A 111611-nucleotide genomic window follows, 5' to 3' on the forward strand; every position below is an offset into this window, starting at 1 on the left:
TCTTGTCTTACAACTCTTTTCTTTGTCTTCCCTCCGCCCCATGCTTCCCCCCCCCACCCCCCCCCGACCCACCCCCCCCCCCCCCCGGGGGGCCCCCCCCCCGCCGGGGGGGGGGGGGGCCCCCCCCCCGCCTGCGTCTTCTTGCGTGTCCTGGGTGCTCCTAGACGGCCGAACCGGCCTTCCACTGCGCCCAGTCCATGACCCAGCCGTTGAAGCCGTTGTCCGGCTGGACCGTCTTGTCGCCGGTGTTCCGGACGTCCACGACGTCACCGATCATCGAGTTGTCGTAGAACCAGGCGCCCGGGGTGCTCTTGTCGCCCGCGCCCTTGGCGTCCTCCAGGCCGACACAGCCGTGGCTGGTGTTGGCGCCGCCGAAGATGGACTTCGCGCCCCAGTAGTTGCCGTGGATGAACGTGCCCGAGTTCGACAGGCGCATGGCGTGCGGCACGTCCTTGATGTCGTACTCGCCCTTGCCGTCGTCGTCCGTGAAGCCGACCGTCGCGCCGTTCATCCGGGTCTCCTTGAACTTCTCGGAGATCACCATCTTGCCGTTGTACGTCTTGTTCTCCGGGGAGCCCGCGGAGATCGGGATGGTCTTGATGACCTTGTCGTCCCGCATGACCTTCATGGTCTTCGTCTTGGCGTCGACGATGGAGACCTGGTTACGGCCGATCTTGAACTGGACCGTCTTCTCCTGGACGCCGGTGACGCCGTCCGAGCCCTCGACGCCGTCCAGGGACAGCTTCATGGTGACCGTGGAGTTGCCCTGCCAGTAGTCCTCGGGGCGGAAGTCGATGCGGTTGTCGCCGAACCAGTGGCCGACGACTTCCTGGCCGCTGCTGGAGGACACCTTGATGTTGGACTGAACGTCCTTCTTGTTGCTGATCGCCTTGTCGAAGTTGATCGACACCGGCATGCCCACGCCGACCGTGGAGCCGTCCTCGGGCGTGAAGTTCCCGATGAAGCTGTTGCTCGGCGAGACCGTCGTGAACTTCGAGTTCTCGTGCGCCTTGCGGCCCTCGGAGTCCTTGGCGGTGGCACTGATCTTGTACGTGGTCGCACGCTCCAGCTGGCCGCTGGGCTTCCAGCTCTTCTTGTCGGCAGCTATCTCGCCGGCTACCGCGGTTCCTTCCTCGGTCGTCATCGTGACGTCCGTCAGCGAACCGCTGCTCACCTTGACCTTGGCGGCGTTGTTGATGCCCGCGTTGTCGGAGCCGTCCTTCGGCGCGATCTTGATATCGGCGTCGGAAGTCTTCTTGGCAGCCGCTTCGTCGACCTGGTTCTGGGACTCCTTGCCGCCCGCGGCGGTCTTGTCGCCGTCGTCGCTGCTACAGGCCGAGAGCACAAGGACGCCGCCGACCAGAGCGGATACGGCCGCAAGACCCTTGCGCCGTCCGCGCTGCCGCCTACTGTCCGTCATCACACGCTTCTCCATCGTTGCCGAAATCCTCAACACGCCAAGAACGCCGAGAGTCCCCGTAATCCCGCATAACGTCCTGCCCGGTTCGTCCCGTTCCACTTCCGCCGAAGATGTGGGGAACACCACGTCATGCGATGCGCCGGTGACAGCCGTGCATCTCTGAGACGACGGAACCCCGGGCGGCGGTTGCCGTCCGGGGCTACGGGTTCCGTTTTTTCCGTCCGGTAGACGTACGAATTTCGTCTAACCGCTACAGCCCCCGGCCACCGGCACCGTCATCGCCCGTGTCCTCGTCGTCGCCATCATCCTCGTCCGGGTCCCAGTCCGGCGAATCGGGGTCGTAGTCGATCTGCTCGCTGCTCCAGGACGCCTGCGAGAGCTCCACTCCGGGCACGGCGCTGACCAGGTCGAACGGGTCCACCAGATAGGCGAGTGCCTCCGCGTCGTCCTCCTTGACGGCCGTCTCGGCATGCAGCCGCTCCTCGGCGGGCATGTGCTCGTCCTCCGCGATCCGGCGCAGCGCGGAGGCCGCGAGCTCGCCGGAGTCGTCGACCTCCACCACCAATTCGACGCGGAGCCGTACAAAACGTGATGTCTCAGATGTGCTCATGCGTCGGAGCGTACGACCCATGACCCCCGCGACTTTCCCGCGACCCGCGCCTTTCATTACCATCGCCCCACACGGCCAATTCGCCAGCGCCACAAGGGGGATCCGATTCCGTGTCCGCACGTCGATCGCTGCTGACCGCCACTGCCGCGGGGGCCCTCCTCGGCGCCCTGTGGTTCGTTCCCTCCGCCAACGCGACGGCGACGTTCAGATCACCGCAGGCCCCTGAATCGCCCCAGGTCGTCCACACCGAACAGCGTCGCGCGACGCCGCCCTCGGAGACCACCGCCGCCGCTCCCACCGAGGACCGCCTCGCGGACACGGGCGCGGGCGTCGACACGACGCCGTACCTGATCGGCGGGACGGCCTTCCTGGGCCTCGGGGCGGGGTTCGTCGCGTACTCCGTACGACGGGAGCAGCGGGGCCCGGCCTACTGAGGAACCGCCTAGGCGCCCCGGAGGAGGGGCGCGCGCCGGGCAGTCGGGTGACCCCGGCCGCGCGGCGCCCCGGCCGGATACGGGGCGAGGGCTAGGCATGCGGTTATGAGATTCGAGCCCCGGAACAAGAACACCGCGACGCCCCGCGCCCGCCGCCTCCGCCTCGTCGGCGCCCTGTGCGCCGTCGCGGCTTCGGCAGCCCTGGTGACGGGCTGCGGGGAGGACGGCGACGCGTCGTCCGCCGAAGCGACCTCGAAGGCGGCGAAGAGCGTCCCGAAGGAGGCGCCGTCGGAGAGCCCCACGGGCAGCGCGTCCCTCACGCAGGACCAGCAGGAGCGCAAGGCCCTGCTCGCCGCCACCAAGGTCACCTACGACAAGGCGGCCGGCACGGCGGTGGACAAGGTTCCGGGCGGCAAGCTGACCGACCTGGACCTGGAGGGCGTGGACGACGACAACGACGGCGACGATGACGACGCGAGCGCGAGCCCCAGCCCGAGCCCGAGCCCGAGCAGCAGCGCGGGCGCCCCGCAGTGGGTCGCCGAGGTCGCCGAGAAGGACGGCACGGTGCACGACGTCCGTATCGACGCGGTGTCGGGCAAGGTGATCAGCTCCGCGCCGGAGAAGGACCAGGACGCCGACGACAAGAAGGAGACGGCCGACCGGCTCTCCCGCGTCAAGCAGTCGCCGGAGCAGGCCGCCAAGGTGGCGACGGACAAGAAGAAGGGCACGGTCACGTCCGTCGGCCTGGACGACAACGACAGCAACGCGCTCGTCTGGTCCGTCGACGTCGTCACCAAGGACTGGAACAAGACCGACTTCGAGATCGACGCGGTCAAGGGCGACATCACCCGTGAGCACGTCGACCGCGACTGACGCGCCGTCACCACGCAAGGGGGCGCCGTCACCTGGTGACGGCGCCCCCTTCGGCGTACGGAAACGCCGTGGCTAGGCCAGCGGACCCGTCACCGGCTCGACCGCGGCGAGCAGCGCGCCGGAGCGCACGAACGCGTCGGCCGCCGCCAGGTCGGGCGCGAGGAAGCGGTCCGGGCCCGGGCCCTCGACGCCCGCCTTGCGGATCGCCTCGATGACCGCCCGGGTCGCCGGGGCCGGCGTGAGGCCCTCGCGGAGTTCGACCGCGCGCGTCGCCGCGTACAGCTCGATCGCGACGATGCGGGTGAGGTTGTCGACCGCCGTGCGGAGCTTGCGGGCCGCCGACCAGCCCATCGAGACGTGGTCCTCCTGCATCGCGGAGGACGGGATCGAGTCCGCCGATGCCGGGACCGCGAGCCGCTTCATCTCGCTGACCAGGGCCGCCTGCGTGTACTGGGCGATCATCAGGCCCGAGTCCACGCCCGCGTCGTCCGCGAGGAACGGCGGCAGGCCGTGCGAGCGGTTCTTGTCGAGCAGCCGGTCCGTGCGGCGCTCCGTGATCGAGCCGAGGTCCGCGGCGGCGATCGCGAGGAAGTCCAGGACGTACGCGACCGGCGCCCCGTGGAAGTTGCCGTTCGACTCGACGCGGCCGTCGGGCAGCACGACGGGGTTGTCGACGGCGGCGGCGAGCTCGCGCTCGGCGACCAGGCGCGCGTGCGCCATCGTGTCGCGCCCGGCGCCCGCGACCTGCGGCGCGCACCGCACCGAGTACGCGTCCTGGACGCGCGGCGCGTCGTCCTGGTGGTGACCGGTGAGGCCCGAACCGGCAAGGACCGCGAGCATGTTGGCGGCGGACGCCCCCTGGCCCGGGTGCGGCCTGATGGCGTGCAGCTCGGGGGCGAGGACCTTGGCGGTGCCGAGCAGCGCTTCGAGGGTGAGGGCCGCGGTGATGTCGGCGGACTTGTAGAGGGCGTCGAGGTCGGCGAGGGCCATGACCAGCATGCCGAGCATGCCGTCGGTGCCGTTCAGGAGGGCGAGGCCTTCCTTCTCGCGCAGCTCGACCGGCGTGATGCCGTGCGCGGCGAGCAGCTCGCCCGCCGGCTTCAGCTCGCCGTCCGGGCCCTCCGCGTCGCCCTCGCCCATGAGCGTGAGCGCGCAGTGGCTGAGCGGCGCGAGGTCGCCGGAACAGCCGAGCGAGCCGTACTCGTGCACGACGGGCGTGATGCCCGCGTTGAGTACGTCGGCCATGGTCTGCGCGACCTCGGGGCGTACGCCGGTACGGCCCGAGCAGACCGTCTTGAGCCGCAGGAACATCAGCGCGCGGACCACCTCGCGCTCCACGCGCGGGCCCATCCCCGCCGCGTGCGAGCGGACGATGTTGCGCTGGAGCTGGGCGCGGAGGTCAGGGCCGATGTGCCGGGTGGCGAGGGCGCCGAAGCCGGTCGACACGCCATAGACGGGCTCGGGCTTGGCCGCGAGGGCGTCGACGATCTCGCGCGACGCGGCGAGGGCGGTCACGGCTTCCGCCGAAAGCTCGATGCGGGCATTGCCACGCGCGACGGCGATGACGTCCGCTGCGGTTGTCCCGGACGTCCCCAGGACCACGGTGTGCATATCCATATTCAGCAGCGTACGGACTGAATCGCCAGGTGTCACGGGTGGATACGGACTGAGCCTCTTACCGGGGTCGACGCCACCGGGCCCCTCCAGGGCCACGACGAACTGCACGCCAAGCCCCCACGACCCCGCAAGGGGCACGAGGAACGGCGCGCCAAGCCCCCACCGCCCCACAGCCAACACGCGACGCCGAGCCCCGTAAGGGGCGCGAGGAACGGCGCGCCAAGCCCCCACCGGCCCGCAGCCAACACCCGACACCGGGCCCCATAAGGGGCGCGAGGAACGGCGCGCCAAGCCCCCACCGGCCCGCAGCCAACACCCGACACCGGGCCCCATAAGGGGCGCGAGGAACTGCGCGACAAGCCCCCACCGACCCGCAGCCCCTCACCGACCCCCCTGCCCACCCTCCCAGGAGCCCCGCTCGCCGCCCCGCCGCTCCGGCCCACGCCCCCGGAAGCGGCGCCTCTCCCCCGCCGGGCGCGACGCCTCCGAGTCAGCAAGCCGCACCACGGGGTCATCCGCACCTTCGCGCCCCGCAACCACCGGCTTCGGGGCACGTGCCGCCTTCGCGCGGTACTGGGCCGCGTCCGCGAGGCGGAACAGGCGGCGGGCCGAGCGCACCTCGCCGATCGGGTCCTCCGTGGAGGCGACCCCGCACGCGACACCGTCCCCCAGCTCCAACTCGGCCGCCCGTACGCAGAGTTCATCGGCGACCCGCACCACCTCATCGGCGGTGGGCCCCACCGAGAGCAGACAGAACTCGTCCCCGCCCAGCCGCGCCGCCAGCGTCCCCGGCAGCATCGCCCCGCACAGGGACAGCACCGAACCGAAACGTTCGAGCAGACGGTCGCCGACCGCGTGCCCCTGGGTGTCGTTGACCCACTTGAGGCCGTTCACGTCGCACACGACCAGGCTCACTGCGGTCCCGTCCGCGCGGTGCCGCTCCACCGCCTCCTCGAGGCGCAGATCGACCGCGCGCCGGTTGGCGAGCCCGGTCAGCGCGTCGGTGAAGGCAAGACGGCGGGCCTCCTCCAGCCTCTCGGTCTGCGCGATCCCGGCCGCCACGACCGAGGCGAGCACCGTCGCGAAGTCCGCGTCCTCGCGCCCGAAGACCGGCGCCCCCACCGCACGCGCCACGTACAGCTCGCCCCACGCCCGCCCGTGCAGCACGATCGGCGCGACCACGCAGCAGCCGCGGCCGCGCCTGCGCAGGGCGGCGACGCGCTGGTGGCAGTAGCCGGGGGTCGCGGCCTCCGCGGGGCCCTGCGCCGTCTCCACCCAGGCGTGCGGCTCACCGCCGCCCGCCCAGCGTTCGTGCAGGAACTCGGTGATCTCCGGGAACTCGTTCACCGGGTACGCCTCGCGCTCCGGGAACTCTTCCTCCCCCTCGGCCCGTTCGCCCACGTTCACGAGCACCCTCAGCCGTCCGAGATCGCGCTCCCAGACGGACAGGGCCGCGAAACTCCCCGCCAGCGCTCGGCACGCGCCGCGGGCAGCGGCCCGCCAGGACTCACGCGGAGTGTGCGCGGCGGCCATCCCCTGCGCCAGCACGACCACGGCCCGCAGCCGGAGATCCTCTCCCATCTCCCTAGGCTAGGAGATTTACGACATTTTGGGCGATCGGAACATCACGCAGAGTGCGGACCGGGCCTCGGACTCACTCTCCCGGCCACTGCGGCTTCCGCTTCTCGTTGAACGCCGCGACGCCCTCCGCCCGGTCACCGGAGAAGGCCACCGAGCGCCAGGCCGCGTCCTCGACCTCGAGCCCGGCGCGCAGGTCGAGCCCGTGCCCGAGCCGCAGGGCGCGCTTGGCGGCACGCAGCCCGACGGGCGAGTTGGCGGCGATCCGCGCGGCGAGCGCGAGCGCTTCCGTACGGTCCTCGCCCTCGCCCACGAGCTGATCCACGAGCCCCAACTCCCGCGCCTCGGCCGCCTCCACGCGCCGCGCGGTGAAGATCAGCTCGGCGGCCCTCGCCGCGCCCACCCGGCGCGGAAGCAGCTGCGTACCGCCGCCGCCCGGGATCACGCCGACCGACACCTCGGGGAGGCCGACCACGGCGGTCGGGTCGGCGACGATGAGATCGCAGGCGAGCGCGAGCTCGAACCCGCCGCCGAGCGCGAAGCCGTGCACGGCGGCGACGGTCGGCACGGGCAGTTCGAGTACGCCGGTGTAGGCGGCCCGCGCGGTGGGGCGCTGGCGCACCAACTCGGCGTCGGAGAAGGAGTTGCGCTCCTTCAGGTCGGCACCGACACAGAAGGCGCGCTCGTGGCTCGACGTCACGACCACGACCCGCACGTCGCGGTCCTCGGCGAGGGCGGCGCAGGCGGAGCCGATGGCGCGGGCCATGTCCGTGGACACGGCGTTCATGGCCTTGGGCCGGTCGAGGACGAGCTCGGCGACGTGGTCGTGCCGCCTGACGCCGACGAATTCCCCGAACCGCTGCTCGCCACCCATTGCTTTCCTCCACGGAAGGTTAACGGTCGTTACCGCATTGCAGGAGGATCATGTCACCGCCACGGAGCGCACGGTGGGCGGGCAGGAAAATTCCGCGCCGCAGCGGTGGTCCGGGGGGAAGTCAGCTGCCGCGCCGGGCCAGCAGCCACGGCTCGACGACACCGAGGCCTCGCACGGGCCGCTGCCACATCGGCTGCAGGGCGAAGCGGTAGGAGGGCGGCTCCGAGCCCTCCTTCTCCGCGGTCTCGGCGGCCTCCGCCGCCTGGGTCTCGGAGGCGGGGGCGTCTCCCGTGCGCGTCAGCTCCTCGGCGAGCGCGCCGTCCACCAGGACGGCGTCCCGAGGCGCTATCGACGTGAGGCGGCTCGCGAGGTTCACCGTCGTACCGAAGACATCGCCCATGCGCGTCGTGACCGTGCCGAAGGCGATGCCGACCCGCAGCTCGGGCATCGTCTCGTCGTTGGCCATGGTCTCGATCAGCCGCAGGGCGATCTCCGCGGCCACGCCCGCGTCGTCGGCGGCGTAGAGCACCTCGTCGCCCAGGGTCTTGATGAGCCGCCCGCCGTGCGCCGCGACCAGGTCAGCGGCGGTGGTCTCGAAGGCCTCGACGAGCTCGCCGAGTTCCTCCTCCTCCATGCGCCGGGTGAGCCGCGTGAAGCCGACGAGATCGGCGAACCCGACGGCGAGCCGCCGGTCGACCATTTCCTCGTCGTCCGCGGCCTGCACGACCCGCCCGGTGGCGGCGGCGAGCTGCCGCCGCCAGACGTAGACGAGGAACTCTTCGAGCTCGGGCAGCAGAAGCTCTATCAACGGATAGGTCACTTCGGTCCGCGTCATGCCCGGCTCGGGCGGCTCCGTGAGACCTTCCAGGAAGGAGTCGATCTGCCATTCGGCCAGCCGGGCGGTGGTCTGCCCGGTGGACCGGGCCACCTGCACCGCCATCGCCTCGCTGAGCAGCCCCGCTTCGACGAGACCGGCGAGGCGGCGCAGCGCGAGCACGTCCGCCTCGGTCAGGGCCTTGGCCTGGCCGATGTCGGGAAAGCCCATGGCCCGCCAGAAACGGGAGGCGAGCTCCATGGATACGCCGGCGCTGCGGGCCGCCTGGAACGGGGTGTAGCGGCGGTCGGCGCCGAGGATGAGCCCTTCGAGGCGCAGGGCGAGGGGATCCTTCTCGGGATCCCCCGGCTTCTCGTCCCCGGAGTCCATCGAGTCGAACGCGTGGGTGACGGAGCCAGCGGTACGTCCGGGCTCGCCGTCGGGGGATGCACCCGTGCCGGAGCCCGTGTCGTCGACGGTCACGCCTGCTGCCCTTCCGATCTGCCGCGGTCAGGTATCGACCGGCGCCAACTTTACGGCAGGTGTGCCGCAGCTCACGCCTTTCGTCGGCGTGGGCGCCTAGGACAGCGCTTTCCCCGCCCTACCGGCGCCGAACACCCTTTCCCCACCCACCCGCCCGTTTGCCCCACATCCCCACCTGGACGAACAAGCCTCACCCCCCCGCCCGAATCCCCGCATTCCCCCCCTTACACCCCCCGCAGATGCACCACATCCCCCGCCCCCACAGGCTCCTGCACCCCGTCCCCCGTCGCCAGCACCAAGCGGCCGTCGCCGTCCACCGCCACCGCCTCCCCCGTGATCGACCGATCGCCCGGCAGCTCCGCCCTGACCTTGCGGCCGAGCGTCGCGCAGCCCGCCGCGTACGCCTCCTGGAGGCGGGACGCCGCCGGATCGCCCTCCGCCGCGCGCCAGTCCCCGTACCACTGCTCAAGAGAACGCAGCACCGCCCGCAACGCCGTGTCCCGGTCAGTGCTCGCCGCCCCGGCCAACGCCAGCGACCCCGCCGTCGGCACCGGCAGCTCCTCCTCGCGCAGGGTCACATTGATCCCGATGCCGACCACAACACCGCCCCCACCGGAACCCGCCCGCTCCGCGAGGATCCCCCCGGCCTTGCGCTCCTCTCCCCCCACCGTCACCAGCAGGTCGTTCGGCCACTTGAGGGCCGTGTCCACCCCCGCCGACCGCGAGAGACCGGTGGCCACGGCCACCCCCGTGAGCAGCGGCAGCCACCCCCACCGCTCGACCGGCACCGACGGCCCCGGCCTCAGGAGTACGGAGAAGAAGAGCCCCGAGCGCGCGGGCGCCGACCAGCGGCGGTCGAGCCGGCCCCGCCCCGAGCTCTGCTCCTCGGCGACGAGCACCGCCCCCTCGGGCAGTTCGTCCGCGCGTGCGGCCAGATCCGTGTTGGTCGACCCCGTCGCGGGCACCACGTCCAGAGAGGTCCACAGGCCCCCGCCCCGCACCAGCGCCCGCCGCAGCGACGCGGCGTTCAGAGGCGGCCGGTCGAGGTCGGACCAGCGGTTGTCCTCAGGGAGGTCGGAAGGGTCGTCTGAAGCATCTCGCGGCGTCATGCAAGCCACCTTAGGTGTGGTAAACGCCGCACTGCCGAACCGTATCGGCGCCGATACCCTACGACTCAGTAGCAAGCGAGTCACAGCAGCCACAAGCCACGCCGCAAGCCGCCAGTCGCCCCTTTGAGCAGGCAGGGAGCCGCATCCCTATGTCCGAGCCGGAAGAGCCCAACGTGCCCGTGCCAAGCGCCGCAAGCGATACCCCCACCACCCCTGACGCAGGTGACTCAGGTATCGACATCCATACGACTGCGGGAAAACTCGCTGATCTGCAGCGCCGCATCGAGGAGGCCAAGCACGCCGGTTCCGCTCGCGCGGTCGAGAAGCAGCACGCCAAGGGCAAGTTGACGGCGCGCGAACGCATCGACCTGCTCCTGGACGAGAACTCCTTCGTCGAGTTCGACGAGTTCGCCCAGCACCGCTCGACCGACTTCGGCCTGGAGGCCAACCGCCCCTACGGCGACGGCGTCGTGACCGGCTACGGAACCGTCGACGGCCGCCCCGTGGCCGTCTTCTCCCAGGACTTCACCGTCTTCGGCGGCGCCCTGGGCGAGGTCTTCGGCCAGAAGATCGTCAAGGTCATGGACTTCGCCCTGAAGACCGGCTGCCCGGTCGTCGGCATCAACGACTCCGGCGGCGCCCGCATCCAGGAGGGCGTCATGGCCCTGGGGATGTACGGCGAGATCTTCCGCCGCAACACCCACGCCTCCGGCGTGATCCCGCAGATCTCCCTCGTCGTCGGCCCCTGCGCGGGCGGCGCCGTCTACTCCCCCGCGATCACCGACTTCACGGTGATGGTCGACCAGACCTCGCACATGTTCATCACCGGGCCCGATGTCATCAAGACGGTCACCGGCGAGGACGTCGGCTTCGAGGAGCTCGGCGGCGCCCGCACCCACAACAGCACCTCCGGCGTCGCGCACCACATGGCGGGCGACGAGAAGGACGCGATCGAGTACGTCAAGTCCCTCCTGTCCTACCTGCCTTCGAACAACCTCAGCGAGCCCCCCGCCTTCCCCGAGGACGCGGACCTGGAGCTGACGGACGAGGACCGCGAGCTCGACACCCTCATCCCGGACAGCGCGAACCAGCCGTACGACATGCACACGGTGATCGAACACGTCCTGGACGACGCCGAGTTCTTCGAGACGCAGCCGCTGTTCGCGCCGAACATCCTCACCGGCTTCGGCCGCATCGAGGGCCGCCCGGTGGGCATCGTCGCCAACCAGCCCACGCAGTTCGCCGGCTGCCTGAACATCGACGCCTCCGAGAAGGGCGCCCGCTTCGTCCGCACCTGCGACGCGTTCAACGTCCCGGTCATCACCTTCGTCGACGTGCCGGGCTTCCTGCCGGGCGTCGAGCAGGAGCACACGGGCATCATCCGCCGCGGCGCGAAGCTGATCTACGCCTACGCGGAGGCGACGGTCCCGCTGATCACCGTCATCACCCGCAAGGCGTTCGGCGGCGCGTACGACGTCATGGGCTCCAAGCACCTGGGCGCCGACCTCAACCTGGCCTGGCCGACCGCGCAGATCGCGGTGATGGGCGCGCAGGGCGCGGTGAACATCCTGCACCGCAAGACCCTCGCCGCGGCCGAGGCATCGGGTGACGTGGAGGCGACCCGGGCCCGCCTGATCCAGGAGTACGAGGACCGGCTACTCAACCCGTACACGGCTGCCGAGCGCGGCTACATCGACGCCGTGGTCATGCCGTCGGAGACCCGCTCCCACCTGGTGCGCGGCCTGCGCCAGCTGCGTACGAAGCGCGAATCCCTGCCCCCGAAGAAGCACGGCAACATCCCCCTCTAGACCGGGCGGACCGGGGCAGGCCATGCAGAGCGCGCCCCGGCGAGGAGAGCGAGGAGACCCTTCATGATCAAGGTCGTACGGGGCAATCCCACCCCGGAGGAGCTGGCCGCCGCACTGGCGGTGGTCCAGGCGCGCGCCGCGGCGGTCGCGAACCAGCCGTCCGGCGCGCCCGCGGTCCTCGACGCCTGGGCGGACCCGGCCCGCGTGGCCCGCGACCGGCTGCCCGCACCGGGGCCGACTGCCTGGGGCCGCACGTACTGGCCCGGCTAGCCGGGCGCGGCGACCCGGGAATGAGTGACACGGGCCGGGGCGCCTGAGTACGCGTACTCAGGCGCCCCGCCGCCACCGCGCGCAGTATCGGTCTCATGCTGTGGTCGGACCCCGAGAACAACCCGCCCAAGGACATGCGGGACATGCAGGCGAAGATGCGCCGTGCGGGGCTCGTCCTTGCCCTCGCCATGGTCGTGGCGATGTTCGTCCTCGGCATCCACTGAGCCTCGATACGCTGACCGCATGAGTGATCAGCCCCGCCGTCTCGTCCTCGCCTCCAAGTCCCCCGCCCGGCTCGGCCTCCTGCGCCAGGCCGGTCTCGCCCCCGAGGTGATCGTCAGCGGGGTCGACGAGGACGCGATCTCCGCGCCGACCCCCGCCGAGCTCGCCGTCGCCCTGGCCGAGGCCAAGGCGTCGGTCGTCGCCGCGCGCCCGGACGCGAAGGGCGCCCTGGTCATCGGCTGCGACTCCGTCCTCGAACTGGACGGACAGGCGCTCGGCAAGCCCGCCGACGCCGAGGAGGCCACCGCCCGCTGGAAGTCCATGCGCGGCCGCGCGGGCGTCCTGCAGACCGGCCACTGCGTGTACGACACCGCGGCGGGCCGCCACGTATCGGCGCTCGCCTCGACCGTGGTCCGCTTCGGCGAGCCCTCGGACGAGGAGATCGCCGCGTACGTGGCGAGCGGCGAACCCCTGCACGTGGCGGGCGCGTTCACGCTCGACGGCCGCTCGGCCCCCTTCGTCGACTCGATCGAGGGCGACCACGGCAACGTCATCGGCCTGTCGCTGCCGCTGCTGCGCCGCCTGCTCGCCGAACTGGGCGTCGGCATCACGGAGTTGTGGACGAAGTAGCCCGCCCCGGCGGTCCCGGGCGACCTCAGCGGCGGCCCCGGCTACCTCAGCGGCCCCAGGAGGGCTCTCAGGCGGGCTGTGGAGCGCCGTTCTCCGGCGCGCCGCCGCCCGCTGCCCCGTTGCTCGCGCGGGGCCCGTCGGCGACCTCGTCGGGCTTCTTGTCGTATGCCACCAGCGTGAGCACGATCAGGCCGAGCACGACCATCATGAAGGCGAAGGCGGGCCAGCCCACCAGGCCGACGGAGAATGCCCCGAGCAGCGCGTGCACCACGGCGGCGCTGATCAGGAGCAGCCGGCCGAAGCGGCCCGGCGCGCGGTCGCGTATCGCCGAGCGCAGCATGACGACGGCGCACAGCGCGAGGTAGCAGCCGAAGACGCCGCCCGCGATCCACGTCGACACGGACATCGCGTGCGGGTCGAGGCCGGCGAGCGACATGTCCTGCTTGTTCACGACGAGGCCGAGGAACCAGTTGAGCAACGCGATGCCCACCGCCTCCACCAGGAGCACGATCGCGCCCACCCAGGCCACCGGTCTACGCGCCACGGCGCCCACCCACTTCCGCTGTTACCGCCAGTACGTGCCAGACATCGCGAACGCTACATGGGGGCACCCCCTGCTCGTTAAGAGCTCGGGGGAGGGTAAACCGAGGGACAAGGGCCCTGCCGAAGGCAAAGAATCATTGGGCCATTCGTAGGGACTCGACAAAGAATGGCCCTCTGCCGCAGCACGCCCTCACAGAGACCTTGACCACACCGGCGCGTTAGTCTGCCTCGAAGGGACCCTGCGTACCGTGGTGCGACAAGGGATTTCGCGGACGGGCAGGCCCCGGATCACGCTCCGTGTGGGCAAGCTCACCATTGGGGACGGGTCGAAAGGTCGTGTCGGCAGTCCCTAAACTCGGCTTGTTTCAAGGAGGGAGCCATCGTGCGCAAGGTGCTCATCGCCAACCGTGGCGAAATCGCTGTCCGCGTTGCTCGGGCATGCCGGGATGCAGGGATCGCGAGCGTAGCCGTCTACGCAGATCCTGACCGGGACGCTCTGCATGTACGTGCGGCAGATGAGGCGTTCGCGCTGGGCGGTGACACTCCGGCCACCAGCTACTTGGACATCTCCAAGGTGCTGGCAGCGGCCAAGGACGCGGGGGCGGACGCGATCCACCCCGGCTACGGCTTCCTTTCGGAGAACGCCGACTTCGCGCAGGCCGTTCTGGACGCGGGTCTGATCTGGATCGGCCCGCCGCCGCAAGCAATTCGTGACCTGGGTGACAAGGTCGCCGCCCGGCACATCGCGCAGCGCGCGGGTGCCCCGCTCGTGGCCGGTACGCCGGACCCCGTGAGCGGTTCGGACGAGGTCGTGGCCTTCGCCGAGGAGCACGGACTGCCGATCGCGATCAAGGCCGCCTTCGGTGGCGGCGGACGCGGTCTCAAGGTGGCCCGGACCCTCGAAGAGGTGCCCGAGCTGTACGACTCCGCGGTGCGCGAGGCCGTCGCGGCCTTCGGCCGTGGCGAGTGCTTCGTGGAGCGCTACCTCGACAAGCCGCGGCACGTGGAGACCCAGTGCCTGGCCGACCAGCACGGCAATGTGGTGGTCGTCTCGACCCGTGACTGCTCGCTTCAGCGCCGCCACCAGAAGCTGGTGGAGGAGGCCCCCGCGCCGTTCCTGAGCGAGGCCCAGAACGCCGAGCTGTACGCGGCGTCCAAGGCCATCCTCAAGGAGGCCGGCTATGTGGGCGCCGGCACCGTCGAGTTCCTCGTCGGCGTCGACGGCACGATCTCCTTCCTGGAGGTCAACACCCGTCTGCAGGTGGAGCACCCGGTCACCGAAGAGGTCACCGGCATCGACCTGGTCCGCGAGATGTTCCGCGTCGCGGACGGCGAGGAACTGGGCTACGGAGACCCCGAACTGCGGGGCCACTCCTTCGAGTTCCGCATCAACGGCGAGGACCCGGGCCGCGGTTTCCTGCCGGCGCCGGGCACCGTCACCGTCTTCGCCCCGCCGTCGGGTCCGGGCGTGCGCCTGGACGCGGGCGTGGAGTCCGGCTCCGTGATCGGCCCGGCGTGGGACTCGCTCCTCGCCAAGCTGATCGTGACCGGCGCGACGCGCGAGCAGGCCCTGCAGCGCGCCGCGCGCGCCCTGGAGGAGTTCAACGTGGAGGGCATGGCCACGGCCATCCCCTTCCACCGCGCGGTCGTCAAGGACCCGGCCTTCGCCCCCGAACTGACCGGCTCCGCCGACCCGTTCACGATCCACACCCGGTGGATCGAGACCGAGTTCGTCAACGAGATCCCCGCGTTCGCCGCGGCGACCGACACCGAGACGGACGAGGAGCCGGGCCGCGAGACGGTGGTCGTCGAGGTGGGCGGCAAGCGCCTGGAGGTCTCGCTGCCCTCCTCGCTGGGCATGACCATCGCCCGCACCGCGGCGGCGGGCGGCGCCCGCCCCAAGCGGCGCGCGGCGAAGAAGTCGGGCCCGGCGGCTTCCGGTGACACCCTGGCCTCGCCCATGCAGGGCACGATCGTCAAGATCGCGGTCGAGGAGGGCCAGGAGGTCCAGGAGGGCGACCTGATCGTCGTCCTGGAGGCCATGAAGATGGAACAGCCCCTGAACGCACACCGCTCGGGCACCATCAAGGGCCTCACCGCGGAAGTGGGCGCGAGCCTGACCTCCGGCGCGGTGATCTGCGAGATCAAGGACTAGTCCTCGGCCATCGGGCGCCGGACGGGCTGAATGTTCAGCCCGTCCGGCGCCCGAGGACGAACTCGGCGAAGCCGGTGACAGGCGGCACGCACGCTTCGGGCAGACTTGAAGCACGCGTACGTTCAGGGAGGCACGCCATGGCAGAGGCAGAGAGCCCGCAAGAGCGCCCCCGCTCGAAAAGAGCCGACGCGCGCCGCAATTACGACCGGCTCCTCGCAGAGGCCCGCACCGCCTTCGCGGAGCACGGCACGGACGCCTCGCTGGAGGACATCGCCCGCCACGCGAACGTGGGCATCGGCACCCTCTACCGCCACTTCCCCAACCGGCACGCCCTGATGAGCGCCGTCTTCGAAGAGGCGGTGAGTGATCTCCTGGACCGCTCCCGCGCGCTCCTGAAGGATCCGCAGCCCTGCTCGGCCCTGGTGACCTGGCTCCGCGCCATCATCACTCATGCGGGTGAGTACCGCGGGCTCTCCCGCGCCCTCATGTCGGCGTCGCACGACGACAGTTCGGCACTCTCCCGATGCAGCAGGCCGATGCGCGAGGCGGGCACGGCCCTGCTCGTGCGGGCACAGCAGGCAGGTGCCGTACGCCCCGGTGTCTCGATCGCCGATCTGATGCAGCTGACCAACGCGATCGCGCTGGCCGCCGAAGAGACCCCCGACGAGCCCGAGTTGGCCGACCGCCTCCTGATGCTGACCCTGCGCGGCCTGAAGCCCGAAGGGTCGGCACCGGACGAGCCCGGCCCCGCGACCGGTTCAGCGGCGGCGTAGATCCGCCACCCGCGCGGCACGCTCCCCGGGCTGCTGCTCCCCGAGCACCGCACTGCGCAACTGCGCACCGGGTCCCGACCCGTGACCGCCGTGGTTGCGGCGCTGACCCGGCAGTGGCACGTCCCGGCGCGACTGCCGCGCCGGGACGGAATCCACCCCTGATCCGGAGTTGGGGCTCGCGCTCCCGCCCGCGACTGCGATCTGCACACCCTGGTCGGCCAGGGCCTGCAGCTCGGTGGCCGCACGGTCGTCGTGCGTGGGCGGCTCGTCCGTGACCAGACGGGTGATGACGTCCGTCGGCACCGTCTGGAACATCGTGTCGGTGCCGAGCTTGGTGTGGTCGGCGAGGACCACCACCTCGGCGGCCGCCTGGACGAGCGCACGGTCCACGCTCGCCGAGAGCATGTTGGACGTGGAGAGCCCGCGCTCGGCGGTCAGACCACTGCCCGACAAGAAGGCGCGCGACACCCGCAGACCCTGCAGGGACTGTTCGGCCCCGCTGCCCACAAGTGCGTAGTTGGACCCGCGCAGAGTGCCGCCGGTCATGACGACCTCGACGCGGTTGGCATGGGCCAGGGCCTGTGCCACCAAGAGGGAATTGGTGACGACGGTCAGACCGGGTACCCGCGCGAGCCGTCGGGCCAGCTCCTGCGTGGTCGTACCCGCCCCGACGACGATGGCTTCGCCTTCTTCGACGAGTCCCGCCGCGAGATCGGCGATAGCCGTCTTCTCGGCGGTCGCGAGATGTGATTTCTGCGGAAAGCCGGACTCCCGCGTGAATCCGCCCGGCAATACCGCACCGCCATGTCTGCGGTCGAGGAGTCCTTCTGCCTCCAGCGCGCGCACGTCCCGCCGTACGGTCACTTCGGAGGTCTGGACGACGCGGGCGAGCTCCCGGAGCGATACAGCTCCGTTGGCCCGCACCATTTCGAGGATCAATTGGCGACGTTCTGCAGCGAACACGAAACTGACAGTAACCCCAACGACCGTCTGCTTTCAGCAGTTTGCGCCGAATTACAGAAGTTGTTCGCACAGTTGGGTGGGAAGTGGTATAGGCGCCTACTCACCCCGCCTATGCCGGGCGAATGGGCGACAACAGCCCGTGACCTGCGCAGAGTTGATACCCCGCCGGACGCCGATCAGTCGGCGATCAACCGACGATCAGTCCGCGATCAGGCTTCGCCCGCCGACTTCCGCGTGTGAAGTTGACGCGCGACCTCGGCGATCGAGCCCGAAAGGGATGGATACACGGTGAACGCATTCGCGATCTGCTCGACCGTCAGATTGTTGTCGACCGCGATCGAGATGGGGTGGATCAGTTCCGAGGCGCGCGGCGCGACGACCACACCGCCCACCACGATGCCCGTACCGGGACGGCAGAAGATCTTGACGAAGCCGTCGCGGATGCCCTGCATCTTCGCGCGCGGGTTGCGCAGGAGCGGCAGCTTGACGACGCGGGCGTCGATCTTGCCGCCGTCGACGTCGGACTGGCTGTAGCCGACGGTCGCGATCTCCGGGTCGGTGAAGACGTTCGACGACACGGTCTTCAGGTTCAGCGGCTGCACCGCGTCGCCCAGGAAGTGGTACATCGCGATGCGGCCCTGCATGGCGGCCACGGAGGCGAGCGCGAAGATCCCGGTCACGTCACCGGCGGCGTACACACCCGGCGCGGACGTGCGCGACACCTTGTCGGTCCAGATGTGCCCGGAGTCCTTGAGCTTGACCCCGGCCTCCTCCAGGCCCATGCCGCTGCTGTTCGGGATGGCACCGACAGCCATCAGACAGTGCGTACCGGTGATGACGCGGCCGTCGTCGAGCGTCACCTCCACGCGGTCGCCCACGCGCTTGGCGGAGGCGGCGCGCGAACGCGACATGACGTTCATGCCGCGGCGCCGGAAGACGTCCTCCAGGACGGCGGCGGCGTCCGGGTCCTCGCCGGGCAGCACGCGGTCACGGCTCGACACGAGCGTGACGTTCGACCCGAGCGCCTGATAGGCGCCGGCGAACTCGGCACCGGTGACACCGGAACCGACCACGATGAGCTCTTCGGGGAGCTCGTCCAGGTCGTACACCTGGGTCCAGTTCAGGATCCGCTCGCCGTCGGGCAGCGCGTCGGGGACCTCGCGCGGGTGCCCGCCGGTGGCGATCAGGACCGCGTCGGCGACGAGGGTCTCCTCGCTCCCGTCGGCCGCGCGCACGACGACCTTGCGCGAGCCGTCGGTGTCCTGCTGGCCCTCCAGGCGGCCACGGCCGCGCAGCACGCGGGCGCCGGCCCGCGTGACGGAGGCGGTGATGTCGTGGGACTGCGCGAGCGCCAGGCGCTTCACACGCCGGTTGACCTTGCCGAGGTCGACGCCGACGACGCGCGCCGGGCTGTCGATGTGCGGAGTGTCGTCCGCGACGATGATGCCGAGCTCCTCGTAGGAGGAGTCGAAGCTGGTCATCACCTCGGCCGTGGCGATCAGAGTCTTGGACGGGACGCAGTCGGTGAGCACCGACGCCCCGCCCAGACCGTCGCAGTCGACGACGGTCACCTCCGCGCCGAGCTGGGCGGCAACGAGTGCCGCCTCGTATCCGCCGGGTCCGCCGCCAATGATCACGATCCGAGTCACGTACTCCATTGTCCCGCACGCTTCAAGGTGCTTCGCCCCGGGGGCTCCATCCGGGCCGTTCTCCCTACAAGAAGGGCACTTCCGTTACCGGAGGGACGCACGCGTCGGCTGCCGTACCCTCGACCCCATGTCGCTCTACGCCGCGTACGCCGGCAATCTGGATCCGCGGCTCATGTCACGCCGCGCCCCGCACTCGCCGCTGCGCCAGACCGGCTGGCTGAACGGCTGGCGGCTGACCTTCGGCGGGGAGCACATGGGGTGGGAGGGCGCGCTGGCCACCATCGTGGAGGCGCCGCGTTCCCAGGTCTTCGTCACGCTGTACGACGTCGCCCCCATGGACGAGGACTCCCTGGACCGGTGGGAGGGCGTGGGGCTCGACGTCTACCGGCGGATGCGGGTGCGCGTGCACACCCTGGACGGCGAGGAACCCGCCTGGGTGTACGTGCTCAACGGATACGAGGGCGGCCTGCCGTCCGCGCGCTATCTGGGGGAGCTCGCCGACGCTGCGGAGACCGCGGGAGCGCCCCACGACTACGTGATGGAGCTGCGGAAGCGGCCCTGCTAGGGGCGCCTGCCCCGGGCTGTGGCGCGCGCCGCGCCCCTCTTCGAACCTTCCTCGCCCCCTCGAACCTCTCGTTGAACCTCTCGTTGAACCTCTCGTCGAACCTCTCGTCGGAAACGACAAGACAACGATCCGAATCCCGTGAGCATCGTCATCTACGCGCGTAGGGCACGAGCGGCTACTCTCGTCCGCGTGAACGCTTCAGTTATTCCGGACGACATCCAGGGCGACCCCTACGCCGCCGCCGACGCCGCCGCCGCGCGCCTGCGTGAGCTGACGGGTGCCGAGACCCACGACGTAGCCCTCGTGATGGGCTCCGGCTGGGCACCGGCGGTGGACGCGCTCGGCGTGCCCGACGCCGAGTTCCCCGTCACCGAACTGCCCGGCTTCCCGCCGCCGGCGGTGGAGGGCCACGGCGGCCGCATCCGCTCCTTCACGGTCGGCGACAAGCGCGCCCTGGTCTTCCTGGGCCGCACCCACTACTACGAGGGCCGTGGCGTGGCCTCCGTCGCGCACGGCGTGCGGACGGCCGTGGCCGCGGGCTGCAAGACGATCGTGCTGACGAACGGCTGCGGCGGTCTGCGGGACGGCATGCGCCCCGGTCAGCCGGTCCTGATCAGCGATCACCTCAACCTGACGGCCACGTCGCCGATCGTCGGCGCGAACTTCGTGGACCTCACGGACCTGTACTCGCCGCGTCTGCGCACCCTCTGCAAGGAGATCGACCCCTCTCTCGAAGAGGGCGTCTACGCGCAGTTCCCCGGCCCGCACTACGAGACTCCGGCCGAGGTCCGCATGGCCCGCACGATCGGTGCGGACCTGGTGGGCATGTCGACGGTCCTCGAGGCGATCGCCGCGCGCGAGGCCGGCGCGGAGGTGCTCGGCATCTCCCTGGTCACGAACCTCGCCGCGGGCATGACGGGCGAGCCCCTCAACCACGAGGAGGTCCTCCAGGCGGGCCGCGACAGCGCTACCCGCATGGGGGAGCTGCTGGGTCAGGTCTTGGGCCGCATTTAGCGGGCGGGGGCCTTGTCTGGCGGGGGTGCCTTGCTGGTGGGGGTGTTGCCTTGCCTGGCGGGGTGCCCTGCCTGGCGGGGTGCCTCTGCCGGGGTGCTGGGTGGGGTGGCGTGCGGTGCTCGCTGCCGCGCGGGCTTCTCCCACCCGCCCACCCGATCGCCCCGCAGCATTGCCCGCTGCCGCACAAGCCTTCCCGCCCACCCGCCCGATCGCCCCGCAGCACCGGGACCACCGCCCAGTTGCCTCGCAGCGGCAGCAGCACCCATTGCCGCACAAGCTTTCCCGCCCGCCCACCCGATTGCCCGGGAGCTGCCGGGTGATCGGGTGGGCGGGCGGGAAAGATCCGTCGCGGAGCGACGGGACAGGGAAGCCACGAACGAGCCGCACCAGGTAGGTGCAGCGGGACGGGGAAGCCCCGAACCAGCCGCACCGGATAGGCGCGGCAGGACGAACGAGCCGCACCGGGTCGGCAGGGGGCGCACCCGGCCCAGTTGCAAATGCGCCCGCAGGGCCGCCGCGCCGGGTAGGTAGGGGGCGTACCCGGGGCGGGCCGAAGAACCCCCGTAGGGCCGTACCCCGGGCAGGGGTACCCGGAGCGCCCCGCAATAGAACTCCGCATACGAGAGGCTGACGTCACGTGTTGGACGACTCTGAACTCATCGCGCGGGCCCAGGCCTGGCTGGCCGAGGACCCGGACCCCGACACCCGCGACGAGCTCGCCAAGCTCATCGACGGCGGGGACACCGAAGAGCTGGCCGCCCGCTTCGGCGGCACCCTCCAGTTCGGCACCGCCGGCCTCCGCGGCGAACTCGGCGCGGGCCCCATGCGCATGAACCGCTCCGTAGTCATCCGCGCGGCCGCGGGCCTCGCCGCGTACCTCAAGTCCAAGAACCAGACCGACGGCCCCGTAGTGATCGGCTACGACGCCCGCTACAAGTCGGAGGACTTCGCGCGCGACACCGCGGCCGTCATGACCGGCGCCGGTCTCAAGGCCGCCGTACTCCCCCGCCCCCTCCCCACCCCCGTACTCGCCGTCGCCATAAGGCACCTCGGGGCGGTCGCGGGCGTAGAGGTGACGGCGAGCCACAACCCTCCGCGCGACAACGGCTACAAGGTCTACCTGGGCGACGGCTCCCAGATCGTGCCGCCCGCGGACGCGGAGATCGCGGCGCAGATCGACGCGATCGTCTCGCTCCACGACGTCCCCCGCCCGGACACCGGCTGGGAGACCCTCTCGGACGACGTCCTGAACGCCTATCTGGCCCGCACGGACGCCGTCCTGGCCCCCGGCTCCCCCCGCACGGCCCGCACCGTCTACACGGCGATGCACGGGGTCGGCAAGGACACCCTCCTCGCGGCGTTCGACCGGGCGGGGTTCCCCGCCCCGGTCCTCGTCGCCGAGCAGGCGGAGCCCGACCCGGACTTCCCCACGGTCGCGTTCCCCAACCCGGAGGAGCCGGGCGCGATGGACCTCTCCTTCGCGAAGGCCCGCGAGGTGGACCCGGACCTGATCATCGCCAACGACCCGGACGCGGACCGCTGCGCGGCGGCGGTCAAGGAGGGCACAGACCCCGCCGACTGGCGCATGCTCCGGGGCGATGAGGTCGGCGCGCTCCTCGCTGCCCACCTCGTGCGCCGTGGCGCCCGCGGCACGTTCGCCGAGTCGATCGTCTCCTCCTCCCTCCTGGGCCGGATCGCGGAGAAGGCGGGCCTCCCGTACGAGGAGACCCTCACCGGCTTCAAGTGGATCGCCCGCGTGGACGGCCTGCGCTACGGCTACGAAGAGGCCCTCGGCTACTGCGTGGACCCCGAAGGCGTACGCGACAAGGACGGCATCACGGCGGCGCTGCTCCTCACCGAGCTGGCGTCCGAGCTCAAGGAGCAGGGCCGCACGCTGCTCGACCTCCTGGACGACCTGGCCGTGGAGCACGGTCTGCACGCCACCGACCAGCTGTCGGTCCGCGTGGAGGACCTCTCCCTGATCGCGGACGCGATGCGCCGCCTGCGCGAGCTGCCGCCGACGGAGCTCGCGGGCCTGCCCGTGACCAAGGCCGAGGACCTGACGCAGGGCACGGAGAAGCTGCCGCCCACGGACGGCCTGCGCTACACGCTCGACGGGGCCCGCGTCATCGTGCGCCCGAGCGGCACGGAGCCGAAGCTGAAGTGCTACCTGGAGGTGGTGGTCCCGGTGGCGACGAAGGCCGACCTGCCCGCCGCCCGCGCCAGGGCGACGGACCTCCTCGGAGCGATCAAGAACGACCTGTCCGCGGCCGCGGGCATCTAGCGGGCCTCCGGGGCGGGTGGCCGCAGGGCCGCCACCCGTCCGGGTGGTTCCGACGGCGCAGCTGCCGCAGCGATCCGGTGCGCTGCCGGTCCCCCAGGAAGGGTGACCGGCAGCGCACGATCACGTTCCGGGAGCTGCCGCAGTGCCGTACGGACCGACCCCAGACACCCCGACCGACACCTCGACAGACACTCCGCCAGACACCTCGACCGCCTCGACGTCCGCCGCCCCTCCCCGGATCGTCCCTCCGTCCCGCCGCCCCCGCGTCACCCCGAACCGCGCCCAGGGCCGCCCCGCACGCGCCGCCCGCGCCCTGCGGCACGCGTCGCCCGCACTCCTCGCGTACGCCGCCGTGCGTCTCTTCGGAGTCCTGGTCTTCGCCCTCTGGGCGCGCACGGAGCACCGCGGCGTCTGGCACCTGCTGGCGGAGTCGTGGGACTGCGACTGGTATCTGAGGATCGCCGACAAGGGGTACGCGGACACCCTGGGCACCCAGATCGACGCGAACAACCTCGCCTTCTTCCCCCTGCATCCGCTGCTCATCAGGGCCGGCAGCGTGATCGTCCCGGAGCCGCGCGGGGCCGTGGGGCTCGCGGTCGCCGTCGGCTGCTCGTTCCTCGCGGCGTGGGGGATCTTCGCGGTGGGCGACCACCTCCACGGGCGCAGGACCGGCGTCCTGCTCGCCGCCCTCTGGGGCTCGCTGCCCGTCGCGCTCGTGCAGTGGATGGGCTACACGGAGTCGCTGTTCACGGCGCTCACCGCGTGGGCGCTGTACGCCGTGCTCACCGGCCGCTGGATCTGGGCGGGCTCGCTGGCCGCGCTCGCGGGCCTGACCCGCCCCACGGGCGTCGCGCTCGCGGCCGCGGTCTCCCTGACGGCGCTGCTCACGCTGTTCCGGCAACGTCGGCGCAAGGGCTCCGAGGGCTACAGGGACTTCAAGGGCTACGAGGGCCACGAGGGCCACGAGGGCCACGGAGAGGGTCGCTTCCCCGTGCGCACCCTCCTGGGCGCCCTGCTCGCCCCGCTCGGCTGGGTCTCGTACGTCGCCTGGGTGGGGCTGCGGCTCGACCGCTGGGACGGCTATTTCGCCGTACAGAAGCTGTGGCACAACGAGTGGGACGGCGGGGTGAGCACCCTGCGGACCATGTACGACCTGCTCGCGGTCCAACGGCCGCAGCTGTTCCTGACGATGGTGACGGCGACACTGCTCGCGTCGCTGGCGCTGTTCGTCCTGTCGGTGGGCGACCGTCAGCCGCTGCCGCTGCTGCTCTTCACCGGCCTGCTGCTGCTGATCGTGCTCGGCAGCAAGGGGGTCTACTTCCCGCGGGCCCGCTTCCTGCTCCCCGGCTTTCCCCTGCTGCTGCCGCTCGCGGCGGCGCTGGCCCGCGCGCGGACCCAGGTCGCCGTGACGGTGATGGTGGCCGCGGCGGTGACGTCGGCGGCGTTCGGGGGCCACATGCTGCTGGCGTGGATGGGCCCGCCGTGAGAGCGGCGCTCGGGCAGGCCGGTGAGCGTCCCTAGAGGAAGGCCAGCACCACCGCGAGGAGCACCGCCCCGGCGACCGCGGGCGCGATGATCTCGTAGCCCCAGCGCACCTCGGGCTCGCCCTGCGCGGTCTTCGCGTCGGCGCGGAGCTCGGAGAGTTCGCGCAGGTCGTCCATGATCTGGTCGCCGGCCGCGCGGAGGGACGCCTGCTGTCCGGGGCGCCGCGGGTCGAGGAAGCCCGGATCGCCCGCGGCCACCCCCTGCGACTTCCTCCTGGAGGCCTTCTTGCGGCCGCGGAGGGAGACCGGGATGGCCCAGAGCTGGTACTTGGTGCCGGACTGGGTGAAGACCTCGTTCGAGTACCCGGAGCGCAGACCCGAGACGGACGCCCACGGCAGCGTGATGGTCCGGAAGGGGTTGCGGATGCGGATGCGGTCGTCGTTGGCGTACACGGCGGGGCGCACGGTGAAGGCGACGACGAGCGGCACCGCGAGGAGCAGCCCGGCGAGCGCGAGCCACGGGGTGCGGCCCTCGCCGCGGATCATCGCGTCGATGCCGAGCCAGCCGCCGAGGGCGAGCAGCAGCACGCCTCCGGCGATACCGCCGGACGACCGGTACGTCCGGTCCTTGTACTCGGGCTCCGCCACGGGGTGCTGGGGGTCGGTCATACCCCTGATTCTGCCTGAGGTCCCACGCGGGGGGCCTGCGGGTCCTCCGGGGACGCCCCCCGGCTGCCGCGACGCCCGCCCCCTCTCCGTCGCGACCCGCCCCCTGTACAGCCGCTACGCGCGTAGATATGCTCCCCTCGTGACCATGCCCACTGCATCCGTACCCGCACACGCGCTGAGCGACGCCACAGCGTCGGACCGCACGCTGCGCCGCTTCCTCCACGGGCTGCCCGGCGTCGACACGGTCGGCCTGGAGGCTCGCGCCGCGGCGCTCGGCACCCGCTCGATCAAGAGCACGGCGAAGGCGTACGCCATCGATCTCGCCATCTCGATGATCGACCTGACGACGCTGGAGGGCGCCGACACCCCGGGCAAGGTCCGGGCGCTCGGCGCGAAGGCCGTGAACCCGGACCCGACCGACCGCGGCACGCCGAAGACCGCCGCGGTCTGCGTCTATCCGGACATGGTGGCCACCGCCAAGGCGGCCGTCGGCGACAGCGGCGTCAAGGTCGCGTCCGTCGCGACCGCCTTCCCCGCGGGCCGCGCCGCCATCGACGTGAAGCTCGGTGACGTCCGCGAGGCCGTCGCGGCGGGTGCCGACGAGATCGACATGGTCATCGACCGCGGCGCCTTCCTCTCCGGCGACTACATGACGGTGTTCGAGCAGATCCGCGCCGTGAAGGAAGCCTCCGGCGAGGCCCGGCTCAAGGTCATCTTCGAGACCGGCGAGCTGTCCACGTACGACAACATCCGGCGTGCCTCCTGGATCGGCATGCTCGCGGGCGCGGACTTCATCAAGACCTCGACCGGCAAGGTCGGCGTGAACGCCACCCCCGCGAACACCCTCCTGATGCTGGAGGCCGTACGCGACTTCCGCGAGCAGACCGGGGTACAGATCGGGGTGAAGCCCGCAGGCGGCATCCGCACCTCCAAGGACGCGATCAAGTTCCTCGTCCTGGTGAACGAGACAGCGGGCGAGGACTGGCTGGACAACCACTGGTTCCGCTTCGGCGCCTCATCGCTCCTCAACGACCTGCTGATGCAGCGCCAGAAGCTGGCCACGGGCCGCTACTCCGGCCCCGACTACGTGACGGTGGACTGACCCATGACTTCCCCACGCTTTGAGTACGCCCCCGCACCGGAGTCCCGCTCCGTCGTCGACATCGCGCCGTCGTACGGCCTGTTCATCGACGGCGAGTTCGTGGAGGCGGCGGACGGCAAGGTCTTCAAGACCGTCTCGCCCTCCACCGAAGAGGTCCTCTCCGAAGTCGCGCAGGCCTCGTCCGAGGACGTCGACCGCGCGGTGAAGGCCGCCCGCAAGGCCTTCGAGAAGTGGTCGGCGCTTCCGGGCGCCGAGCGCGCCAAGTACCTCTTCCGCATCGCGCGGATCATCCAGGAGCGCAGCCGCGAACTGGCCGTCCTGGAGACCCTCGACAACGGAAAGCCCATCAAGGAGACGCGCGACGCCGACCTCCCCCTGGTCGCCGCGCACTTCTTCTACTACGCGGGCTGGGCCGACAAGCTCGACCACGCGGGGTACGGCGCGGACCCGAGGCCGCTCGGCGTCGCGGGCCAGGTCATCCCGTGGAACTTCCCGCTCCTGATGCTGGCGTGGAAGATCGCCCCGGCGCTCGCGACGGGCAACACGGTCGTCCTGAAGCCCGCCGAGACGACTCCCCTCTCCGCGCTCTTCTTCGCGGACATCTGCCGCCAGGCGGGCCTGCCCAAGGGCGTCGTCAACATCCTTCCCGGGTACGGCGACGCGGGCGCGGCCCTGACCGCCCACCCGGACGTGAACAAGGTCGCCTTCACCGGCTCGACCGCCGTCGGCAAGGCCATCGCACGCCAGGTCGCGGGCACGGACAAGAAGGTCACGCTCGAACTGGGCGGCAAGGGCGCGAACATCGTCTTCGACGACGCCCCCATCGACCAGGCCGTCGAGGGCATCGTCACCGGCATCTTCTTCAACCAGGGCCAGGTCTGCTGCGCCGGATCGCGCCTCCTCGTACAGGAGTCGGTCCAGGACGAGGTGCTCGACGCCCTCAAGCGGCGTCTGACGACCCTGCGCCTGGGCGACCCGCTCGACAAGAACACCGACATCGGCGCGATCAACTCCGCCGAGCAGCTCGCCCGCATCACCGCGCTCACCGAGACGGGCGAGGCGGAGGGCGCCGAGCGCTGGTCCGCCCCGTGCGAACTGCCCTCGTCCGGCTACTGGTTCGCGCCGACGCTCTTCACGAACGTCACGCAGGCGCACACCGTCGCCCGCGACGAGATCTTCGGCCCGGTGCTCTCGGTCCTCACCTTCCGTACGCCGGAAGAGGCCGTCGCCAAGGCCAACAACACGCAGTACGGCCTCTCCGCCGGCATCTGGACGGAGAAGGGCTCCCGCATCCTCGCGGTCGCCGATCGCCTGCGCGCGGGCGTCATCTGGGCCAACACGTTCAACAAGTTCGACCCGACCTCGCCCTTCGGCGGCTACAAGGAATCGGGTTACGGCCGCGAGGGCGGTCGCCACGGCCTGGAGGCGTACCTCGATGTCTGATCGACTCACGGTCTTGAAGACCTACAAGCTGTACGTCGGCGGGAAGTTCCCGCGTTCCGAGAGCGGCCGGGTGTACGAGGTGACGGACTCCAAGAACAAGTGGCTGGCCAACGCCCCGCTCTCGTCCCGCAAGGACGCGCGTGACGCGGTCGTGGCCGCGCGCAAGGCGCAGGGCTCCTGGGCGGGCAAGACGGCCTATCTGCGCGGCCAGATCCTCTACCGCGTCGCGGAGATGCTGGAGGGCCGCAAGGACCAGTTCGTCCGTGAGGTCGCCGAGGCCGAGGGCCTGTCGAAGTCCAAGGCCGCCGCCGTGGTGGACGCGGCGATCGACCGCTGGGTCTGGTACGCGGGCTGGACCGACAAGATCGCCCAGATCGTGGGCGGCGGAAACCCCGTCGCGGGCCCCTTCTTCAACCTCTCCTCGCCCGAGCCGACGGGCGTGGTGACGGTCGTCGCCCCGCAGAAGTCGTCGTTCCTGGGCCTGGTGTCCGTCATCGCCCCGGTGATCGCGACGGGCAACACGGCCGTGGTGATCGCGAGCGAGGACTCCCCGCTGCCCGCGCTCTCGCTGGGCGAGGTGCTCGCCACCTCCGACCTGCCGGGCGGCGTCGTGAACATCCTGTCGGGCAGGACGGCGGAGATCACCCCGTCGCTCGCCGCCCACCAGGACGTGAACGCGATCGACCTCGCGGGCGTCGAGGACGAGACCCTGGCCAAGGATCTCGAGGTCGCCGCGGCGGACAACCTCAAGCGCGTCGTCCGTCCACAGCCTGTGGACTGGTCGGCCGATCCGGGCACGCACCGCCTGACGGCCTTCCTGGAGACCAAGACGGTCTGGCACCCCACGGGTTCGCTGGGCGCGTCCGGCTCCTCGTACTGAGGCCTGCCGCACCGAGCCACTCCCCGCACGGCGAAGCCCCGGTCCTCCTCCGTCCAGGAGGTCCGGGGCTTCGCCACGTCGGTACGCCGCCGGGGCTAGCCGGGCAGCAGCGCCGCGGCCGAGCTCACCACCGGCAGGTCGTTCAGCGAGCCGCCCTTGGCCAGCGGCGCGGTCAGCGGCGCCGTCGAGACCGGCTTGAAGTCCGCGATCCGGGTGCCCACCGCGTTGTCCAGCGGGTCCACGCCGGTCCCGGCGAGCGGGTTGAGCTTGAGGTCCTTGGTGGGGCCGATCCCGCCCGCGGCGACCTCCTCCACCGCCCGGAGCACTCCCTCACCGGCCGCCGGCAGGTTGTCGGACGCGGGGGCGGCGGGCGCGGGTGCGGCGTTCGCCGTCGCCGCCCCGCCGATGCCGAGCGCCGCGCCCGCGACGGTGACCGTCAGACCCGCGCGCAGGAGGGCTCGGGAGAGGTTCTTGGAGGCTGTTGCGTGCCGTGCCATGGGTACCGCCCGTATCCTCTTGAGTAATCAGATGCCCACGTAGAGTAGTTGAGTGATGGTGCGGGCACCAAAGCCCTACCCGTCGGGTCATCTGAGCGGCCCAATGCAGCACACTGTTCTCTCGTGAGTTCCCATCCCCCGATACCCACCCGAGTCGTGCTGCTCGCCGGTCCCTCGGGCTCAGGCAAGTCGTCGTTCGCCACCCGCTCCGGACTGCCCGTCCTGTGCCTCGACGACTTCTACAAGGAAGCCGGCGACCCGACGCTTCCACTGGTCCCCGGCAGCACCGACATCGACTGGGACTCCCCCGCATCCTGGGACACGGACGTCGCCGTCGCCGCCATCGAGCAGCTGTGCCGCACGGGACGTACGCGCGTCCCCGTCTACGACATCGCCACCAGCTCGCGTACGGGCGAGAGCGCGATGGACATCGAGCGCACGCCCCTCTTCATCGCGGAGGGCATCTTCGCGGCGGACATCGTGGGCCGGTGCCGGGAGATCGGCGTGCTCGCCGACGCGATCTGTCTGCGGGGCCGGCCGTCGACGACCTTCCGGCGGCGGCTGCTGCGGGATCTGCGCGAGGGCCGCAAGTCCGTGGCGTTCCTGCTGCGGCGCGGCTGGCGGCTGATGCGCGCCGAGCGGGCCATCGTCGCCCGGCAGACCGCGCTGGGCGCTCACCCCTGCGGGAAGGACGAGGCGTTGGGGCGCGTCGCCGCCGCTGCCGCCGGCCGGTGCGTCAAGGCTCGCGCGGACGCCGCGTAGCTCCACGGGGCTCCACGTACGAAGAGACCGCGTACCAAAAGCAGAAGGACCGGAAAGACCCCCCGGCCTTCCGGTCCTGCTGCCTGTTTCCCCCGTGATCCCCGTTTTCCCCCGTGGATCCCCCCGGATCCCCCTCCAACCGCCGCCTCCCCCCGGGAGCGGCGGCCCCCGTGATCCCTAGGCGACCAACTCGCCGAAGGACTCTTCCTGGTCACGGCCGAAGCTGAGGACCTCGTCCTCGCGCATCCGGCGCAGGGAGCGCCAGATGCTGGACTTCACCGTGCCCACACTGATGTCGAGGATGTCCGCGATCTCGGGGTCCGTGCGGCCCTCGTAGTAGCGCAGGACCAGCATCGTCCGCTGAAGTTCGGGGAGGCGGGCCAGGGCCTGCCAGAGAACCGCACGGAGTTCGGTGCCACGCATCGCGTCCGTGTCGCCCGCCGTCTCCGGCAGCTCCTCGGTCGGGTATTCGTTGAGCTTGCGGCGCCGCCAGGCGCTGATGTGCAGGTTGGTCATGGTGCGGCGGAGGTATCCGCCGACCGCGGCCTTGTCGCTGATCCTGTCCCAGGCCCGGTACGTCGAGAAGAGGGCGCTCTGGAGCAGGTCCTCGGCCTCGAAACGGTCACCGGTCAGGTGATAGGCGGTTGCGTACAGGGAGGCACGACGCTCCTGGACGTAGGCGGTGAACTCCGCCTCCGACGCGGATGTGCGCTCCCCCGTGTCCTCCCTGTACGCGGCTCCCCCGTGAGCCCCCCCATCGGTTCCCCCGTCGCTCCCGTGGGTTTCCCCCCGGAACGCGTCAACCACCGTCATGTACGCGGTGTGCTGACGCCCGGTGCCGCGAGCGCACCCCCGCCCGCTCACGGCACCGGACTTCTCGTGCCTCTCGGCAGTCCGGATCACGTCGTGGAGACGCGTGATAACTGCGCTTGAGCTGGTGCTGTGCAGTGTGTTCATCTCGCGCCCCCCGTCGGTGGAGTCCGGCTTCTTCCGTGTGACCAAAACTCTGCCGGACCCACTTCATGACGGTGTCCGCCGACTGTCACAGGCCTGCAACAGCCCTTCTATGTGTAGGGGAGAAGTGTGGGAGCGCTCCAACAGTCGAACTGTGGCCTTGCCATGGGACAGAATGACGTCCGTGCCTTCCCTGTTGCTGATCGAGGACGACGACGCCATCCGTACGGCCCTTGAGCTTTCGCTCACCCGCCAAGGGCATCGGGTGGCTACTGCTGCCACCGGCGAGGACGGCCTGAAGCTGCTCAGTGAGCAGCGGCCGGACCTGATCGTGCTGGATGTGATGCTGCCGGGCATCGACGGGTTCGAGGTGTGCCGTCGCATCCGGCGCACCGACCAGTTGCCGATCATCCTGCTGACCGCGCGCAGCGATGACATCGACGTGGTCGTCGGGCTGGAGTCCGGTGCCGACGACTATGTCGTGAAACCCGTGCAGGGCCGGGTGCTCGACGCCCGTATCCGCGCGGTCCTGCGGCGCGGTGAGCGCGAGGCCAATGACGCGGCGACCTTCGGTTCGCTCGTCATCGACCGCGCCGCGATGACCGTCACGAAGAACGGCGAGGATCTCCAGCTCACGCCGACCGAGCTGCGGCTGCTCCTTGAGCTGAGCCGCAGGCCCGGACAGGCGCTGTCGCGGCAGCAGTTGCTGCGCCTGGTGTGGGAGCACGACTACCTCGGCGACTCCCGGCTCGTGGACGCGTGTGTGCAGCGCCTGCGCGCGAAGGTGGAGGACGTGCCGTCCTCGCCGACTCTGATCCGTACGGTCCGTGGGGTCGGCTACCGGCTGGACACTCCTCAGTGACCAAACCGCAGGACAAGCTCCGCGGTTGGGCCGCGGCGCGCAAGGCGATAATGGCGGGCCTCCGCTTCACGAGCCTGCGGCTCAGGCTGGTCGTGGTGTTCGGCCTGGTGGCGCTCACCGCCGCCGTGACGGCCTCCGGAATCGCGTACTGGCTCAACCGAGAGGCGGTCCTGACCCGCGCGCAGGACGCGGCCCTGAAGGACTTCCAGCAGGAGATGCAGACCCGCGCAGGCGCGCTGCCGCCCAATCCGACCCAGGACGAACTGCAGCAGGCCGCCGGGACGATGGCCAACAGCAGCCAGCGCTACAGCGTGCTCCTGATCGGCAAGGACGCCGACGGCGACACGATCGTGGGCTACTCCGACCTGGACGCCTTCACGCTCGCCGACGTGCCCAAGTCGCTGCGCAAGACGGTGAACAAGGAACAGCCGCTCACCTCCAGCAACAAGAGTCCCTACCACCTGTACTGGCAGCGGACCGTGGACGGCGGCACCCCGTATCTCGTGGGCGGTGCCAAGGTCATCGGCGGTGGCCCGACCGGTTACATGCTCAAGTCCCTCGAGCCGGAGGCGAAGGACCTGAGTTCGCTGGGCTGGTCGCTCGCGATCGCCACCGGGCTCGCGCTGATCGGTTCCGCGCTGCTCGCGCAGGCCGCGGCGACCACCGTGCTCAAACCGGTGCACCGGCTCGGCGTCGCGGCGCGGCGGCTCGGCGAGGGCAAGCTGGACACGCGCCTTCGGGTGTCGGGCACGGATGAACTGGCCGATCTGTCACGGACGTTCAACCGGACCGCCGAGAGCCTGGAGAAGAAGGTCGACGACATGAGCGCCCGTGACGAGGCGTCGCGGCGCTTCGTCGCCGACATGTCGCACGAGCTGCGTACGCCGCTGACCGCGATCACCGCGGTGACCGAGGTCCTGGAGGAGGAGCTCGACGCGGAGACCGGTTCCGTCGACCCGATGATCGAGCCCGCCGTACGTCTGGTGGTCAGCGAGACCCGCCGGCTGAACGACCTGGTGGAGAACCTGATGGAGGTCACCCGCTTCGACGCGGGCACGGCCAGGCTCGTCCTGGACCACGTCGACATCGCCGACCAGATCACGGCCTGCATCGACGCCCGTGCCTGGCTCGACGCGGTCGAGCTGGACGCGGAGCGCGGCATCATGGTGCGGCTCGACCCGCGCCGCCTTGACGTGATCCTGGCGAACCTGATCGGCAACGCCCTCAAGCACGGTGGTTCGCCGGTGGAGGTCTCGGTGCGGCTCGCGGGCGAGAAGCTCGTCATCGCGGTGCGCGACGGCGGCCCCGGCATCCCCGAGGACGTACTGCCGCACGTCTTCGACCGGTTCTACAAGGCGAGCGCGTCCCGGCCGCGTTCGGAGGGCAGCGGTCTGGGGCTCTCCATCGCCCTGGAGAACGCCCACATCCACGGCGGCGAGATCACCGCCGCGAACTCGCCGAAGGGCGGTGCGGTGTTCACGCTGTGGCTGCCGCGCGATCCCTCGGATCTGCTGCCCGAGGACGAGGCGGCGGACGGCACGGACGACGACGCGGACGCCGTCGAGGGAGGGAAGCGATGAACCGCCGACGGCTGCGGGCCGCTCTCCTCGCCACCGCCCTGACCGCGACGCTCGCCGGGTGTGGCATCCGCGCGACGGAGGTGCCGACGGACTTCGGGCCCGGCCCTTCCCGGGTGCCGTGCGTGATGTCCGGGTCGAGCATCGCCTCGCAGTCCACCAGCGGCGTCCCCGTGCAGGTCTTCCTGGTGTGCGCGGCGCAGCTGGTGGCCGTCGACCGGTCGGTGCGCATCCCCACCGACAAGGCGACGACCGACCGGGTCCGCATCGCTCAGGCGCTCCTGGACGAGCTCGCGCACGCACCGTCGGCCCCGGAGAAGCAGGCGGGCTTCGCGACCGACGTACGCGGCGGCACGGTCGTCAGCGGCCCCGAGAAGGGGGACCCCGAGGACGCGCTGCGGTTCAGCACGTCCCCGGAGGACCTGTCGGCGTTCGCGCTGGCGCAGATCGTGTGCACGTTCGCGGACAGCGCGGCGGCCGGCGACGACCGCGAGGTGATCATGGGCGGCCCCGGCGACGACCCGCTGCGCCGCTACGAATGCACCCAGGCGGTCCGCCAGCGCCCCGGGACGGTGGCTCCGCCCACCGAGACGGTGAAGTAGCCGAACAGGACAGTCACCCTGTGCGATCAGGACACCGCCGCGTACCGGGAGGAGATGCGCGGAACCGATCCTGCCGCTGGGCGCGTCTTGGGGGGCGTGCGTCAAGGCTCGGGCGGCCACGGGCCCGCCATCCGCTTCCGTGCGGCAGGAGGATTCCTCCTCGTCGCGCATCTTCTGTTCGTCGGCTGGCTCACTCTGCGTCCACTGGACGTGCCCTGGGTCAGCGCGGCGAACCTTCAGCCGTTCGCCGGCATCAAGGCGGATCTGGCGCTCGGGCCTGTGCAGGCCGCCCGGCAGATAGGCGGCAGCCTGCTGCTCCTGGCCCCGCTCGGCCTGCTGCTTCCGCTCGCCGGGGGGCGGGTCCACGTCTCGCCGCTGGGTTCGCTGGTGCGTACGGTCGCGGCCGGCGCGCTGATCTCGCTCGGCATCGAACTGCTCCAGACCGGGGTGCCGGGGCAGGTCGTCGACATCGACTCGCTGTTCCTGAACGCCGTGGGCGTGGCCCTCGCGCATCTCGCCGTGGTACCCGCGGTCAGGGCCAGGCTCCGTCGCCGTAACGACTTCGGGCAGCGCGCGACCCTCCTTCGGGAGGACGCTTCTCAGGGGTCGACCCCGACGATTCCCAGGGTCGGCATCGCACCCTAGAGTGACGCTTTGCCCGCTTCGTGAACGTAACTTTGAGTCATCGGGGAAACGCCCCCGGACCTCAGGCCGACGGTTCACGAAGGAGCCACCATGACCGCCCTTGCCCGCCCCACGAACGGCCGGATGATCGGCGGAGTCTGTGCCGCCCTCGCCAAGCGCTTCGGCACGTCGGCGACCACGATGCGCGTGATCTTCGTGCTCTCGTGCCTTCTTCCCGGACCGCAGTTCCTGCTCTACATAGCGCTCTGGGTCCTGTTGCCCACCGAGGGCAAGGCCCGACAGGCAGCCTGGTGATCCGGCGGCCCCCGCCGCCACACGCGTACGCCGATGGGGCGCGCCCTTGCGAAAGGGTGCGCCCCATCGGCGTACGCGGAGACCGGCGAGGATCAGCCGAGCGGCAGGCCCTGGAGGGGCAGACCCTGCGTGGGCAGGCCCTGGGTGGGCAGGGCGCCGGCGAGCGGCAGGCCACCGAGCAGCCCGGAGACCGGGTCGCCCGCGGCGGGCTTGCCGCGGTCGGAGGCGTCCTTCACACCCTCGCCGAGCGCGGCGACGGTCGGCGCGCTGGCCTCCAGGGTGCTGCCGAGCGCGTTCTGGCCCGCGGCGACGGCCTCGGGGCCACCGGCGGGCAGGTTCTCGGCGACCTGGTTCGTGGGGAGCGCGGAGGCGGCGGAGCCCAGCAGGCCCGAGGCGTCGGGCAGGGCCGGGGCGGCGTTGGCGGCACCCGCGCCGGCGGCTGCGAAGGCGGCGCCGAGAGCGGCGACACCGAGGGTCTTGGCGGCAGACTGCTTCATCTTCAATGCGTCCTTGATGAGGGGGACTTTTGAGCGGCCCACGACCGTAAACATGTGAAGGGGCGGTCCGCAAACAGCGAAACAGCAAAAACGCGGCCGGGAATTAATGTTCCCGGCCGCGTCCGCATTGCGTCAATTTCTGTTACACGTCGGCAGAAGCCCTGGTGGAGACGGTCTGACGGAACAGCCATTCGGACTTCAGCTCGGCATATCCGGGCTTGATCACGTCATTGATCATGGCCAGGCGTTCATCGAAAGGAATGAACGCTGATTTCATCGCATTGACTGTGAACCACTGCATGTCGTCGAGTGTGTAGCCGAATGTGCCGACCAGGTGCTCGAATTCGCGGCTCATGCTGGTGCCGGACATCAGACGGTTGTCGGTGTTCACCGTGGCCCGGAAGTGCAGCTTGCGGAGCAGGCCGATGGGGTGCTCGGCGTACGAGCTGGCGGCGCCCGTCTGCAGGTTCGAGCTGGGGCACATCTCCAGGGGGATGCGCTTGTCGCGCACGTAGCTGGCGAGGCGGCCGAGCTTCACGGTGCCGTCGTCGGCGACCTGGATGTCGTCGATGATCCGCACGCCGTGGCCGAGCCGGTCCGCGCCGCACCACTGGAGGGCCTGCCAGATCGACGGGAGGCCGAAGGCCTCGCCCGCGTGGATCGTGAAGTGGTTGTTCTCGCGCTTGAGGTACTCGAAGGCGTCGAGGTGGCGGGTGGGCGGGAAGCCCGCCTCCGCGCCCGCGATGTCGAAGCCGACGACGCCCAGATCGCGGTAGCGGTTGGCGAGTTCGGCGATCTCCAGGGCGCGGGCGGCGTGCCGCATGGCGGTGAGCAGCGCGCCCACGCGGATGCGGTGGCCGTTCGCCTTCGCGCGCCGCTCGCCCTCCCGGAAGCCTTCGTTGACGGCCTCGACGACCTCTTCGAGGGTGAGGCCCTGCTCCAGGTGCTGCTCGGGGGCGTACCGGATCTCGGCGTAGACGACGCCGTCCTCGGCGAGGTCCTCGGCGCACTCGGCGGCCACGCGCTTGAGGGCGTCCTTCGTCTGCATCACCGCGCAGGTGTGGGCGAAGGTCTCCAGATAGCGCGGCAGCGAACCGGAGTCGGCGGCTTCCCTGAACCAGACCCCCAGCTTGTCGGGGTCGGTCTCGGGCAGCCCCTCGTACCCCGACTCACGGGCGAGGTCGACGATGGTGCCGGGGCGCAGGCCGCCGTCCAGGTGGTCGTGCAGGAGCACCTTGGGGGCGCGGCGGATCTGTTCGGCGCTGGGCGTTTCGCGGTCCGTCTGACCGGCTGTGGTGGTCTGGCTCGTCATCTCGGCACTCTAGCGCCTACGCGCGTAGATCGCTGGGGGGATCTCATGGGTCGATACGTAACAGTGACCCCGCGGACGGGTGGCGTACACCATCGCTTCTGACACTGTTCTGTCATGGCACAGCAAGCGACGCCCGATTCCGCGCGCGCGGCCAGGCTGGGGCGTGTGATCGGCACCCGGCCTTCGGCGGTCAGTGGCGCGGTGCTGCTGCTCCCCGGCGGCCACGAGACCTCCGCCCGCAAGCCGTCCCCGTTCGCCGCGGTCGCGGTGCGCGCGCTCGGCCGCAAGCTCGCCCAGGACGGCCGCGGCGAGGGGCTCGCCGCGCACGTCGTGCACTACCGCTGCCGCGGGTGGAACGGGGCGCAGGCAGAGCTCGCGCGGGACGCCGAGTGGGCGGCGGACGAGATCGTCCGCCTCTACGGCGACGTCTCCATCTGCCTCGTCGGCATGGACATGGGCGGCCGGGCCGCGCTGCGGGCCAGCGGCCACGACGCGGTCAACTCCGTTCTGGCGCTGGCCCCTTGGCTGCCCGAGGACGATGTGGCCGCGTCCCCCGAGCCGGTGAAGCAGCTCGTGGGGCGGCGGGTCCTGATCGTGCACGGCACGAACGACGAGCGGACCGATCCCGAGCTTTCGTTCCGGCTCGCGGCGCGGGCGAAGAAGGCGAACCGGGAGGTGTGCCGGTTCGAGGTCCACTCCGACGGCCACCGGTTGCAGCAGCACCAGTCCGAAGTCCAGGCCCTGGCATCGGACTTCGTCCTGGGCTCCCTGTTCGGCCACGCGTACGCCCGCCCCTTGGAGGACGCGTTGGCCGCTCCCCCGCCGCTCGGTCTGCGCATGCCGCTGGCCGCGGGGTTCGGGGATTCGATGCGGCACTGATTCGATGCGGCACGGAACGGCCGCTACTCCGGCAGCAACCGGCCCCGCCGCCCCAGCAGGAACTTCTTGAACGCCGCCACCGGCGGCGTGTCCGGGTGGCCGTCCAGCCAGGCCACGCCGATCTCCCGCACCGCCCGCTGCCCCGTCACCGTCAGCTCCACGACTCCCGGGCGGGGAACGGCCGGTGGTGGGAGCAGGGCCACGCCCAGGCCCGCCGCCACCAGACCCCGCAGCGTCTCCGCCTCCTCCCCCTCGAACGCGATCCGCGGCTTGAAGCCCGCCTCCTGGCAGAGGTCGTCCGTGATGCGGCGCAGCCCGTAGCCGGGTTCGAGGGTCACGAAGGCCTCGTCCGCCGCCTCCGCGAGCCGCACCCGCTTCCGTGAGGCCAGCCGGTGGTCGTCCGGCACCACGAGACGCAGCCGCTGCTCGTCCAGGCGGCGGGCCACCAGATCGGGAGCGTCGGGCACGGGCGAGGTCAGACAGAGGTCGAGCTCCCCCGCCCGAAGCCGCTCGATCATCGCCTCCCCGTAGTTCTGTACGAGGCTGAAGCGGACCCTCGGGTGGTCCGCCCGGAAGGCGCGGATCAGGCCGGGCACGGTCTCCGAGCCCATCGTGTGCAGGAACCCGAAGGCCACCTTGCCCGACGCCGGGTCCGCGTCCGCCCGCACGGACTCCGCGGCCCGCTCCACCTCGCCGAGCGCCCGCTCGACGGAGGCGAGGAACGTACGGCCCGCCGGGGTCAGGGACACCGTCCGGCCGTGCCGCGCGAACAGGTCGACCCCCAGGTCCTGTTCCAGGCGCACCAGCGCGCGCGACAGCGTCGACTGCGGCACCTGCATCTCCTGCGCGGCCCGCGTCACGTGCTCCGTCCGCGCCACCCCCGCGAAGTACGCGAGCCGGGGCGAGAGCAGCGCGGACCAGGACCCGGGGGTCAGCTCGGCCGGCAGCGACGCGAACGCTCCGGTGTCTCCTACGTAACTGCTCTGCGACAGACGCCGCTCTGAACTGCGCTCATGCACCATGGGAACGATTATGACCATTCCATGCATTGGACGGATGAGTCACGTGTGCCTACGTTCGACACATGCCTCCTGCCAGTAGCGGGGCGTCCGCCACCCACGCGGTCGCCCTTCCTCCGTCGTCCCCTCCCACCGATGCCACCGACACGCGCCTGAATCCCGGCGGGCCCGGCTACCGCCGGATGAGCTTCGCCCTCTTCCTCGCGGGTGTCGCCACCTTCGCCCTGCTGTACTCCACACAGGCGCTGCTCCCCCTCGTCTCCGCCGACTTCGGCGTCAGCGCGAGCACGGCGAGCTGGACGGTGTCGGCCGCCACGGGTGCGCTCGCCCTCTTCGTACTGCCGCTGAGCGCGCTCAGCGAGCGCTTCGGGCGGCGGACGCTGATGACGGTCTCGCTGACGGTCGCGGTGGTCGTGGGTCTTCTCGTCCCCTTCGCGCCCTCCGTGGGCGCGCTCATCGCGCTGCGCGCCGTCCAGGGCGCGGCGCTCGCCGGGCTCCCGGCGTCCGCGATGGCCTTCCTCGCGGAAGAGGTCAGGCCCAAGGCGCTTGTCGCGGCGATCGGCATGTTCGTGGCGGGCAATTCCATCGGCGGCATGAGCGGGCGCGTCATCACGGGCTGGGTCGCGCAGGCCTGGGGCTGGCGCGTGGCCGTGGGCGTGGTGGGCATCGTGGCCGTCCTGTGCGCGCTCGCCTTCCGCGCGCTGCTGCCCGCGCCGCGCCACTTCACCGCGGGCTCGCTCAACCCCAAGGCGCTTGGCCGGACGATCCGTTCGCACCTCGCCAACCCGCTGCTGTGCAGGCTGTACGCGATCGGCGCGCTGTTCATGACGGTGTTCGGCGCGGTCTACACGGTGATCGGCTACCGCCTCACCGAGGCGCCCTTCTCGCTCCCGCAGGGCATCATCGGCTCGATCTTCCTGGTCTATCTCGTCGGTACGGTCTCGTCGGCCGCCGCGGGGAAGCTGGTGGCGCGGCTCGGCAGGCGCGGGGCGCTGTACCTGGCGGTGAGCACGACGGCGGGCGGCCTGCTGCTCTCCCTCTCCGACTCGCTGGTCATGGTGCTGCTCGGGCTCGTCCTGATCACCGCGGGCTTCTTCGCGGGCCACGCGGTCGCCTCCTCCTCCGTGAGCCGTACGGCCACCACGGGGCGGGCACAGGCTTCGGCGCTCTACCAGTCCGCTTACTACCTGGGCTCCAGCGCGGGCGGCACGCTCGGCGCGGTCGCCTTCCACTCCGGGGGCTGGGCCGGGACGGTGGGCCTGGGGCTGCTCGCGGTGCTCGGCGTCGTGTCGATCACCGTCTGGGGATCGCACGCGGCCCGGGTCCAGCAGCGCCGGGGGCTCGTGGCGGCGCACTGAGCCGTCCCGGACGACCACTCCTGCCTGCGGGTTTTCCTACTCCGGGGGCCGTTGTCAGTGGGCTGCGGTAGCTTCCAAAGTGCTGGGACTTTCGTGGCAGCCGCAGGGGTGGGTTGGGATGACGGACATCGCAGGGACGACGTCGGAACTGGACGTCACGCTGGAGAAGCACCGGGTCGAACTGACCGGGTACTGCTATCGCATGCTGGGCTCGGCCTTCGAGGCCGAGGACGCGGTGCAGGACACGATGGTCCGCGCCTGGCGGAGCTACGACAAGTTCGAGGGCCGCTCCAGCCTGAGGTCGTGGCTGTACCGCATCGCGACGAACGTCTGCCTGGACATGCTGAACGCGGGCAACCGCCGCGCCCGTCCCATGGACCTGACCGCGGCGGCGCCGCTGGCCCAGGCCGCGCTCACGCCGCGCCCGGACAATGTGTGGCTGGAGCCGATGCCGGACGCGCGCATGCTGCCGTCCGTCAGCGACCCCGCGGAGGCGGCCGTGGCGAAGGAGTCGGTGCGGCTCGCGTTCGTCGCCGCCCTCCAGCAACTGCCTCCCAAGCAGCGGGCGGTGCTGATCCTGCGCGAGGTCCTCGCGTGGAAGGCCAGCGAGGCCGCCGAGCTCCTCGACACATCGGTGGCCTCCGTCAACAGCGCGTTGCAGCGGGCGCGGGCGACGCTGGCCGAGGGCCCGGCCGACGACACGGCGGTCTCCGACCCGCTGGACGAGGAGCAGCAGAAGCTGCTCGAGCGGTACGTCGCGGCCTTCGAGGGCTACGACATGGCGGCGCTGACGGCGCTGCTGCACGAAGACGCCATCATGACGATGCCCCCGTTCGACCTGTGGCTGCGCGGCACGGCGGACATCACGGGCTTCATGTCGACCATCGGCGCCTCCTGCGCCGACAGCAGGCTGTTCCCGGTCGACGTCAACGGCACGCCGGGCTTCGCCCACTACAAGCCCGACCCCGAGAAGGGTGGGTTCGCGCCGTGGGCGGTGCAGGTCATCGAGATCTCAGAGGGGCGGATCGCGGGCTTCCACTGCTTCCTGGACACGCCCAGGTGGTTCCCGCTGTTCGGCCTGCCGGCCCATCTCGATCTCCATGGGCAGCCCGACGAGGTCGAGTAGCTCGCGCAGGTGCGGGGCCGGGTTCCGCAGGCGGATCCGGCCACCGGCGCGGCGGGCGGTGAGCTGGAGCCGGGCGAGGGCGTCCACTGCGGCGAGGACGGGCGGGCCGAGGCCCGCCACGTCGCACACGAGGACGTCCGCGTCGGTCGCCTGCAGCGTGGCGCGGGCCTCTTCGCAGAGGCGCTGCGTGATCTCTCGGTCGAGGGTTCCGGTCAGGGTCAGGTGTGGCTGCGTCTCTGGGTTCACGTTGGGATGACTCGCCGGGGGGCCGGAACTCATCGGTAGGTCCACTTCGCCTGCGGCGGGCCGGACCTACCTGGGGCTCCGCCCCAGACCCCGCTCCTCAAACGCCGGAGGGGCTGAACCATTCCGGCCCGGAGCTGGATGGTTCTAGCCCGTCCGGCGTTTGAGGACGAACTCGGCGGAGCCGGTGATGACGGCCACCAAGGCCCCCGCGCCAGAGCGGGTTTTCGGGAAGGGGCGGGGTTGGGGAATAGCCCCGCAGGGGACCGCCCCCACCGCACCCCTACGCGATGCGGTCCAGCACGATCGGCGACGCCGAGAACTCCGTGCCCTCGGGGGCGATGTCGAAGGAACCGGCCACCGCCTGCAAGGCGTACTCGAAGCGCTCGGGGGTGTCCGTGTGCAGGGTCATGAGCGGCTCCCCCGCGCGGACCTGAGCGCCCGGCTTCGCGTGCAGCTCGACGCCCGCGCCCGCCTGCACCACGTCCTCCTTGCGCGCACGCCCCGCGCCGAGGCGCCACGCGGCAACGCCGACGTCGTACGCGTCGAGGCGGGTCAGGACGCCCGACGACGGCGCCGTCACCACGTGCGTCTCGCGGGCCACCGGGAGCGTCGCGTCCGGGTCGCCGCCCTGGGCCGCGATCATCCGGCGCCACACGTCCATCGCCGAGCCGTCGGCCAGCGCCTTCGCCGGGTCCACGTCCTTCAGGCCCGCCGCGTCCAGCATCTCCCGCGCCAGGGCCAGGGTCAGCTCCACCACGTCGGCCGGGCCGCCGCCCGCGAGGACCTCGACCGACTCGCGGACCTCAAGGGCGTTGCCCGCCGTCAGGCCCAGCGGCGTGGACATGTCCGTGAGCAGCGCCACCGTGCGTACGCCGTGGTCCGTGCCGAGGCCCACCATCGTGGAGGCCAGTTCGCGGGCGTCCTCCAGGGTCTTCATGAAGGCACCGGTGCCGACCTTCACGTCCAGGACCAGCGAGCCCGTACCCTCCGCGATCTTCTTCGACATGATCGAGGACGCGATCAGGGGGATGGCCTCCACCGTGCCGGTCACGTCCCGCAGCGCGTACAGCTTCTTGTCCGCCGGGGCCAGGCCGTCGCCCGCCGCGCAGATCACCGAGCCGACGCCGTCCAGGACGGAGAGCATCTCCTCGTTCGAGAGGAGGGCCTTCCAGCCCGGGATCGACTCCAGCTTGTCCAGCGTGCCGCCGGTGTGGCCAAGACCCCGGCCCGACAGCTGCGGGACCGCGGCGCCGCACGCGGCGACCAGCGGGGCGAGCGGCAGCGTGATCTTGTCGCCGACGCCGCCCGTGGAGTGCTTGTCGGCCGTGGGGCGGGAGAGGGAAGAGAAGTCCATGCGCTCGCCGCTCGCGATCATCGCGGCCGTCCAGCGGGCGATCTCGCCGCGGTTCATGCCGTTCAGCAGGATCGCCATGGCGAGCGCCGACATCTGCTCGTCGGCGACCACGCCGCGCGTGTAGGCGTCGATGACCCAGTCGATCTGCTCGCCGCTCAGCTCGCCTCGGTCCCGCTTCGTACGGATGACGGAGATGACGTCCATGGCATAACCCCTCTTTGCGCCTAAAACGGTGAGCGCGACTCTACGCGCATAGAGCCGCGAGATGAAGTCGCCCCCTGCCCGCGCGACAGCAACAGGCAGGGGGCGACGATCAGTTGAGGTGCTCCGGGCCGAACGGGTCCGGCAGCATCTCGCCCAGGGTCCGGACGCCCGCGGCCGTCTCCAGGAGGAGCGTCGGGCCGCCGAACTCGTAGAGCAGCTGGCGGCAGCGTCCGCAGGGCATCAGGATCTCGCCCTTGGCGTCGACGCACGTGAAGTGCGTCAGACGGCCGCCGCCGGTGAGCTGGAGCTGCGAGACCAGGCCGCACTCGGCGCACAGGCCAAGACCGTACGACGCGTTCTCGACGTTGCAGCCCGACACCGTGCGGCCGTCGTCCACGAGGGCCGCGGCACCGACCGGGAAGCCCGAGTAGGGCGCGTACGCACGGGACATGGCCTCGCGCGCAGCATCCCGCAGCGCGTCCCAGTCGGTCTCGGTCACGTTCCTTGTCCCTTTCGGTAGGGCTGTCCGTCCGCCTTCGGCATCCGAAGCCGCTGGGCGGAGAGCGAGAGCACCAGCAGCGTGACGACGTACGGCGTCGCGGTGACGACCTGGTTGGGAACCTCGTCGGTCAAGCCGTACCACGCGAACATCAGCGCCGAGACGGCCGCGGTGATCGCCGCGGGGACGTAACGCTTGCGCCATACGAGGTAGGCCGCGCCGATGACCAGCAGGATCGCGAGCAGCAGGAGCAGTGCGTGCACGTTCGTGCCGCCGCCCCGGAGCTTCAGGCTGTCGGTGTAACCGAACAGTCCGGCACCGAGCGCGAGTCCGCCCGGCATCCAGTTGCCGAAGATCATGGCGGCGAGGCCGATGTAGCCGCGCCCGCCGGTCTGGCCCTCCAGGTAGATGTTGGAGGCGACGAGCGACAGGAACGCGCCGCCCAGGCCCGCGAGGCCACCGGAGATGATCACTGCCAGGTACTTGTACTTGTAGACGTTCACGCCGAGGGACTCGGCGGCGACCGGGTTCTCGCCGCAGGAGCGCAGACGCAGACCGAACGACGTGCGCCACAGGACCCACCAGCTCAGCGGCACCATCGCGACGGCGATGACGGTGAGCGGCGAGAGGTTGGTGAACAGGCCGCCGAGCAGGCCCGCGAGGTCCGAGACGAGGAACCAGTGCTTCTCGTTCAGGTCCTGCAACCAGTCCGAAAGCCCCGGCACGGAGAACTCGCCGAGCGAGTCGACCGGCGGCGACTGCTTGGACGTACCGCCCTCCTTGCCCTCGAAGGCGAAGGTGGAGAGGTAGCGGGTGACGCCGAGCGCGAGGATGTTCAGGGCCACACCGGAGACGATGTGGTTCACGTTGAAGGTGACCGTGACGATCGCGTGCAGCAGACCGCCGAGCGCGCCGCCGAGTATGCCGAACAGGATGCCGACCCACGGGCCCCACTGGTATCCGGCGAACGCGCCGAACCAGGTGCCGAGGATGAGCATGCCCTCCAGGCCGATGTTGACGACGCCCGCGCGCTCGGCCCACAGACCGCCGAGGCCCGCGAGACCGATCGGCACGGCGAGCCGCAGCGCGGTGGACATCTGGCCGGTGGAGGTGATGCCGTCCGCGCCGGTGATCAGCCGGACCACGGACGTGAGGGCGAGGACGCCCGCGATGATCAGCAGGAGGACGGGGAGCGAGATGCGGCGGCGGCCCGGCTTGGGCTGCTTGGCCGGGGGCTTGGCCACGGTTGCCGTGCTCATCGGGCAGCCACCTCCTTCACGGTGTCGTTGTTGCCGTCGTTGCCGTTGTCGTTGCGGGCGGCCGCGGCCAGCTCCTCGCCGACGCGGCGCTGCTGACGGCTCAGGCCCCAGCGGCGTACGGCCTCGTAGGAGACGACGACCGCGATCACGATGAGGCCCTGCATGATCACCGCGATCTCCTTGTCGTACGCGACCGGCTGGGCGTAGTCGAGAGCGGGCGACGCCTTGTCGAGGAAGGCCCAGAGCAGTGCGGCGAACGCGATGCCGACCGGGTTGTTGCGGCCGAGCAGCGCGATGCCGATGCCGGTGAAGCCGAGCCCCGCGGGGAAGCTGAGGCTGTAGGTGTGGGTGTCGCCGAGCAGGATCGGCATGCCCGCGAGGCCGGCGACCGCGCCGGAGATCAGCATCGCGCTGAGCACCATGCGCTTGGCGTTCACGCCGGAGGCCGCGGCGGCCGACGTGGAGGCGCCGGTGGCGCGCAGGTCGAAGCCGAAGCGGGTACGGCCAAGGACCAGCCAGTACAGGACACCGGCGAGCGCGGCGACGATCACGAAGCCGTAGATCTCGCCGGACTCGCCCATGCTGATCCCGGGGAACCAGCCGGACTCGTGCATCTCGCCGGTGGTCTGGTTGTTGCCGACCGGGACACCGAAGTTGTCGGTGAGGGTCATGTAGCCGATGACGCTCGTCGCGATGGCGTTGAGCATGATCGTCGCGACGACCTCGCTGACCCCGCGGGTGGTCTTGAGGATGCCCGCGATGCCCGCCCAGAAGGCGCCGGTGAGCATGGCGACCAGCATCAGGAGCGGGATCTGCAGCGGCGCGGGAAGCGCCACGTGCGCGCCGACGACGGCGGTCGTCATCGCGGCGAGGCGGTACTGCCCGTCCACACCGATGTTGAACAGGTTCATGCGGAAGCCGACGGCCACCGCGAGCGCGGCCAGGTAGTACATCCCGGCCTGGTTGATGGTCAGGACCTGGACGTCGGAGTAGCTGATCTGCTCCAGCATCAGGGTGTACGGCTCGATCGGGTTCTTGCCCGACGCGAGCAGCACGACCGAGGTCAGCGCCACGGCCACGACAAGGGCGATGACCGGTCCGGCCACCGCGAGGAGCACGCGCTCCTTGTCGAACTTCTTCATCGGGCCTCGTCCTTTGAAGTGCCGGCAGAGCCCTCTTCGGGGTCTTCTTCTACGTGTTCGAGGTGGCCCGACGCCGCGCCGGTCATGGCCGAGCCGAGCTCCTCCGGCGTGATGGTGGCCGGGTCGGCGTCGGCGACGAGCCGCCCGCGGTAGATCACGCGGAGGGTGTCGGAGAGGCCGATCAGCTCGTCCAGGTCCGCCGAGATGAGCAGGACGGCCAGTCCTTCGCGGCGGGCCTCGCGGATCTGGTCCCAGATCTGGGCCTGTGCGCCGACGTCCACACCGCGGGTGGGGTGGGCGGCGATCAGGAAGCGGGGCTTGTGGCTCATCTCGCGGCCGACGATCAGCTTCTGCTGGTTGCCGCCGGAGAGGGAGGCCGCCGTGACGTCGATGCCGGGGGTGCGCACGTCGTACTGCTCGACGATGCGCCGGGTGTCGGCCTGCGCGCCCTTGGGGTCGAGCCAGAAGCCGCCCTTGCCGCGGGAGTTGGGCTTCTCGGTGATGTGCCCGAGCATGCGGTTCTCCCAGAGCGGCGACTCCAGGAGGAGGCCGTGGCGGTGGCGGTCCTCGGGGATGTAGCCGACGCCCTGCTCGCGGCGGTGGCGCGTGGCCATGGCGGTGATGTCCTCGCCCGCCATGCGGATCACGCCGGAGTCGGCGTGCTTGAGGCCGATGAGCGCGTCGATCAGCTCGGTCTGGCCGTTGCCCTCGACGCCCGCGAGGCCAAGGACCTCGCCCTCGTGGATGGTGAAGGAGATGTCGTCGAGGAGGGCGCGGCCCGACTCGCCGTCGGCGAGCAGCTTGAGCTCCTTGACCTCGATCATCGCCCGTTCGGTGACGGTCGACTCGGCCGTCTCCGGGGTGGGCAGCTCGCTGCCGACCATCAGCTCGGCGAGCTGGCGCGGGGTGGTCTCCGACGGGATCGCCGTGCCGACGGTCGTGCCGCGCCGGATGACGGTGATGTCGTCGGCGACGGAGAGGACTTCGCCCAGCTTGTGGGAGATGAAGATGACGGACAGGCCCTCGGACTTCAGCTCGCGCAGGTTGTCGAAGAGCGCGTCGACCTCCTGCGGCACGAGGACCGCGGTCGGCTCGTCCAGGATCAGCGTGGTGGCGCCGCGGTAGAGGACCTTGAGGATCTCCACGCGCTGGCGGTCGGCGACGCCGAGGTCCTCGACCATCGCGTCGGGGCGCACCCCGAGGCCGTACCGGTCGGATATCTCGGCGATCTTGCGGCGGGCCGCGGCGCCGATGCCGTGCAGCTTCTCGCTGCCGAGAACGATGTTCTCCAGGACCGTGAGCTGGTCGGCGAGCATGAAGTGCTGGTGGACCATGCCGATGCCGCGCGCGATGGCGTCGGCGGGGCTGGCGAAGGTCACCTGGGTGCCGTCGACCGCGATGGTGCCCTCGTCCGGCTTCTGCATGCCGTAGAGGATCTTCATCAGGGTCGACTTGCCCGCGCCGTTCTCGCCGACGAGGGCGTGCACGGTGCCCTTGCGGACGGTCAGGCGGATGTCGTGGTTGGCCACGACGCCCGGGAATCGCTTGGTGATGCCGGTGAGTTCAACGGCGGTGCCACCCGGGGCGGCCGAGACCTTGGCGGTGGGCGGAGGGCTGGTGGACGCGTCGATGGCGCACTCTCCTCGGGAATCCTCAGGAAAGGGGCCACCTACGCGCGTAGCGCCCCTGGTTCGACGGGAGTTGAGCAGTGGGCCGCGCGAACGGGGCGCGGGAGAACCATCGTCCCCCACACCCCGTTCCGCGGCCGTGACTTCGCCGTTAAGGCGCAGTCCCGTTACAGCGTGATCTTGACCTTGATCTTGCCGCTGATGATGTCCTGCTCGGCCTTCTTCACGGCGGCCTGCAGGTCCTTCATCTTCTTGAACTCGGGGTTCGAGTCGGCGAGCGCGACACCGCCGGACTTCAGGTCCGCACGGACCACGCCGCCCTTGGCGTTGTCATCCTGGACCGACTTGGTCAGGTTGTACACCGCTCCGGCGACGTCCTTGGTCGCCGAGGTGAGGATGTACTTCTTGTACTTGTCCAGGGCCTTCTGCTTGTACTGGTCGGAGTCGACGCCGATCGCCCACACCTTCTCGGCGGCGGCGGCTTCGATGACGCCCTGACCCGAGAGGCCGGCCGCGTGGTACACCACGTCGGCGCCGTCCTCGATCTGGCCGCTGGCGCCCTCCTTGCCCTTGTCCGGGCTGGAGAAGCCGCCGTCCTCGGCCTTCTCGGTGAGCATCTGTCGCTTGATCTTGATCTTCGGGTCGACGGACTTGACGCCCTGGACGTAGCCGGCCTCGAACTTGCGGATCAGGTTGTTGTTCACGCCGCCGATGAAGCCGACGGTCTTGGTCTTGGTGGCCTTGGCCGCGGCGACGCCCGCCAGGTACGAGGACTGCTCCTCGTTGAAGACCAGGTCGGAGACGTTGTCCGCGTCGATGGTGGCGTCGTCGACGATGCCGAAGGTGACCTTCGGGAACTTCGCAGCGACCTCCTTGACGGCGGGCGCGTAGGCGTAGCCGATGCCGATCACCGGGTTGTAGCCCTGCTTGGCGAGCTCGGTGAGGCGCTGCGCCTTGTCGGCGTCGGACTCGCCGTCCGTCGGCTCGACGGCCTTCTTGCCGACCTTCAGGTCCTTGGCGGCCTTGTCCATGCCGGCGGTCGCGGCGTCGTTGAAGGACTGGTCGCCCTTGCCGCCGACGTCGTACGCGATGGCGACGCCCTTGTTCTTGCCGTCGCCCTTGGAACCGGCGGCGTCGCTGGACGTGCCGCCGCAAGCGGTGGCGGAGACGGCGAGTGCGGCGGTGGCTACACCCGCTGCGGCAATTCGCGAAACCCGGCGCATAGAGAGGAACTCCTTATGTACAAGCAAGCACAAGCACGTACGAGCGCCTCACCTGGCGCTGATTTCGCCGCAGCGTAACGCGCGTAGACCTGACATAAGAACCCTTCTGTCCCGTCCGTTATCGAGCTGTGGCCGCGAGGTTGCGGGAGCATGTACGCAGTGTGGGGCGCCCCTCACCGCACGGGGCGCCCCACCTGCCACAGGACCGGCTACGGCGTGGTCTTCACCGTGACCTTGCCGTCGACGATGTCCTTCTCGGCCTTCTCCACCGCGGCGACCACGTCCTTCATGGCCGTGTACTTCGGATTCGAGTCGGCGAACCCGACACGGCCCGACTTCAGGTCGTAGCGCTGCTCGCCCGTGATCGGCTTGCCCTCGACGACCGACTTCGTCAGGTCGTAGACCGCGCCCCCGACGTCCTTGAGGGCCGAGCCGAGGATGTAGTCCTTGTACTTGGCCAGGGCCTTCTGCTTGTACTGGTCGGAGTCGACCCCGATCGCCCACACCTTCTGGGAGCCGGCCTCCTGGATCACGCCCTGCCCGGAGAGCCCGGCCGCGTGGTAGAGCACGTCGGCGCCCGACTCGATCTGGCCGCTCGCCGCGTTCTGCCCCTTGTCGGGGCTGGAGAAGCCGCCGTCCTCGGGCTTCTCGGTCAGATACCGCTTCTCGATCTTGATCTTGGGGTCGACGGACTTCACGCCCTGCACGAAGCCGGCCTCGAACTTGTGGATGAGGTTGATGTCGACACCGCCGATGAAGCCGACGTGGTCGGCCTTGGTCGCCTTCGCGGCGGCGACGCCCGCCAGGTAGGACCCCTGCTCCTCGTGGAACACGAGGTCGGCGACGTTGTCGGCCTTGACGGTGTTGTCGTCGATGATCCCGAAGGTGGTCTTCGGGAACTTCTCGGCCGCCTCCTTGATCGCGGGGGCGTAGATGTAGCCGACGCCTATCACCGGGTCGTAGCCCTGCTTGGCGAGCTGCTCGATGCGCTGCACCTTGTCTGCGCTGGACTCGCCGTCGCCGGGCTCCATGTCCACGCCGCCGATCTTGAAGTCCTTGCGGGCCTTGGCGTATCCGGCGTACGCGGCGTCGTTGAACGACTGGTCGCCCTGGCCTCCGATGTCGTACGCGAGGCCGACGCCCTTGGCGTCGTACTTCGAGGACGAGCCGGACTTGTCGTCCTTGTCGTCCTCCTGCGAGGCCTCGCTGCTGGTCTTGCCGCACGCTGAGGCCGCGAGGGCGAGGGACGCCACCACTACGGCCACTTGGGAGAGCTTCGATCCTCGGGTTCCACGAGATCCTCGACGAAGACGCATAGGACGCACCCCTTACGTTCCCCAAAGCACCCTTGAAGGGCCTGATTTCGGCGCACAGTAACGCGCGTAGAAAGCGAGGGGAACGGGGTTTCGCACTGCCGTTACCTATTCGTGCCGAGGGCCGGTTACGTCCGAGTGAACGGGTCCGCCGTAACCGGCCAATAGCGGTGGTTACCTACCGGGCGCCGTCCAGCAGCGCCGCCGCGGTGAAGAGCTCGACGCCCACCGTGATCGCCGACTCGTCCGCGTCGAAGTCGCCCTGGTGCAGATCGCGGACGGTGCGCTCGCCTGGCGGACGGACGCCGAGGCGGGCCATGGCGCCGGGCATGTGCTCCAGGTACCAGGAGAAGTCCTCGCCGCCCAGGCTCTGTTCGGTGTCCTCCACCGAGTGCGGCCCGCGCCGCAGCTCCATGGACTCCCGCAGCAGATCCGTCACGTCCGGGTCGTTCACGACGGGCGGCACCCCGCGGATGTAGTTCACCTCGGACTTGGCGCGGTAGAGGTCGGCGATCTCCTGGATCGCGCCGATCACCAGGTCGGGCGCCTTCCGCCAGGCGGTGAGGTCCAGGCAGCGGACGGTGCCGGAGAGTTCGGCGTGCTGCGGGATGACGTTGCAGGCGTGCCCGGACTCGATGCGGCCCCACGTCACCGCGAGCCCCGAGCGGGCGTCGATACGGCGCGCGACCAGGGCGGGGACCTCGGTGACGACCTTGGCCGCGGCCGTGACGAGGTCGGTGGTGAGGTGGGGGCGCGCGGTGTGGCCGCCGGCGCCGTCGAGCGAGACCTCCAGGCGGTCGCAGGCGGAGGTGATCGCGCCGTGCCGCAGGCCGATCTTGCCCGCGTCGACGCGGGGGTCGCAGTGCACGCCGATGATGCGGCCGACGCCCTCCAGGACGCCCGACTCGATGGCGTCGGGCGCGCCGCCGGGCAGCACCTCCTCGGCGGGCTGGAAGATCAGCCGTACGGGCTGCGGGAGTTGGCCCTGGTCGGCGAGGTCGGCCAGCACGAGACCGGCCCCGAGCACCACGGTGGTGTGCACGTCGTGCCCGCAGGCGTGGGCGCGGTCGGGCACGGTGGAGCGATACGCGACGCCGAGCTTGGTGTCCGGGATGGGCAGCGCGTCGATGTCGGCGCGCAGCGCGAGCATGGGGCGCACGCCGTCCCACTGTTCGGTGCCGATGTCACAGACGAGCCCCGTGCCGATGTCGAGTACGCGGGGCTTGAGGCCCGCGCGCTCCAGCCGGGCCTTGAGCGCCGCGGTCGTGCGGAACTCCTGGTTCCCGAGCTCGGGGTGCATGTGCAAGTCGCGCCGGAAGGCGACGAGTTCGGTGCGCAAGGCGTCCGGGAGCGCACCGGGGAGTACTGCTTCCCCGGGAGCGTCCCCCGCTGCTTCTCCGGGCAGATCGGCCTCGGACCCTCGCTCGGACTCTCGTGACATCAGTTGGTTCACCCTCTGAAGGGTAGGGCGAGGGGCGGGCCAACTGACCCACGATCAACAAAAGTTCAGCCCGATAGGGTAAGAAAAAGTGGCCGCGTGGCGCATAGCCGCTAGTTGAGATGGGTAAACTCTCCCGCTTTTCAGGGGGAAAGACGCTGGTCACGCCGGGGCCGCGGCCCCCCGACGCGCCGTCGGCGCCGAGGCCACCGAAGCCAGGCGATGCACGTCACGTGCCGTGCCCGTGACGCCCGACAGGAAGCCCTGGGCCCGCGGCGACGCGTTCTCCGTCAGCCAGGCCGGGTCGATGTCGCACACCGCGACCCGGACCTCGGTGCCCGCGAGGGCGAGCGGCAGCGTGTGCACCACCGTCGAGGGGAAGCTCAGGATCGTGCGGCCGATCGGGCCGCGGCGTGCGATCAGTTCGAGGGGCAGGTCGGGGCGGACCACCTGAAGTCCCGTCTCGACCGCCAGGCGGTGGAGCTTCTCGGAGCTCTCGCGCCGGTGTGCGAAGTAGCGCGTGGCGCCGTGCGCGCGGGCGAGGCCGCGGACCGCTTCCACGTAACGGTCGGGGTCCACCACGCCGGTCTCCACCAGCGAGGTGCCGACCAGGTCGGCGCCCTTGGAGACGCGCGGCGGGCCGAACCGCTCCCGTGTCCAGGCGAAGGTGTTCGCCGTGATGCGCACCCCCGCGGGTGCCGAGTCGATCGGCATGGAGGAGAAGACCTCCACCGTGCGCTTGCCGCCGGGCGTCAGCCGGCGCCGGGCGGCGGCCGAGATCGGGGCGAAGGCGATGTCGCGCGCGCCGGGCCGCCCGCCGCGCCGGTGCCAGCGCACCAGGCGCTCGCCGGCGGCCAGTTGGGCCACGAACTCCATCGTGGCCGTGCCGTCGTCCACGACCACCAGCGAGCGGGCCCGCGTGATCGTCAGGAGCAGCTGTACGTAGCGCGAGAACGGATCGCCGATGACGATCCGGTCCGCCGCGCGCAGGGAGCCCGTCAGGCCGCCGATCGTCTGGAAGGGGGCGGCCCCGCCGCCGCGCGCCTCCTCCCAGCGGACGTTCAGGCCCTCGTCCCGGGCCAGCTGGGCCATGCGGCGCAGCTGGCCGCGGGTCATGGGGTCGTTCGGGGAGAGGACGACGACGGTGAGACCCCCGGCCGGGCCCGTGGCCCCGGCCGTATGCGCCCACTCAAGGACGTTGAGGAGCTGTACGGGGCTCTCCACGAACGCCAGGGTGGTGGGCGCCGCAGCGGTGGGGGCCGTCGGCCCGGGTCGGGGGCTCATCGTCGTATGACCGTGTCCTGTCCTTGTCGGCGGTACCGGTGAAAGGTCCCGTTAAGAGCGCCCGCGCGCTCAGACCGAGACCGGCTCGCGCTCGGCCGCGTCGGCCTCGGCGACGACGCCCGCCACGCGGCGCAGCTTCTTCATCGGGCCGAGCTCCGACTCGTAGACCTTCTTGACGCCGTCGCCGAGGGAGGCCTCGATGGTGCGGATGTCGCGCACCAGGCGGGTCAGACCCTGCGGCTCGACCGAGGCGGCCTGGTCCGAGCCCCACATGGCGCGGTCCAGGGTGATGTGGCGCTCCACGAAGGTGGCGCCGAGGGCGACCGCGGCGAGCGTGGTCTGCAGGCCCGTCTCGTGACCGGAGTAGCCGATCGGGACGTTCGGGTACTCGGCCTGCAGGGTGTTGATGACGCGGAGGTTGAGCTCCTCGGCCTGCGCCGGGTACGTCGACGTGGCGTGGCACATCAGGATGTTGTCCGAGCCGAGGACCTCGACCGCGTGGCGGATCTGCTTCGGGGTCGACATGCCGGTCGAGAGGATGACCGTGCGGCCCGTGGCACGCAGGGCGCGCAGCAGCTCGTCGTCCGTCAGCGAGGCGGAGGCGACCTTGTGGGCCGGGACGTCGAACTTCTCCAGGAAGGCGACGGCCTCGGTGTCCCACGGGGAGGCGAACCAGTCGATGCCGCGCTTCTTGCAGTGCTCGCCGATGGCCTGGTACTCGGACTCGCCGAACTCCACGCGGTGGCGGTAGTCGATGTACGTCATCCGGCCCCAGGGGGTGTCGCGCTCGATGTCCCACTGGTCGCGCGGGGTGCAGATCTCCGGGGTGCGCTTCTGGAACTTGACCGCGTCGCAGCCGGCGTCGGCGGCCGCGTCGATCAGCGCGAGGGCGTTCTCGAGGTCGCCGTTGTGGTTGATGCCGATCTCACCGGTGATGTAGACGGGCTGACCGGGACCGGCGGTCTTCGAACCGAAGGTGCGCAGACGGGAGTTGGAGCTCATGGCAGGAACTTTCCTTACTTGTTGAGGGAGGGGCCGAGGATCCATGCGGCGATCTCTCGGATCGCGCCGTCACCACCGGGGAGAGCGGTGACCGCGCGTGCGGCGCCGCGTACGACGTCGTGGGCGCTCGCGACCGCCACTGGCCAGCCGACGAGGCCGAAGCAGGGGAGGTCATTGACGTCGTTGCCGACGTAGAGCACGCGCTCGGGAGCGATGCCCTGCTCCTCGCACCACTGCTTGAGTGCGAGGTCCTTGCGGTCGATGCCGTGCAGGACCGGGATCTTGAGCTTCCTGGCCCTGGCGGCGACGACCGGGTTCTGTTCCGTGGACAGGATCAGCAGCGGGAGGCCCGAGTCACGCAGGGCCGCGATGCCGAGGCCGTCCCCGCGGTGCACGGAGACGAACTCCCGTCCTTCGGAGTCGATCAGCACCCTGTCGTCGGTCTGGGTGCCGTCGAAGTCGAGTACGACCGCGTCGATGTCGTCGCGGGTCGGAAGGGCGTCGGCCCGGCCGCCGTCGAAGAGCGGGGCGAGCGCGCGGGCGCGGGCGAGGTCGTGCGGATCGTCGACCTCCAGGACGCGCGCGGGGTCGGTCCGTACGAGCTCGGTGCGCCCGAAGAAGCGGTGCTTGTGCTCGCGGAAGCCGGAGACCTCCATCGCGTAGACCGCGCCGGTCTCCAGGAGGTCCTGGGGGCGGTCCTGGCGGCGCGGGCGGAAGGACTTGTCGTGGTTGACGCCGTAACCGCCGTCGGTGGCGGTCGAGTTGGCGACCTTCGTGGTGCCGCCCACCTCGCCGGTGCGCCGCGCGTCGAGGGCGGCGGGCTCGTCGTCGGCGTCGCGCCACACGAAGCCGTGGAAGGGCGCCACGGTCAGTGCCGTGTCCGCGCCGCCGTCCAGGATCGAGCCGACCACGCCGTCCACGTCCTCGCGGACGATGAAGGGGCTGGTGCACTGCACGAGCAGGACGACGTCCACGGTGCTGCCGTGCAGCGACTCGTGCGCGTCCATCGCGTGCAGCACCGCCGCCTCGCTGGTCGCGGTGTCCCCCGCGATCGCCGCGGGCCGCAGGACCACCTCGGCGCCGGCCGAGCGCGCGGCCTCGGCGATCACGTGGTCGTCCGTGGAGACGACGACGTCCGTGACGAGCCGCGCGGCCAGGCACTCGCGGATGGCGCGCGCCACCAGGGGCACACCGCCGACCGGGGCGAGGTTCTTGGCGGGCACGCCCTTGGAGCCGCCGCGGGCCGGGATGACGGCGAGGACGCGGTGGGCCTGGGTTCCCGCTGGGTGGGGGTGGGACATGGGGGCTCCTTGAGGGCCAGGAAGGGGGCCTTGCGGGGGGATGCCTCGGGGCGGGATCACAGCTCGCCCATCCGCCGGATGACGGGGGCCACGCGCTGCACCCCGTGCCGGTAGGCGCCGCGCGCCGCGCTGCGGACGGCCTGGCGCACCGGCCCTGGCCCGCGGTCCGCCGCGGGCGCGCCGGGCAGCGGGGAGCCGTCCGGGCCCAGGTGGTGGCGGGCCAGGATGCCGGGGAGGTATCCGGGGGCGGTGGTGAGGCTGTAGTACGGGGCGATCGCGGGCAGCGCGGGCCGCGCGAGGAGGCTCGCGACGCGCTCACGTGCCGCGTCGAACGCCGTCGCGTACGTCCCGTCGGGGGCGACGCCCTGCCGTGCGACCCACTCCGGAGCGGCCTCGGGGCTGTACCCCGCGTCGATCTCGTCCCAGGACGCCAGGCATCCGGAGCCGATGAAGTGGTGGTTGCCGAGCGCCTCGCGCACCCCGAGGTCGGTGAGGACCGCGGTGGGGATGCGGCGGTGCAGGGATTCGAGCGCGGCGGTGGAGCTGACCGTGACGAGCAGGTCGGTGCGGTCGAGGACCTCGCCCATGTTCCCGTACACGAGACGGCAGTTGGGCGGCAGGTCCTCGCCCTTGGCGAGCTTCTGGTAGGGCAGTTCCTCGATGTGTGTGGTGTGTTCGCCGGGCTTGCTGCGCAGCTTGAGCAGGACCTCGCGGTCCGGGTGCAGCCGTGCGTGCTTGACCATGCGGCTGAGCAGGTACGTCCGGTGTGCGCGGCTGTCCGGGACGGAGGGCTGCGCGGCGAAGACGACCGTGTAGGGGTCGCGCTTCTGGTCCTTTTCGAGATAAGCGGCGCCGCCGAGGAAGGGCAGCGCGCTCTCCACGACACTCGACGCGTCGGCGCCCACTCCTTCGTACACGGCACGGAAACGCTCCGCGTCCTGACGGGAGTTGGCGAGGACGACGTCCGCGCCGTGCCGGAGCAGCAGGCCGTCGGCGAGCTTCTCGTAGACGACGCCGACATAGCCGGTGACGACGACGGGCCGCTTCTCGCCGGCGGCTTTCTCCGCCACGCGGGCGAGACCGTGCAGGACCGCCTGGACCGCGCCGCCCACGAGGGCGAGCACGATGACGTCGGGCGCTTCGCGCTCCACCTCGCGCAGGAACTCGACGGCGGTGACCTCGCGGAGCGAGTCCGCGCGCACCCCGACCTCTTCGAGCTGACGGACGGTGGGCGTGGCCCGGCCGCGGAGGAGGCGTCCGTCGAGGCGTGTGTCCGCTCCCTCACCCGCGAGGCGGCTCGCGGTGAGCGCACCCCATTTCCACCGGGTGTCGGAGTCGGCGAGCACGGTGATCCGTGTCGTCCCGCTGTTGCTTACTGGCACAGGAAGGACGCTAGGAAGGCATTGAGATTGGCGGCCCAACTCAGGTGCAACAAACGGTTAACAGCACGCCGACGAATGGCGAATCAGCCCGGGAAACCGCCGGTAAGCAGGCCGGTTAACCATTCCGCCATGCGTCGTTCACCTGACATCTCACCTTCGGCCAAGACGAATGCCGGGCCGACACCTAACGTCACCCACGTGGTTAAGCTCTCCGTCATCGTGCCGTTCTACAACGTGCAGCAATACGCGCCCGACACCTTGAGGAGTCTGCGAGCGAACGCACGCGAAGACTTCGAATTCATTCTCGTCGACGACTGTTCGAAGGATGAGACTCCAGAAATCCTGGAGCGTGCCGCGCGCGAGCTGCCCGGCGCCGTCCATCTCAGACATGAGACGAACGGCGGTCTGGCGACCGCCCGCAACACGGGCCTTGACGCGGCGCGCGGCGAGTACCTCACCTTCCTGGACGGTGACGACTGGCTCGCTCCCGGTTACTACGCGCAACTCGTCGCCGCCATCGAGCAGTTGGGCTGCGACTTCGTGCGGACCGACCATGTGCAGTGCACCGCTCGGGCCCGCTCCGTCCACCGGGTCCCGCACGGCAGGCGCGGCGTCGTCATGCCGCCGCGGGACGTCATCCTGCCCGCCGACCGGTCGACGTCCGTCGACTACGCCTACGCCTGGGCGGGCATCTACCACCGGCGCCTGGCCGACCAGGGCCTGCTCCACTTCACGGACGGTCTGCGCACCGCGGAGGACCGGCCGTGGATCTGGCGGCTGCACCGCGAGGCGGAATCCTTCGCCGCGGTGGGGCTGCTCGGCGTCTTCTACCGGCGCGGGGTCGCGTCGTCACTGACGCAGATCGGTGACGTACGCCAGCTCGATTTCATCCGGGCATTCGACCAGGTGGTCCGGGAAACGGCAGAGGACCGCGACGCGGACAAACTCCTGCCGAAGGCCGTCCGTACTTACTGCGCGATCATTTCCCACCATCTGGGATCCATCGAAAGGTTCGAGCCACAAGTGGCGCGGAAATTGAAGTCACTGAGTGCGGCCGCCCTGAAGCGGATGCCGCAGGGCGTTCTCGACGACGCCCTCGACTCCATGGACATACAGCGGGCGACCCGTCTTCGCCGGCTGCGCCGGCGCCCGGTGTCGGCGGAGGTGGCCGCGTAATGGCGACGACGCAGATCTTCCTGGCGTCCACGCTGTACGGCACCGCGACGCTGGCCGCCGCGATCGACGCCGACCGCTTCGGCCCGGCCGACCGGCGGCTGCTGCTCATCAGCAACAACGCGGCGACGCCGGAGACGACGGTCGCCGTGGACGAGATGCCGGGCTTCGAGCGCCTGCGGGACCGCTTCGACGACGTACGGTCCTGGAACGAGGCCATCTCCCCTTTCCATCCGGGCGGTTGGGCCCCCCGGATGGACGACGTCCCGCTGTGGGAGCGGTACATCCGGCTCCTGTGGGACCTCGGTGACGACGACATCGAGCTGGCCGTCGAGTCGATCCAGGTCAACCCGGCCCTGGCCCTGACGCAGATCTTCACGGGCGCGCCCGTGGACGTCTACGCGGACGGACTGATGAGTTACGGCCCGACCCGCAACAAGCTCGACCCGCTGGTCGGCACGCGGGTGCGCCGCCTCCTCCACCTGGACCTGGTGCCGGGTCTGACCCCGCTGCTCCTGACCGAGTTCGACGTCGAGCCGGAGATCGTGCCGACCGAGGCGTTCGTGAAGGTGCTCGGCCGCCTGGCCGACGGCGAGAACGACCTGCCGGACCTGCACGAACCCGCCCTGCTCCTGGGCCAGTACCTCTCCGCCCTCTCCATCCTGACCGCCGAGGAAGAGGAGGAGCTGCATGTGCGCATGGTGCGCGGCGCCGCCGAACTCGGCCATACCCGCGTGGTGTTCAAACCGCACCCGACGGCCCCGGCGCGCTGGTCGCGGATGTTGGAGAAGGAGGCGGAGGCGATCGGCGTGGAGCTGACCGTCCTCGACTCGCCGGTCCTGGCCGAGGTCCTCTACCAGCGGATGCGTCCCGCGCTCGTCATCGGCTGCTTCTCGACCGCGCTGCTCACGGCCTCCGCGCTCTACAACCTGCCGGTCGCCCGCACCGGCACGGAGACGCTCCTGGAGCGGCTCGCGCCCTACCAGAACAGCAACCGGGTCCCGGTCACCATCGTGGACGCGCTGATCCCCGACCTCGCCGACAAGAGCGCGGTCACCGGACGGCAGCCGGGCATGCCCGCCGCCGACCTGGGCGAGCTGCTCGTCGCCGTCGGCTTCGCCATGCAGCCGCAGATCTACCCGCGCCGGCGCGGGGCGGCCGAGCGGTACCTCTCGACGCATCTGACCCCGCACACCTGGCGCTACTTCAAGCGGCGCCGCCTGACGGCCCTGGCGCTGCCCGGAGCGGTGCCCTCGCAGCTCTCGTTCATCCCGCGCAACGCGGCCGTACGCCGGGTCGCGCGCCGCGCCCGCTCGGTCCAGCGCTCCATCAAGCGGACCGCACTCGGATGACCTCTCCCGGAACCACGCTCCCGCAGGCATCGCCGGGGCCGGACACCACCGACGCCCTCACGCGCACGATTCCGGCCGCCCCGGCCGCCAAGCGCGCGCGACCCCGCCTCAGAGCGCTCGACGGGCTGCGGCTCATCGCGGCCCTGATGGTCGCGGCCTACCACTACGGCGGCCGTGACGGCGAGATCACCGAGGCGTGGGGCAGCTCGCCGCGGCTCCAGTTCCCCACCGCGCACAGCTGGTTCGCGTACGGCTGCCTCGGCGTGCAGGTCTTCTTCGTGATCAGCGGCTTCGTGATCTGCATGAGCGGCTGGGGGCGTCCGCTGCGCGCGTTCTTCGCGTCCCGCGCCTCGCGTCTCTTCCCCTCGTACTGGGCCGCGATCATCCTGGTGACGGCGGTGTTCGCCCTGCCCGTGGTGGCGTACGAGGCGGTCTCACCGAGCGACGCCCTGGTGAACCTGACCATGCTCCAGCAGCCGCTGGGCGTGGACCGGGTGCTCGGGGTCTGCTGGACGCTCTGGGCCGAGCTGCGCTTCTACGCGCTGTTCGCCCTCTGCGTCGTCCTGCCGGGCGCGAACCGGGCCCGCGTGATCCTGTTCTGCGCGGTGTGGACCCTGGCCGCGGTCGTCGCGGAGGGCGCGAACGAGCCGCTGCTCGACCTCGTCCTCATGCCCGAGTACGCGCCCTTCTTCATCGGCGGCATCGGCATCTACCTCGTCCACCGCGACCGCAAGGACCTCACGGCCTGGGGCATCGTGGGCGTGAGCTGGCTGATCGGCCAGCACTACGCGGTCGATCGCCTGTGGCACGCCCCGAACCCGGACTTCTTCTCCTACCGCACGTCCTTCGGCATCATCGCGGTCGTGACGGCGGGCTTCGCCGCGGTGCTCCTGATCGCGCTCGGCGCCCTGCACCGGGTCGACTGGCAGTGGCTGACGGTGGCGGGAGCCCTGACGTACCCGTTCTACCTGGTGCACGAGCACCTGGGCTGGGTGACGGTGGGCGCGCTGCACCGGGGCCTCGGCCTCCCGTCGTACGCGACCTTCGGCCTGACCGTCGCGGCGATGCTGCTGCTCGCGTGGCTGCTGAACCGTTTCGTGGAGGAGCGGCTCACGCCGCTGATCCGGAACGGGCTCATGACCCGGAAGTGACCGTCGGCCCGGAAGTGACCGTCATCGTCGCCCCGATCCCGGCGACCACCGCGGCGAGGCCCTTCTCGAACCCCGCGTCGAAGTCACGGAACATCTCGTCGCCCGCGGCCGCCGCGAGCGGAAACGCGGAAAGGCGCTCCGCGCGGGCCGCCAGGTCGTAGCCGCCCTCCTCCTTGACGGGGTCGGGGCCCATGGACTGCTCCTCGATCACGTAGCCGATCGTGTAGCTGTACACCGTGAACCAGGCGCGGGCCGCGCCGCCGGGGGTGAAGCCCCCGTCGGTGAGTCTGCGCAGGTGGGCCTCCATGGGGGCGGCGTACGACAGGTCGGTGAAGTGCGTGCCGCTGTAGACCTTCGCGCCGTCGCGGTACATCAGCAGGTGCCGCCGCAGGCCCCGCATCGCGGCGGCCAGGGTCTGGGACCAGTCGGCGCCCGGCATCTCGTCCGCCGCGAAATCCTCGTTCATGCGCCGCAGCATGACCGTCGCCATCTCGTCGAGCAGCGCCTGCTTGTCCTTGAAGTGCCAGTACAAAGCGGGCGCCTTGACGTCCAGCTCCTTGGCGATGGCGCGCAGCGAGAGCCCGTCGAGGCCCGTCTCGTTCAGGAGCCTCAGGGCGGTGCTCGCGACGCGGGTGCGGTCCAGGGGTGTCGTAGCCACCTTGACAATTTAACACCGTTAAGCGCAGGCTCTGACCCATGGAACTTAACAGCGTTAAGGACAGCCCTGCCGTGGCTGTCACGACCGACGTACTCGTCGTGGGCGCCGGGCCCACCGGGCTGACCCTCGCCTGCGACCTCGCACGGCGCGGTGTCGGCGCCCTCGTCGTCGAGCGGGCCGACACCCTCTTCCCCGGCTCCCGCGGCAAGGGCATCCAGCCCCGCACCCAGGAGGTCTTCGACGACCTCGGCATCATCGGGGCGGCCGAGGCCGCGGGCGGCCCCTACCCGGTCGGCATGGTCTGGCAGGACGGCGAGCGGCAGGGCGAGCACCGGATGTTCGAGGAGATCCAGCCGACACTGGACGCCCCCTACGACCGGCCGCTCATGCTCCCCCAGTGGCGCACGCAGGAGATCCTGCACGCCCGCCTGCGTGAACTCGGCGGCGCCGAGGTCGAGTTCGGCGCCGCGCTGACCGGCCTCGCCCAGGACGAGGGCGGCGTCACCGCACGCCTCGCGGACGGCAGGACCGTCCGCGCGGCCTACGCCGTGGCGGCCGACGGCGGCCGTTCGACCGTGCGCGCGGCGCTCGGCATCGGCATGACGGGCGAGAGCGTCGACCCGAACCCGATCCTGGTCGCCGACGTCCGCATCCCCACCCTGGACCGCGACAACTGGCACATGTTCCCGCCCACCGCCGAGGGCGCGGGCTTCCTGGCGCTCTGCCCGCTGTCGGGCACGCCGGACTTCCAGCTGACGGCCCAGTTCCCGGCCGGGACCGCCCCCGACACCTCGCTCGACGGCGTACGCGAGGTCGTCGCCGCGCGGACGCATCTGACCGCCGACGAGGTGACCGAGGTGCGCTGGGCCTCCGACTTCCGGCCGCGCGCGGCGCTCGCCGACCGGTTCCGCGAGGGACGCGTGTTCCTGGCCGGGGACGCGGCGCACGTGCATTCACCGGCGGGCGGGCAGGGCCTGAACACCAGCGTGCAGGACGCGTACAACCTGGGCTGGAAGCTGGGCGCGGTCCTGCGGGGCGGCGCACCCGCGGCCCTCCTCGACACGTACGAGGCCGAGCGGCTGCCCAACGCCGCGCGGATGCTGGGCCTGTCCACCCGCATCCACCGGGGCGAGGAGCGGCGCGGGGCGGCCACGCGCCAGCTGGGTCTTGGCTACCGGGACAGCTCCCTGTCGGTGGAGACCCGGACCGGCCTCCCGGAGGAGGCGCTGCGGGCGGGCGACCGGGCGCCGGACGGGCCGTGCGGCGCGGGGCGGCTGTTCGACGCGTTCAGGGGCCCGCACTGCACGCTCCTCGCGGTCGGCACGGACGCGGAACTCCCGCCGCTGGACGAGGAGTTGGTGCACGTCCGGCGCATCGACGCCTACGCGCCCTACGGCAAGGGCCTCTTCCTGGTGCGCCCCGACGGGTACGTCGGCTGGGCGGGCGAGGACGCGACGGGCCTGACGGAGTACTTCAGACTGATCCACGAAGGCAGTTGACCTCAAGCAAACTTGAGGTTCTACCTTCTGGGCATGGACACTTTCACGTACTCCCACAGCGACGAAGACCTCATCACCCAGCCCATCGGCTACTGGGCATCGGCCGCCGGTGAGGCCGTCGTCCACCACATCCGCACCATGCTCGCCGAGTTCGGGCTCACGCAGCCCGAGTGGTGGATCCTGAACCAGATCGTCGCCGACGACGGACGCGACAAGGCGGCCGTCGTGGCCACCCTGCGCGGCTACCTGAACGTGGGCGACGGTTCCCTGGAGCACGACATCCGCGCACTGAGCGAGCGCGGCCTGCTCACCGAGAGCGCCGACGGGCGCCTTCGCATCACCGACGAGGGCCGCGCGCTCCGGGACGACGCCGCCGCGCGCCAGGAGAAGACCCGCGCGCAGATCCACGCGGGCATCCCGGACGAGGAGTACGTCCGCACCCTCAAGGTGCTCCAGCGGATGATCCACAACGTGGGCGGATCAGCCTGGCACCACTGAGCCCGGCCCCTGAGCTCACCCGCCGGCGAGCGACAGCTTCGCCGCGAAACCGAGGAACAGCGCGCCCGCCGCCGAGGTGGCTCCCGCCGAGAGCCGCCTGCGGCGGCGGAACGCGGCCGACAGCCTGGTGCCGCTGAATATCAGGGCGGTGAGGTAGAGGACGCTCGCCACCTGGGCGAAGGCGCCGAGCACGAGGAAGGAGAGCGCGGGGTAGGCGTACCCCGGATCGACGAACTGCACGAAGAAGGCGATGAAGAAGAGGATCGCCTTCGGGTTGAGCAGGCTGATCACCAACGCCCTGCGGAACGGCCGCTCCGCGGCGGCTCCCGCCTCCGCGCCCTCCTGCTCGGCGACCGGCTCGCGCCGCGTCCGCCACATGGCCACCGCGGCCCGCAGCATCCCGAACGCGAGCCAGGTCAGATACCCCGCACCGGCGTACTTCACGATCCCGAAGAGCACGGCATTGGCCTGTAGCAAGGAAGCCACACCTGCCGCCGACAGCGTCATCAGGACCGCGTCGCCGCACCACACGCCCGCCGCGGCCGTATAGCCGGTGCGTACGCCCTTGCGCGCGGCCACGGAGAGCACGTACAGCGAGTTCGGCCCCGGCAGCAGAATGATCAGGGCGAGGCCCGCGAGATAGGTCGGAAGATCGGTGACACCCAGCATGGGGCGGAGTCTCGCACGCGCGTACGACATAGCGGATGCGGTGTCCGCACATCGGACACCGCATCTCCCCTCAGGACCTCAGGACCTCAAGATCTCAAGACCTCAGGCCGGAATGTCGGGGCCTCAGAACGCGTCCGTCGGCACGTACGCCCCCCACACCTCCCGCAGCGCGTCGCACACCTCGCCCACCGTCGCCCGCGCCCGCAGCGCGTCCTTCATCGGGTAGAGGACATTGGCGTCCCCCTTCGCCGCCTTCCGGAGCTCCGAGAGCGCCGCGTCCACCGCCGCCTGGTCGCGCTCCGCCCGCAGACTCGCGAGGCGGGCCGCCTGCCGGGCCTCGATGGCGGGGTCCACGCGGAGGGGTTCGTAGGGCTCCTCCTCGTCCAGCTGGAAGCGGTTGACGCCGACCACGACGCGTTCGCCGGAGTCGGTCTCCTGGGCGATGCGGTAGGCGCTGCGCTCGATCTCGTTCTTCTGGAAGCCGTTCTCGATGGCGGCCACCGCGCCGCCCATGTCCTCGACGCGCTCCATGAGTTCGAGGGCCGCGGCCTCGACGTCGTCCGTCATCCTCTCGACGACGTACGACCCGGCGAACGGGTCGACCGTGGCCGTCACGTCCGTCTCGTACGCCAGGACCTGCTGGGTGCGCAGGGCCAGGCGCGCGCTCTTGTCGGTCGGCAGCGCGATCGCCTCGTCGAAGGAGTTCGTGTGCAGCGACTGGGTGCCGCCGAGCACCGCGCCGAGGCCCTGGACCGCGACCCGCACGAGGTTCACCTCGGGCTGCTGGGCGGTGAGCTGGACGCCGGCCGTCTGCGTGTGGAAGCGCAGCATCAGGGACTTCGGGTTCTTCGCGCCGAACTCGTCGCGCATCACGCGGGCCCAGATCCTGCGTGCGGCACGGAACTTGGCGACCTCCTCCAGGAGCGTCGTACGCGCCACGAAGAAGAAGGACAGGCGCGGCGCGAAGTCGTCCACGTCCATGCCCGCGGCGACCGCCGTGCGGACGTACTCGATGCCGTCGGCGAGGGTGAAGGCGATCTCCTGCGCGGGCGTCGCGCCCGCCTCGGCCATGTGATAGCCGGAGATGGAGATGGTGTTCCACTTCGGGATCTCGGCCCGGCAGTACTTGAAGATGTCCGCGACCAGGCGCAGCGACGGCTTGGGCGGGAAGATGTACGTGCCGCGCGCGATGTACTCCTTCAGGATGTCGTTCTGGATCGTGCCCGTCAGCTCGCCCGCGTCGACGCCCTGTTCCTCGGCGACCAGTTGGTACATCAGGAGCAGCAGGGCGGCCGGGGCGTTGATCGTCATCGAGGTCGACACCTTGTCCAGCGGGATGCCGCCGAACAGGACCCGCATGTCGTCGATCGAGTCGATCGCGACCCCCACCTTGCCGACCTCGCCGCTCGCGATCGGCGCGTCGCTGTCGTGGCCCATCTGCGTGGGCAGGTCGAAGGCGACGGACAGCCCCGCCGTGCCGTTCGCGATCAGCTGCTTGTAGCGGGCGTTCGACTCGACGGCCGTGCCGAAGCCCGCGTACTGGCGCATCGTCCAGGGGCGGCCGGTGTACATCGACGGGTACACGCCGCGCGTGTACGGATACGCGCCGGGAGCGCCCAGCTTCGTCGCGGGATCCCAGCCGTCGAGATCCTCCGGGCCGTACACGGGCTCGACGGGCAGCCCGGACTCCGACTCACGCGCCATCGCTCTGTGCCTCCTGCCGGAGATGCTTCTCCGTTACCTGTCCGGTATGGCGGTCCCACTCCAGCATGGGGCAACGTTCAGGGGTGGTCACTCGCGGGGAACACTCCCGGCGAGTCCGGTGAGCGGTCGAGCGATGGCGGGGGTCATTGTGCGCAAAGGTGCGATAGCCGTGGGGGCAGTATTCGCGGTCGCCCTGGTCGGCGGGTGCAAGGCGCAGGCCGACGGTGCGAACGGGCAGGATCAGCCGATCCGGATCTCCCCCACGAAGACGAAGCAGGGCGACCCTGATACGGCGTCCGGGAAGCCGGAGGGGACATCGGAGGGAACCTCGGAGGGGACATCGGACGGGAAACCGGCACAGGAACCGGCCCCCAAGCCGGCCCCCAAGACCTTGCTCGCCCCCGGCCAGCGCGGCGACCAGGTGCGGGAACTCCAGGCCCGGCTCCGGCAGATCCAGTGGATCTACGCGGACCCCACGGCCACGTACGACGACTCCACGGCCGCCGCGGTCAGGGGTTTCCAGGAGAAGCGCGGTCTGCCGGGCACGGGCACGACGGACACGGTGACCTGGCAGCGGCTGCTCGGCATGACGCGCGAGCCGACGAAGTACGAGCTCTACTCCGGGGGCGGCATCCCGCCGTCCAAGCCCGCCAAGGCCTGCCTGACCGGCCGCGCCCTGTGCATCAGCAAGGAGAGCCGCACGCTGACCTGGATGATCGACGGCAAGGTCGTGTCGACGATGGACGTGCGCTTCGGCTCGCAGTACACGCCCACGCGCGACGGCACGTTCACCGTCTACTGGAAGTCCCGCCACCACGTCTCGACGCTGTACGACAGCTCCATGCCGTACGCGCTGTTCTTCAGCGGCGGCCAGGCCGTGCACTACTCGACGGACTTCGCGGCGACCGGCTACAACGGCGCTTCGCACGGCTGCGTGAACGTACGGGACGAGAAGAAGATCGCGAGTCTGTTCGCGCAGGTCAAGAACGGCGACAAGGTCGTCGTCTACAAGTAGTCCGCCACCAGTGGTCCGCCACCTGCGGTGAGCCACGAGCGGTCCGCGCTCGGGCGGTGGGGAGATTAATCAGCGTGGGCGGGATCGGGGGAACGTCTCCCGCCCACGCTGGTGGCACTGAGCCAAAGGTACGGGGGGAACCCCTGGCTCGTGCGCGGGCCGATGACCAGTCGGCTCACTTCTTACTGCGCCGCTGCCTCAAAAAACGTCACACCCGCGGCAAACGGGGTTTCCGAGCAGGTCAGGACCTCGACGGCACGGGCCGCGCACTGTACGAGGCGGTCGGGGTCGGCGCCGGGTGCGACACCGAGGGGACCACGATCGGCGGGACGGGGCTGCTGCCGCCGTTGCCCCAGTGGTCGTTGCCGCCGCCGGACGATCCGTCGCCCTTGTCGGAGTCGCCGCCCTTGCCGCCGTCGTCGTCACTGCCGCCGCTGCCGCTGTTGCCGCTGTTGCCGCCACCGCCGCTGTTCTCGCGGTCGCCGCCCGATCCGTCCAGGACGCGGCCGCAGAACTCGGTCACCCGGCGCGGTCCCTTGGCTGCCTCCTCCAGGCGGCGCCTCTTCTCGCCCTGGAGTTCACCGCTGCGGTAGTCGCGGCAGGCGGAGACGACCTTGCGGTACCAGTCGCCGGCCTCGTCCTCGCGCTGCGGATCGCCGGAGCCGGGCTGCGCGGTGCCCGTGCCGCCCTTGGACGCGTCCTCGGTCTCCTCGGCGTCCTTCGGCGGCGCGCTGCTGCTGCCGGGGGTGCGCGCGGGGTCATCCGGGGTGGTCGTCGCGTCGTCGGGCTCCACGTCCGGAGTGCCGCTCTTCCCGCCCGAGGGGGAGGTGAGCGGCTCGGGGGACGCGACGGACGACGCGGAGGCCGCGGGGCCCGGCGGTTCCCGGTCACCGAACGGCGAGGGGAGCACGCCCGTACCGGCCGCGACGGCGACTCCGCCGATCATGCAGCCGGCGAACACGGCGGCGAGACCGTAGCGCAGGGGGCGGGCCCAGCGTGCGGGGCGCCGGGGCGCGGCCGAGCGCCCGATATGCACCGTCTCGCCCGCTCCCACGCGCGTAGAAGCGGTTCGTGCCTTAGGGCCGCGAGCCTCCCGGAACGCCGCGAGCGCAGCTGCTTCACCAGGGAGTTCGGAGGAAACGTCGGCGGGTACGACGGAGCCCGCGCGGTCGTCCGCTGCCAGTGCAGCCAAGGCTTTGGCCAGTTGTGCGGCTTGCTCCTGCGCGTGATCGTCGGTGCCGTCGATGGACTCACCGCTCAGCAAACGCTCCGCCGCGTCGCGGTCCAGCCACCTGTAGTCCTCGTCGGCCATCACATGTCCTTCTGCGCCCGGGAACGCGAATGCGTCACACCGGCGGACGTCACCGTGCGCCCGCGCGGCTCCCTCTGCGGCGGTACGGCGTCCAGCGCGCCCTCGCTCGGCGGGCCGTCCGCGCCGAGCAGTTCCGCGAGCCGCTTCAGGCCGCGGTGCGCGGCGGTGCGGACCGCGCCGGGGCGCTTGCCCAGCGTCTGGGCCGCGCTCTTGGCGTCGAGGCCGACGACCACCCTGAGCACGACGGCTTCCGCCTGGTCCTGCGGGAGCTGGGCTATCAGGGCGAGGGCGTCGCCGGTGGCGAGGGACTCCATCGCCTCGTCCGCGGTGTCCGCCTCGCCCGGCTTCCCGGTGAGCTCGGTCTCGTCGCCGCCTATCGCCGGGCGGCGGCCCCGCATACGTATGTGATCGAGCGCGCGGTTGCGCGCTATGCGTGCGGCCCAGCCGCGGAACCGGTCCGCGTCGCCGCTGAAGCGGTCGAGGTCCCGGGCTATCTGCAGCCAGGCCTCGGACGCGACGTCCTCCGCGTCCGGGTCTCCGACCAGCGTGCGTACGTAGCCGAGCAGCCGCGGGTGCACGGCGCGGTACACAGTCCGGAACGCGGTCTCGTCCCCGTCCTGCGCCGCAAGCACCGCGGCGGTCAGTTCCGCGTCGTCCCCCAGCACAACTACTCCCTATGCGCCTACACCGGTCGCGGTCCTGCCCCCGCAGCCTGGCGCGAAGCAGCACGCTACGGGCTGAAGTGGGCCCGCGTCCATGTTTGGTACAACGTGCAACTAGCGCGTGACAGAACGCGGTGTGACAGAAAACGCACGCGCGGCGCTGAAGGGAGTACGGGCCGCGTGCGGTCCGTCCGCGTGACGGCCGGGGTCTCTCCTGTGGGGGGTGGCGACCCCGGCCGCTCACCTTGGCAGGGGCCTACCGGAAGTTCCCCCCGAGGCTCCGCCCCCACCGGGGTTGGTCCCCGACCCCCTCAACTATTGGCACCGCCCATTCCGTCTGCGGGTCGACTGTGGCTGCTCGCGCAGTTCCCCGCGCCCCTAACGGGACGCCCCGTCAGGGGCGCGGGGAACGGCGCGGCCAACCCCCACACACGCGCACCCAAGAGCGGACCGAAAGCGGGCAAGGGGCGCGGGGAACGGCGCGAGCAACCCCCGCACACCCGCACCCAAGAACGGACCGAAAGCCGGTAAAGGGGCGCGGGGAACTGCGCGGCCAACCCTCACCCACCCGCACCCGAGAACCAACCGAAAGCCGGTGAAGGGGCGCGAGGAACTGCGCGAGCAACCCCCACACACCCGCAGCCGGAATCAACGCCAGTCGTCCCGAGGGCGCGGAGCCCCCGCCGAAGTCCCCGCCCGGCGGGCCAGACGGAACGCCGCGACAGCCCTCCGCTGCGCCTCAGCGTCAACCCCCTCGGCCCGCATCGCCTCCGCGAGAAGCGCAGCAAGGGGCTCACCGGAATCCACCCACGGCTCCCGCGGCTCCCCCGCCCCCCGCGGCCCCCGCGGCCCCCTCACCCCGACTCCCCCAACCGCTCCGCAAGCCGCTTGAGCCCCCGGTAAGAAGCAGTCCGCACCGCCCCGGGGCGCTTGCCAAGCACCCGTGCCGCCGCCGACGCGTCCAGGCCAACGACGACCCGCAACAGCACCGCCTCCGCCTGGTCCCGCGGCAGCCCGGCGATCAGCGCGAGGGCCTGGTCCGTGGAGATCGACTCCAGCGCCTGCTCCGACGTGCTGTGCGGCCCGGGAATCTCCAGCATGTCCTGTTCGAGGGCGGACGGCCGCGGCCGGACCTTCTGGCGCCGCAGGTGGTCCAGAGCCCGGTGGCGCGCGATGGTCGCCGTCCAGCCGCGGAACCCCGCCCCGTCGCCGCGGAACCGCCCCAGATCGCGGGCTATCTCCAGCCAGGCCTCGGCCGCGATGTCCTCCGCGGTCTCGCCGTCGCGGCCGACCAGACCCCGCAGATAGCCGATGAGCCCCGGCTGCACCAGGCGGTACGCGGCAGCGAAAGCCGCCTCGTCGCCCTCCTGTGCCCGCGCGACCGCGGCGCCCAGCTCCTCGTCCCGCGCCCGTGCGCGACGGGGTTCCCCTCCTCGGCCCACGCTTTCCCATCCGTACCGATACGACACAGCTCACCGTGTCCATGCCCCCACGCTGAGCTGCGCCAGGCCGCACAGAAATGTCACAGGCGCGGACGGCAGAGGCCTCAGCCCCGAACCCTCAGACCTCGAACAGCGAGCCCCCGCCGACACCCATGCCGAGCGCCCCGGGGTCCAGGACCAGGGACGGGTCGGGGACGTGCGCGGCGACCGGCTTGTCGTAGTCGGACATGCGCATCTCCATCTGCTCGTCGCCCCGCGTCTGCGTCATGCCGACGATGTACGGCTTGTCGCCCGCCGCCAGATAGGCCGTCATGTCGTGCCCGTTGTCCGTCGTGGCGAGCGGGGTGACCTTCTCCCCGTGCCACCGCCGGTCCGGCAGGGCCCGCGCGTCCTCCATGTCGGAGGGCGAGCCGCCGCCCAGCTGCCCCAGCACCTTGTCGAGATCGCACATGTTCGCCGGTGAGGCGACCCCCGAACCCCCTGATCCTCCCGCGCCCCCTGAGCCTCCCGAGCCTCCCGAGCCCGAACTCCCGCCGCTCTTCGGCAGCTTCAGGTACTTGCCGCGCGCCAGCGCCGTCCGCTCCCTGGCCTGCGCCGCGATCTGCGGCCCGCGCGACACGGCGGCGTCCCGGATCGCGTCGAGCGACTCGTCCGAGAACCGGATGTACGCGTCCCCGCCCCCGACCATGACCAACTCGCCCTGCTGCATGGGCCCCGAGTCGAAGGTGCCCGTGCAGTTGCTCGCGCGGTCCAGGTGCACGGAGACCTCCCGGTGCCCCTTGGGGGAGTTCATCTCGACCCCGATGCGCAGCGAATCGGCTTCCCTGAGCAGCCCCATGGCCTCCGCGGCGAGCCGCCCGCCCCGCACCTCGTCGGCGGGCTTCGCCGGTGCCTTCGGCGTCCGCTCGACCAGCCCCTCGTAGACCTTCCCCCCGCCACCACCGCAGGACGCGAGCGCTCCCATCACGAGACAGCAGGCGACTCCCCGCGCCCACCGGCGTCTCTTCCCCACCACAGAAACCACGTCCCCCACCCGCACTCGTCCGCACTCCTCGTTCACAGCTGTCACGTGGTCCAGCGCAATGCTCAGTGCATATGTCACACCCCGGGAGTGCGGGATACGTCACGTCACATTTCGCCCACCGCCGTACAACCGTTTTCGCCGGCAGGCAGTCGTACGGACTCGCTTTGGTCAACCCGGTTGAACCGGCAATTCCGCTAAGGGGTGGGGCATTTGAGCCCGCGCAAACCGCGCGAAGCAGCGCGAACCACGCACGCGTACCGGCCGCTGAGTCTCAAGCGCAGGGCGTGGCTGACCATCGGGGCCGTCGTCCTTGGCGGCGCGGGGGCCGTCACGTACGCGATGGCGGACTCCTCGACCGGCGATCAGCCGGGCGACGTCGCACGCGGCAAGCGGCCGGTGAGCGTGCACGACATCGCGCTCAAGGCCGACGGCGCCAAGGAGAGGGAGCTGCCGCGCACGTCGACGGAGCAGTTCTCGCTGCTCGGCGTCTCGTGGACCGGCGTGACGAAGGAGCTCGAGGGCACGGCCCAGGTCCGTACGCGTTCCGTCGAGAGCGCCAAGTGGACGGGCTGGCAGCACCTGGACCTGGAGCTGCACCTGCCCGAGAAGGCCGAGGCGGGCATGCGGGCCGCGTCCGAGCCGCTGTGGGTCGGCCCGTCGGACGGCGTGGAGGTCCGCGTGGTCGCGGCGGACGGCACCACAAGTGCCGCACTGCCCAAGGGACTTGAGGTCAATCTCGTGGACCCGGGCGTGACCGCCAAGGAGGCGAAGAACCCGGCGCTCGACGGTTCGGCGATGGCGCCCGTGGCGTACGCCGACGAGACCGTGCCGCCGAACTCGCCCGAGCCGAGCGAGCCGGCGTCGCCCGTACCGTCGGAGGCCCCTTCGGAGGCGCCCACGTCGCCGGAGCCCACCGACCCGGGCACCGAGCCGCCCGCGTCCCCCACCCCGTCGGACCCCGCGTCCCCTGACCCGGAGCCCACGGTTCCGCCGGCGCCGGAGTCCACCGTCACCAAGCCGCCGATGATCAGCAGGGCGGCGTGGGGCGCGGACGAGTCGCAGGTCGAGGACCCGCCGGAGTACATAGACAAGGTCAAGGCGGTCTTCGTCCACCACACGGTCGGCACGAACGACTACAGCTGCGCCCAGTCGGCGGCCCTGGTCCGCGGCGTCATGACGTACCACGTGGAGACCGAGGGCTGGAACGACCTCGGCTACAACTTCCTCGTGGACAAGTGCGGCCAGGTCTTCGAGGGCCGCGGCGGTGGCACCGACCTGCCGGTGCGCGGCGCGCACACGTACGGCTTCAACGGCGAGTCCGCGGGCATCGCGGTCCTCGGCGACTTCGAGGGCAACGAGAACCCGGCCCCGGGCGAGACGTACAAGAAGGCGGGCAAGCCGACGCGCGCCGCCCTGGAATCGGTCTCCCGGGTCGCGGCCTGGAAGCTGGGCCAGTACGGGGGCGACCCGCAGGGCAAGGCCACGCTGACGGCGGCCGACGACACGGGCGTGTGGAAGAAGGGCGACACCCCGTCGCTCAACACGATCTCGGGCCACCGGGACGGCTTCGCGACCCTCTGCCCCGGCAAGAACCTGTACTCCAAGCTCGGCGAGATCCGCCGCTACGCGGCAAGCGCGGGCCGCAACTCGGCGATCCCCACCACCGACTTCAACAGGGACGGCATCACGGACCTGGTGGCGGGCACGCCGAAGGCCTCGGGCGGCGTCGGCACCCTGACGATCGTCCCCGGCGGCCTGGACGGCCCGGTGGCCGGTTCCAAGAAGACCCTCACCCAGTCGAGCCCCGGAGTCCCCGGCGCCTCAGAGGCGGGCGACAACTGGGCGGCGGCCACGGCCTGGGGCGACATCAACGGCGACGGCCACGCGGACCTGGCGATCGGCGCCCCCGGCGAGGACGACGCCACGAACAAGGACCGCGGCGCGGTCACGATCCTCTACGGTCCGGCCTTCGACTCCGGCACGGACATGCAGCTGGGGGACGACTTCCACTACCCGGGCGCCAAGTTCGGCTCGGCCGTGACGGTCGGCGACTTCAACGCGGACGGCAAGGCGGACGTCTTCGCGGCGGCCACCGGCACCGGCGGCAGCTGGGCGGCGCGCTTCAAGGCGGGCATCGAGGTGGGCGGCGACCTCACGTCGGGCGACGGAGCCATCTCGTACGCCGATGCGGCGTCCGGCGACTTCAACCGTGACGGCTACGCGGACGTGGCCCTGAACTACCGCGACCAGTCGGGCGTCGGCCGCGTCCAGTGGTTCAAGGGCACCAAGACGGGCCTGAGCAGGGTCGGTTCGCTGACGGTCAAGGGCGGCCGCTCGCTGGCCGTGGGCGACGTGAACGGCAACGGCTACGACGACCTGGTCATCGGCCAGCCGTACACGGCGGAGTCGGGCGCGTTCGCGGGCGGCCAGGTGACGGTGGTCCCGGGCACGTCGACGGGCTTCACGACGACCGGCATGAAGACGGTCCACCAGGACACGTCCGGAGTCCCGGGCGCCGCCGAGTCGGGCGACGCGATGGGCTGGTCGGTCTCGGCGGGCGACTTCAACCTGGACGGTTACGCGGACGTCCTGGCGGGCGCCCCGAACGAGGACATCACGCGTTCCGGTGCGGCAAGGAAGGACGCGGGCACGTCGCTCCTCCTGAAGGGCTCGTCATCGGGCCTGACGGGCACGGGCGCGCAGGCCTTCTCGCAGGACACGGAGGGCATCACGGGCTCCACGGAGTCGGCGGACCGCTTGGGCTCCTCGGTGCTCCTGACGGACCTGTCGGGCTACGGCCGCGCGGATCTGGCGATCGGCGTGGACGGAGAGGACGAGGGCAACGGCACGATCCTCCAACTGGACAGCGGAGCATCGGGCGTCTCGACGACGGGCGCCGTGTACTACGGCCGTACGCAGCTGGGAACTCCGGCGGCGGCTCACTTGGGCCAACTGCTGACGCCGTAACGGCGGACGGTCCCCGAAACGGTCCTATGCGCCGTGCTGCTCCCCTCAGGTCTGGGGAGCGGCACGGCGCTCGCCGTATGCCGCCCCAGGCCCGCCGCCCCGCCGCAGGGCAGCGCGCACCGCGTCCGCGCCTCGTGCGGCGGTGGCCTCGGGCGGCCCGGCAGTGGTCTCCGCCCGCGCCTGACGGCAGTCGGCGCAGAGGATCTCATCGGCGAGGGGACGGAAGAGACGCGGCTGGACGTGAGCCCCCGCGCACTCCACCATCTGGGAGACGCCCGCGCCTGGAGCGGGCGGTACGTCCAGGGGTGGGACGGTCCGCAACACGTACCGGACGAGTCCGCCGGGGCGGTGAACGGGAGCACCCCGGCTGGGCAGTTGGCGACGGATCTCGTCCTGTACGCCGTCCACGGTGTGCCCGGCGGCCAGCCACTCCTCGGCGAGGGCCGCCAGTTCGGGCAGTATGCCGCGCGGGACGCGAAGGCGGGGGTCCAGCCGGTGCAGGGCGTCGACGGTTCGGTGGGCGTCCGGGGACGGTTGGAGGGTGTTCCCCACGGGGGTTTGATCTGGAAGACGGCCGACGTCCCGACCGGTCGGGGCGCCGACGGCCGGTACGACGTCCACCGGCGCGACCTGCGGCGATCCCTCGCTGACGCGGGCCGCCTCGTCGCGGCCGAGCGGCACGTTCGACACGAGCTGCCGGGTCCGCCACCGCCCACGCTCGACCTGCTCGCGCCACTCGTGGACGTACCCCTCCTCCTTCAACTGCCGCTTGGCGCGCAGGAAGGCGACCTTGCCGATGCCCGCGCTCTGGGCCGTCTTGGACAGCGAATCGGCGGCGTCGGCGGGGAGGGAGAGCTGCCAGGTCAACAGCCGGACGGCGTCGGAGGAGAGCCGGGGATGGCGGATGATTTCGTTGGGCACCTGAGAGAAGAATCGGGCAGGCGCGATAACATGACGAAGCATTTCGGGTGCTCCATTTCGGGTGTTGCACTCGGGGTGAAGGCCCTCGCCACCGGTTGCAGCCGGGGACGGGGGCCGCCTCGTACGCCATGAAGCGCCGTACGAGGCAGCGGTCGAGGTAACGCTACATGAACTCCCGCACACGCAGGGTCACTTCACCCTCCCGCACCTCGGACCCGGCGATCGTCTTCGGCGGACTCACCACCACCCCCTGTTGATCGCGACAGCGAACCGTCCGCCCCGCGAAAAGCTAGACCCTGCTCCCCCGCTCCCGTCGCGAGACCACCGCCCGCAGGACGCGCCGGCCCTCGATCGACACCTCCAGCGCCTGGCGCAACGCCCCTGCGCCCGCGCCCTGGTTGGCCAGCAGTTCCAGGATGCGCACCTGGCGCCGCAGCTCCGCGGCGACCAGCGGTGACATTCCGTCCGTACGGCCCTCGCGCCGCGCGCTCAGGGACGGCGGGCCCGCGCCTGCGTCCGGCGCGGTGTCGAGCAGCCGGTGGATCTGCAGCGCGGCGACCGAGCAGGCGTCGGCCCACTCCCGCAGCTCGGCGGCGGAACGCGTGGAGGGCACGGCGCCGAGCATGCGGTAGGCGAGGGTGATGGCCTCGTCGGCGGTGGAGTCCTCCAGGACGTCGGCACCGCCGAGCCGCGCCCGGACCTCGGCGAGCGCCACGTCCCAGGAACCGCCCTCCGCGAGGCTGCCCCACAGCGGGCGCAGCACCTCGTCACCGCCGCCGAGAAGCGGCACACACCGGTCGAGGCAGGCGAGACCGCTCGCCGCCAAGCCCCTGGTGTCGGCTTCGGCGATCAGCTCGACCAGACTCAGACTCGGGCCGCCCATGTCGTACGCCTCCCGTTGCGGACAATGCACGTCCCCTACTGCGTGCGGGCCTCCAGGAACGTCACTGCGGCACCACGCCGAGGCGGTCGAGGAAGCGGAAGAAGAGCTCCTCCGCCGAGGGTTCCGCCGCGGCGTTCAGTACGTCGAGGAGCGGCCCCGCCGTCACCGTCCTGCCCGACTCCGCCGCCCACGTCACCGCCCGGTCGGCCGCGTCGCGCGGTTCGAGGAAGTAGTCGTCCAGGCTCAGGCCGTCGTCGCCGATGTACCCGGCCATCGCCTCGCGGGCCAGGCACGTCGTCCACACGCCGCTCGCGGGGGCCGCCGCCTCGACGACCACGCAGTCGCTGTCCATGACGTAGCCGAAGAGGGCGGGCGAACCCGTCTCCAGGGCCAGGGTGTTCATGTTGCCGACGTCGCGCGTGCCGTCGCCGCCCGGCACCTCCCACACCTGCCAGCCGTCGTCCCGCCGCACGAGAAGGCTGAGCTCGTCCCGCACCCCCGCCACCGCCGCGAGCTCCACGAGCGGCCGTTCGCTCCTGCCCACGACGTAATAACCCCAGTAGCCCATGCTCTCGTCCCCCCGTGGGTCGACTCTGCTCAACTGCGCTCGACGGCTGCGATCGGCTTTGGCCGAATACACCACAGACGTAGGCAAGTTCGCCACCAAAAAGCAGAAAACGGATCTCGCGGACCTCTCCGGCGCGGGACCCGCCCCACGGCCTGCCTCATGGCCTGCCTCCCGGCCCGCCCCACGACCCCCGCCCCACGGCCTACCCCACCTGATCGGCCAGCTTCACGAACTCGTCCCAGGACAGGCCCGGCTTCCGCGCGTCCCACAGCTTCTGGACCGTCGCCCGCAGCGGCATCCGGATTCCCCGCGCCACCTGCTCCTGCGTCTGCGAACCCGCCAGGTCGCACCAGACGGCGAAGGAGCCGCCGAGGATCTGGTCGTCGTACTCGGCGCTCACCGGCTTCGTCCCGCGGATCACCAGCGGCGTCCACTGCTCGTAGATCCGCTGCCCGGTGGGATAGCGGAAGGTGTTGGGCTGGCCGAGGACGTAGTAGAGGTACTCGTCGTTGTAGTTGACGACCTTCCGCCCGTCCTTCAAATACTCGACCGGCTCCCTCGCCCCGATCTCCTTGCCCGTCCAGTACGCGACTTCGAGGTCCTCGTCCGCCTTCTCCACCCCGCCGCGGAAGAAGCCGTCGTTCCAGGCCCTGAGCCCGCGCTCGTAGGGGCGCATGGTCTCGGCCCGGTCGTTGAGCCAGCCGGTCGCGAGGTCCTGGACGCGGGCGCCGGAGCCGTACTTCTCGCGGGCGGCGGACGCCAGCTGCGGATAGCTGGCCTCGGGGTCGCTGACCGTGAGGGCGCGGTACTCGTCGGCGCCGAGGTGCCAGAAGCGCCCCGGGAAGAGATCCGCGTACTCCTCCAGGAGATCGTCGACGATCTCCGCCGCCTGCGGCTTGGAGATGTCGACCGCGCCGCGCGCGGCGACGCCACGGGTGTCGCGGAGCTGGAGCGAGGGGTGCGCGGCGATGACCGCGCCGAGGTGGCCCGGCGAGTCGATCTCGGGCACGACGGTGATGTGGCGGCCGGCCGCGAGCTTGAGGATGCGGCGGACCTGCGCCTTGCTGAGGTGGTCGCGCGAGACGATCTCGGGGTGCGACTTCGACTCGATGCGGAAGGCCTGGTCGTCGGAGAAGTGCAGGCCCATCTCGTTGTACTTGAGGTCGCCGAGCTCGCGGATGCGGTCCTCGATCCACTTGGCGTCGAAGTGCTTGCGCGCGATGTCGATCATGAAGCCGCGCCGGGGCTTGGCGGGCCGGTCGCGCACGACGCCTTCGGGCGCGGCCTTGCCGCCGCGCACCTCCTGCTTCAGGGTGCGGGTCCCGTAGAAGACGCCGGACTCCTCGGGGGCGGTGATCTTCACCCGCTGCCCCTTCACGGAGAGGGAGTACGACTCGTCCCTGCCGTCGGACGTGCCGGACGCCTTGGACTCCTCCGGGGTGAGCGCGAGCTGCACGTCGCCCTCGCGGGGGTCGGCGTCACCGGCGTACTTGAGCTTCAGCTCCCCGGCGAGCAGCTTGCCCTCGTCGGCGAGGTCGCCGTCGGAGACGACCACGCGCCCGCCGTCCTTCGGCTTCCATCCCGGGCCGCGGGCCGCCTTGTGCTCGCGTACGGCGGGGATGGTGGAGGGGGCCTTGGAGAGGGGGTACGACTTCGTGGGCGAGGGGGTCGGGGAGACCGCGGACTTGTTGTCGGAGGGGGGATCGGCGGGCGCGCCGCCGTTCCCGCCGTCGGGCCAGACGGCCACGGTGAGGGCGACGGCTCCGGCGGCGACTGCTGCGGCGGCGATGGCGACGGGGCGGGGGATCATCCAGGGTCTCCTGCCGGGTAGACGGGTGGGTGGGCAGGAGAAATCCGCCGCGCGGCGGCGGCACGAAGAACCCCCCACCGGGCGGCACAGGCGGCAGTCATCCGCCCACGGTAGAGCGGGGCCCGAGGCCACCCCGTCCACCACGCGAAGCGAAACTCTCCCATCCGGGTGAAATTCACGCATCCGTCAGACAGTCCCCACCAAGCCTCGCTAGCGTTACGACAAATCCCCCCACGCGTCCCTCGTCGATGCCCCCTGCCCAGGAGCCCCCGCTGCCCCCGCACAGTTCACCGAGACCCCCGGCGGAGCCGAACCGCACCCCGGAGCAACTGAACACCGCAGAGCCCGGCGCGGCCGAAGCCGCCTTTCTCACCTGCTGCGGCAGCCACCTCTGGGCCCGCAGGCTCGTCGCCCACCGGCCGTATCCCGACCTGGACGCCCTGCTCGCCGCGTCCGACGAAGCGGCGTACGACCTGCCGCTCGCGGACCTCGCCGAGGCTCTGGCCTGCGAACCTCTGCGTCCGGTCATCCCCCGGCAGGGGACCTACAGCGCCGCGGACACCGCCCTGCAGGCCGCGCACGCCGCGTACGAGAGCCGCTTCGGTCACGTCTTCGTGATCTGCCTGGACGACGTCCCGCCGAGTCAGGCGCTGAACCATCTGCTCGCCGGAATCCGGGCCCGTCTGGCCAACGACCCGGAGGAAGAGCGGGTCCTTGCGGCCGAGGAACTGAGGAAGCTCGCACGCGGGCGACTCACCCGACTCGTGCACGACCTGAATAGCCCGTACGTGCCTGTTTGATTGCCTGTTTGATCACACCTGGCTACCCCGCGCGAGCGAACCGACAACTCGTCGATACGATGACGAGCGGCCGGTGGACCGTACCCGGCCGGGCCCGTCCGACCACCCAAGCCGGCTGGCCCCAATCCCCGCTCCCGGAGGGTTCTGCCGTGCCGGCTGGAACGCTGTACCGCGGCCGGGAAGGAATGTGGTCCTGGGTGGCTCACCGAGTCACCGGCGTCCTCATCTTCTTCTTCCTGTTCGTGCATGTGCTGGACACCGCTCTCGTCCGCGTCTCCCCGGAGGCGTACGACGATGTCGTCAGCACCTACAAGACCCCCCTCGTCGCACTCCTTGAGTACGGCCTGGTCGCCGCCATCCTCTTCCACGCCCTGAACGGCCTGCGTGTCATCGCCGTCGACTTCTGGTCCAAGGGCCCGCGCTTCCAGAAGCAGATGCTCTGGACCGTCATGGGTATCTGGGTCGTCCTGATGGTGGGGGCGCTCTACCCGGTCCTCGGCCACGCCGTCCGCGAAGTCTTCGGGAGCTGACGCCAGACATGTCCGACACCACGCTCGACAAAGCCGGAGTGGGTCCCGTCGAAGGCGCCTCGCTCTACGACGTCGACAACCCGGCTCCCCTCATCGAGGCGCCGCGCAAGCGCACCTCCAAGACCCCGCGCTCGACCCGCGGCAACTTCGAGATGGCCGCATGGCTCTTCATGCGCCTCTCCGGCGTCGTCCTGGTCGTCCTGGTCCTCGGCCACCTGCTGATCCAGCTGGTGCTCGACGGCGGCGTGAGCAAGATCGGCTTCGCCTTCGTCGCCGGTCGCTGGGCCTCGCCGTTCTGGCAGGTCTGGGATCTGCTGATGCTGTGGCTCGCGATGCTGCACGGGGCCAACGGCCTGCGCACGGTCATCAACGACTACGCGGAGCGCGCCAACACGCGCCTGTGGCTCAAGGGCCTGCTGTACACCGCCACGGTGTTCACCATCCTTCTGGGCACGCTGGTGATCTTCACCTTCGACCCGAACATCCGCTAAAGCCGAGGCGAACCCAGTGAAGATTCACAAGTACGACACTGTCATCGTCGGCGCCGGTGGCGCGGGCATGCGCGCGGCCATCGAGGCGACGAAGCGCAGCCGCACCGCGGTCCTGACGAAGCTCTACCCCACCCGCTCCCACACGGGCGCGGCGCAGGGCGGCATGGCCGCCGCGCTCGCCAACGTGGAGGAGGACAACTGGGAGTGGCACACCTTCGACACGATCAAGGGCGGCGACTACCTGGTCGACCAGGACGCCGCCGAGATCCTGGCGAAGGAGGCCATCGACGCGGTCCTCGACCTGGAGAAGATGGGCCTGCCCTTCGGCCGTACGCCCGCCGGTGAGATCGACCAGCGCCGTTTCGGCGGTCACTCCCGCAACCACGGCGAGGCTCCTGTCCGCCGTGCCTGCTACTCGGGCGACCGCACCGGCCACATGATCCTCCAGACGCTCTACCAGAACTGCATCAAGGAGGGCGTGGAGTTCTTCAACGAGTTCTACGTCCTCGACCAGCTCCTGGTGGAGGTCGACGGCGTCAAGAAGAGCGCGGGCGTCGTCGCCTACGAACTGGCGACCGGCGAGATCCACCTCTTCCAGGCGAAGTCCGTGGTCTACGCGTCGGGCGGCACCGGCAAGTTCTTCAAGGTGACGTCGAACGCGCACACGCTGACGGGTGACGGCCAGGCGGCCTGCTACCGCCGCGGTCTGCCGCTGGAGGACATGGAGTTCTTCCAGTTCCACCCGACCGGCATCTGGCGCATGGGCATCCTTCTCACGGAAGGCGCCCGTGGTGAGGGCGGCATCCTCCGTAACAAGGACGGCGAGCGCTTCATGGAGAAGTACGCGCCGGTCATGAAGGACCTCGCGTCCCGTGACGTCGTCTCGCGCTCCATCTACACGGAGATCCGTGAGGGCCGCGGCTGCGGTCCCGAGGGCGACCACGTCTACCTCGACCTCACGCACCTCCCGCCGGAGCAGCTGGACGCCAAGCTGCCCGACATCACGGAGTTCGCGCGTACGTACCTCGGCATCGAGCCCTACACGGACCCGATCCCGATCCAGCCGACCGCGCACTACGCCATGGGCGGCATCCCGACGAACGTCCAGGGTGAGGTCCTCGCGGACAACACCACGGTCGTCCCGGGCCTGTACGCGGCGGGCGAGGTGGCCTGCGTGTCGGTGCACGGCGCCAACCGTCTGGGCACCAACTCGCTCCTGGACATCAACGTCTTCGGACGTCGTGCGGGCATCGCGGCGGCGGAGTACTCGGCGAAGAACGACTTCATCGAGCTGCCGGAGAACGCCGAGGAGCTCGTCGTCTCCCAGGTCGAGCGCCTGCGCGACGCCACGGGCAACGAGCGGGTCGCCGAGCTCCGCAAGGAGCTGCAGGAGACCATGGACGCCAACGTCATGGTGTTCCGCACGGAGCAGACGATCAAGACGGCGGTGGAGAAGATCGCGGAGCTCCGCGAGCGCTACCTCAACGTCTCGATCCAGGACAAGGGCCGGCGCTTCAACACCGACCTCCTGGAGGCCATCGAGCTGGGCAACCTGCTCGACCTGGCCGAGGTCATGGCGCAGTCGGCCCTGGCCCGCAAGGAGTCCCGCGGCGGTCACTACCGCGAGGACTTCCCGAACCGCGACGACGTCAACTTCATGCGCCACACCATGGCGTACCGCGAGGTAGGCGACGACGGCGCCGAGTCGATCCGGCTCGACTACAAGCCGGTCGTGCAGACCCGCTACCAGCCGATGGAGCGTAAGTACTGATGGCAACCCCGACCCTCGACAAGGAAGACGCCAAGCCCGAGGCCGGCTTCGCCGACTCCCCGTACATCACGGCCACCTTCCGCATCCGCCGCTTCAACCCCGAGGTCTCGGCGGACGCGACGTGGGAAGACTTCCAGGTGGAGATCGACCCCAAGGAGCGTGTCCTCGACGCCCTCCACAAGATCAAGTGGGAGCTTGACGGGTCGCTGACCTTCCGCCGCTCCTGCGCCCACGGCATCTGCGGCTCGGATGCCATGCGCATCAACGGCCGCAACCGCCTGGCCTGCAAGACCCTGATCAAGGACCTCAACCCGTCCAAGCCGATCACGGTCGAGGCGATCAAGGGTCTGACGGTCCTGAAGGACCTGGTCGTCGACATGGACCCGTTCTTCCAGGCGTACCGCGACGTCATGCCGTTCCTGGTCACCACCGGCAACGAGCCGACGCGCGAGCGCCTGCAGTCGCCGGAGGACCGCGAGCGGTTCGACGACACGACGAAGTGCATCCTGTGCGCGGCGTGCACGTCGTCGTGCCCGGTCTTCTGGAACGACGGCCAGTACTTCGGCCCCGCGGCGATCGTGAACGCCCACCGCTTCATCTTCGACTCGCGTGACGAGGCGGGCGAGCAGCGCCTGGAGATCCTGAACGACAAGGACGGCGTGTGGCGTTGCCGCACGACGTTCAACTGCACGGACGCGTGCCCGCGTGGCATCGAGGTCACGAAGGCGATCCAGGAAGTGAAGCGCGCGCTGATCACGCGTCGCTTCTGATTTCTTCTCTGCCCGTACGTTGACGTGGGCCCCGTTCCTTCGAGGAGCGGGGCCCACGTGCGTCCTCAGCGGCCCCACAGATAGCGTGTATTCGCTTGTGCCACCCCACACACACCACCACCACGTACACGCATCACCCATCAACAACTCCACCCCACGGGAGAGTCCAGAGTGAACCGCTCCATCCGTCTCATGACGGCCGCGCTGACCGCGTCCGCGGCCCTGCTGTTGACCGCGTGTGGATCGGGGGGCGGTGACAAGGACTCCTCGGACAAGATCGAGGGCGCGGGTGACGGCGGCTCGAAGGCATCCGCGAGCGCGTCGGCGAAGCCGGGCGGGGCGAAGCGGCCGGAGGTGGAGCTGCCGGGTTCGTTCAAGGCCGACTTCGCCGGGTGGCGGAACAGCGACCCGAAGAAGCAGGCGATCCTGGACGACGGCAAGGAGCGCCTGAAGGCGGAGTACCTGGCCATCATCGACTCGGACCCGAAGTCCGAGGCGGTGAGCTTCTACAACTCGGAGCAGGCTCTGACGTCGTCAAGGACGTACATCAAGGGTTACGTGGACAACAACCACAACCTGATCGGCAAGGCCAGGGTCTTCAATCCGCAGGTGAGCATCTCCGACACCGGTGGGGGCGTGCTCTTCTACTGCGTGGACGAGAGCAAGGGCTACACCCTGGACCGCAAGACCAAGGAGAAGACGGGCACTCCTGACGACGTGAACCCCGTCCTCCAGTACCGCACGACCCTGAGGAAGACGTCCGAGGGCGTCTGGAGCACCGTTTCGCTCGAGACGGTGCGCGGGGGTTGCGACAAGTGACGAGGGCGCTGAAGAGGTCCTTGCCCGTTCTCACCACTCTGGTGCTCGCCCTCGGCGCCTGGCCGACGGCGGCGCACGCGTTCGGCGAGGACAACGACCATCCGCCCGCAGGCCCCTCCGGCGGCGCCTCCGGGAACTCGCTCACCGCCGGAGCCACGGCCACGAACGTCACGGTCGCGCAGGTCTCGGGCGGGAAGTCGGGCTCGGCCGCCAAGCCGCTCGCCCCCGTGGATCCGAACTGGAAGCCCCCGGCCTGCTGGTACGAGCCCGTGGCGACGTCCGAGGAAGTGAAGGCCGCGACGGACCAGCTCAAGAAGACGCCCAACGAGAACCTGGTACCGGTCACGCCCTCGCTCAGCTGGGGCGAGCAGTTGATGGTGGACACCTTCGAGAAGGGCAAGTCCCCGAGCGACGGCATCAAGGCCTACAAGAACTTCAACCTCGACAAGGACGGCAAGTTCTGGCGCGGTGTCGTCAACCCTGACATGAAGGACGATCCGGAGGCGTACAACTGCCAGGAGATCCTCTTCTGGCAGGACGCCGGAACCCTCCCGAAGATCGCCAACGCGCCCACGCCCAAGGTCCTCGCCTCCTACGCGTACGACAAGATCAAGGTCCCCGACACCAAGGTCGAGCTGAAGCCCGAAGCCAGGTCGACGGTCAATCTGCCCACCTGGGTCTGGCTGGACAAGGGCACCTTCGAGGACGTCAAGGTCCGGGCCGAGCTGCCCGGTACGGGCCTGTGGGCGGAGACCACGGCGAAGCCGGTCGGGCTCCACCTGGAGCCCGGCACGGCGGACGCGCGGACCTTCCCCGCGTCCGGCGACTGCGAGGTCGACGACGACGGCAGCATCGGCACCCCGTACACGAAGGGCTCCTCCAAGGAGGACCCGCCGTGCGGCATCGCGTACCAGCGAGCCACCGGCGGCAAGCCGTTCCAGCTGAAGGCCTCCATCACCTGGGAGATCACCTGGGAGGGCTCCGGCGGCACCGGCGGCGACCTCCCCAACGGAACCTTCGACGGCACGCAGGACGTCGAGGTCCAGGAGATCCAGTCCATCAACCGATAGCACGACTTCGCCGACGACGCGTCGAAAGTAATGAGCGGGCAGAGTCTCGGCTGACCGGCCGGGATGGCACGAGCCCCCGAGAACGTGGCACGTGCCGGGGGGCGACACGACCCGGCCCGAACGGATCTGTCTGGGCCGTTTGGGCGACGATTGGTCCGAGCGCCCCGCCAGCCACCCACGATGCGGCCGAATCATCACCTGCCGACCTACTCTGACGGAATGTCAGACAACCAGTCGGTCGGCCTGTCCGTTGACCAGTCCGTTCGTCAATCCGGTGAGCAGTCGGCCGAGCTGCTCGGGTTCGACAACGTCCTCTTCCCCGTCGGCGACCTCGAAGAGGCCGTCACCTTCTACGAGCGCGCCGGGTTCCCCGTGGCGCACCGGATCGACGAGATCGGGCTCGCGATCCTGAAGGTGGGCAAGGAGACGCCCGGCATCCTGCTGCGGGTCGAGGAGGGCGTCGAGCACCGGCCATCGGCCTGGGCCACGCCCCGGGTGTGGCTGGAGGTGGGCGACGCCCGGGCCGCCGGGCGGGCACTGGAGGCCGCCGGGATCAAGGCGCTCGCGCCGCCCTTCTCCGTGGCCACCGGGTGGACCGTCGAAGTCTCCGACCCGTGGGGCAACGTCGTCGGATTCACCGACTACCGCAAGCGGCCGGAGCTGGCGCGGAGTTAGCCGGCGGGGCTGATCCTCGGCGGCACCGGGCGTTCGAAGAACGTCTCCAGCGACACCGTCGCCTGCGTGCCGCTCACCCCCTCGATCGCGTACAGCCGCCGCAGCACGTCCTGGAGCTGCTCCGTGGTCGCCGTGCGGACCTTGACCAGGACGCTCGCCGTACCCGCGATGACGTGCGCCTCCTGCAGCTCGGGGATCGCGGCGAAGTCCGCCGCCCGGTCCCCCATCCAGGCCGTCGAGTCGACCATGACGAAGGCCAGCACGCCCTGGCCCACGGCCGCCGGGTCCACATCGACCGTCGTGCGCCGAATCACCCCGCGCTCGCGCAGTTTGCGCACCCGCTCGTGGGTCGCGCCCGCCGAAAGACCCACCGCCTTGCCCAGGGTCGCGTACGACTGTGCCGCGTCCTGTTGCAGCAGTGCCAGCAGTTCTCGGTCGGTGTCGTCCATCGCCTGCGCTCCCGCTCTCCGTTCATCCATCCTTGACGTACACCATATCTCGTACTGCAATATCCTCCTGTCACCGAATATCATTCATGCATGCGTCAGACAGGGGTCGCCATGTCTTCCCAGAAAGTGCCTACGTCGTACGAGGTTCTGGACGAGCGCTTCCGCACAGGACGGTGCGCCAACGGGGACGCCAAGCTGGAGGTCCTGTACGACGACTGCCGCTGGGCCGAAGGGCCGCTCTACCTGCCCGCCTGGCGGCAGCTCGTCTGGAGCGACATCCCCAACGACCGGCTGCTGCGCTGGGACGAGACGACCGGCACCGTCGGCGTCTTCCGTACACCCGCCGGGTACGTGAACGGCAACACCCTGGACCGCGAGGGCCGGTTGATCTGCTGCGAGCAGGGCAACCGGCGCGTCTCCCGCACCGAGCACGACGGCCGTGTCACGGTCCTCGCCGACCGCTTCGAGGGCAAGCGGTTCAACAGCCCGAACGACGCCGTGGTCCGCTCGGACGGGTCAGTTTGGTTTTCCGACCCTGACTTCGGGATCACCAGCGACTACGAAGGACATCGCGCGACCCCCGAGATCGGCGCCTGCAACGTCTATCGGATCGACCCCGTGACCGGTGACGTGCGGATCGTCGCCGAAGGCTTCGACGGGCCGAACGGCCTCGTCTTCTCGCCCGACGAGCGGCAGTTGTACGTCTCGGACTCCCGCGCTGCCGCGATCCGCGCCTTCGACGTGCGCGACGACGGGACCCTCTCGGACGGCGTCGTCTTCGCCGAGTCGAAGACCGGCTTCGACAACATCCGCTTCGACGACGGAGGCCGGCTGTGGGCGGCCGCCTTCCACGACGGGGTGCACTGCTACGACCCCGACGGCACCCTGATCGGCCGGCTCACGGTCCCCGAGCCCGTCGCCAACATCGCCTTCGGCGGGCCGAGGAACAACCGGCTCTTCATCGCGGCGACGACCTCGCTCTACTCGCTGGTGATGTCGGTGACCGGGCTGCCCCGGGTCAGGACGACGTCCCCCTGACCCGGAGCCCGCACCCGAGCCCTCCGGTGCGGGGCGCTCAGTTCACCGTGTCCATCTCGCCCACCGCCAGCTCCACGTCGTACACCAGCGCTTCGTCCGCGACCGCGATGTGCCGCGCGCGGGCCGCGTAGCCGGGGGCCGTGACGGCCAGCATGTAGGCGCCCGCCGACGGGGCCGCGACGATGTACGAACCGTCGGCGAGGGAGGTGACGCGGTCCAGCTGGCGGCCTCCCTTGGACAGGAGGGTCAGGATCGCGCCCTCCACCGGTTCGCCCTCCGCGGTGCGGATGAAACCGTGCACCACGGAGGCGGCGCCTTCGCCGTCGGACTCCCCCACGCGCGCGTGGGGCACGGTCGCCGTCTCCTCCGGTGCCTCCCGCGGCTCCACCGCCAGGTGCGGGAGGCGCTTCTCCAGGCCAGCGGGCAGCCACCAGTTGGAGCGGCCGAGCAGATGCATGGCGGCCGGGACCAGGGCCGTGCGCAGGATGAACGCGTCCAGGGCGACCGCCGCCGCCAGGCCGATGCCCGCCATCGCGCCCTCCATGTCGCCGCTCAGGACGAACGCGGAGAAGACGCAGATCATGATCAGGGCCGCGCAGTTGATGACCCTGCTGGTCTCGGCGAGGCCCACCCGCACCGCGCGGGCGTTGTCCTTCGTGTGCACCCATTCCTCGTGCATGCGGCTCACCAGGAACACCTGGTAGTCCATCGAGAGCCCGAAGAGCAGCGACAGCATGATGACGGGCAGGAAGGCGGTGATCGGGCCCTCCTTGCCGACGCCGAGAAACTCCGTGCCCCAGCCCCACTGGAAGACGGCCACCAGGACACCGAAGGACGCCGCCGCCGCGATCAGGTTCATCAGGGCGGCCGTCAGCGGCACCACGATCGAGCGGAACGCGATCAGCAGCAGGAGGAAGCCGAGCGCGATGATCGCTCCTACGAAGTAGGGCAGTCGGTCGCCCGTCACCGCGGCGAAGTCCTTGAAGACGGCGGTGACGCCGCCGACGTGGGCCTCGACTCCGGCCTGCGGGATCACGTCTTCCCGTAGCCGGTCGATGAGTTGGTCCGTCTCCTCGGACTGGGGGGACGTGGACGGGACGACGTTGATGACCGAGATGCCCTCCGCGGGCGGGGCCGCCGCCACCCGCGCGACGCCCTCCGTCTCGCGGATGGTCGTCACCAGGGCGGTGGTGTCGGTCTCTTCGGCCACTACTTGGAGCGGGCCGTTGAAGCCCGGACCGAATCCCTCGGCCAGCATGTCGTACGCCTGCCGGGTCGTCGTCGACTCCTGGTGGTTGCCCTGGTCGGTCGCGCCGAGCCGCAAGGAGAGCAGCGGCAGCGCGAGGAAGGCCATCACCACGAAGGCGAGCGCCGCGATCGAGCGAGGACGCTTCTGGACGTACGAGGACCAGCGCGCCGCGAGACCGCTCGCCTCGGCCGGCTCCGGCCCCGTCGCGGCGAGGCGCCGCCGCTGCTTGCGGCTGAGCACCTTGGGGCCGAGCAGCCCGAGGAGCGAGGGCAGCAGGGTGATGGCCGCGAGGACGCTCAGGACCACCGTCAGGGAGGCCGCGATGACCACGCCGTCCAGGAAGCGCATGTTCATCACCAGCATCCCGGCGAGCGCGATGCACACCGTGCCGCCCGCGAAGAGCACCGCGCGGCCCGAGGTGTTCAGGGCCTGCACCGCGGACTCCTCGGGCTCCATGCCGCGCAGGATGCCGCGCCGGTGCCGGGTGACGATGAAGAGCGCGTAGTCGATGCCGACGCCCAGGCCGATCAGCGAGCCGAGCAGCGGGGCCACTTCGGGGATGTCCGTGACGTGGCTGAGCAGCATCGTCGAGAGCATGCCGAGGCCCACTCCGAAGACGGCGATGACGATCGGCAGGGCCATCGCGAAGAGCGAGCCGAAGGCCAGGAAGAGGACGACTGCCGCGGCGGCGATGCCCACCATCTCGGCGATGCCCGTGGGCGGCTCCTGGATGCGGGTGATGGCCTGGCCGCCCAGCTCGACCTGGAGTCCCGCGCGTTCGGCGTCCTGAGCCGTGTCCACGACGTCCTGGACGAGCTCCTTGGGGACCGAGTTCGCCTCCTCGGCGAAGGTCACCTGGGCGTAGGCGATGCGTCCGTCCTCGCTGGTCTGGGCCGCGCCCGCCTCCTTGGAGGCGTAGGGGCTCGCGACCTCGCCGACGCCCTTCATGCCGGCGATCTCCTTGAGCGCGGGCTCGATCCGGGAACGTACGTCCTGGTCACGGGCCGAGGCCCCCGCGTCGACGCGCCAGACCACCGTGTCGGTGTCTCCGGAGCTCTCCGGGAACGCCTTCGTCATCAGGTCGTACGCGCGCTTGGAGTCCGTGTCCGGCAGGGAGAACACATTCGAGTAGTCGGTCCCCGCCGAGGTCCCCGCCGCCCCCAGACCGAACAGGGCTCCCACCCACAGCACGAGAACCACCAGACGGTGCCGATAGCACCACCGCGCCAATGCCGCCACGTTCCACTCCTCCTCCGCGTCGCCAGGTCCCCCGGGTCCGTTCCTTCAGGAGCCTCAGCATCGGCGGCGGCGCGCTGCTACGGCTCGGCGCGGCCATGATTCTCAAGGAACTCCAAGGCACGGACCGGGACTTCGTACAACGCCCGAACCGATACTGAGGGCATGAGCCACGCCGAAGGCCAGCAGGGAACAGATGTCGGAGTGCCAGCGGGACCGGGCGCCGGGGCCACCGTCCTGGTCGTGGAGGACGAGCCGAGCATCGCCGACGTGCTCGCCATCGCCCTGCGCTACCACCGCTTCGACGTGATGGTGGCGGGCACCGTGCGCGAGGCCCTCGCGCTCACCGAGAGCACCCGGCCCGACGTGGCGCTCCTGGACGTGATGCTGCCGGACGGCGACGGTCGCGCCCTGGCCAGGGAACTGCGCGCCCGGCGGCCCGAGATGGCCCTGCTCTTCCTGACCGCGCGGGACGCGCCCGCCGAGGTCGTGGGCGCGCTCGGCTTCGGTGACGACTACATCACCAAGCCGTTCAACATCGACGAGGTCATCGCCCGGATCGGCGCGGTCCTGCGCCGCACCAGGGCGGGCGACGTCCTGCCCCAGCGCCCGCCGCTGCGCTACGGAGACCTGGAGCTGGACGAGACGACGTACGTGGTGCGCCGCGCGGGCCGCACGGCGCAGCTCACACCCACCGAGTACGCCCTGCTGCGCTTCCTGGTGCGCAACGGCGGCCGCGTGGTGCCCAAGGAGCAGCTCCTGCGCCATGTGTGGCAGTACGACCACCAGGCCGAGTCGACCGTCGTGGAGACCTACATCAGCTATCTGCGGCGCAAGCTGGACGCGCTGGGCCCGCCGGTGATCACGACTCGGCGGGGCGTCGGATACGGCCTCGCATGAGGCGTGCGCACCGCGGCATGAGCTCGCTGCGCGCCAAGCTCACGTGGGTGAACGTGGCTCTCCTTGCCCTCGGCGTCATCGTGGCGACCGGCGTGAGCGTGATGGGCATGCGCCACTATCTGCTCGACAGCGTGGACGCCGAACTGACACAGTCGCGCAGCTCGCTGCTGGACACCGGGCTCACCATGAAGGACATCGAGAGGCTCAGGGAGCTGGGCATCGTGCTCGACAAGCTCTCGCCCGGCGGCAAGGAGCGCGCGAGCGCGCTCCCGCGCGGGGACACGGTGTTCGTGGCGGTGGACGAGCGCGGCGAACCCGTCTCCATCGGCTCGCTCGCCCCGACCCCGCGCCAGCGCGCCCTGGCCGCCGCCGTGGACGACCCCGCGGCGGTCGCCGACGAGTCCGAGCCGCAGGACGTCGACCTGGGCGGCGACGCCCACCGCATGGTGGGCGCGGAGCTCGCCGACGGCACGACGGTCCTGATGGCTGCGGACACGGAGGACGTCGAGTCGGGCATCAAGAAGGCGCTCAAGCTGGACGCCGCCTTCGGAGTGGTCCTGTTGGGGCTGCTCGCCGTCCTGACGATGATCTCCGCGCACCACCGGCTGCGCCCCCTGGAGGACATGGTCGAGACCGCGTCGGCCATCGCCGAGGGCGATCTGACCCGGCGCGTTCCCTCCAGCCGCGCCCCGGCGACGGAGACCGAGCAGTTGCGTCTGGCCCTCAACTCCATGCTCCACCAGGTCGAGACCGCCTTCGAGACCCGCGAGCGCAGCTCGGCGCAGCTGCGCCGCTTCGTCGCCGACGCCTCGCACGAGCTGCGTACGCCCTTGTCGGCGATCCGCGGCTACCTCCAGCTGTACGACAAGGGGATGCTCCGCGATCCGGTGGAGCGCACGCGCGCGTGGAGCCGCGTCATCGCAGAGACCGACCGGATGGGACACCTCGTGGACGAGCTGCTCACCCTGGCCCGCCTGGACCAGCAGCCGGAATTGCGCTTCAGGAACGTCGACTTGAGCCGCCTGGTGCGCGACGCCGCCGACGACCTGCGGGTGCAGGAGCCGGAGCGCCCGCTGACGGTCCGTGCCGACGGGGCGGTGCTGGTGCGCGCTGACGAGTCGGGGCTGCGCCAGGTGCTCGGCAATCTGCTGGGCAACGTACGGGTCCACACGCCCGCCGACGCGGCGGTCACGCTGGGCGTGGAGCGGCAGGACGGGGTGGTGCGGCTGCGTGTCGCGGACGAGGGGCCGGGTCTCGCGGCGGCGGACGCGGCGCGTGTGTTCGACCGGTTCTTCCGTGCGGGCGGGGGCGCGGGCAGCGGGCTCGGGATGGCGATCGTGCAGGGGGTCGTCGTGGCGCACGGCGGCGAGGTGGGGGTGGAGACGGCGCCGGGGGCGGGGCTCACGGTGACGGTCACGTTGCCCGCGCGAAGGGCTGATTGAGGGTGCCGCGCGTGTGCCAGGGGGAGGCTGCGCGTGGGCCACGGCAGAGCTGCCGGCTGTCACGGCAAGGCTGCCTGCCGGGCGTCTCGGCCCCGCACCAGCGCCCAGACCGTCTTCCCGTGCCGTCCCCGCTGCCAGACGCCCCACGCCTCGGCGAGGCCGTCCAGGAGGCGCAGGCCGCGGCCGTTCTCCTCCCAGGGGCCCACTTCCCGCAGCTCGGGCCTGGTCGGGTTCTCGTCGGAGACCTCGATGAAGCAGTCGCCGTCGGCGAGCACCGTGACCGCGACCTCGAACTCCCGCTCCTGGACGTGTCCGTGACAGACGGCGTTCGTCGCCAGTTCCGACACGAGGAGCACGGTGTCCTGGAGCGCCCCGCTCTCCTCCTTGTGCCCCCAGGCGGCGAGATGATCATGAACGCGGAGTCGGGCGAGCGAGACGGATGCCGGGTGCGGCGGCAGCGAGAAAGCCTGACGTCGTAACAACGTTCCCCCTATGGCACACCAAAGCGCCAAGAACCGCACACACTTCCAACACTTAATGCTGCGCAGAGGTAGTGCCCGGTGTCACACCGTCACCTTGTGGCCCGGTTGTATCCAGCCAGGTTCCTACCGCATCGAACCGACACTCGATCAAGCCTGGCGGGAGGCCAGCTCGACGACCGTGATGTCCGACGGCGCCCCGACCCGCACCGGCGGGCCCCACGCACCGGCGCCGCGCGTCACGTACAGCTGCGTGTCGCCGTACCGCTCGAGTCCGGCGAGCGTCGGGTTGGCCAGGTCGGCGATGAAATTGCCTGGCCACAGCTGTCCGCCGTGGGTGTGCCCGGAGAGCTGGAGGTCCACGCCGTGCTTGACGGCGTCGTGGATGACGACCGGCTGATGGGCCAGGAGCACGGAGGCCCGCGAGCGGTCCCGGTCACCCAGCGCCTTGGCGAAGTCGGGCCCGCGCCCCTCGCGCTCGCCCGCCACGTCGTCGACGCCCGCGAGGTCGAAGCCGGGCAGTTCGGTGCGGGCGTTCTCCAGGGGGCGCAGGCCGAGTTCGCGTACGTGATCAACCCACTGCTCGGCTCCGGAGAAGTACTCGTGGTTGCCGGTCACGAAGTACGTGCCGTGCCGCGCGCGGAGCTGCGCGAGCGGGGCGGCGGCCGGCGCGAGGTCCTCGACGCTGCCGTCGACCAGGTCGCCGACGACCGCGATGAGGTCGGGCTGTGTGCCGTTGATCGTGTCGACCACCCGCTGGGTGAAGCCGCGTCCGAGAATCGGCCCCAGGTGGACGTCGCTGACCACGGCGATCCGGAACCCGTGCGCCCCGCGCGGCAGCTTGGCGAGCGGCACGGTGACGCGCTTGACCCGGGGGCCGCGCAGGACGCCGTACGTTCCCTGGCCGACCGTTCCGACGGCGACGGCCGCCGCGGTCCCGCCGACGATCCGGGAGACGAAGAGGCGGCGCGAGGGGGTGGCTCGCTCGGTGCGGACTTCTGCGGGGGCGGGGGCGGGGGCGGGGGCTGGGGCTTGCGGGGCGGGGCTCTCCGTGGAGAGGGCCTCCGGAGCGGGGCTCTCCGTAGAGGAGCGCTCCGTAGCGGGGTCCTCCGTAGGGGAGCCCTCCGTAGCGGGGTCCTCCGTAGGGGAGCCCTCCGTAGCGGAGTCCTCCGTAGGGGTGGGATTCGTGCGACGCCTCAAGAAGAAGGGCCGTACGAGCTCCGCCACAAGAAGCGCGAGCACGAGATAGATCGACAGCGCCATCCACATGAAGCCCGGCCAGGCAAGCACCTGCTGGAGCCAGAACGGCGCCCCGGTCCGCTCACTGGCGACCGCCGCGAACATCAGCAGCGGTCCCGCCACGAAGACCACGGTGCCCGCGCGCCGGGCGAACCCCGGCCCGGCGGTGGTGTCCCGCACCAGGCGTCGCCACGCGTACCACTGCATGCCGGCGAGGGCCGCGAGCGCGGCGATACCGGCCAGCACGAACAGGATGACCACGGAGCGCGCCCCTCAGGAGTGACTGATCAGCTATGACGTACGGCGCAAGGCACGGACTCCGCGCAACCCGATGGCCCCTACCACCGTCCCCAAGACAAAGGAGGCGACGGCGAGCGTCAGGTGGACCCAGAAGTACGCGGTCGGGTCGCCTGCGTCATCGAAGGCGAGCCCGCTGCCGTCCTTCCACAGGTTCTTGACGAAAGTGATCCAGATGAACCAGCTCCACACGCCGAAGGCGAGCAGGAACCAGGAGACCGGGCGGCTGAGCTTCATGCGTTCAGTATCGCGAGCCTCCTTTCCGGACCGCCGCCGGGGTGGGGAGCCCGCGCCGTCCGAGGCGCCCACGACACTGTCCACCTCGGCGGCGACTTCCACAGCGGCGCCCTGTACGTTCTCGTCCGTGCCTGCCGTAAAAAAGACCGCCTTGTTGGTCGCTTCCGCCGCATTGCTGACCATGTCGACCACAGCTCCCGCATGGGCGGACGGCAAGCCGGGGGGCGAGAAGAAGCCCAAGCCGCCCGCGTCGATGTCGACCGTCGGCGGCGCCAGGCTCGGCGAGCCGGGCACCCAGGTCAGCCTGAAGTCGGGCGCGCCCGTGCTCCCCAAGGATCTTTCCGCGCGCTCCTGGATGGTCTCCGACGCCGAGACGGGCGAGGTACTCGCCTCGCACAACTCGCACTGGCGGCTGCCCCCGGCGAGCACCCTGAAGATGCTCTTCGCGGACACGGTCCTGCCGAAGTTCCCCAAGACGCAGGAGCACAAGGTCGAGCTCTCCGACCTGGCGGGCATCGGCGCGGGCAGCAGCATGGTCGGCGTCAAGGAGAACGAGACGTACTCGGTCCACGACCTGTGGCTCGGCGTCTTCCTGCGCTCGGGCAACGACGCGGTGCACGTCCTTTCGGCGATGAACGGCGGCGTCCCGCAGACCGTCAAGGACATGCAGTCGCACGCCGAGGAGCTCCAGGCGCTGGACACACACGTGGTCAGCCCGGACGGCTACGACGAGAAGGGGCAGGTCTCCTCCGCGTACGACCTGACGCTGTTCGCCCGCTCCGGGCTTCAGAAGAAGGACTTCCGCGAGTACTGCTCGACGGCCACCGCCAAGTTCCCCGGCGAGACCAAGAAGGTCACGAAGGGCAAGGACAAGGGCAAGAAGAAGCGCGAGTCCTTCGAGATCCAGAACACCAACCGACTCCTTACGGGGGACGTAGGTCTCGATGCCTACAAGGGCATCGCGGGCGTCAAGAACGGCAGCACCACGAACGCGGGCAACACCTTCACCGGTGTCGCCGAGCGCGACGGCAAGGTGCTGCTCGTCACCGTCATGAACCCCGACTCCGGGGAGCAGCACGCGGTCTACAAGGAGACCGAACGCCTCCTGGACTGGGGCTTCAAGGCCTCGGGCAAGGTCGAGCCGGTGGGTGAACTGGTCGCCCCGAAGGGTGCCGGTACGGGCAGCGGCAAGGGCGCTCCCGGCGCCGGCAAGAGCGGGTCGGACTCGGCCAAGAACGTGGCGCACGCCTCCGACAAGGAGTCGGGCGGCATCGGGGTGGCGCTCGGGGTCGCGGGCGGCGTCCTGGCGCTCATCGCCGCCGGCTGGTTCGTGATCAGCCGCCGGATGCCGCTGCCGGACCTGGCGCGGCGGAAGAACCGCCGCTGACGTCTCCGGGCGCAGTCCTCGGTTGCACCTCTGCCCCTCCCCGTGCCCCTTCCCGTGCTTCTTCCTGTTCTTCTTCCGTACGTCGCTGCTTCCGCGTCGCCGTCCAGGCGGCGCAGAACAGCAGGAGCTTCGCGGTGAAGTTGATCCACAGGAGGAGCGCGACGGGCACTCCGAAGGCGCCGTACATGTTCTTCGCGGCGACGCCCTTCATGTAGCCGCCGAGCAGCAGCTTGAGCAGCTCGAAGCCTGCCGCGCCGATCAGGCCGGCGGTGATCAGGTGGCGGCGGGGCGGCTGGACGCCCGGCAGCAGTGTCAGGACGTAGAGCAGCAGCAGGAAGTCCGCGAGGACGGCGATGGCGAACGCGATCGCCTGCAGCAGCACCCCGCCCCAGCCGTCCTTGGAGACCCCGAGGAGGTCGGCGCTCCAGCCGACGGCGGTCGAGGCGAGGGTCGAGGCGACGACGGACGCGAGCCCCGCGCCACCGAGCCCGATGAGCACCCCGGCGTCCTTGATCTTGCGCATGACGGGGTTCTCGTCGGTGTCCTCCAGCTCCCAGACGGCCCGCAGGCACTCCCTTATCGAGCCGACCCAGCCGATGCCGGTGAAGAGCAGCAGGGCGCCCGCGACGAGGCCGATGGTGCCCGCGTTGGCGACCAGGGCGTCCAGGTTCAGCTGGTCGGAGATGCCGGGGACCTGCTTCGAGAGGGTGTCCTCGAGCTTGTCCTGCTGGCTCTTGGAGAGCGTCGCCGCGGCGACCGCGGCGGCCACGGTGATCAGTGGGAAGAGCGCCAGGAAGCTGATGAACGTCATCGCGGCCGCGAGACGGGTCCAGTGCACACTGTCGAGCCGCTCGTACGCGCTCCACGCGTGCGTGCGCATCAGACGCTCCACCAGGGGCCCGATGCCGGGGAGCTTTTTCAGCCAGTCCATGATGCCTCCCTGCCCGTTGTGCGGAAGACCAAGGTCCGAGTACCCCAGAAACGCAGAACAGTGGCGAGTGCCATACCGACTCCCGCCCCGGAGACGGTGTCCGCGCGCTGCGAGGTCAGGCCGAGGCCGTAGTGGGACACCGCGATGCAGAGCAACTGCACCAGGGCGCCCGCGATGTTGACGGCGAAGAAGATCCCGTACTGGCGAAGGCGCGAGACCTCGGACGACGCCGCGCGTCGCCGGTAGGTGCCGAGCGCGTTGCCCGCGTAGGCGACCGTGCAGCCGGCCACGAAGGACAGCGCCTTGGCGGTCAGCGGGTCGAGACCGACGGGGCCGCGCAGCCAGATGAAGAGGCCGAGGTCGACGGCGTAGGCACAGATCCCGGCGGCGGCGAAGCCGAGCAGTTCGGGGCCCATGGCCCGCAGCCGCGCCCTGAGGGGGCTCACCAGTCGGCGACCGCGAGGCCGTACATCGCGATCCACACCAGGCCGATGACGGCGAGCGCCCGGTCGCGCAGGACGACGTCCTCGGGCTCGCCCGCGGTGCCCCGGTCGGCGAAGACGGCGTACCGCAGGACCGCGAGGACGAAGGCGGCCATCGACAGCTGCCGCCAGGGCAGCAGGCCGTTGCCGGTGCCGCCGCTCTCCATGGCCCACAGGCAGTACGCGAGGACGGCGACGCCCGCGGCAAGCTGCCAGACGAAGCGGAGATAGCCGGTGGTGTATTCGGTGAGCAACGCGCGCGTGGCGCCCGCTTTCCCGGACATCTGGACGGCTTCGGAGTAGCGCTTGGCGGAGACCATGAAGAGCGCGCCGAAGCCCGTGGTGATCAGGAACCAGCGGGAGAGCGGGATGTCCAGGGCCACTCCCCCGATCATCGCCCGCATCAGGAAGCCGGTGGTGACGACGGCGAGATCGACGACGAGGACGTGCTTGAGGCTGACGCAGTAGGCCAGTTGCATCACTACGTAGGCGGCGAGCAGCCCGGCCGTCAGGGGCGTGCAGAGCGCGGCGGCGGCCAGCGGCGCGAGCACGGCGAGCAGCCCGCCCACCGAGTACGCGACCGGCACCGGCACCTGCCCCGCGGCGACCGGTCTGCGGCACTTGGTGGGGTGCGCGCGGTCGGCGTCGGCGTCGCGCGCGTCGTTGATGAGGTAGACGGCGGACGCGGCGGCCGTGAACAGCGCGAACACCAACGCGAGTTGGATCAGCGAGTGGCGCGCGAAGAGTTCACCGGCGGCGGCGGGGGCCGCGACGACCAGGACGTTCTTCACCCACTGGCGGGGACGCGCGGTCTTCAGGAGGCCGAGCGGCAGGGTGAGGGCGCTCGGTCCCGACGGGCGGGGCGGCTGGGGGCGTTCGAGCAGGGCGGTGCGGTCAGCCATGCTTGCGGCCTCCGTTCATCCAGGCGGAGCCCACGCGCGCGGCGAGGGCGCCGAGGGCCGCGCCTGCCGCCACGTCGCTCGGGTAGTGGACGCCGACGACCATCCGCGAGACACACATCGCGGCGGCGAGCGGCGGGACGACGCGGGCTCCCAGGGGGCTCAGCGCGCCGTACGCGACGGTGGCCGCGGCGGCCGAAGTGGCGTGCGAACTGGGGAATGAGTGCCGTCCCGCGGTCCTGACGAGGGGCTCCACGCCCGTGTCGCCGCCGGGGCGTGGACGCCGTACGACCCGTTTGACGCCCATGCTGACCACGTGGGCCGCCGCGGTCAGCGCCGTGCCGCGCAGCCAGGCGCCGCGCCGCTCGCGGTCGACCGCGGCGCCCGCGAGCCCCACGACGAGCCAGAGGGCGCCGTGCTCGCCGGTCCAGGACAGCGCCCGTGCGGCGGTGGCCACGCGCGCGTCGGAGCCGCAGTCGCGCAGGGCCGACAGCAGCCGGTGGTCCATGTCGTGCATGTGGCCTCCTTCTCCGGGGACTTCAGGACCTGACCTCTGGACTCTTCTAGGCAACCTCTCAATATTTACGGCAATATAGGACGACACTCCATCAATCACCCATTTCGGTGAGAGCTCGTACTAATTAGGGCAAACTGCCCTTGACCGGACGATACGGTCACACCCATGCCTGCCGACTCCGCTCCGCCCGCCGCCCCCGCGCCCGCGACGACGTCCGAGGCCGTGTCCGTGTCGGGCTGGGGGCGCACCGCACCCTCCACCGCCCGCCTGATCCGCCCCCGTTCGCCCGAGGAGGCCGTGGCCGCCCTCCAGGCCTGCGGGGAGCGTGGAGGCATCGCCAGGGGCCTTGGAAGGGCCTATGGGGACGCCGCGCAGAACGCGGGCGGCTCGGTCCTCGACATGACCGGCATGGACCGCGTGCACGCCATCGACGCGGACGCGGGCACCGTCCTGTGCGATGCCGGGGTCTCCCTGCACCGCCTGATGGAAGTCCTGCTCCCGCTCGGCTGGTTCGTGCCGGTCACCCCCGGGACCCGCTACGTGACCGTCGGCGGGGCGATCGGCGCGGACATCCACGGCAAGAACCACCACGGGTCCGGCTCGTTCTCGCGCCACGTGATGGCGGTGGAACTGCTCACCGCCGACGGCGAGGTGCGCGCGGTCGAGCGCGGCAGCGCCCTGTTCGACGCGACGGCCGGCGGCATGGGCCTGACCGGCGTGATCCTCGCCGCGACCCTGCAACTGCAACCGGTCGAGACGTCGTTGATGACGGTGGACACCGAGCGCGCCACCGACCTGGACGACCTGATGGCCCGCCTCACCGCCACCGACCACCGCTACCGCTACTCGGTGGCCTGGATCGACCTCCTGGCGCGCGGTGCGTCGATGGGGCGCTCGGTCCTCACCCGCGGCGACCACGCTCCCCTGGACGCCCTCCCGGCACGCGCGCGCAGAACCCCGTTGGCGTTCCGCCCCGGCCAGCTGCCGTCCGCCCCGCGCTTCCTGCCCGAAGGGCTGCTGGGCCGGAAGTCGGTGGGCCTCTTCAATGAGCTCTGGTACCGAAAGGCGCCCCGCTCCCGCGTGGGCGAGCTCCAGAAGATGTCGACGTTCTTCCACCCTCTGGACGGCGTCCCGCACTGGAACCGCGTGTACGGCCGCGGCGGGTTCGTGCAGTACCAATTCGTCGTCGGGTACGGCCAGGAGGAGTCCCTGCGGCGCATCGTGCGGCGCATCTCGGACCGCGGCTGCCCGTCCTTCCTCGCCGTACTGAAGCGCTTCGGAGAGGGCGATCCGGGCTGGCTCTCCTTCCCGATGCCCGGCTGGACCCTCGCCCTGGACATCCCGGCGAACCTGCCGGGCCTGGGCGCCTTCCTCGACGAGCTCGACGAGGAGGTCGCCGCGTCCGACGGCCGCGTCTACCTGGCCAAGGACTCCCGCCTGCGGCCCGAGATGCTCGCCGCGATGTATCCGCGGCTCGACGATTTCCGCGCGCTGCGGGCGGAAATCGACCCGCGCGGCCTGTTCCGCTCGGACCTCTCGCGCCGCCTCGCCCTCTAGCACCTCCAGGAGTTGGTCCCATGAAGGACGCCTTCGGCACCCCCCAGTCCCTGCTCGTACTCGGCGGCACCTCCGAGATCGGCCTGGCCACGGCCCGCCGTCTGGTCGCGCGGCGCACCCGTACGGTGTGGCTCGCCGGGCGGCCGTCCCCGGACCTGGAGAAGGCCGCCGCGGGCCTGCGCGACGTGGGTGCGGACGTGCGCACCGTCGCCTTCGACGCGCTCGACTCCGAGTCCCACGAGGCCACGCTCGGCAAGATCTTCGCCGAGGGCGACATCGACATGGTGCTGCTGGCCTTCGGCATCCTCGGCGACCAGGCACGCGACGAGGACGAGCCGCTGTCGGCGGTGCGGGTCGCGCAGACGAACTACACCGGCGCGGTCTCGGCGGGCCTGGTGTGCGCGCGCTCGCTGCAGGCCCAGGGGCACGGTTCCCTGGTGGTGCTCTCGTCGGTCGCGGGCGAGCGTGCCCGCCGCTCGAACTTCATCTACGGGTCCAGCAAGGCCGGCCTCGACGCCTTCGCCCAGGGCCTGGGCGACGCGCTGCACGGCACGGGCGTGCACGTGATGGTCGTGCGCCCCGGCTTCGTACGCTCCAAGATGACGGCGGGCCTGGAGGAGGCCCCGATGGCGACCACTCCGGAGGCGGTGGCGCTGGCCATCGAGACGGGCCTTCGGCGGCGCTCGGAGACCGTGTGGGTGCCCGGCGCGCTACGGGTGGTCATGTCGGCGCTGCGTCACGTGCCCCGGACGGTCTTCCGTCGGCTTCCGGTGTGAGGCCGCCCCTTCGGGGACGGCGGCTTCCGGTGTGAGGCTTCGGGGGCGGCGCTCAGGTCAGCGGGCGGGCAGCGTGCCGTGCGTGGCCGGGGCCGCCGCCTGCGGAGGGACCAAAGGGCCGCCCCCGCCGAAGGCGAACTCACGCAGCTTGCGCCACACCCCGTCGGCGCCCTGCTCGTAGAGCGCGAAGCCGGTGCAGGGCCACTCGGCCTCGTACTCCGAAAGCTCCGCGTAGGCCCGGTCCATGGCCTCTTCGGAGATGCCGTGCGCCACCGTGACGTGCGGGTGGTACGGGAACTGCAGCTCGCGCGCCATGGGCCCCGAGGCGTCCCGCACCCGCTCCTGCAACCAGCCGCAGGCCGAGCCGCCCGCCACCACCTGGACGAAGACCACGGGCGACAGCGGACGGAACGTACCCGTACCGGAGAGCCGCATCGGGAAGGGGCGCCCGGCGGCCGCGACGGCCCCCAGGTGCGCCTCGACCGCGGGCAGCGCCGAGGCGTCCACCTCGGTCGGCGGCAGCAGCGTGACGTGGGTGGGGATGCCGTGCGCCGCGGGGTCCCCGAAGCCCGCGCGCCGCTCCTGGAGCAGGCTGCCGTGAGGCTCCGGGACCGCGATCGACACACCGATCGTTACGGTCCCCACGTCGTACTCCTGTCGGTCGGGTGGCGGGCAGAGGGCGCTGTTGTACCTGGCGTGGTGCAGGGGGCTGTGTGGCTCAGTGCTTGGCGGGCAGCAGGCCCACCTTGTCGTACGCCTGGGCGAGGGTCTCCGCGGCGACGGCGCGCGCCTTCTCCGCACCCTTGGCCAGGATCGAGTCGAGCGTCTCCGGGTCGTCCAGGTAGGCCTGGGTGCGGTCCCGGAAGGGAGTCACGAAGTCGACCATGACCTCGGCGAGGTCGGTCTTCAGCGCACCGTAGCCCTTGCCGGAGTACTTCTGCTCCAGTTCCGGGATACCGATACCGGTGAGCGTCGAGTAGATGCTGAGCAGGTTGCTGACACCCGGCTTTTCCGCGGTGTCGTAACGCACGACCGTGTCGGTGTCGGTGACCGCGCTCTTGACCTTCTTGGCGGTGGCCTTGGGCTCGTCGAGGAGGTTGATCAGGCCCTTCGGCGTGGACGCCGACTTGCTCATCTTGATCGACGGGTCCTGGAGATCGAAGATCTTCGCCGTCTCTTTGAGGATGTACGCCGCCGGGACGGTGAACGTCTCGCCGAAGCGCCCGTTGAAGCGCTCCGCGAGGTCGCGGGTCAGCTCGATGTGCTGGCGCTGGTCCTCGCCGACCGGGACCTGATGGGCCTGGTAGAGCAGGATGTCCGCGACCTGCAGGACCGGGTACGTGAAGAGGCCCACGGAGGCGCGGTCGGCACCCTGCTTGGCCGCCTTGTCCTTGAACTGCGTCATGCGCGAGGCCTCGCCGAAGCCGGTGAGGCAGTTCATGACCCAGCCGAGCTGTGCGTGCTCGGGGACGTGGCTCTGGACGAAGAGCGTGCAGCGCTCCGGGTCGAGCCCGGCGGCAAGGAGCTGGGCGGCGGCGAGCCGGGTGTTGGCGCGCAGCTCGGCCGGGTCCTGCGGGATCGTGATCGCGTGCAGGTCCACCACCATGTAGAAGGCGTCGTGGGACTCCTGCAGCGCCACCCACTGGCGGACCGCGCCGAGGTAGTTGCCGAGGTGGAACGAGCCCGCGGTGGGCTGGATTCCGGAGAGCACGCGAGGACGATCAGAGGCCATGAGGCTCATTCTCTCAGGTGTCTCTCATTGCTCGGAAACAGACGTGTGACGGGTGTGCCGCGATCTTGTCCTGGCGCGGGTCGATCCGGTCGTCGCACATGCGGAACCGATCGCGTCCGGCCGGTGTATCAAGAGTGTGAGGGCACAGGGGGAGGTCCTGGAGGGGGGCCGCGTCGTCGACGAGGGTGCGGTGATCGCGCGTGTGCGCGCCGGGGAGCCGGAGGCGTACGCGGAGTTGGTGCGCGCTTTCACCGGGATCGCACTCAGGGCGGCCGTGGCACTCGGGGCGGGATCGGACGCGGAAGACGTGGTGCAGCAGGCCTTCTTCAAGGCGTACTGCTCCTTGGGGCGGTTCAGGGACGGCTCGGCGTTCAAGCCGTGGCTGCTGTCGATCGTCGCCAATGAGACGAGGAACACAGTCCGTTCGGCGGTGCGGCAGAGGTCGCTCGTCGGGCGCGAGGCGGCGCTCACGGAGGCGGAGCCACTGATACCGGAATCGGCGGACCCGGCGGTGGCGGCGCTTCAGGACGAGCGCCGGACGGCCCTGCTCGCCGCGCTCGACCGGCTGAGCGAGGAGCACCGCCTGGTCGTCACGTACCGCTATCTCCTGGAGATGGAGGAGGCGGAGACGGCCGAGGCGCTGGGCTGGCCGCGGGGCACGGTCAAGTCCCGGCTGAACCGCGCGCTGCGGAAGCTGGGGCGGCTGCTGCCGGAAGGACCGGAAGGACCGGGGGGAGGTGACGGGCGTGAGTGAGCGGGGCGACGGCCAGGACAGGCGGGACGGGGACGGCGCCGAGCAGGCCGGACGCGGCGGCGCCCGTCCGCTTCCCGAGGAGCTGCGGGCGCTCGGCCGGTCCCTGGACCCGCCCGGGGCCGGCGGCGCGTCGATGGCCGAGCGGGTCATCGCGCAGATCATCGCGGAGTCGGTCCCGGTGCCGGTCCCGGTGGACGAGCCGCCGGGGCGCCTGTCCCGGCTGCGGTCGTGGCTGCGGGCGCGGTGGCGGGTCCTGACGGCGGCACTGTGCGGGCTCCTGACGGCCGCGGTGCTCACGCCGCCGGTGCGGGCCGCGGTCTTCGAGTGGTTCGACTTCGGCGGGGTCGAGGTGCGGTACGACCCTTCGGCGCCCTCGCCGAGCGAGGCCGGGGTGCCCGGGTGCGGCGGCGGGGTGAGCCTGTCCGAGGCCGAGCGGCGGGCCGGCTTCGTGCCCGCGGTGCCGGACGCGCTCGGCGCGCCGGATGCCGTGTCGGTGACGCGGGAGCCGGGGGCGCGCGTCCTGGTCACCCTGTGCTGGCACGACGAGGGCCGGACGATACGGCTCGACGAGTTCGACGCCCGCCTCGACCTCGGCTTCGGCAAGACGGTGACGGAGCGTCCCGACTGGGTGCAGGTCGGCCGGGAGACGGGGCTGTGGTTCCCGCGCCCGCATCGGCTCACGTTCTGGATGGTGGAGGGCGACGGCGACCGGTGGACGCGCTCCGAGCGGACGGCCGGGCCGACGCTGCTGTGGACACACGGGCGGGAGCTGACGCTGCGGCTGGAGGGCGTGGCGTCCAAGGAGCGGGCGCTGGAGATCGGGAAGTCGCTTCCGGCTCGTTCCGGCGAAGAGGGAACCTGAACGGCTCGGGCGGTGTACCAGAAGTGAGGCGGTGCGGACGGGTCGTGCCGGGGAGCGGCTGGGGGATCGGACATGCGGATGCGTACGGCAAGGGGAATGTGCGGGTCGGCGGCGGGGCTCGCGGCCGGGCTTGCGCTGGTCGTGATGGGGGCGCCGCAGGCGGTGGCGGGCGGACCGACGAGCGTCCTCGTGGTCTCGCCGGAGAGCGGGCAGAGCACGGCGCTCTATGTGAGCGACAAGGAGTACGGCGAGCTGGAGCGCTGTCTCGGCGACATCGGCGAGGGCCGGCGCGAGCAGCCACCAGGTCTCGACATGAGTGCCGGAAGCCGTCAGATCAATGTGACGTGGATGGCCCACGACGTGAGTCCGTGGCGGGTGGACCGGGCCTATCCGATGGCGTCCGGCTCCAAGGAGGGCAAGGACGCCACGGGTGCCAAGAGCGCCAAGGACGCCGAGACCGTGTGGATCCACACGACGACGGACGTGGAGTCCATGACCGGCTCGTGGCACAAGGCGAAGGACCCGGCCCGCCTGACGGCACTGTTCAAGAAGCTGGGGGTCATGGGCGCTCCGGCAGCCGGGGGCAATCAGGCGACAGCCCCCGAGACGGATGCGGCCCCACCGCCGACGACCGCCTCGGCACGGGCGGATGGCATACCGGGCGACGGCGGCACGGGCTGGTGGTGGGCGATACCGGGCGCCGCGGCGGGAGCCGCGGGAGCGCTGCTGCTGCGGGGGCCCTTCCTCGCCTCTCTGCGCGGGCGGCGGCTCCATGAGGACGGCCCGCGGCAGGAGTTGCGGGACGTGTGAGGGGGCGCAGGGACGCTGCCGCCCCCGGCCGGTGAGGTGGCCGACCTGGGGCGGCTGTGCGGACCAGCGATCAGAACGGTCAGGCCGGTCAGGCCGGTCAGGCCGGTCAGGCCGGTCAGGCCGGTCAGGCAAGTCAGTGCGCCGGCAGGCCCGGGGCCGGGTGGGCGGCCATCAGGTCGGCGACCTCGGACCGGATCTTCGTCAGGGCGTCCTCGTCACCGGCACGGGCCGCGGCGACGCCTCGGTCGATCCAGTCGGCGACGGTCGGCATGTGCTGCGTTCCGAGACCGCGGGAGGTGAGCGAGGGGGTGCCGATGCGGACGCCGGAGGGGTCGAACGGCTTCCTCGGGTCGTACGGCACGGTGTTGTAGTTCACGACGATCCCGGCCCGGTCCAGGGCCTTGGCGGCGACCTTGCCCGGGACGTCCTTGGGGGTGAGGTCCATCAGGATCAGGTGGTTGTCGGTGCCGCCGGAGACCAGGTCGAAGCCGCGGGCGAGCAGTGCTTCGGCGAGGGCCTGGGCGTTGGCGACGACCGCGCGGGCGTAGTCGCGGAAGGAGGGCTGCGACGCCTCGTGCAGGGCGACGGCGATGGCCGCGGTGGTCTGGTTGTGCGGGCCGCCCTGCAGTCCGGGGAAGACCGCCTTGTCGATGGCCTTGGCGTGCTCCTCGCGGGACATCAGCATCGCGCCGCGCGGGCCGCGCAGGGTCTTGTGGGTGGTCGTGGAGATCACGTCGGCGTGCGGCACCGGTGAGGGGTGGGCGCCGCCCGCGATCAGGCCGGCGATGTGCGCGATGTCGGCGACGAGGACGGCCCCCGCCTCGTGGGCGATCTCGGCGAAGGCGGCGAAGTCGATGGTGCGAGGGAGGGCGGTGCCACCGCAGAAGATCAGCTTGGGGCGTTCCTTGAGGGCGAGGTCGCGCACCTCGTCGAAGTCGATGCGGCCCGTGTCGTGGCGGACGCCGTACTGGACGCCGCGGAACCACTTGCCCGTGGCGGAGACGCCCCAGCCGTGGGTGAGGTGGCCGCCCATGGGGAGGGCCATGCCCATCACGGTGTCACCGGGCTCGGCGAAGGCGAGGTAGACGGCGAGGTTGGCCGGGGAGCCGGAGTACGGCTGGACGTTGGCGTGCTCGACGCCGAAGACGGACTTGGCGCGGGCGACGGCCAGGCGTTCGACGGGGTCGATGTTCTGCTGACCCTCGTAGTAGCGGCGGCCCGGGTAGCCCTCGCTGTACTTGTTCTGGAGGACCGTGCCGGAGGCTTCGAGGACGGCGGTGGAGACGTAGTTCTCGCTGGGGATCAGCCGCAGGGTGTCGGCCTGGAGCTGCTCCTCGGCGCCGACGAGAGCCGAGAGCTCGGGGTCCTGCGCGGCGAGCGCGGGGTGGCTGAGGGTGTTCGGAAGCTGCGCGGAATCCGCGGAAGCGGAACGTGAGGAAGCGGAATCCGCGGCGAGGTTCGAGGAAGGGGAGTGAGTCATGGCGTCCTCCGGGGCGAGCGGTGAGTTTCCGGTCGTGGTCCCGGGGTGCCCAGGCGGGCGGCACCTCGAAGGTTCTGCCTCGCACGGCTTCCTCGGGGTCCGTTCCCCGTGCGCCAGTCGCCGTGCTGTAGAGAGCAGCCTAGCGGGCACGCCGGGTCGGCAGGTTTCCTCGTCCACGATCCGAGCGACGATAGAACTTGGGCGCCACACCCGCCCCATGCCGCAGGACGAACGGAGACCCCGTGTCGACTACCGAAAAGTTCATCACCTCGGCCGAAGCGCACAGCGCGCACAACTACCACCCGCTGCCCATCGTGGTCGCGTCGGCGGAGGGTGCCTGGATGACGGACGTCGAGGGGCGCCGCTACCTCGACATGCTCGCCGGCTACTCGGCGCTGAACTTCGGGCACGGCAACCGCCGCCTGATCGACGCCGCCAAGGAGCAGCTGGAGCGGGTGACGCTCACCTCGCGGGCCTTCCACCACGACCGGTTCGCCGACTTCTGTACGCGGCTCGCGGAGCTGTGCGGCAAGGAGATGGTGCTGCCGATGAACACCGGCGCGGAGGCGGTGGAGACGGCCGTGAAGACCGCCAGGAAGTGGGGGTATCAAGTCAAGGGCGTGCCCGACGGGCGGGCGAAGATCGTCGTCGCGCGCGACAACTTCCATGGGCGGACCACAACCATCGTCAGCTTCTCGACGGACCCCGAGGCCCGCGCGGACTACGGCCCGTACACCCCGGGCTTCGAGATCGTGCCGTACGGCGATCTGACCGCGATGCGGGAAGCGGTCACGGAGAACACCGTGGCCGTGCTCCTCGAGCCGATCCAGGGCGAGGCCGGGGTCCTGGTGCCGCCGGCCGGATATCTCGCGGGCGTCCGGGAGTTGACGCGGGAGCGGAACGTCCTCTTCATGGCGGACGAGATCCAGTCGGGGCTCGGCAGGACGGGCAGGACGTTCGCGTGCGAGCACGAGGGCGTGGTGCCGGACGTGTACATCCTGGGCAAGGCGCTAGGCGGGGGTGTCGTGCCGGTGTCCGCGGTGGTGGCGGACGCGGATGTGCTGGGGGTGTTCAAGCCGGGTGAGCACGGCTCGACGTTCGGCGGCAATCCGCTGGCGTGCGCGGTGGCGCTGGAGGTCGTGGCCATGCTGAGCTCGGGCGAGTTCCAGCAGCGGGCCACCGAGCTGGGCGAGCATCTGCACTCCGAGCTGGGGCTGCTCGCCGGCACGGGCGCGGTGACGCAGGTGCGGGGCCGCGGGCTGTGGGCGGGCGTCGACATCGAGCCGTCGCACGGCACGGGCCGCGAGATCTCCGAGAAGCTGATGGACCGGGGGGTGCTGGTCAAGGACACCCATGGGTCGACGATCCGGATCGCCCCGCCGCTGGTGATCAGCAAGGAGGACCTGGACTGGGGGCTTGATCAACTGCGGGCCGTGCTGGCCTAGTTCCGGGGAGGCGGGCCCCGTACCGCCTCCGCGGCCCGTGCCTCAGCGGCCCGTGCCTCAGCGGCCCGTGCCTCCGCGGCCCCTGCCTCAGCGGCTCCGGTCTCAGCAGCCCCGGTCTCAGCAGCCCGGACTCAACGCTTGAGGCCCACTCCGCCGAACATGGCCACGTCCTCGACGCCGACCGTCGACTCCGCACGCCAGCGGTTGCACGACACCACACCGGGGTCGAGGAGCTCCAGGCCCTCGAAGAACTCGGCGACGCGCTCGGGTGTGCGCTGCGTGAGCTTGGGCGTGCCGTTCTCGTTCCAGAACGCCACCGCCTCGTCCACGTCGGGCATCGCCGGGCTGGTGATCGTGTGCGAGAGGACCAGGTGGCTGCCGGCCGGCAGCGCGTCGAGCAGACGGCGCACGATGCCGTACGCCTCGGAGTCGTCCTCGATGAAGATGACGACTCCGAGCAGGATCAGCGCGACCGGCTGGTCGAAGTCCAGGGTCTTGGCGGCGTGTTCGAGGATCGCGTCGACGTTGCGCAGGTCCTCGTCGAGGTAGTCGGTCTTGCCCTCGGGGGTGCTGGTCAGCAGGGCGCGCGCGTGGGTGAGGACGAGCGGGTCGTTGTCCACGTAGACGACGCGGGACTCGGGGGCGAGCCGCTGGGCGACCTCGTGGGTGTTGTCGGCGGTCGGCAGACCGGTGCCGATGTCGAGGAACTGCCGGATGCCGCACTCGGTGACGAGGTGGCGCACGGCCCGCCCGAGGAACTGCCGGTCGGCGAGCGCGTACGCGCCGATGCCGGGGTGCAGGGTGCGGATCTGGTCCCCGGCGGCCTGGTCGACGGGGTAGTTGTCCTTGCCGCCGAGCCAGTAGTTCCAGATCCGGGCCGTGTGAGGCTGCGTGGTGTTGATCCTGCTGTCGGCCATGTTCGGTTCGCCTCCGGGTGCGTCATCGCGATCAACCGGCAGCGTACTCGGGGAAATTGGCGGAGCCCGCGGGTCCGGCCTCAGAGAATCACGTGCGGCAGGAACCTCGCGTACTCGTCCGTGATCAGACCCGCCGACTCCCGGATGCCGAGCCCCGCCGCCTCGTCCTCGACGACCCACGCACCGAGCACCACACGGTTGCCGTCGAAGTCGGGCAGGGGTGCCAACTCCTGGTAGCAGCACGCCTCCGCACGCACGGAGGAGGAGGACTGGGCGTCGCCCGGCGGGTGGATCGTGACTCCGGCGCCTTCGCGGCCGAGGAGCGGCTTGGCGACGTAGCCGGGACCGGAGGCGAGGGCCAGCTCACGGGGGCCGTCCAGGTAGGCGGGGAGCAGGTTCGGGTGGCCGGGATACAGCTCCCACAACACCGCAAGCAGCGCCTTGTTGGAGAGGAGCATCTTCCAGGCCGGCTCGATCCACAGGGTGGAGCCGGTACCGCCGCCGTTGTCGAGAGTCTCCAGGACGTGCGGGGCGAAGCGGTCGGTGGTCAGCCACTCCCACGGATAGAGCTTGAAGCAGCTGCGGATGAAGCCGAGCTTCTTGTCGACGAAGCGCCGCGAGAGACGGTCCCAGCCGATATCCTCCATGGAGATCGCCTCGGTGTCCAGACCCGCCTGCTGCGCGGTCTCGCGCAGATACGCGACCGTCATCAGATCCTCGCCGAGCTCGTCGCCCGCGGAGTGCGCGAAGTACAGCGGGCCGCCGGGCGGGAGCAGTGGGGCCTGCTTCTTCCAGGCGTCGACGAGGCGTTCGTGCAGGGAGTTCCACTGGTCGGCGCCGGGGAAGCACTCCTCCATCCAGAACCACTGGGGGCTCGCGGCCTCGACCAGGGAGGTGGGGGTGTCCGCGTTGTACTCCAGCATCTTGGCCGGGCGCCCGTCCGTGCCGTCGTAGTGGAGGTCGAACCGCCCGTAGAGGGAGGGGAGTTCGGAGCGTCGGCGCCAGGCCTCGGTGACCGCTTCGGCCACTCGGGGGTCCGTGATGCCGAGGTCGGCGAGGCGGTCGTGCTTGACGATGTGCCCGGCTGCCGCGAGGCACATCGCGTGCAGCTCCTCGACGACCTCTTCGAGGGCTTCGACCTCGGGCAGGGAGAAGACGTAGCAGGCGGACTCGTCCCAGTAGGGGCGCAGCGAGTCGTCGGGGTAGCGGGTGAGGGGGTAGATGAGCCCCTGGTCCTCGACGGTCTGCTGCCAGCCGGGGCGCGGGGTGAGGGTGCGGCGTTCCATGATGCGGGTCTCGGTCTCGGTCTCGGCTCTCGTGGCTCGCTCGTATCCGGCTCAGCCGCCGCCGCTGCCCGAGCAGCCGAAGCCGTCGCGGTCGACGGCCTCGCTGCGACTGAAGGTGCCGTAGTCGGCGTAGCGGCCGTCGACGTCGGCGTCGTAGTACCAGTCGGGGTCCATGCGACGACCGGACTTGCCGGTGCCCGTACCCGTACCCGTACCCGTACCCGTCCCGTAGGAACTGCCGCCGGTCTTGCCCCCCTTGCCGTACGAGGAGGAGGAACCGGAGGACGAACCGCTCTTGCAGTTCTTGTCGGCGACGATCTTGTAGCCGCTGAAGGCGTCGTAGCTGTCGCGGTCCACGCACCGCTTGTCCGGCTCCGAGCCGCACGAGGTCAGGGCCGCCGCGAGGACGCCCATCCCGCCGAGCACGACCGTGCTGGACCGCAGCTTCCGCCGCGGGGTGCCCTTTTCCTTCTCCGCTGCCATCGGCTGCGCCACTCCCCCGTTGTCGTACATGTGTCAAGACGCGATCGGCGGCCAGCCTAGGTAAGCGTCCCTGCGCCATGCCAATCGGCTCAGCCGAATCCCTTTCCTCTACAGTCACTTCGTGTCTCTTGGGATGATTTGCGCACTCGGTTCAGCGGTCTGCTTCGGCACGGCCTCCGTCTTCCAGGCCGTCGCCGCGCGCGCCACGGCGCCGGGTACGGGGTCCGGCGTCGACCCCGCGCTGCTGCTGCGCGCGGTGAAGCAGTGGCGGTACGTCGTGGGGCTCGCACTCGACGGGCTCGGCTTCCTGCTGCAGATCGTGGCGCTGCGCTCCATCCCGATCTACGCCGTCGGGGCGGCGCTCGCCGCGAGCCTCGCCGTCACGGCGGTGGTGGCCTCGCGGTTGCTGCGGGTGCGGCTGAGCGGGGTGGAGTGGGCGGCCGTGGGCGTGGTGTGCGCGGGGCTCGCGATGCTGGGGCTCGCTTCGGGGGACGAGGGAGAGGGCGCGGGGTCGACGACCCTGCGGTACGTGATGCTGGGCGTGGCGGTGGGGGTGTTGGTGCTGGGGGCCTTGGCCGGGCGGTTGCCGGGGCGGGGACGGGCGTTGGCGCTGGGGCTCGGGGCGGGGTTCGGCTTCGGGGTGGTGGAGGTGGCCGTGCGGCTGATCGACGATGTCTCGCCGGGGGCGTTGGTGCGGAACCCGGCTTGTTACGCGTTGCTGGTGGGTGGGGGTGCGGCGTTTCTGCTGCTGACGTCGGCGTTGCAGCGGGGGTCGGTGACGACTGCTACCGCGGGGATGGTGATCGGGGAGACGATCGGCCCTGCGGTGGTGGGGGTGGTGTGGCTGGGGGATCGGACTCGGGACGGGCTGGAGTGGCTGGCCGTTCTGGGGTTCGTGGTGGCTGTGGTGGGGGCGTTGGCTTTGGCGCGGTTCGGCGAGGCGCCGGCTCCTTCGGAGGGGGTTCCTGTGGAGGGGGCGGTGTAGGGGGTGGCTTGAGGGTGGGTGGACCCTGCGAGGCTCTGTCCCCAACCCCGCCCCTTCCCGGAAACCTGCTGGCGCAGGGGCCTTGGGCACCGTCAATCACCGGCTCCGCCGAGTTCGTCCTCAAACGCCGGACGTGGACGGGCTAAGAGCTCACGGCAGCACCCGGCACAGCGCCTCCAACGCCCCTGCCCACGCATGATCCGCCGGTGTTCCGTACCCCACCACCAGCGCGTCCCGGCCCGGGACCCGCGCGTCGGGATGACGAAAGCTCGCCAGGCCCTGGACCGCGAGGCGTTGCCAGCTCGCCGCCTGGACCACCGAACGTTCCGTGCCCGGCGGCAGTTCGAGGACCGCGTGCAGGCCCGCTGCGATCCCCGTGACCCGTACCTCCGGTGCCCGCGCCGCGAGCGCGGCGACCAATTCGTCCCGTCGGCGGCGGTAGCGCAGGCGCGCGCCCCGCACATGGCGGTCGTACGCACCCGACGTGATGAACTCCGCGAGCGTCAGCTGGTCGAGCGCCCCGCAGGCCCATTCCGCGCCCCCCTTCGCCTCGACGACCTCGGCGGCGATCGGTGCCGGAAGGACCATCCAGCCGAGCCGAAGGCCGGGGGCGAGGGACTTGCTCGCCGTGCCGAGGTAGACCACGCGGTCGGGGTCGAGGCCCTGGAGCGCGCCCACCGGCTGCCGGTCGTAGCGGAACTCCCCGTCGTAGTCGTCCTCCAGGATCAGCCCGCCCTCGCGCCGCGCCCAGTCGACGGCCGCCGCGCGCCGGTCGGGGTGCAGCGGGTCCCCCATCGGGAACTGATGCGCGGGCGTGAGCAGCGCCGCCTTGGCCGGGCCAGATCCAGCTCCCGGCCCCTGTCCCGGCCCCGGCCCCGTCCCCCGCTTCGACCCCAACTCGGCCGTCGACGTGCCCCGTTCGTCGAAAGGCAGTGGCCTCGTCCGCAACCCCGCCCGCTTCAGCAGGTCCCAGTGCACGTCGAGGCCGTACGACTCGACCCTCATCTCCCGCAGACCCCGCGCCCGCAGCACACCGCCCAGCAGGCTCAGCCCCTGTGCGAAACCGGCGCAGACGACGATGCGGTCCGGGTCCGCGTGCACGCCGCGGGCGCGGGAGAGGTAGTCGGCCAGGGCGGTGCGCAGTTCGATGCGGCCGCGCGGGTCGCCGTAGCCCAGCGCGTCGTTCGGGGCCGACGCCATGGCCCGGCGCGCTGCCTTGAGCCAGGCGGCGCGCGGGAAGGAGCCGAGGTCGGGGGTGCCCGGCATCAGGTCGTACGTCGGACCGCCGGCGGCCCTGCGGCGCGGTTCGGGGTCGGCGGGGCGCGGCACGGCGCGTTCGGCGACGCAGGTGCCCGAGCCCTGGCGTGCGGTGAGCCAGCCCTCGGCCACGAGGTCGGCGTACGCGTCGGCGACCGTGTTGCGGGCGATGCCCAGGTCGACGGCGAGGGAGCGGGACGAGGGGAGGCGGGTGCCGGGGGCGAGCCTGCCGCCGCGCACCGCTTCACGCAGGGCGTCGGTGAGGCCCTTGCGTACGCCGGAGTGCGTGCCGGAGGTGGCCTCGCCGGTCGTCTCCAGGTGGAGGT

The 111611-nt window shown here is 70.9% G+C and carries 106 protein-coding genes and 1 riboswitch (1 of these 107 running past the window's edge); of the genes, 50 read left to right on the top strand and 56 right to left on the bottom strand.

The window, feature by feature from the left end:
• Window positions 1-160: 160 nt before the first annotated feature.
• Together ACIGXX_RS39890 and ACIGXX_RS39895 are read right to left on the bottom strand one after the other, a co-directional pair.
• Window positions 161-1420, bottom strand: a complete 1260-nt coding sequence (locus ACIGXX_RS39890; RefSeq protein WP_351170660.1) for an Ig-like domain-containing protein — start codon at window positions 1418-1420, stop codon at window positions 161-163.
• A gap of 250 nt (window positions 1421-1670) precedes the next feature.
• The gene (locus tag ACIGXX_RS39895) at window positions 1671-2030 is read right to left on the bottom strand and encodes a hypothetical protein (RefSeq protein ID WP_351170663.1); all 360 of its coding nucleotides are present in this window, start codon (window positions 2028-2030) and stop codon (window positions 1671-1673) included.
• Between the two features lie 110 nt (window positions 2031-2140).
• Here ACIGXX_RS39895 and ACIGXX_RS39900 point away from each other — a divergent pair, with 110 nt between their 5' ends.
• Window positions 2141-2464: a hypothetical protein gene (locus tag ACIGXX_RS39900; protein ID WP_361472805.1), complete on the top strand. Its 324-nt coding sequence runs from the start codon at window positions 2141-2143 to the stop codon at window positions 2462-2464.
• A gap of 105 nt (window positions 2465-2569) precedes the next feature.
• Window positions 2570-3337: a PepSY domain-containing protein gene (locus ACIGXX_RS39905; protein WP_399983474.1), complete on the top strand. Its 768-nt coding sequence runs from the start codon at window positions 2570-2572 to the stop codon at window positions 3335-3337.
• Between the two features lie 72 nt (window positions 3338-3409).
• On the opposite strand, the gene hutH is transcribed toward ACIGXX_RS39905, so the two are convergent.
• From hutH to ACIGXX_RS39930, 5 genes are all read right to left on the bottom strand, one after another.
• A complete protein-coding gene (gene hutH, locus ACIGXX_RS39910; protein ID WP_351170837.1) occupies window positions 3410-4948 on the bottom strand; it encodes a histidine ammonia-lyase in 1539 nt (512 codons plus the stop codon).
• A 387-nt stretch (window positions 4949-5335) separates the two neighbouring features.
• Window positions 5336-6535 carry a diguanylate cyclase domain-containing protein gene (locus ACIGXX_RS39915; RefSeq protein ID WP_361472811.1) on the bottom strand — a complete coding sequence of 400 codons (1200 nt, stop codon included), beginning with the start codon at window positions 6533-6535 and terminating at the stop codon, window positions 5336-5338.
• Between the two features lie 73 nt (window positions 6536-6608).
• Window positions 6609-7406 (bottom strand): enoyl-CoA hydratase-related protein, encoded by a 798-nt coding sequence (locus tag ACIGXX_RS39920; protein ID WP_351170675.1) that lies wholly within the window; start codon window positions 7404-7406, stop codon window positions 6609-6611.
• A 121-nt stretch (window positions 7407-7527) separates the two neighbouring features.
• The gene (locus ACIGXX_RS39925; protein ID WP_351170678.1) at window positions 7528-8703 is read right to left on the bottom strand and encodes an adenylate/guanylate cyclase domain-containing protein; all 1176 of its coding nucleotides are present in this window, start codon (window positions 8701-8703) and stop codon (window positions 7528-7530) included.
• A 224-nt stretch (window positions 8704-8927) separates the two neighbouring features.
• The gene (locus ACIGXX_RS39930) at window positions 8928-9812 is read right to left on the bottom strand and encodes a biotin--[acetyl-CoA-carboxylase] ligase (protein WP_351170681.1); all 885 of its coding nucleotides are present in this window, start codon (window positions 9810-9812) and stop codon (window positions 8928-8930) included.
• A 149-nt stretch (window positions 9813-9961) separates the two neighbouring features.
• Between ACIGXX_RS39930 and ACIGXX_RS39935 the strand changes: the two genes are divergently transcribed.
• The 4 genes from ACIGXX_RS39935 to ACIGXX_RS39950 all read left to right on the top strand — a co-directional run bounded on the left by ACIGXX_RS39935 (window position 9962) and on the right by ACIGXX_RS39950 (window position 12742).
• Complete coding sequence (locus ACIGXX_RS39935) at window positions 9962-11620, top strand: acyl-CoA carboxylase subunit beta (RefSeq protein WP_361472816.1); 1659 nt, start codon at window positions 9962-9964, stop codon at window positions 11618-11620.
• Between the two features lie 63 nt (window positions 11621-11683).
• Entirely contained in the window at window positions 11684-11890 is a 207-nt protein-coding gene (locus ACIGXX_RS39940) for an acyl-CoA carboxylase subunit epsilon (RefSeq protein ID WP_351170687.1), read from the top strand.
• A gap of 95 nt (window positions 11891-11985) precedes the next feature.
• The gene (mmpB, locus tag ACIGXX_RS39945) at window positions 11986-12114 is read left to right on the top strand and encodes a morphogenic membrane protein MmpB (protein ID WP_272902837.1); all 129 of its coding nucleotides are present in this window, start codon (window positions 11986-11988) and stop codon (window positions 12112-12114) included.
• A 19-nt stretch (window positions 12115-12133) separates the two neighbouring features.
• Window positions 12134-12742 (top strand): nucleoside triphosphate pyrophosphatase, encoded by a 609-nt coding sequence (locus ACIGXX_RS39950; RefSeq protein WP_351170691.1) that lies wholly within the window; start codon window positions 12134-12136, stop codon window positions 12740-12742.
• Between the two features lie 67 nt (window positions 12743-12809).
• Here ACIGXX_RS39950 and ACIGXX_RS39955 read toward each other — a convergent pair whose 3' ends face one another.
• The gene (locus tag ACIGXX_RS39955) at window positions 12810-13286 is read right to left on the bottom strand and encodes a hypothetical protein (protein WP_351170694.1); all 477 of its coding nucleotides are present in this window, start codon (window positions 13284-13286) and stop codon (window positions 12810-12812) included.
• Between the two features lie 381 nt (window positions 13287-13667).
• Here ACIGXX_RS39955 and ACIGXX_RS39960 point away from each other — a divergent pair, with 381 nt between their 5' ends.
• Complete coding sequence (locus ACIGXX_RS39960; protein WP_351170697.1) at window positions 13668-15440, top strand: biotin carboxylase N-terminal domain-containing protein; 1773 nt, start codon at window positions 13668-13670, stop codon at window positions 15438-15440.
• Window positions 15441-15577: 137 nt separating this feature from the next.
• The gene (locus tag ACIGXX_RS39965; protein ID WP_351170700.1) at window positions 15578-16213 is read left to right on the top strand and encodes a TetR/AcrR family transcriptional regulator; all 636 of its coding nucleotides are present in this window, start codon (window positions 15578-15580) and stop codon (window positions 16211-16213) included.
• On the opposite strand, the gene ACIGXX_RS39970 is transcribed toward ACIGXX_RS39965, so the two are convergent.
• Both ACIGXX_RS39970 and ACIGXX_RS39975 read right to left on the bottom strand, forming a co-directional pair.
• Window positions 16199-17176, bottom strand: coding sequence for a DeoR/GlpR family DNA-binding transcription regulator (locus ACIGXX_RS39970; protein ID WP_351170703.1), 978 nt, complete (start codon window positions 17174-17176; stop codon window positions 16199-16201). The two genes, ACIGXX_RS39965 and ACIGXX_RS39970, sit on opposite strands and share 15 nt — an antisense overlap.
• Window positions 17177-17385: 209 nt before the next feature.
• Complete coding sequence (locus ACIGXX_RS39975) at window positions 17386-18834, bottom strand: NAD(P)H-quinone dehydrogenase (protein ID WP_351170706.1); 1449 nt, start codon at window positions 18832-18834, stop codon at window positions 17386-17388.
• A 118-nt stretch (window positions 18835-18952) separates the two neighbouring features.
• Here ACIGXX_RS39975 and ACIGXX_RS39980 point away from each other — a divergent pair, with 118 nt between their 5' ends.
• From ACIGXX_RS39980 to ACIGXX_RS39995, 4 genes are all read left to right on the top strand, one after another.
• Window positions 18953-19390 carry a gamma-glutamylcyclotransferase gene (locus tag ACIGXX_RS39980; RefSeq protein WP_160506851.1) on the top strand — a complete coding sequence of 146 codons (438 nt, stop codon included), beginning with the start codon at window positions 18953-18955 and terminating at the stop codon, window positions 19388-19390.
• Window positions 19391-19579: 189 nt separating this feature from the next.
• Window positions 19580-20404: a purine-nucleoside phosphorylase gene (locus tag ACIGXX_RS39985; RefSeq protein WP_351170710.1), complete on the top strand. Its 825-nt coding sequence runs from the start codon at window positions 19580-19582 to the stop codon at window positions 20402-20404.
• Between the two features lie 640 nt (window positions 20405-21044).
• Window positions 21045-22688 carry a phospho-sugar mutase gene (locus ACIGXX_RS39990; RefSeq protein WP_399983622.1) on the top strand — a complete coding sequence of 548 codons (1644 nt, stop codon included), beginning with the start codon at window positions 21045-21047 and terminating at the stop codon, window positions 22686-22688.
• Between the two features lie 238 nt (window positions 22689-22926).
• The gene (locus ACIGXX_RS39995) at window positions 22927-24174 is read left to right on the top strand and encodes a hypothetical protein (RefSeq protein ID WP_399983625.1); all 1248 of its coding nucleotides are present in this window, start codon (window positions 22927-22929) and stop codon (window positions 24172-24174) included.
• A 31-nt stretch (window positions 24175-24205) separates the two neighbouring features.
• Here the strand turns inward: ACIGXX_RS39995 and ACIGXX_RS40000 are convergent, their stop codons facing one another.
• Complete coding sequence (locus ACIGXX_RS40000; protein ID WP_351170713.1) at window positions 24206-24841, bottom strand: PH domain-containing protein; 636 nt, start codon at window positions 24839-24841, stop codon at window positions 24206-24208.
• A 145-nt stretch (window positions 24842-24986) separates the two neighbouring features.
• On the opposite strand from ACIGXX_RS40000, the gene deoC reads away from it, so the two are divergent.
• From deoC to ACIGXX_RS40015, 3 genes are read left to right on the top strand one after another with little or no spacing between them, the layout of a single operon-like run.
• The gene (deoC, locus tag ACIGXX_RS40005) at window positions 24987-25943 is read left to right on the top strand and encodes a deoxyribose-phosphate aldolase (RefSeq protein ID WP_383820503.1); all 957 of its coding nucleotides are present in this window, start codon (window positions 24987-24989) and stop codon (window positions 25941-25943) included.
• Between the two features lie 3 nt (window positions 25944-25946).
• Window positions 25947-27386, top strand: a complete 1440-nt coding sequence (locus ACIGXX_RS40010; protein WP_351170718.1) for an aldehyde dehydrogenase family protein — start codon at window positions 25947-25949, stop codon at window positions 27384-27386.
• The gene (locus ACIGXX_RS40015) at window positions 27379-28266 is read left to right on the top strand and encodes an aldehyde dehydrogenase family protein (protein ID WP_351170720.1); all 888 of its coding nucleotides are present in this window, start codon (window positions 27379-27381) and stop codon (window positions 28264-28266) included. Before ACIGXX_RS40010 ends, ACIGXX_RS40015 begins: the two co-directional genes overlap by 8 nt.
• Window positions 28267-28361: 95 nt before the next feature.
• On the opposite strand, the gene ACIGXX_RS40020 is transcribed toward ACIGXX_RS40015, so the two are convergent.
• Window positions 28362-28763, bottom strand: coding sequence for a hypothetical protein (locus ACIGXX_RS40020; protein WP_351170722.1), 402 nt, complete (start codon window positions 28761-28763; stop codon window positions 28362-28364).
• A gap of 123 nt (window positions 28764-28886) precedes the next feature.
• On the opposite strand from ACIGXX_RS40020, the gene ACIGXX_RS40025 reads away from it, so the two are divergent.
• Window positions 28887-29525 carry an ATP-binding protein gene (locus ACIGXX_RS40025; RefSeq protein WP_351170724.1) on the top strand — a complete coding sequence of 213 codons (639 nt, stop codon included), beginning with the start codon at window positions 28887-28889 and terminating at the stop codon, window positions 29523-29525.
• A 177-nt stretch (window positions 29526-29702) separates the two neighbouring features.
• Here ACIGXX_RS40025 and ACIGXX_RS40030 read toward each other — a convergent pair whose 3' ends face one another.
• On the bottom strand, window positions 29703-30482 hold the full coding sequence (locus ACIGXX_RS40030; protein ID WP_351170726.1) for a SigE family RNA polymerase sigma factor: 780 nt from the start codon (window positions 30480-30482) through the stop codon (window positions 29703-29705).
• Between the two features lie 181 nt (window positions 30483-30663).
• Here ACIGXX_RS40030 and afsQ1 point away from each other — a divergent pair, with 181 nt between their 5' ends.
• The 5 genes from afsQ1 (at window position 30664) to ACIGXX_RS40055 (ending at window position 34459) form a co-directional block, all read left to right on the top strand.
• Complete coding sequence (gene afsQ1, locus ACIGXX_RS40035) at window positions 30664-31341, top strand: two-component system response regulator AfsQ1 (protein WP_030562528.1); 678 nt, start codon at window positions 30664-30666, stop codon at window positions 31339-31341.
• Window positions 31338-32921, top strand: a complete 1584-nt coding sequence (locus ACIGXX_RS40040) for a HAMP domain-containing sensor histidine kinase (protein WP_351170729.1) — start codon at window positions 31338-31340, stop codon at window positions 32919-32921. The genes afsQ1 and ACIGXX_RS40040 overlap by 4 nt, the downstream gene beginning before the upstream one ends.
• Window positions 32918-33520 carry a hypothetical protein gene (locus tag ACIGXX_RS40045; protein ID WP_399983494.1) on the top strand — a complete coding sequence of 201 codons (603 nt, stop codon included), beginning with the start codon at window positions 32918-32920 and terminating at the stop codon, window positions 33518-33520. Before ACIGXX_RS40040 ends, ACIGXX_RS40045 begins: the two co-directional genes overlap by 4 nt.
• A 96-nt stretch (window positions 33521-33616) precedes the next feature.
• Entirely contained in the window at window positions 33617-34165 is a 549-nt protein-coding gene (locus ACIGXX_RS40050; RefSeq protein WP_383819992.1) for a VanZ family protein, read from the top strand.
• A gap of 90 nt (window positions 34166-34255) precedes the next feature.
• Entirely contained in the window at window positions 34256-34459 is a 204-nt protein-coding gene (locus tag ACIGXX_RS40055; RefSeq protein ID WP_344523558.1) for a PspC domain-containing protein, read from the top strand.
• Window positions 34460-34551: 92 nt separating this feature from the next.
• On the opposite strand, the gene ACIGXX_RS40060 is transcribed toward ACIGXX_RS40055, so the two are convergent.
• Both ACIGXX_RS40060 and ACIGXX_RS40065 read right to left on the bottom strand, forming a co-directional pair.
• Window positions 34552-34956, bottom strand: a complete 405-nt coding sequence (locus tag ACIGXX_RS40060) for an ATP-binding protein (protein WP_351170738.1) — start codon at window positions 34954-34956, stop codon at window positions 34552-34554.
• 142 nt (window positions 34957-35098) lie between these two features.
• Complete coding sequence (locus ACIGXX_RS40065) at window positions 35099-36268, bottom strand: adenosine deaminase (protein ID WP_399983499.1); 1170 nt, start codon at window positions 36266-36268, stop codon at window positions 35099-35101.
• Window positions 36269-36382: 114 nt separating this feature from the next.
• Here ACIGXX_RS40065 and ACIGXX_RS40070 point away from each other — a divergent pair, with 114 nt between their 5' ends.
• Complete coding sequence (locus ACIGXX_RS40070) at window positions 36383-37147, top strand: prolyl oligopeptidase family serine peptidase (protein WP_351170744.1); 765 nt, start codon at window positions 36383-36385, stop codon at window positions 37145-37147.
• A gap of 23 nt (window positions 37148-37170) precedes the next feature.
• Here ACIGXX_RS40070 and ACIGXX_RS40075 read toward each other — a convergent pair whose 3' ends face one another.
• The gene (locus ACIGXX_RS40075) at window positions 37171-38169 is read right to left on the bottom strand and encodes a LysR family transcriptional regulator (RefSeq protein ID WP_366462373.1); all 999 of its coding nucleotides are present in this window, start codon (window positions 38167-38169) and stop codon (window positions 37171-37173) included.
• 62 nt (window positions 38170-38231) lie between these two features.
• Between ACIGXX_RS40075 and ACIGXX_RS40080 the strand changes: the two genes are divergently transcribed.
• Both ACIGXX_RS40080 and ACIGXX_RS40085 read left to right on the top strand, forming a co-directional pair.
• Window positions 38232-39524 carry an MFS transporter gene (locus ACIGXX_RS40080; protein WP_351170750.1) on the top strand — a complete coding sequence of 431 codons (1293 nt, stop codon included), beginning with the start codon at window positions 38232-38234 and terminating at the stop codon, window positions 39522-39524.
• Between the two features lie 118 nt (window positions 39525-39642).
• Window positions 39643-40650, top strand: coding sequence for a sigma-70 family RNA polymerase sigma factor (locus ACIGXX_RS40085; protein ID WP_351170753.1), 1008 nt, complete (start codon window positions 39643-39645; stop codon window positions 40648-40650).
• Here ACIGXX_RS40085 and ACIGXX_RS40090 read toward each other — a convergent pair.
• The 13 genes from ACIGXX_RS40090 to ACIGXX_RS40150 form a co-directional block, all read right to left on the bottom strand.
• Window positions 40537-40896 carry an STAS domain-containing protein gene (locus tag ACIGXX_RS40090; RefSeq protein WP_351170756.1) on the bottom strand — a complete coding sequence of 120 codons (360 nt, stop codon included), beginning with the start codon at window positions 40894-40896 and terminating at the stop codon, window positions 40537-40539. The two genes, ACIGXX_RS40085 and ACIGXX_RS40090, sit on opposite strands and share 114 nt — an antisense overlap.
• A gap of 280 nt (window positions 40897-41176) precedes the next feature.
• Window positions 41177-42454, bottom strand: coding sequence for a thymidine phosphorylase (locus ACIGXX_RS40095; protein ID WP_361471956.1), 1278 nt, complete (start codon window positions 42452-42454; stop codon window positions 41177-41179).
• Between the two features lie 109 nt (window positions 42455-42563).
• A complete protein-coding gene (locus ACIGXX_RS40100; RefSeq protein WP_361471953.1) occupies window positions 42564-42953 on the bottom strand; it encodes a cytidine deaminase in 390 nt (129 codons plus the stop codon).
• Complete coding sequence (locus tag ACIGXX_RS40105) at window positions 42950-44212, bottom strand: ABC transporter permease (protein ID WP_351170765.1); 1263 nt, start codon at window positions 44210-44212, stop codon at window positions 42950-42952. Before ACIGXX_RS40105 ends, ACIGXX_RS40100 begins: the two co-directional genes overlap by 4 nt.
• Window positions 44209-45354, bottom strand: a complete 1146-nt coding sequence (locus ACIGXX_RS40110) for an ABC transporter permease (RefSeq protein WP_351170768.1) — start codon at window positions 45352-45354, stop codon at window positions 44209-44211. The genes ACIGXX_RS40105 and ACIGXX_RS40110 overlap by 4 nt, the downstream gene beginning before the upstream one ends.
• Complete coding sequence (locus ACIGXX_RS40115; protein WP_361471986.1) at window positions 45351-46985, bottom strand: ABC transporter ATP-binding protein; 1635 nt, start codon at window positions 46983-46985, stop codon at window positions 45351-45353. The genes ACIGXX_RS40110 and ACIGXX_RS40115 overlap by 4 nt, the downstream gene beginning before the upstream one ends.
• 164 nt (window positions 46986-47149) lie before the next feature.
• Window positions 47150-48205: a BMP family ABC transporter substrate-binding protein gene (locus ACIGXX_RS40120; RefSeq protein ID WP_351170771.1), complete on the bottom strand. Its 1056-nt coding sequence runs from the start codon at window positions 48203-48205 to the stop codon at window positions 47150-47152.
• A 209-nt stretch (window positions 48206-48414) separates the two neighbouring features.
• Window positions 48415-49521 (bottom strand): BMP family ABC transporter substrate-binding protein, encoded by a 1107-nt coding sequence (locus ACIGXX_RS40125; protein WP_366462369.1) that lies wholly within the window; start codon window positions 49519-49521, stop codon window positions 48415-48417.
• A gap of 175 nt (window positions 49522-49696) precedes the next feature.
• Window positions 49697-50959 carry a M20 family metallopeptidase gene (locus ACIGXX_RS40130; protein WP_351170777.1) on the bottom strand — a complete coding sequence of 421 codons (1263 nt, stop codon included), beginning with the start codon at window positions 50957-50959 and terminating at the stop codon, window positions 49697-49699.
• 159 nt (window positions 50960-51118) lie between these two features.
• Complete coding sequence (locus tag ACIGXX_RS40135) at window positions 51119-52240, bottom strand: hypothetical protein (RefSeq protein WP_351170780.1); 1122 nt, start codon at window positions 52238-52240, stop codon at window positions 51119-51121.
• A gap of 69 nt (window positions 52241-52309) precedes the next feature.
• Complete coding sequence (locus tag ACIGXX_RS40140) at window positions 52310-53242, bottom strand: N-acetylneuraminate synthase family protein (protein WP_351170782.1); 933 nt, start codon at window positions 53240-53242, stop codon at window positions 52310-52312.
• A 14-nt stretch (window positions 53243-53256) separates the two neighbouring features.
• Entirely contained in the window at window positions 53257-54543 is a 1287-nt protein-coding gene (locus ACIGXX_RS40145) for an N-acylneuraminate cytidylyltransferase (RefSeq protein ID WP_351170784.1), read from the bottom strand.
• Window positions 54544-54599: 56 nt separating this feature from the next.
• Window positions 54600-55925: a DUF6716 putative glycosyltransferase gene (locus tag ACIGXX_RS40150; protein ID WP_351170786.1), complete on the bottom strand. Its 1326-nt coding sequence runs from the start codon at window positions 55923-55925 to the stop codon at window positions 54600-54602.
• Window positions 55926-56123: 198 nt separating this feature from the next.
• Between ACIGXX_RS40150 and ACIGXX_RS40155 the strand changes: the two genes are divergently transcribed.
• The 3 genes from ACIGXX_RS40155 to ACIGXX_RS40165 are packed head-to-tail and all read left to right on the top strand — an operon-like array spanning window position 56124 to window position 59601.
• A complete protein-coding gene (locus ACIGXX_RS40155) occupies window positions 56124-57101 on the top strand; it encodes a glycosyltransferase family 2 protein (protein ID WP_351170789.1) in 978 nt (325 codons plus the stop codon).
• Window positions 57101-58450, top strand: coding sequence for an alpha-2,8-polysialyltransferase family protein (locus ACIGXX_RS40160; protein ID WP_351170792.1), 1350 nt, complete (start codon window positions 57101-57103; stop codon window positions 58448-58450). Before ACIGXX_RS40155 ends, ACIGXX_RS40160 begins: the two co-directional genes overlap by 1 nt.
• Entirely contained in the window at window positions 58447-59601 is a 1155-nt protein-coding gene (locus ACIGXX_RS40165) for an acyltransferase (protein WP_351170795.1), read from the top strand. Before ACIGXX_RS40160 ends, ACIGXX_RS40165 begins: the two co-directional genes overlap by 4 nt.
• Here the strand turns inward: ACIGXX_RS40165 and ACIGXX_RS40170 are convergent.
• Window positions 59585-60268: a TetR/AcrR family transcriptional regulator C-terminal domain-containing protein gene (locus ACIGXX_RS40170; protein ID WP_383820509.1), complete on the bottom strand. Its 684-nt coding sequence runs from the start codon at window positions 60266-60268 to the stop codon at window positions 59585-59587. The genes ACIGXX_RS40165 and ACIGXX_RS40170 overlap by 17 nt on opposite strands.
• Before the next feature lie 29 nt (window positions 60269-60297).
• Between ACIGXX_RS40170 and ACIGXX_RS40175 the strand changes: the two genes are divergently transcribed.
• Together ACIGXX_RS40175 and ACIGXX_RS40180 are read left to right on the top strand one after the other, a co-directional pair.
• A complete protein-coding gene (locus tag ACIGXX_RS40175; protein ID WP_399983518.1) occupies window positions 60298-61758 on the top strand; it encodes an FAD-dependent oxidoreductase in 1461 nt (486 codons plus the stop codon).
• Between the two features lie 33 nt (window positions 61759-61791).
• On the top strand, window positions 61792-62256 hold the full coding sequence (locus tag ACIGXX_RS40180; RefSeq protein WP_351170804.1) for a MarR family winged helix-turn-helix transcriptional regulator: 465 nt from the start codon (window positions 61792-61794) through the stop codon (window positions 62254-62256).
• 15 nt (window positions 62257-62271) lie between these two features.
• Here the strand turns inward: ACIGXX_RS40180 and leuE are convergent, their stop codons facing one another.
• Both leuE and ACIGXX_RS40190 read right to left on the bottom strand, forming a co-directional pair.
• A complete protein-coding gene (leuE, locus tag ACIGXX_RS40185) occupies window positions 62272-62925 on the bottom strand; it encodes a leucine efflux protein LeuE (RefSeq protein ID WP_399983522.1) in 654 nt (217 codons plus the stop codon).
• Between the two features lie 123 nt (window positions 62926-63048).
• Window positions 63049-64629, bottom strand: coding sequence for a methylmalonyl-CoA mutase family protein (locus ACIGXX_RS40190; RefSeq protein ID WP_361471926.1), 1581 nt, complete (start codon window positions 64627-64629; stop codon window positions 63049-63051).
• 133 nt (window positions 64630-64762) lie between these two features.
• On the opposite strand from ACIGXX_RS40190, the gene ACIGXX_RS40195 reads away from it, so the two are divergent.
• The gene (locus ACIGXX_RS40195) at window positions 64763-65644 is read left to right on the top strand and encodes a L,D-transpeptidase family protein (protein ID WP_399983527.1); all 882 of its coding nucleotides are present in this window, start codon (window positions 64763-64765) and stop codon (window positions 65642-65644) included.
• Between the two features lie 241 nt (window positions 65645-65885).
• Here ACIGXX_RS40195 and ACIGXX_RS40200 read toward each other — a convergent pair whose 3' ends face one another.
• The 4 genes from ACIGXX_RS40200 to ACIGXX_RS40215 all read right to left on the bottom strand — a co-directional run bounded on the left by ACIGXX_RS40200 (window position 65886) and on the right by ACIGXX_RS40215 (window position 70024).
• Entirely contained in the window at window positions 65886-66956 is a 1071-nt protein-coding gene (locus ACIGXX_RS40200) for a hypothetical protein (RefSeq protein WP_399983529.1), read from the bottom strand.
• Window positions 66956-67621 (bottom strand): RNA polymerase sigma factor, encoded by a 666-nt coding sequence (locus tag ACIGXX_RS40205; protein WP_351170819.1) that lies wholly within the window; start codon window positions 67619-67621, stop codon window positions 66956-66958. The genes ACIGXX_RS40200 and ACIGXX_RS40205 overlap by 1 nt, the downstream gene beginning before the upstream one ends.
• A gap of 851 nt (window positions 67622-68472) precedes the next feature.
• Window positions 68473-69060 carry an RNA polymerase sigma factor gene (locus ACIGXX_RS40210; RefSeq protein ID WP_351172858.1) on the bottom strand — a complete coding sequence of 196 codons (588 nt, stop codon included), beginning with the start codon at window positions 69058-69060 and terminating at the stop codon, window positions 68473-68475.
• A 118-nt stretch (window positions 69061-69178) separates the two neighbouring features.
• A complete protein-coding gene (locus tag ACIGXX_RS40215; protein ID WP_366462359.1) occupies window positions 69179-70024 on the bottom strand; it encodes a hypothetical protein in 846 nt (281 codons plus the stop codon).
• 261 nt (window positions 70025-70285) lie between these two features.
• Here ACIGXX_RS40215 and ACIGXX_RS40220 point away from each other — a divergent pair, with 261 nt between their 5' ends.
• Window positions 70286-73051, top strand: a complete 2766-nt coding sequence (locus ACIGXX_RS40220; RefSeq protein ID WP_399983533.1) for an FG-GAP-like repeat-containing protein — start codon at window positions 70286-70288, stop codon at window positions 73049-73051.
• 45 nt (window positions 73052-73096) lie between these two features.
• On the opposite strand, the gene ACIGXX_RS40225 is transcribed toward ACIGXX_RS40220, so the two are convergent.
• The 4 genes from ACIGXX_RS40225 to ACIGXX_RS40240 all read right to left on the bottom strand — a co-directional run bounded on the left by ACIGXX_RS40225 (window position 73097) and on the right by ACIGXX_RS40240 (window position 77233).
• Window positions 73097-73972 carry a hypothetical protein gene (locus ACIGXX_RS40225; protein WP_361468589.1) on the bottom strand — a complete coding sequence of 292 codons (876 nt, stop codon included), beginning with the start codon at window positions 73970-73972 and terminating at the stop codon, window positions 73097-73099.
• A 289-nt stretch (window positions 73973-74261) separates the two neighbouring features.
• Window positions 74262-74840 carry a hypothetical protein gene (locus ACIGXX_RS40230; protein WP_351172875.1) on the bottom strand — a complete coding sequence of 193 codons (579 nt, stop codon included), beginning with the start codon at window positions 74838-74840 and terminating at the stop codon, window positions 74262-74264.
• 76 nt (window positions 74841-74916) lie between these two features.
• Entirely contained in the window at window positions 74917-75423 is a 507-nt protein-coding gene (locus tag ACIGXX_RS40235; protein ID WP_351172847.1) for a hypothetical protein, read from the bottom strand.
• Between the two features lie 202 nt (window positions 75424-75625).
• Window positions 75626-77233 (bottom strand): glycoside hydrolase family 20 protein, encoded by a 1608-nt coding sequence (locus ACIGXX_RS40240; protein ID WP_351172844.1) that lies wholly within the window; start codon window positions 77231-77233, stop codon window positions 75626-75628.
• A 248-nt stretch (window positions 77234-77481) separates the two neighbouring features.
• On the opposite strand from ACIGXX_RS40240, the gene ACIGXX_RS40245 reads away from it, so the two are divergent.
• The 8 genes from ACIGXX_RS40245 (at window position 77482) to ACIGXX_RS40280 (ending at window position 84159) form a co-directional block, all read left to right on the top strand.
• The gene (locus tag ACIGXX_RS40245; RefSeq protein ID WP_351172841.1) at window positions 77482-78033 is read left to right on the top strand and encodes a 2-oxo-4-hydroxy-4-carboxy-5-ureidoimidazoline decarboxylase; all 552 of its coding nucleotides are present in this window, start codon (window positions 77482-77484) and stop codon (window positions 78031-78033) included.
• Between the two features lie 149 nt (window positions 78034-78182).
• Window positions 78183-78563 carry a succinate dehydrogenase, cytochrome b556 subunit gene (gene sdhC, locus ACIGXX_RS40250; RefSeq protein ID WP_351172838.1) on the top strand — a complete coding sequence of 127 codons (381 nt, stop codon included), beginning with the start codon at window positions 78183-78185 and terminating at the stop codon, window positions 78561-78563.
• An 8-nt stretch (window positions 78564-78571) separates the two neighbouring features.
• Complete coding sequence (locus tag ACIGXX_RS40255) at window positions 78572-79054, top strand: succinate dehydrogenase hydrophobic membrane anchor subunit (protein WP_351172835.1); 483 nt, start codon at window positions 78572-78574, stop codon at window positions 79052-79054.
• Window positions 79055-79070: 16 nt separating this feature from the next.
• Window positions 79071-80825 carry a succinate dehydrogenase flavoprotein subunit gene (sdhA, locus tag ACIGXX_RS40260; protein ID WP_351172832.1) on the top strand — a complete coding sequence of 585 codons (1755 nt, stop codon included), beginning with the start codon at window positions 79071-79073 and terminating at the stop codon, window positions 80823-80825.
• On the top strand, window positions 80825-81595 hold the full coding sequence (locus ACIGXX_RS40265; protein ID WP_351172829.1) for a succinate dehydrogenase iron-sulfur subunit: 771 nt from the start codon (window positions 80825-80827) through the stop codon (window positions 81593-81595). The genes sdhA and ACIGXX_RS40265 overlap by 1 nt, the downstream gene beginning before the upstream one ends.
• A 171-nt stretch (window positions 81596-81766) precedes the next feature.
• Window positions 81767-82414: a hypothetical protein gene (locus ACIGXX_RS40270; protein WP_351172826.1), complete on the top strand. Its 648-nt coding sequence runs from the start codon at window positions 81767-81769 to the stop codon at window positions 82412-82414.
• A gap of 20 nt (window positions 82415-82434) precedes the next feature.
• Window positions 82435-83484, top strand: coding sequence for a hypothetical protein (locus ACIGXX_RS40275; protein ID WP_351172823.1), 1050 nt, complete (start codon window positions 82435-82437; stop codon window positions 83482-83484).
• 219 nt (window positions 83485-83703) lie between these two features.
• Window positions 83704-84159, top strand: a complete 456-nt coding sequence (locus ACIGXX_RS40280) for a VOC family protein (protein ID WP_351172814.1) — start codon at window positions 83704-83706, stop codon at window positions 84157-84159.
• Here the strand turns inward: ACIGXX_RS40280 and ACIGXX_RS40285 are convergent.
• Window positions 84156-84608, bottom strand: coding sequence for an Lrp/AsnC family transcriptional regulator (locus ACIGXX_RS40285; RefSeq protein ID WP_351172812.1), 453 nt, complete (start codon window positions 84606-84608; stop codon window positions 84156-84158). The genes ACIGXX_RS40280 and ACIGXX_RS40285 overlap by 4 nt on opposite strands.
• Before the next feature lie 111 nt (window positions 84609-84719).
• Here ACIGXX_RS40285 and ACIGXX_RS40290 point away from each other — a divergent pair, with 111 nt between their 5' ends.
• Window positions 84720-85646: an SMP-30/gluconolactonase/LRE family protein gene (locus ACIGXX_RS40290; RefSeq protein WP_399983544.1), complete on the top strand. Its 927-nt coding sequence runs from the start codon at window positions 84720-84722 to the stop codon at window positions 85644-85646.
• A 37-nt stretch (window positions 85647-85683) separates the two neighbouring features.
• Here ACIGXX_RS40290 and ACIGXX_RS40295 read toward each other — a convergent pair whose 3' ends face one another.
• Complete coding sequence (locus ACIGXX_RS40295) at window positions 85684-88125, bottom strand: MMPL family transporter (protein ID WP_399983631.1); 2442 nt, start codon at window positions 88123-88125, stop codon at window positions 85684-85686.
• A gap of 171 nt (window positions 88126-88296) precedes the next feature.
• Here ACIGXX_RS40295 and ACIGXX_RS40300 point away from each other — a divergent pair, with 171 nt between their 5' ends.
• Together ACIGXX_RS40300 and ACIGXX_RS40305 are read left to right on the top strand one after the other, a co-directional pair.
• Complete coding sequence (locus tag ACIGXX_RS40300; protein WP_351172806.1) at window positions 88297-89031, top strand: response regulator transcription factor; 735 nt, start codon at window positions 88297-88299, stop codon at window positions 89029-89031.
• Window positions 89028-90473 carry an ATP-binding protein gene (locus tag ACIGXX_RS40305; RefSeq protein ID WP_383820047.1) on the top strand — a complete coding sequence of 482 codons (1446 nt, stop codon included), beginning with the start codon at window positions 89028-89030 and terminating at the stop codon, window positions 90471-90473. The genes ACIGXX_RS40300 and ACIGXX_RS40305 overlap by 4 nt, the downstream gene beginning before the upstream one ends.
• Window positions 90474-90532: 59 nt before the next feature.
• Here ACIGXX_RS40305 and ACIGXX_RS40310 read toward each other — a convergent pair whose 3' ends face one another.
• From ACIGXX_RS40310 to ACIGXX_RS40320, 3 genes are all read right to left on the bottom strand, one after another.
• Window positions 90533-90955, bottom strand: a complete 423-nt coding sequence (locus tag ACIGXX_RS40310) for an ATP-binding protein (protein ID WP_399983549.1) — start codon at window positions 90953-90955, stop codon at window positions 90533-90535.
• 147 nt (window positions 90956-91102) lie between these two features.
• Window positions 91103-92452: a metallophosphoesterase gene (locus ACIGXX_RS40315; RefSeq protein WP_399983552.1), complete on the bottom strand. Its 1350-nt coding sequence runs from the start codon at window positions 92450-92452 to the stop codon at window positions 91103-91105.
• Between the two features lie 30 nt (window positions 92453-92482).
• Window positions 92483-92725: an SCO4848 family membrane protein gene (locus ACIGXX_RS40320; protein ID WP_160506782.1), complete on the bottom strand. Its 243-nt coding sequence runs from the start codon at window positions 92723-92725 to the stop codon at window positions 92483-92485.
• 127 nt (window positions 92726-92852) lie between these two features.
• Here ACIGXX_RS40320 and ACIGXX_RS40325 point away from each other — a divergent pair, with 127 nt between their 5' ends.
• Window positions 92853-94112, top strand: a complete 1260-nt coding sequence (locus tag ACIGXX_RS40325) for a D-alanyl-D-alanine carboxypeptidase family protein (RefSeq protein WP_399983556.1) — start codon at window positions 92853-92855, stop codon at window positions 94110-94112.
• On the opposite strand, the gene ACIGXX_RS40330 is transcribed toward ACIGXX_RS40325, so the two are convergent.
• Genes ACIGXX_RS40330 through ACIGXX_RS40345 form a run of 4 tightly spaced genes read right to left on the bottom strand, consistent with a single transcriptional unit; the run spans window position 94060 to window position 96941 of the window.
• Window positions 94060-95043, bottom strand: coding sequence for a YihY/virulence factor BrkB family protein (locus ACIGXX_RS40330; protein ID WP_399983559.1), 984 nt, complete (start codon window positions 95041-95043; stop codon window positions 94060-94062). The two genes, ACIGXX_RS40325 and ACIGXX_RS40330, sit on opposite strands and share 53 nt — an antisense overlap.
• Window positions 95031-95459 carry a GtrA family protein gene (locus tag ACIGXX_RS40335; RefSeq protein WP_351172870.1) on the bottom strand — a complete coding sequence of 143 codons (429 nt, stop codon included), beginning with the start codon at window positions 95457-95459 and terminating at the stop codon, window positions 95031-95033. The genes ACIGXX_RS40330 and ACIGXX_RS40335 overlap by 13 nt, the downstream gene beginning before the upstream one ends.
• Before the next feature lie 26 nt (window positions 95460-95485).
• A complete protein-coding gene (locus ACIGXX_RS40340; protein WP_399983562.1) occupies window positions 95486-96427 on the bottom strand; it encodes a decaprenyl-phosphate phosphoribosyltransferase in 942 nt (313 codons plus the stop codon).
• Entirely contained in the window at window positions 96420-96941 is a 522-nt protein-coding gene (locus ACIGXX_RS40345; RefSeq protein ID WP_399983565.1) for a phosphatase PAP2 family protein, read from the bottom strand. The genes ACIGXX_RS40340 and ACIGXX_RS40345 overlap by 8 nt, the downstream gene beginning before the upstream one ends.
• 165 nt (window positions 96942-97106) lie before the next feature.
• Here ACIGXX_RS40345 and ACIGXX_RS40350 point away from each other — a divergent pair, with 165 nt between their 5' ends.
• Together ACIGXX_RS40350 and ACIGXX_RS40355 are read left to right on the top strand one after the other, a co-directional pair.
• On the top strand, window positions 97107-98498 hold the full coding sequence (locus tag ACIGXX_RS40350) for an FAD-binding oxidoreductase (RefSeq protein WP_351172782.1): 1392 nt from the start codon (window positions 97107-97109) through the stop codon (window positions 98496-98498).
• Window positions 98499-98518: 20 nt separating this feature from the next.
• Entirely contained in the window at window positions 98519-99274 is a 756-nt protein-coding gene (locus tag ACIGXX_RS40355; RefSeq protein WP_351172779.1) for a decaprenylphospho-beta-D-erythro-pentofuranosid-2-ulose 2-reductase, read from the top strand.
• A gap of 57 nt (window positions 99275-99331) precedes the next feature.
• Here ACIGXX_RS40355 and ACIGXX_RS40360 read toward each other — a convergent pair whose 3' ends face one another.
• Both ACIGXX_RS40360 and trpS read right to left on the bottom strand, forming a co-directional pair.
• Window positions 99332-99919, bottom strand: coding sequence for a 2'-5' RNA ligase family protein (locus ACIGXX_RS40360; RefSeq protein ID WP_351172776.1), 588 nt, complete (start codon window positions 99917-99919; stop codon window positions 99332-99334).
• 73 nt (window positions 99920-99992) lie between these two features.
• Window positions 99993-101006, bottom strand: coding sequence for a tryptophan--tRNA ligase (trpS, locus tag ACIGXX_RS40365; protein WP_351172773.1), 1014 nt, complete (start codon window positions 101004-101006; stop codon window positions 99993-99995).
• A gap of 136 nt (window positions 101007-101142) precedes the next feature.
• Between trpS and ACIGXX_RS40370 the strand changes: the two genes are divergently transcribed.
• The 3 genes from ACIGXX_RS40370 to ACIGXX_RS40380 all read left to right on the top strand — a co-directional run bounded on the left by ACIGXX_RS40370 (window position 101143) and on the right by ACIGXX_RS40380 (window position 103432).
• Window positions 101143-101760 carry a sigma-70 family RNA polymerase sigma factor gene (locus ACIGXX_RS40370; RefSeq protein WP_366462350.1) on the top strand — a complete coding sequence of 206 codons (618 nt, stop codon included), beginning with the start codon at window positions 101143-101145 and terminating at the stop codon, window positions 101758-101760.
• Window positions 101753-102622, top strand: a complete 870-nt coding sequence (locus tag ACIGXX_RS40375; RefSeq protein WP_399983573.1) for a hypothetical protein — start codon at window positions 101753-101755, stop codon at window positions 102620-102622. The genes ACIGXX_RS40370 and ACIGXX_RS40375 overlap by 8 nt, the downstream gene beginning before the upstream one ends.
• Window positions 102623-102700: 78 nt before the next feature.
• The gene (locus tag ACIGXX_RS40380; RefSeq protein WP_399983576.1) at window positions 102701-103432 is read left to right on the top strand and encodes a hypothetical protein; all 732 of its coding nucleotides are present in this window, start codon (window positions 102701-102703) and stop codon (window positions 103430-103432) included.
• Window positions 103433-103565: 133 nt separating this feature from the next.
• Here the strand turns inward: ACIGXX_RS40380 and glyA are convergent, their stop codons facing one another.
• Window positions 103566-104912, bottom strand: coding sequence for a serine hydroxymethyltransferase (gene glyA / locus ACIGXX_RS40385; protein WP_399983579.1), 1347 nt, complete (start codon window positions 104910-104912; stop codon window positions 103566-103568).
• A gap of 40 nt (window positions 104913-104952) precedes the next feature.
• Window positions 104953-105043: riboswitch (ZMP/ZTP riboswitch) on the bottom strand.
• Window positions 105044-105154: 111 nt separating this feature from the next.
• Between glyA and rocD the strand changes: the two genes are divergently transcribed.
• Complete coding sequence (gene rocD / locus ACIGXX_RS40390) at window positions 105155-106357, top strand: ornithine--oxo-acid transaminase (RefSeq protein ID WP_351172761.1); 1203 nt, start codon at window positions 105155-105157, stop codon at window positions 106355-106357.
• Window positions 106358-106488: 131 nt separating this feature from the next.
• On the opposite strand, the gene ACIGXX_RS40395 is transcribed toward rocD, so the two are convergent.
• From ACIGXX_RS40395 to ACIGXX_RS40405, 3 genes are all read right to left on the bottom strand, one after another.
• Window positions 106489-107274 (bottom strand): SAM-dependent methyltransferase, encoded by a 786-nt coding sequence (locus tag ACIGXX_RS40395; protein WP_351172758.1) that lies wholly within the window; start codon window positions 107272-107274, stop codon window positions 106489-106491.
• Window positions 107275-107354: 80 nt separating this feature from the next.
• Window positions 107355-108560, bottom strand: a complete 1206-nt coding sequence (locus ACIGXX_RS40400; protein ID WP_399983583.1) for a glutathionylspermidine synthase family protein — start codon at window positions 108558-108560, stop codon at window positions 107355-107357.
• Window positions 108561-108611: 51 nt separating this feature from the next.
• Window positions 108612-109043 carry a hypothetical protein gene (locus tag ACIGXX_RS40405; protein ID WP_399983586.1) on the bottom strand — a complete coding sequence of 144 codons (432 nt, stop codon included), beginning with the start codon at window positions 109041-109043 and terminating at the stop codon, window positions 108612-108614.
• 133 nt (window positions 109044-109176) lie between these two features.
• Between ACIGXX_RS40405 and ACIGXX_RS40410 the strand changes: the two genes are divergently transcribed.
• The gene (locus ACIGXX_RS40410; protein WP_399983635.1) at window positions 109177-110028 is read left to right on the top strand and encodes a hypothetical protein; all 852 of its coding nucleotides are present in this window, start codon (window positions 109177-109179) and stop codon (window positions 110026-110028) included.
• 150 nt (window positions 110029-110178) lie between these two features.
• Here ACIGXX_RS40410 and ACIGXX_RS40415 read toward each other — a convergent pair whose 3' ends face one another.
• Window positions 110179-111611 carry the 3' portion of a PLP-dependent aminotransferase family protein gene (locus tag ACIGXX_RS40415; RefSeq protein ID WP_399983589.1) on the bottom strand. It continues 31 nt past the right edge of the window, so only the last 1433 of its 1464 coding nucleotides appear in the window; its start codon lies off the right edge, out of view; its stop codon occupies window positions 110179-110181.

Source organism: Streptomyces sp. NPDC055243 (genome assembly GCF_044544025.1).
Classification (GTDB): domain Bacteria; phylum Actinomycetota; class Actinomycetes; order Streptomycetales; family Streptomycetaceae; genus Streptomyces.

Excerpts from the sequence above, each read along its gene's own strand:
- ACIGXX_RS40240 (WP_351172844.1), bottom strand. The coding sequence starts at position 77,233 with ATGATCCCCCGCCCCGTCGCCATCGCCGCCGCAGCAGTCGCCGCCGGA.
- ACIGXX_RS40015 (WP_351170720.1), top strand. The coding sequence starts at position 27,379 with ATGTCTGATCGACTCACGGTCTTGAAGACCTACAAGCTGTACGTCGGC.
- ACIGXX_RS40195 (WP_399983527.1), top strand. The coding sequence starts at position 64,763 with ATGGCGGGGGTCATTGTGCGCAAAGGTGCGATAGCCGTGGGGGCAGTA.
- ACIGXX_RS39950 (WP_351170691.1), top strand. The coding sequence starts at position 12,134 with ATGAGTGATCAGCCCCGCCGTCTCGTCCTCGCCTCCAAGTCCCCCGCC.
- ACIGXX_RS39905 (WP_399983474.1), top strand. The coding sequence starts at position 2,570 with ATGAGATTCGAGCCCCGGAACAAGAACACCGCGACGCCCCGCGCCCGC.
- ACIGXX_RS40300 (WP_351172806.1), top strand. The coding sequence starts at position 88,297 with ATGAGCCACGCCGAAGGCCAGCAGGGAACAGATGTCGGAGTGCCAGCG.
- ACIGXX_RS40235 (WP_351172847.1), bottom strand. The coding sequence starts at position 75,423 with ATGGGCTACTGGGGTTATTACGTCGTGGGCAGGAGCGAACGGCCGCTC.
- ACIGXX_RS40180 (WP_351170804.1), top strand. The coding sequence starts at position 61,792 with ATGGACACTTTCACGTACTCCCACAGCGACGAAGACCTCATCACCCAG.
- ACIGXX_RS40085 (WP_351170753.1), top strand. The coding sequence starts at position 39,643 with ATGACGGACATCGCAGGGACGACGTCGGAACTGGACGTCACGCTGGAG.
- ACIGXX_RS40350 (WP_351172782.1), top strand. The coding sequence starts at position 97,107 with ATGCCTGCCGACTCCGCTCCGCCCGCCGCCCCCGCGCCCGCGACGACG.
- trpS (WP_351172773.1), bottom strand. The coding sequence starts at position 101,006 with ATGGCCTCTGATCGTCCTCGCGTGCTCTCCGGAATCCAGCCCACCGCG.
- ACIGXX_RS40145 (WP_351170784.1), bottom strand. The coding sequence starts at position 54,543 with ATGTCCCACCCCCACCCAGCGGGAACCCAGGCCCACCGCGTCCTCGCC.
- ACIGXX_RS40140 (WP_351170782.1), bottom strand. The coding sequence starts at position 53,242 with ATGAGCTCCAACTCCCGTCTGCGCACCTTCGGTTCGAAGACCGCCGGT.
- ACIGXX_RS40355 (WP_351172779.1), top strand. The coding sequence starts at position 98,519 with ATGAAGGACGCCTTCGGCACCCCCCAGTCCCTGCTCGTACTCGGCGGC.
- ACIGXX_RS40135 (WP_351170780.1), bottom strand. The coding sequence starts at position 52,240 with ATGAGCCCCCGACCCGGGCCGACGGCCCCCACCGCTGCGGCGCCCACC.
- ACIGXX_RS40330 (WP_399983559.1), bottom strand. The coding sequence starts at position 95,043 with ATGGACTGGCTGAAAAAGCTCCCCGGCATCGGGCCCCTGGTGGAGCGT.
- ACIGXX_RS40095 (WP_361471956.1), bottom strand. The coding sequence starts at position 42,454 with ATGGACGTCATCTCCGTCATCCGTACGAAGCGGGACCGAGGCGAGCTG.
- ACIGXX_RS40280 (WP_351172814.1), top strand. The coding sequence starts at position 83,704 with ATGTCAGACAACCAGTCGGTCGGCCTGTCCGTTGACCAGTCCGTTCGT.
- ACIGXX_RS40110 (WP_351170768.1), bottom strand. The coding sequence starts at position 45,354 with ATGAAGAAGTTCGACAAGGAGCGCGTGCTCCTCGCGGTGGCCGGACCG.
- ACIGXX_RS39965 (WP_351170700.1), top strand. The coding sequence starts at position 15,578 with ATGGCAGAGGCAGAGAGCCCGCAAGAGCGCCCCCGCTCGAAAAGAGCC.
- ACIGXX_RS40340 (WP_399983562.1), bottom strand. The coding sequence starts at position 96,427 with ATGGCTGACCGCACCGCCCTGCTCGAACGCCCCCAGCCGCCCCGCCCG.
- ACIGXX_RS40335 (WP_351172870.1), bottom strand. The coding sequence starts at position 95,459 with ATGGGCCCCGAACTGCTCGGCTTCGCCGCCGCCGGGATCTGTGCCTAC.
- ACIGXX_RS40285 (WP_351172812.1), bottom strand. The coding sequence starts at position 84,608 with ATGGACGACACCGACCGAGAACTGCTGGCACTGCTGCAACAGGACGCG.
- ACIGXX_RS40065 (WP_399983499.1), bottom strand. The coding sequence starts at position 36,268 with ATGACGAGCCAGACCACCACAGCCGGTCAGACGGACCGCGAAACGCCC.
- ACIGXX_RS40215 (WP_366462359.1), bottom strand. The coding sequence starts at position 70,024 with ATGGGAGCGCTCGCGTCCTGCGGTGGTGGCGGGGGGAAGGTCTACGAG.
- ACIGXX_RS40380 (WP_399983576.1), top strand. The coding sequence starts at position 102,701 with ATGCGTACGGCAAGGGGAATGTGCGGGTCGGCGGCGGGGCTCGCGGCC.
- deoC (WP_383820503.1), top strand. The coding sequence starts at position 24,987 with ATGCCCACTGCATCCGTACCCGCACACGCGCTGAGCGACGCCACAGCG.
- ACIGXX_RS40075 (WP_366462373.1), bottom strand. The coding sequence starts at position 38,169 with ATGGTGCATGAGCGCAGTTCAGAGCGGCGTCTGTCGCAGAGCAGTTAC.
- mmpB (WP_272902837.1), top strand. The coding sequence starts at position 11,986 with ATGCTGTGGTCGGACCCCGAGAACAACCCGCCCAAGGACATGCGGGAC.
- ACIGXX_RS40320 (WP_160506782.1), bottom strand. The coding sequence starts at position 92,725 with ATGAAGCTCAGCCGCCCGGTCTCCTGGTTCCTGCTCGCCTTCGGCGTG.
- ACIGXX_RS40130 (WP_351170777.1), bottom strand. The coding sequence starts at position 50,959 with ATGTCACGAGAGTCCGAGCGAGGGTCCGAGGCCGATCTGCCCGGAGAA.
- ACIGXX_RS40055 (WP_344523558.1), top strand. The coding sequence starts at position 34,256 with ATGACCGCCCTTGCCCGCCCCACGAACGGCCGGATGATCGGCGGAGTC.
- ACIGXX_RS40030 (WP_351170726.1), bottom strand. The coding sequence starts at position 30,482 with ATGAACACACTGCACAGCACCAGCTCAAGCGCAGTTATCACGCGTCTC.
- glyA (WP_399983579.1), bottom strand. The coding sequence starts at position 104,912 with ATGACTCACTCCCCTTCCTCGAACCTCGCCGCGGATTCCGCTTCCTCA.
- ACIGXX_RS40080 (WP_351170750.1), top strand. The coding sequence starts at position 38,232 with ATGCCTCCTGCCAGTAGCGGGGCGTCCGCCACCCACGCGGTCGCCCTT.
- ACIGXX_RS40160 (WP_351170792.1), top strand. The coding sequence starts at position 57,101 with ATGGCGACGACGCAGATCTTCCTGGCGTCCACGCTGTACGGCACCGCG.
- hutH (WP_351170837.1), bottom strand. The coding sequence starts at position 4,948 with ATGCACACCGTGGTCCTGGGGACGTCCGGGACAACCGCAGCGGACGTC.
- ACIGXX_RS39890 (WP_351170660.1), bottom strand. The coding sequence starts at position 1,420 with ATGACGGACAGTAGGCGGCAGCGCGGACGGCGCAAGGGTCTTGCGGCC.
- ACIGXX_RS39915 (WP_361472811.1), bottom strand. The coding sequence starts at position 6,535 with ATGGGAGAGGATCTCCGGCTGCGGGCCGTGGTCGTGCTGGCGCAGGGG.
- ACIGXX_RS39895 (WP_351170663.1), bottom strand. The coding sequence starts at position 2,030 with ATGAGCACATCTGAGACATCACGTTTTGTACGGCTCCGCGTCGAATTG.
- ACIGXX_RS40245 (WP_351172841.1), top strand. The coding sequence starts at position 77,482 with ATGCCCCCTGCCCAGGAGCCCCCGCTGCCCCCGCACAGTTCACCGAGA.
- ACIGXX_RS40255 (WP_351172835.1), top strand. The coding sequence starts at position 78,572 with ATGTCCGACACCACGCTCGACAAAGCCGGAGTGGGTCCCGTCGAAGGC.
- ACIGXX_RS40400 (WP_399983583.1), bottom strand. The coding sequence starts at position 108,560 with ATGGAACGCCGCACCCTCACCCCGCGCCCCGGCTGGCAGCAGACCGTC.
- ACIGXX_RS40000 (WP_351170713.1), bottom strand. The coding sequence starts at position 24,841 with ATGACCGACCCCCAGCACCCCGTGGCGGAGCCCGAGTACAAGGACCGG.
- ACIGXX_RS40395 (WP_351172758.1), bottom strand. The coding sequence starts at position 107,274 with ATGGCCGACAGCAGGATCAACACCACGCAGCCTCACACGGCCCGGATC.
- ACIGXX_RS40345 (WP_399983565.1), bottom strand. The coding sequence starts at position 96,941 with ATGCACGACATGGACCACCGGCTGCTGTCGGCCCTGCGCGACTGCGGC.
- ACIGXX_RS40175 (WP_399983518.1), top strand. The coding sequence starts at position 60,298 with ATGGAACTTAACAGCGTTAAGGACAGCCCTGCCGTGGCTGTCACGACC.
- ACIGXX_RS40105 (WP_351170765.1), bottom strand. The coding sequence starts at position 44,212 with ATGAGCACGGCAACCGTGGCCAAGCCCCCGGCCAAGCAGCCCAAGCCG.
- ACIGXX_RS40010 (WP_351170718.1), top strand. The coding sequence starts at position 25,947 with ATGACTTCCCCACGCTTTGAGTACGCCCCCGCACCGGAGTCCCGCTCC.
- ACIGXX_RS40265 (WP_351172829.1), top strand. The coding sequence starts at position 80,825 with ATGGCAACCCCGACCCTCGACAAGGAAGACGCCAAGCCCGAGGCCGGC.
- ACIGXX_RS40020 (WP_351170722.1), bottom strand. The coding sequence starts at position 28,763 with ATGGCACGGCACGCAACAGCCTCCAAGAACCTCTCCCGAGCCCTCCTG.
- ACIGXX_RS40060 (WP_351170738.1), bottom strand. The coding sequence starts at position 34,956 with ATGAAGCAGTCTGCCGCCAAGACCCTCGGTGTCGCCGCTCTCGGCGCC.
- ACIGXX_RS40200 (WP_399983529.1), bottom strand. The coding sequence starts at position 66,956 with ATGGCCGACGAGGACTACAGGTGGCTGGACCGCGACGCGGCGGAGCGT.
- ACIGXX_RS40165 (WP_351170795.1), top strand. The coding sequence starts at position 58,447 with ATGACCTCTCCCGGAACCACGCTCCCGCAGGCATCGCCGGGGCCGGAC.
- ACIGXX_RS40045 (WP_399983494.1), top strand. The coding sequence starts at position 32,918 with ATGAACCGCCGACGGCTGCGGGCCGCTCTCCTCGCCACCGCCCTGACC.
- ACIGXX_RS40405 (WP_399983586.1), bottom strand. The coding sequence starts at position 109,043 with ATGGCAGCGGAGAAGGAAAAGGGCACCCCGCGGCGGAAGCTGCGGTCC.
- ACIGXX_RS40120 (WP_351170771.1), bottom strand. The coding sequence starts at position 48,205 with ATGCGCCGGGTTTCGCGAATTGCCGCAGCGGGTGTAGCCACCGCCGCA.
- ACIGXX_RS39975 (WP_351170706.1), bottom strand. The coding sequence starts at position 18,834 with ATGGAGTACGTGACTCGGATCGTGATCATTGGCGGCGGACCCGGCGGA.
- ACIGXX_RS39940 (WP_351170687.1), top strand. The coding sequence starts at position 11,684 with ATGATCAAGGTCGTACGGGGCAATCCCACCCCGGAGGAGCTGGCCGCC.
- leuE (WP_399983522.1), bottom strand. The coding sequence starts at position 62,925 with ATGCTGGGTGTCACCGATCTTCCGACCTATCTCGCGGGCCTCGCCCTG.
- ACIGXX_RS39980 (WP_160506851.1), top strand. The coding sequence starts at position 18,953 with ATGTCGCTCTACGCCGCGTACGCCGGCAATCTGGATCCGCGGCTCATG.
- ACIGXX_RS40290 (WP_399983544.1), top strand. The coding sequence starts at position 84,720 with ATGTCTTCCCAGAAAGTGCCTACGTCGTACGAGGTTCTGGACGAGCGC.
- ACIGXX_RS40305 (WP_383820047.1), top strand. The coding sequence starts at position 89,028 with ATGAGGCGTGCGCACCGCGGCATGAGCTCGCTGCGCGCCAAGCTCACG.
- ACIGXX_RS40190 (WP_361471926.1), bottom strand. The coding sequence starts at position 64,629 with ATGGCGCGTGAGTCGGAGTCCGGGCTGCCCGTCGAGCCCGTGTACGGC.
- ACIGXX_RS40070 (WP_351170744.1), top strand. The coding sequence starts at position 36,383 with ATGGCACAGCAAGCGACGCCCGATTCCGCGCGCGCGGCCAGGCTGGGG.
- ACIGXX_RS40410 (WP_399983635.1), top strand. The coding sequence starts at position 109,177 with ATGATTTGCGCACTCGGTTCAGCGGTCTGCTTCGGCACGGCCTCCGTC.
- ACIGXX_RS40125 (WP_366462369.1), bottom strand. The coding sequence starts at position 49,521 with ATGCGTCTTCGTCGAGGATCTCGTGGAACCCGAGGATCGAAGCTCTCC.
- ACIGXX_RS39935 (WP_361472816.1), top strand. The coding sequence starts at position 9,962 with ATGTCCGAGCCGGAAGAGCCCAACGTGCCCGTGCCAAGCGCCGCAAGC.
- ACIGXX_RS39930 (WP_351170681.1), bottom strand. The coding sequence starts at position 9,812 with ATGACGCCGCGAGATGCTTCAGACGACCCTTCCGACCTCCCTGAGGAC.
- ACIGXX_RS39920 (WP_351170675.1), bottom strand. The coding sequence starts at position 7,406 with ATGGGTGGCGAGCAGCGGTTCGGGGAATTCGTCGGCGTCAGGCGGCAC.